Source organism: Nitrosococcus watsonii C-113 (genome assembly GCF_000143085.1).
GTDB lineage: Bacteria > Pseudomonadota > Gammaproteobacteria > Nitrosococcales > Nitrosococcaceae > Nitrosococcus > Nitrosococcus watsonii.
Map to the genome: position 1 here is coordinate 1,265,948 of NC_014315.1, position 115,343 is coordinate 1,381,290.

At 50.3% G+C, this 115,343-nt stretch carries 103 protein-coding genes and 2 pseudogenes (2 of these 105 running past the window's edge); 57 read left to right on the forward strand and 48 right to left on the reverse strand.

The genetic code is table 11. The features are described from left to right. Both NWAT_RS05810 and NWAT_RS05815 read right to left on the reverse strand, forming a co-directional pair. Nucleotides 1–290, reverse strand: the 5' end (the start) of a protein-coding gene (locus tag NWAT_RS05810; protein ID WP_013220213.1) for a hypothetical protein. Its footprint begins 970 nt before the window's first position; the window shows 290 of its 1,260 coding nt (coding positions 1–290); the start codon lies at nt 288–290; its stop codon lies off the left edge, out of view. 20 nt (nt 291–310) lie between these two features. Continuing rightward, nucleotides 311–1,717, reverse strand: a complete 1,407-nt coding sequence (locus tag NWAT_RS05815; RefSeq protein WP_013220214.1) for a hypothetical protein — start codon at nt 1,715–1,717, stop codon at nt 311–313. Between the two features lie 284 nt (nt 1,718–2,001). On the opposite strand from NWAT_RS05815, the gene NWAT_RS05820 reads away from it, so the two are divergent. Next, nucleotides 2,002–2,379, forward strand: a complete 378-nt coding sequence (locus NWAT_RS05820) for a YajD family HNH nuclease (RefSeq protein WP_013220215.1) — start codon at nt 2,002–2,004, stop codon at nt 2,377–2,379. Nucleotides 2,380–2,414: 35 nt separating this feature from the next. Here the strand turns inward: NWAT_RS05820 and NWAT_RS05825 are convergent, their stop codons facing one another. From NWAT_RS05825 to hrpA, 3 genes are read right to left on the reverse strand one after another with little or no spacing between them, the layout of a single operon-like run. Beyond that, complete coding sequence (locus tag NWAT_RS05825) at nt 2,415–2,906, reverse strand: YchJ family protein (RefSeq protein ID WP_013220216.1); 492 nt, start codon at nt 2,904–2,906, stop codon at nt 2,415–2,417. 11 nt (nt 2,907–2,917) lie between these two features. Next, complete coding sequence (locus NWAT_RS05830) at nt 2,918–5,062, reverse strand: RelA/SpoT family protein (RefSeq protein ID WP_013220217.1); 2,145 nt, start codon at nt 5,060–5,062, stop codon at nt 2,918–2,920. A gap of 22 nt (nt 5,063–5,084) precedes the next feature. Continuing rightward, complete coding sequence (gene hrpA, locus NWAT_RS05835; RefSeq protein ID WP_013220218.1) at nt 5,085–8,990, reverse strand: ATP-dependent RNA helicase HrpA; 3,906 nt, start codon at nt 8,988–8,990, stop codon at nt 5,085–5,087. Between the two features lie 504 nt (nt 8,991–9,494). Here hrpA and NWAT_RS05840 point away from each other — a divergent pair. Both NWAT_RS05840 and NWAT_RS05845 read left to right on the forward strand, forming a co-directional pair. Next, nucleotides 9,495–9,977: a hypothetical protein gene (locus NWAT_RS05840; protein ID WP_013220219.1), complete on the forward strand. Its 483-nt coding sequence runs from the start codon at nt 9,495–9,497 to the stop codon at nt 9,975–9,977. A gap of 114 nt (nt 9,978–10,091) precedes the next feature. Further along, nucleotides 10,092–12,395 carry a Tex family protein gene (locus NWAT_RS05845; protein ID WP_041350906.1) on the forward strand — a complete coding sequence of 768 codons (2,304 nt, stop codon included), beginning with the start codon at nt 10,092–10,094 and terminating at the stop codon, nt 12,393–12,395. 147 nt (nt 12,396–12,542) lie between these two features. Here NWAT_RS05845 and NWAT_RS05850 read toward each other — a convergent pair whose 3' ends face one another. After that, the gene (locus NWAT_RS05850; protein WP_013220221.1) at nt 12,543–12,815 is read right to left on the reverse strand and encodes a DUF2024 family protein; all 273 of its coding nucleotides are present in this window, start codon (nt 12,813–12,815) and stop codon (nt 12,543–12,545) included. 302 nt (nt 12,816–13,117) lie between these two features. On the opposite strand from NWAT_RS05850, the gene NWAT_RS05855 reads away from it, so the two are divergent. From NWAT_RS05855 to NWAT_RS05865, 3 genes are all read left to right on the forward strand, one after another. Continuing rightward, nucleotides 13,118–14,950: an assimilatory sulfite reductase (NADPH) flavoprotein subunit gene (locus tag NWAT_RS05855; protein WP_013220222.1), complete on the forward strand. Its 1,833-nt coding sequence runs from the start codon at nt 13,118–13,120 to the stop codon at nt 14,948–14,950. 14 nt (nt 14,951–14,964) lie between these two features. Next, on the forward strand, nt 14,965–16,704 hold the full coding sequence (gene cysI / locus NWAT_RS05860; protein WP_013220223.1) for an assimilatory sulfite reductase (NADPH) hemoprotein subunit: 1,740 nt from the start codon (nt 14,965–14,967) through the stop codon (nt 16,702–16,704). Between the two features lie 91 nt (nt 16,705–16,795). Beyond that, complete coding sequence (locus NWAT_RS05865) at nt 16,796–17,434, forward strand: peroxiredoxin (protein ID WP_013220224.1); 639 nt, start codon at nt 16,796–16,798, stop codon at nt 17,432–17,434. A 126-nt stretch (nt 17,435–17,560) separates the two neighbouring features. Here the strand turns inward: NWAT_RS05865 and NWAT_RS05870 are convergent, their stop codons facing one another. Next, nucleotides 17,561–18,250: a M48 family metallopeptidase gene (locus NWAT_RS05870; protein WP_408634625.1), complete on the reverse strand. Its 690-nt coding sequence runs from the start codon at nt 18,248–18,250 to the stop codon at nt 17,561–17,563. Between the two features lie 186 nt (nt 18,251–18,436). Here NWAT_RS05870 and NWAT_RS16015 point away from each other — a divergent pair. The 3 genes and pseudogenes from NWAT_RS16015 to NWAT_RS17295 all read left to right on the forward strand — a co-directional run bounded on the left by NWAT_RS16015 (nt 18,437) and on the right by NWAT_RS17295 (nt 21,661). After that, nucleotides 18,437–19,357: pseudogene (locus NWAT_RS16015) on the forward strand (putative PEP-binding protein). Beyond that, a complete protein-coding gene (locus tag NWAT_RS05880; protein WP_013220226.1) occupies nt 19,357–19,671 on the forward strand; it encodes a hypothetical protein in 315 nt (104 codons plus the stop codon). The pseudogene NWAT_RS16015 and the gene NWAT_RS05880 overlap by 1 nt, the downstream one beginning before the upstream one ends. Further along, nucleotides 19,625–21,661, forward strand: coding sequence for an ATP-binding protein (locus NWAT_RS17295; RefSeq protein ID WP_013220227.1), 2,037 nt, complete (start codon nt 19,625–19,627; stop codon nt 21,659–21,661). Before NWAT_RS05880 ends, NWAT_RS17295 begins: the two co-directional genes overlap by 47 nt. Before the next feature lie 353 nt (nt 21,662–22,014). Here the strand turns inward: NWAT_RS17295 and pepN are convergent, their stop codons facing one another. The 8 genes from pepN to NWAT_RS05930 form a co-directional block, all read right to left on the reverse strand. Next, nucleotides 22,015–24,666 carry an aminopeptidase N gene (gene pepN / locus NWAT_RS05895; RefSeq protein ID WP_013220228.1) on the reverse strand — a complete coding sequence of 884 codons (2,652 nt, stop codon included), beginning with the start codon at nt 24,664–24,666 and terminating at the stop codon, nt 22,015–22,017. Nucleotides 24,667–24,901: 235 nt separating this feature from the next. After that, the gene (locus NWAT_RS05900; protein WP_013220229.1) at nt 24,902–25,972 is read right to left on the reverse strand and encodes a 2-aminoethylphosphonate aminotransferase; all 1,071 of its coding nucleotides are present in this window, start codon (nt 25,970–25,972) and stop codon (nt 24,902–24,904) included. Continuing rightward, a complete protein-coding gene (aepY, locus tag NWAT_RS05905; RefSeq protein WP_013220230.1) occupies nt 25,969–27,123 on the reverse strand; it encodes a phosphonopyruvate decarboxylase in 1,155 nt (384 codons plus the stop codon). Before aepY ends, NWAT_RS05900 begins: the two co-directional genes overlap by 4 nt. A gap of 11 nt (nt 27,124–27,134) precedes the next feature. Further along, nucleotides 27,135–28,805, reverse strand: coding sequence for a phosphoenolpyruvate mutase (gene aepX, locus NWAT_RS05910; RefSeq protein ID WP_013220231.1), 1,671 nt, complete (start codon nt 28,803–28,805; stop codon nt 27,135–27,137). Between the two features lie 31 nt (nt 28,806–28,836). After that, nucleotides 28,837–29,607 carry a phosphocholine cytidylyltransferase family protein gene (locus tag NWAT_RS05915; protein ID WP_013220232.1) on the reverse strand — a complete coding sequence of 257 codons (771 nt, stop codon included), beginning with the start codon at nt 29,605–29,607 and terminating at the stop codon, nt 28,837–28,839. 22 nt (nt 29,608–29,629) lie between these two features. Next, nucleotides 29,630–30,400: a phosphorylase family protein gene (locus NWAT_RS05920; protein ID WP_013220233.1), complete on the reverse strand. Its 771-nt coding sequence runs from the start codon at nt 30,398–30,400 to the stop codon at nt 29,630–29,632. Further along, the gene (gene shc / locus NWAT_RS05925) at nt 30,394–32,373 is read right to left on the reverse strand and encodes a squalene--hopene cyclase (protein WP_013220234.1); all 1,980 of its coding nucleotides are present in this window, start codon (nt 32,371–32,373) and stop codon (nt 30,394–30,396) included. The genes NWAT_RS05920 and shc overlap by 7 nt, the downstream gene beginning before the upstream one ends. 36 nt (nt 32,374–32,409) lie before the next feature. Next, a complete protein-coding gene (locus tag NWAT_RS05930) occupies nt 32,410–33,510 on the reverse strand; it encodes a phytoene/squalene synthase family protein (protein ID WP_013220235.1) in 1,101 nt (366 codons plus the stop codon). 279 nt (nt 33,511–33,789) lie between these two features. Between NWAT_RS05930 and NWAT_RS05940 the strand changes: the two genes are divergently transcribed. After that, nucleotides 33,790–34,698 (forward strand): hypothetical protein, encoded by a 909-nt coding sequence (locus NWAT_RS05940; protein WP_013220237.1) that lies wholly within the window; start codon nt 33,790–33,792, stop codon nt 34,696–34,698. 97 nt (nt 34,699–34,795) lie between these two features. Here the strand turns inward: NWAT_RS05940 and NWAT_RS05945 are convergent, their stop codons facing one another. The 5 genes from NWAT_RS05945 to NWAT_RS05965 form a co-directional block, all read right to left on the reverse strand. After that, nucleotides 34,796–35,368 carry a peroxiredoxin gene (locus tag NWAT_RS05945; protein ID WP_013220238.1) on the reverse strand — a complete coding sequence of 191 codons (573 nt, stop codon included), beginning with the start codon at nt 35,366–35,368 and terminating at the stop codon, nt 34,796–34,798. Between the two features lie 337 nt (nt 35,369–35,705). Further along, nucleotides 35,706–36,278 carry a Slp family lipoprotein gene (locus NWAT_RS05950; RefSeq protein ID WP_013220239.1) on the reverse strand — a complete coding sequence of 191 codons (573 nt, stop codon included), beginning with the start codon at nt 36,276–36,278 and terminating at the stop codon, nt 35,706–35,708. A 137-nt stretch (nt 36,279–36,415) separates the two neighbouring features. After that, nucleotides 36,416–37,276: a sterol desaturase family protein gene (locus NWAT_RS05955; protein WP_013220240.1), complete on the reverse strand. Its 861-nt coding sequence runs from the start codon at nt 37,274–37,276 to the stop codon at nt 36,416–36,418. A 169-nt stretch (nt 37,277–37,445) separates the two neighbouring features. After that, nucleotides 37,446–37,643 carry a hypothetical protein gene (locus tag NWAT_RS05960; RefSeq protein ID WP_013220241.1) on the reverse strand — a complete coding sequence of 66 codons (198 nt, stop codon included), beginning with the start codon at nt 37,641–37,643 and terminating at the stop codon, nt 37,446–37,448. Nucleotides 37,644–37,746: 103 nt separating this feature from the next. Next, complete coding sequence (locus tag NWAT_RS05965) at nt 37,747–38,028, reverse strand: cupin domain-containing protein (RefSeq protein WP_049772932.1); 282 nt, start codon at nt 38,026–38,028, stop codon at nt 37,747–37,749. Nucleotides 38,029–38,267: 239 nt separating this feature from the next. Between NWAT_RS05965 and NWAT_RS05970 the strand changes: the two genes are divergently transcribed. The 6 genes from NWAT_RS05970 (at nt 38,268) to NWAT_RS05995 (ending at nt 45,830) form a co-directional block, all read left to right on the forward strand. After that, the gene (locus NWAT_RS05970) at nt 38,268–38,720 is read left to right on the forward strand and encodes a hypothetical protein (protein ID WP_013220242.1); all 453 of its coding nucleotides are present in this window, start codon (nt 38,268–38,270) and stop codon (nt 38,718–38,720) included. Between the two features lie 167 nt (nt 38,721–38,887). Continuing rightward, nucleotides 38,888–40,396 carry an efflux RND transporter periplasmic adaptor subunit gene (locus tag NWAT_RS05975; protein WP_011330629.1) on the forward strand — a complete coding sequence of 503 codons (1,509 nt, stop codon included), beginning with the start codon at nt 38,888–38,890 and terminating at the stop codon, nt 40,394–40,396. A gap of 15 nt (nt 40,397–40,411) precedes the next feature. Next, entirely contained in the window at nt 40,412–43,555 is a 3,144-nt protein-coding gene (locus NWAT_RS05980) for an efflux RND transporter permease subunit (RefSeq protein WP_011330630.1), read from the forward strand. 174 nt (nt 43,556–43,729) lie between these two features. Continuing rightward, complete coding sequence (locus NWAT_RS05985; protein ID WP_011330631.1) at nt 43,730–44,311, forward strand: beta-class carbonic anhydrase; 582 nt, start codon at nt 43,730–43,732, stop codon at nt 44,309–44,311. 15 nt (nt 44,312–44,326) lie between these two features. Beyond that, nucleotides 44,327–45,496 carry a LysM peptidoglycan-binding domain-containing protein gene (locus NWAT_RS05990; RefSeq protein ID WP_002808802.1) on the forward strand — a complete coding sequence of 390 codons (1,170 nt, stop codon included), beginning with the start codon at nt 44,327–44,329 and terminating at the stop codon, nt 45,494–45,496. Continuing rightward, nucleotides 45,480–45,830 carry a TMEM165/GDT1 family protein gene (locus tag NWAT_RS05995; RefSeq protein ID WP_011330632.1) on the forward strand — a complete coding sequence of 117 codons (351 nt, stop codon included), beginning with the start codon at nt 45,480–45,482 and terminating at the stop codon, nt 45,828–45,830. Before NWAT_RS05990 ends, NWAT_RS05995 begins: the two co-directional genes overlap by 17 nt. A 106-nt stretch (nt 45,831–45,936) precedes the next feature. On the opposite strand, the gene NWAT_RS06000 is transcribed toward NWAT_RS05995, so the two are convergent. From NWAT_RS06000 to NWAT_RS06030, 7 genes are all read right to left on the reverse strand, one after another. Then, complete coding sequence (locus tag NWAT_RS06000) at nt 45,937–47,439, reverse strand: ABC transporter substrate-binding protein (protein WP_013220244.1); 1,503 nt, start codon at nt 47,437–47,439, stop codon at nt 45,937–45,939. Nucleotides 47,440–47,505: 66 nt separating this feature from the next. After that, nucleotides 47,506–47,850, reverse strand: a complete 345-nt coding sequence (locus NWAT_RS06005) for a hypothetical protein (RefSeq protein ID WP_041350529.1) — start codon at nt 47,848–47,850, stop codon at nt 47,506–47,508. A 673-nt stretch (nt 47,851–48,523) separates the two neighbouring features. Next, nucleotides 48,524–49,360, reverse strand: coding sequence for a symmetrical bis(5'-nucleosyl)-tetraphosphatase (locus NWAT_RS06010; protein ID WP_013220245.1), 837 nt, complete (start codon nt 49,358–49,360; stop codon nt 48,524–48,526). A 4-nt stretch (nt 49,361–49,364) separates the two neighbouring features. After that, on the reverse strand, nt 49,365–49,748 hold the full coding sequence (gene apaG / locus NWAT_RS06015; protein ID WP_157680008.1) for a Co2+/Mg2+ efflux protein ApaG: 384 nt from the start codon (nt 49,746–49,748) through the stop codon (nt 49,365–49,367). A 31-nt stretch (nt 49,749–49,779) separates the two neighbouring features. Beyond that, the gene (locus NWAT_RS06020) at nt 49,780–50,787 is read right to left on the reverse strand and encodes a glucokinase (protein ID WP_013220247.1); all 1,008 of its coding nucleotides are present in this window, start codon (nt 50,785–50,787) and stop codon (nt 49,780–49,782) included. Further along, on the reverse strand, nt 50,784–51,512 hold the full coding sequence (pgl, locus tag NWAT_RS06025; RefSeq protein ID WP_013220248.1) for a 6-phosphogluconolactonase: 729 nt from the start codon (nt 51,510–51,512) through the stop codon (nt 50,784–50,786). The genes NWAT_RS06020 and pgl overlap by 4 nt, the downstream gene beginning before the upstream one ends. A 139-nt stretch (nt 51,513–51,651) precedes the next feature. Continuing rightward, complete coding sequence (locus NWAT_RS06030) at nt 51,652–51,942, reverse strand: DUF4342 domain-containing protein (protein WP_013220249.1); 291 nt, start codon at nt 51,940–51,942, stop codon at nt 51,652–51,654. Nucleotides 51,943–52,080: 138 nt separating this feature from the next. On the opposite strand from NWAT_RS06030, the gene NWAT_RS06035 reads away from it, so the two are divergent. The 9 genes from NWAT_RS06035 to NWAT_RS06075 all read left to right on the forward strand — a co-directional run bounded on the left by NWAT_RS06035 (nt 52,081) and on the right by NWAT_RS06075 (nt 59,247). Next, nucleotides 52,081–52,842 carry a hypothetical protein gene (locus NWAT_RS06035; RefSeq protein WP_013220250.1) on the forward strand — a complete coding sequence of 254 codons (762 nt, stop codon included), beginning with the start codon at nt 52,081–52,083 and terminating at the stop codon, nt 52,840–52,842. An 84-nt stretch (nt 52,843–52,926) separates the two neighbouring features. Continuing rightward, a complete protein-coding gene (locus NWAT_RS06040; protein WP_013220251.1) occupies nt 52,927–53,238 on the forward strand; it encodes a PepSY domain-containing protein in 312 nt (103 codons plus the stop codon). Nucleotides 53,239–53,366: 128 nt separating this feature from the next. After that, nucleotides 53,367–53,684, forward strand: coding sequence for a PepSY domain-containing protein (locus NWAT_RS06045; RefSeq protein WP_013220252.1), 318 nt, complete (start codon nt 53,367–53,369; stop codon nt 53,682–53,684). After that, on the forward strand, nt 53,650–53,994 hold the full coding sequence (locus NWAT_RS06050; RefSeq protein ID WP_232420219.1) for a PepSY domain-containing protein: 345 nt from the start codon (nt 53,650–53,652) through the stop codon (nt 53,992–53,994). The genes NWAT_RS06045 and NWAT_RS06050 overlap by 35 nt, the downstream gene beginning before the upstream one ends. Beyond that, a complete protein-coding gene (locus tag NWAT_RS06055; RefSeq protein ID WP_013220254.1) occupies nt 53,994–54,653 on the forward strand; it encodes a response regulator transcription factor in 660 nt (219 codons plus the stop codon). The genes NWAT_RS06050 and NWAT_RS06055 overlap by 1 nt, the downstream gene beginning before the upstream one ends. After that, nucleotides 54,650–55,975 carry an ATP-binding protein gene (locus tag NWAT_RS06060; protein ID WP_013220255.1) on the forward strand — a complete coding sequence of 442 codons (1,326 nt, stop codon included), beginning with the start codon at nt 54,650–54,652 and terminating at the stop codon, nt 55,973–55,975. Before NWAT_RS06055 ends, NWAT_RS06060 begins: the two co-directional genes overlap by 4 nt. Nucleotides 55,976–56,067: 92 nt before the next feature. Continuing rightward, nucleotides 56,068–57,390 (forward strand): PhoPQ-activated pathogenicity-related family protein, encoded by a 1,323-nt coding sequence (locus NWAT_RS06065; protein ID WP_013220256.1) that lies wholly within the window; start codon nt 56,068–56,070, stop codon nt 57,388–57,390. Nucleotides 57,391–57,419: 29 nt separating this feature from the next. After that, nucleotides 57,420–58,622, forward strand: coding sequence for a ChaN family lipoprotein (locus NWAT_RS06070; protein WP_013220257.1), 1,203 nt, complete (start codon nt 57,420–57,422; stop codon nt 58,620–58,622). Between the two features lie 181 nt (nt 58,623–58,803). After that, nucleotides 58,804–59,247, forward strand: coding sequence for a YcgN family cysteine cluster protein (locus tag NWAT_RS06075; protein WP_041350534.1), 444 nt, complete (start codon nt 58,804–58,806; stop codon nt 59,245–59,247). Nucleotides 59,248–59,501: 254 nt separating this feature from the next. Here NWAT_RS06075 and NWAT_RS06080 read toward each other — a convergent pair whose 3' ends face one another. Both NWAT_RS06080 and NWAT_RS06085 read right to left on the reverse strand, forming a co-directional pair. Next, a complete protein-coding gene (locus NWAT_RS06080; RefSeq protein WP_013220259.1) occupies nt 59,502–59,963 on the reverse strand; it encodes a hypothetical protein in 462 nt (153 codons plus the stop codon). Nucleotides 59,964–60,372: 409 nt separating this feature from the next. Further along, nucleotides 60,373–61,545 carry a PilT/PilU family type 4a pilus ATPase gene (locus NWAT_RS06085; RefSeq protein WP_013220260.1) on the reverse strand — a complete coding sequence of 391 codons (1,173 nt, stop codon included), beginning with the start codon at nt 61,543–61,545 and terminating at the stop codon, nt 60,373–60,375. A gap of 127 nt (nt 61,546–61,672) precedes the next feature. Here NWAT_RS06085 and NWAT_RS06090 point away from each other — a divergent pair, with 127 nt between their 5' ends. Further along, nucleotides 61,673–62,596, forward strand: a complete 924-nt coding sequence (locus tag NWAT_RS06090) for an AEC family transporter (protein WP_013220261.1) — start codon at nt 61,673–61,675, stop codon at nt 62,594–62,596. On the opposite strand, the gene NWAT_RS06095 is transcribed toward NWAT_RS06090, so the two are convergent. Further along, nucleotides 62,589–63,335: a competence/damage-inducible protein A gene (locus NWAT_RS06095; protein ID WP_013220262.1), complete on the reverse strand. Its 747-nt coding sequence runs from the start codon at nt 63,333–63,335 to the stop codon at nt 62,589–62,591. The genes NWAT_RS06090 and NWAT_RS06095 overlap by 8 nt on opposite strands. Nucleotides 63,336–63,438: 103 nt before the next feature. On the opposite strand from NWAT_RS06095, the gene NWAT_RS06100 reads away from it, so the two are divergent. Continuing rightward, nucleotides 63,439–65,361, forward strand: a complete 1,923-nt coding sequence (locus tag NWAT_RS06100) for an ATP-dependent DNA helicase (RefSeq protein WP_013220263.1) — start codon at nt 63,439–63,441, stop codon at nt 65,359–65,361. Here NWAT_RS06100 and NWAT_RS06105 read toward each other — a convergent pair. Beyond that, nucleotides 65,274–66,308, reverse strand: a complete 1,035-nt coding sequence (locus tag NWAT_RS06105; RefSeq protein WP_013220264.1) for a bile acid:sodium symporter family protein — start codon at nt 66,306–66,308, stop codon at nt 65,274–65,276. The two genes, NWAT_RS06100 and NWAT_RS06105, sit on opposite strands and share 88 nt — an antisense overlap. Before the next feature lie 252 nt (nt 66,309–66,560). Here NWAT_RS06105 and NWAT_RS06110 point away from each other — a divergent pair, with 252 nt between their 5' ends. Next, nucleotides 66,561–67,649: a P-loop NTPase family protein gene (locus tag NWAT_RS06110; RefSeq protein WP_198342180.1), complete on the forward strand. Its 1,089-nt coding sequence runs from the start codon at nt 66,561–66,563 to the stop codon at nt 67,647–67,649. Beyond that, nucleotides 67,603–68,070, forward strand: a complete 468-nt coding sequence (locus NWAT_RS16960) for a TIR domain-containing protein (RefSeq protein ID WP_198342181.1) — start codon at nt 67,603–67,605, stop codon at nt 68,068–68,070. The genes NWAT_RS06110 and NWAT_RS16960 overlap by 47 nt, the downstream gene beginning before the upstream one ends. Before the next feature lie 408 nt (nt 68,071–68,478). Here the strand turns inward: NWAT_RS16960 and NWAT_RS06115 are convergent, their stop codons facing one another. From NWAT_RS06115 to NWAT_RS06130, 4 genes are all read right to left on the reverse strand, one after another. Then, nucleotides 68,479–69,132 carry a PIG-L deacetylase family protein gene (locus NWAT_RS06115; RefSeq protein WP_013220265.1) on the reverse strand — a complete coding sequence of 218 codons (654 nt, stop codon included), beginning with the start codon at nt 69,130–69,132 and terminating at the stop codon, nt 68,479–68,481. Further along, the gene (locus tag NWAT_RS06120) at nt 69,095–69,709 is read right to left on the reverse strand and encodes a hypothetical protein (protein WP_013220266.1); all 615 of its coding nucleotides are present in this window, start codon (nt 69,707–69,709) and stop codon (nt 69,095–69,097) included. Before NWAT_RS06120 ends, NWAT_RS06115 begins: the two co-directional genes overlap by 38 nt. A gap of 285 nt (nt 69,710–69,994) precedes the next feature. Next, a complete protein-coding gene (locus NWAT_RS06125; protein WP_013220267.1) occupies nt 69,995–70,519 on the reverse strand; it encodes a urate hydroxylase PuuD in 525 nt (174 codons plus the stop codon). 232 nt (nt 70,520–70,751) lie between these two features. Further along, the gene (locus NWAT_RS06130) at nt 70,752–72,377 is read right to left on the reverse strand and encodes a CAP domain-containing protein (protein ID WP_013220269.1); all 1,626 of its coding nucleotides are present in this window, start codon (nt 72,375–72,377) and stop codon (nt 70,752–70,754) included. A 358-nt stretch (nt 72,378–72,735) separates the two neighbouring features. Here NWAT_RS06130 and NWAT_RS06135 point away from each other — a divergent pair, with 358 nt between their 5' ends. The 3 genes from NWAT_RS06135 (at nt 72,736) to NWAT_RS06145 (ending at nt 75,859) form a co-directional block, all read left to right on the forward strand. After that, on the forward strand, nt 72,736–74,214 hold the full coding sequence (locus NWAT_RS06135) for an AAA family ATPase (protein ID WP_013220270.1): 1,479 nt from the start codon (nt 72,736–72,738) through the stop codon (nt 74,212–74,214). 11 nt (nt 74,215–74,225) lie between these two features. Continuing rightward, nucleotides 74,226–75,218 (forward strand): alpha/beta hydrolase, encoded by a 993-nt coding sequence (locus NWAT_RS06140; protein WP_232420220.1) that lies wholly within the window; start codon nt 74,226–74,228, stop codon nt 75,216–75,218. 95 nt (nt 75,219–75,313) lie between these two features. Then, nucleotides 75,314–75,859 (forward strand): peroxiredoxin family protein, encoded by a 546-nt coding sequence (locus tag NWAT_RS06145; protein ID WP_013220272.1) that lies wholly within the window; start codon nt 75,314–75,316, stop codon nt 75,857–75,859. A 37-nt stretch (nt 75,860–75,896) separates the two neighbouring features. On the opposite strand, the gene NWAT_RS06150 is transcribed toward NWAT_RS06145, so the two are convergent. Then, nucleotides 75,897–77,081 (reverse strand): NAD(P)-binding domain-containing protein, encoded by a 1,185-nt coding sequence (locus tag NWAT_RS06150; RefSeq protein ID WP_013220273.1) that lies wholly within the window; start codon nt 77,079–77,081, stop codon nt 75,897–75,899. Nucleotides 77,082–77,255: 174 nt separating this feature from the next. Here NWAT_RS06150 and icd point away from each other — a divergent pair, with 174 nt between their 5' ends. From icd to NWAT_RS06165, 3 genes are all read left to right on the forward strand, one after another. Then, nucleotides 77,256–78,524, forward strand: coding sequence for an NADP-dependent isocitrate dehydrogenase (gene icd, locus NWAT_RS06155; protein WP_013220274.1), 1,269 nt, complete (start codon nt 77,256–77,258; stop codon nt 78,522–78,524). A 16-nt stretch (nt 78,525–78,540) separates the two neighbouring features. Next, a complete protein-coding gene (locus NWAT_RS06160) occupies nt 78,541–79,722 on the forward strand; it encodes a class I SAM-dependent methyltransferase (protein WP_013220275.1) in 1,182 nt (393 codons plus the stop codon). Between the two features lie 63 nt (nt 79,723–79,785). Further along, complete coding sequence (locus tag NWAT_RS06165; RefSeq protein WP_013220276.1) at nt 79,786–80,853, forward strand: endonuclease/exonuclease/phosphatase family protein; 1,068 nt, start codon at nt 79,786–79,788, stop codon at nt 80,851–80,853. On the opposite strand, the gene NWAT_RS06170 is transcribed toward NWAT_RS06165, so the two are convergent. Continuing rightward, nucleotides 80,850–82,001, reverse strand: coding sequence for an AI-2E family transporter (locus NWAT_RS06170; RefSeq protein WP_013220277.1), 1,152 nt, complete (start codon nt 81,999–82,001; stop codon nt 80,850–80,852). The genes NWAT_RS06165 and NWAT_RS06170 overlap by 4 nt on opposite strands. Nucleotides 82,002–82,216: 215 nt before the next feature. Here NWAT_RS06170 and NWAT_RS06175 point away from each other — a divergent pair, with 215 nt between their 5' ends. The 9 genes from NWAT_RS06175 to NWAT_RS06210 all read left to right on the forward strand — a co-directional run bounded on the left by NWAT_RS06175 (nt 82,217) and on the right by NWAT_RS06210 (nt 87,553). Further along, nucleotides 82,217–83,158, forward strand: a complete 942-nt coding sequence (locus NWAT_RS06175) for a DnaJ C-terminal domain-containing protein (RefSeq protein WP_013220278.1) — start codon at nt 82,217–82,219, stop codon at nt 83,156–83,158. Between the two features lie 18 nt (nt 83,159–83,176). Further along, complete coding sequence (locus NWAT_RS06180; RefSeq protein ID WP_232420221.1) at nt 83,177–83,479, forward strand: chaperone modulator CbpM; 303 nt, start codon at nt 83,177–83,179, stop codon at nt 83,477–83,479. Nucleotides 83,480–83,670: 191 nt separating this feature from the next. After that, complete coding sequence (locus tag NWAT_RS06185; RefSeq protein ID WP_013220280.1) at nt 83,671–83,934, forward strand: PepSY domain-containing protein; 264 nt, start codon at nt 83,671–83,673, stop codon at nt 83,932–83,934. A gap of 203 nt (nt 83,935–84,137) precedes the next feature. Continuing rightward, nucleotides 84,138–84,320, forward strand: a complete 183-nt coding sequence (locus NWAT_RS17875; RefSeq protein ID WP_332309887.1) for a hypothetical protein — start codon at nt 84,138–84,140, stop codon at nt 84,318–84,320. Between the two features lie 12 nt (nt 84,321–84,332). Continuing rightward, entirely contained in the window at nt 84,333–84,593 is a 261-nt protein-coding gene (locus NWAT_RS06190) for a beta/alpha barrel domain-containing protein (RefSeq protein WP_332309892.1), read from the forward strand. A 135-nt stretch (nt 84,594–84,728) separates the two neighbouring features. Further along, on the forward strand, nt 84,729–85,253 hold the full coding sequence (locus NWAT_RS06195; RefSeq protein WP_013220281.1) for a hypothetical protein: 525 nt from the start codon (nt 84,729–84,731) through the stop codon (nt 85,251–85,253). A 39-nt stretch (nt 85,254–85,292) separates the two neighbouring features. Beyond that, nucleotides 85,293–85,700 carry a hypothetical protein gene (locus NWAT_RS06200; protein WP_013220282.1) on the forward strand — a complete coding sequence of 136 codons (408 nt, stop codon included), beginning with the start codon at nt 85,293–85,295 and terminating at the stop codon, nt 85,698–85,700. Beyond that, nucleotides 85,697–85,876 carry a hypothetical protein gene (locus NWAT_RS06205; RefSeq protein WP_041350537.1) on the forward strand — a complete coding sequence of 60 codons (180 nt, stop codon included), beginning with the start codon at nt 85,697–85,699 and terminating at the stop codon, nt 85,874–85,876. Before NWAT_RS06200 ends, NWAT_RS06205 begins: the two co-directional genes overlap by 4 nt. Nucleotides 85,877–86,017: 141 nt before the next feature. Continuing rightward, nucleotides 86,018–87,553 carry an Hsp70 family protein gene (locus tag NWAT_RS06210; RefSeq protein ID WP_157679820.1) on the forward strand — a complete coding sequence of 512 codons (1,536 nt, stop codon included), beginning with the start codon at nt 86,018–86,020 and terminating at the stop codon, nt 87,551–87,553. Nucleotides 87,554–87,916: 363 nt separating this feature from the next. Here NWAT_RS06210 and NWAT_RS16635 read toward each other — a convergent pair whose 3' ends face one another. Together NWAT_RS16635 and NWAT_RS06220 are read right to left on the reverse strand one after the other, a co-directional pair. Beyond that, entirely contained in the window at nt 87,917–88,060 is a 144-nt protein-coding gene (locus tag NWAT_RS16635) for a PIN domain-containing protein (protein ID WP_157679822.1), read from the reverse strand. Next, nucleotides 88,057–88,290 (reverse strand): hypothetical protein, encoded by a 234-nt coding sequence (locus NWAT_RS06220; RefSeq protein ID WP_013220283.1) that lies wholly within the window; start codon nt 88,288–88,290, stop codon nt 88,057–88,059. Before NWAT_RS06220 ends, NWAT_RS16635 begins: the two co-directional genes overlap by 4 nt. 100 nt (nt 88,291–88,390) lie before the next feature. Between NWAT_RS06220 and NWAT_RS15620 the strand changes: the two genes are divergently transcribed. Together NWAT_RS15620 and NWAT_RS06230 are read left to right on the forward strand one after the other, a co-directional pair. Then, the gene (locus NWAT_RS15620) at nt 88,391–88,612 is read left to right on the forward strand and encodes a transposase (RefSeq protein ID WP_013220284.1); all 222 of its coding nucleotides are present in this window, start codon (nt 88,391–88,393) and stop codon (nt 88,610–88,612) included. A 96-nt stretch (nt 88,613–88,708) separates the two neighbouring features. Further along, on the forward strand, nt 88,709–90,193 hold the full coding sequence (locus NWAT_RS06230; protein ID WP_013220285.1) for an aldehyde dehydrogenase family protein: 1,485 nt from the start codon (nt 88,709–88,711) through the stop codon (nt 90,191–90,193). A 415-nt stretch (nt 90,194–90,608) separates the two neighbouring features. On the opposite strand, the gene NWAT_RS06235 is transcribed toward NWAT_RS06230, so the two are convergent. Further along, entirely contained in the window at nt 90,609–91,481 is an 873-nt protein-coding gene (locus NWAT_RS06235; RefSeq protein WP_013220286.1) for a mechanosensitive ion channel family protein, read from the reverse strand. A gap of 361 nt (nt 91,482–91,842) precedes the next feature. Between NWAT_RS06235 and NWAT_RS06240 the strand changes: the two genes are divergently transcribed. From NWAT_RS06240 to NWAT_RS06260, 5 genes are all read left to right on the forward strand, one after another. Beyond that, the gene (locus tag NWAT_RS06240; RefSeq protein WP_013220287.1) at nt 91,843–93,546 is read left to right on the forward strand and encodes a tetratricopeptide repeat protein; all 1,704 of its coding nucleotides are present in this window, start codon (nt 91,843–91,845) and stop codon (nt 93,544–93,546) included. A 128-nt stretch (nt 93,547–93,674) separates the two neighbouring features. Further along, nucleotides 93,675–94,127: a c-type cytochrome gene (locus NWAT_RS06245; RefSeq protein ID WP_013220288.1), complete on the forward strand. Its 453-nt coding sequence runs from the start codon at nt 93,675–93,677 to the stop codon at nt 94,125–94,127. Nucleotides 94,128–94,161: 34 nt separating this feature from the next. Then, on the forward strand, nt 94,162–95,508 hold the full coding sequence (locus NWAT_RS06250) for a cbb3-type cytochrome c oxidase subunit I (protein ID WP_013220289.1): 1,347 nt from the start codon (nt 94,162–94,164) through the stop codon (nt 95,506–95,508). A gap of 10 nt (nt 95,509–95,518) precedes the next feature. After that, nucleotides 95,519–96,346, forward strand: a complete 828-nt coding sequence (locus NWAT_RS06255; protein WP_013220290.1) for a CbbQ/NirQ/NorQ/GpvN family protein — start codon at nt 95,519–95,521, stop codon at nt 96,344–96,346. A 5-nt stretch (nt 96,347–96,351) separates the two neighbouring features. Beyond that, entirely contained in the window at nt 96,352–98,289 is a 1,938-nt protein-coding gene (locus NWAT_RS06260) for a nitric oxide reductase activation protein NorD (protein WP_013220291.1), read from the forward strand. 106 nt (nt 98,290–98,395) lie between these two features. Here NWAT_RS06260 and NWAT_RS06265 read toward each other — a convergent pair whose 3' ends face one another. Continuing rightward, nucleotides 98,396–98,710 (reverse strand): DUF883 family protein, encoded by a 315-nt coding sequence (locus NWAT_RS06265; RefSeq protein ID WP_013220292.1) that lies wholly within the window; start codon nt 98,708–98,710, stop codon nt 98,396–98,398. 726 nt (nt 98,711–99,436) lie between these two features. On the opposite strand from NWAT_RS06265, the gene NWAT_RS06270 reads away from it, so the two are divergent. Continuing rightward, nucleotides 99,437–100,162, forward strand: coding sequence for a TVP38/TMEM64 family protein (locus tag NWAT_RS06270; RefSeq protein WP_013220293.1), 726 nt, complete (start codon nt 99,437–99,439; stop codon nt 100,160–100,162). A gap of 131 nt (nt 100,163–100,293) precedes the next feature. Here NWAT_RS06270 and NWAT_RS06275 read toward each other — a convergent pair whose 3' ends face one another. Both NWAT_RS06275 and NWAT_RS16965 read right to left on the reverse strand, forming a co-directional pair. Continuing rightward, on the reverse strand, nt 100,294–102,816 hold the full coding sequence (locus tag NWAT_RS06275) for a membrane-bound PQQ-dependent dehydrogenase, glucose/quinate/shikimate family (protein ID WP_041350913.1): 2,523 nt from the start codon (nt 102,814–102,816) through the stop codon (nt 100,294–100,296). Between the two features lie 203 nt (nt 102,817–103,019). Further along, nucleotides 103,020–103,103, reverse strand: a pseudogene (locus tag NWAT_RS16965) (IS5/IS1182 family transposase); the annotation flags it as partial. A 682-nt stretch (nt 103,104–103,785) separates the two neighbouring features. Between NWAT_RS16965 and NWAT_RS06280 the strand changes: the two are divergent. Further along, nucleotides 103,786–106,131 (forward strand): HzsA-related protein, encoded by a 2,346-nt coding sequence (locus NWAT_RS06280; RefSeq protein ID WP_013220295.1) that lies wholly within the window; start codon nt 103,786–103,788, stop codon nt 106,129–106,131. Between the two features lie 314 nt (nt 106,132–106,445). Here the strand turns inward: NWAT_RS06280 and mgtE are convergent, their stop codons facing one another. The 3 genes from mgtE to NWAT_RS06295 form a co-directional block, all read right to left on the reverse strand. Further along, nucleotides 106,446–107,816, reverse strand: a complete 1,371-nt coding sequence (gene mgtE / locus NWAT_RS06285; RefSeq protein WP_013220296.1) for a magnesium transporter — start codon at nt 107,814–107,816, stop codon at nt 106,446–106,448. Nucleotides 107,817–107,903: 87 nt separating this feature from the next. Continuing rightward, complete coding sequence (locus NWAT_RS06290; protein WP_013220297.1) at nt 107,904–108,710, reverse strand: inositol monophosphatase family protein; 807 nt, start codon at nt 108,708–108,710, stop codon at nt 107,904–107,906. A gap of 16 nt (nt 108,711–108,726) precedes the next feature. After that, entirely contained in the window at nt 108,727–109,677 is a 951-nt protein-coding gene (locus tag NWAT_RS06295; protein ID WP_013220298.1) for a LysR family transcriptional regulator, read from the reverse strand. A gap of 226 nt (nt 109,678–109,903) precedes the next feature. Between NWAT_RS06295 and NWAT_RS06300 the strand changes: the two genes are divergently transcribed. Together NWAT_RS06300 and NWAT_RS06305 are read left to right on the forward strand one after the other, a co-directional pair. Further along, a complete protein-coding gene (locus NWAT_RS06300; RefSeq protein ID WP_269724275.1) occupies nt 109,904–110,473 on the forward strand; it encodes an ABC transporter ATP-binding protein in 570 nt (189 codons plus the stop codon). Then, on the forward strand, nt 110,470–111,267 hold the full coding sequence (locus tag NWAT_RS06305; RefSeq protein WP_013220300.1) for an ABC transporter permease: 798 nt from the start codon (nt 110,470–110,472) through the stop codon (nt 111,265–111,267). The genes NWAT_RS06300 and NWAT_RS06305 overlap by 4 nt, the downstream gene beginning before the upstream one ends. A gap of 16 nt (nt 111,268–111,283) precedes the next feature. Here NWAT_RS06305 and NWAT_RS06310 read toward each other — a convergent pair whose 3' ends face one another. Then, nucleotides 111,284–112,162: a DNA/RNA non-specific endonuclease gene (locus tag NWAT_RS06310; RefSeq protein WP_013220301.1), complete on the reverse strand. Its 879-nt coding sequence runs from the start codon at nt 112,160–112,162 to the stop codon at nt 111,284–111,286. 21 nt (nt 112,163–112,183) lie between these two features. Beyond that, nucleotides 112,184–113,260, reverse strand: coding sequence for a hypothetical protein (locus tag NWAT_RS06315; protein ID WP_013220302.1), 1,077 nt, complete (start codon nt 113,258–113,260; stop codon nt 112,184–112,186). 184 nt (nt 113,261–113,444) lie between these two features. Here NWAT_RS06315 and NWAT_RS06320 point away from each other — a divergent pair, with 184 nt between their 5' ends. Together NWAT_RS06320 and NWAT_RS06325 are read left to right on the forward strand one after the other, a co-directional pair. Beyond that, nucleotides 113,445–114,041 carry a LemA family protein gene (locus NWAT_RS06320; protein ID WP_013220303.1) on the forward strand — a complete coding sequence of 199 codons (597 nt, stop codon included), beginning with the start codon at nt 113,445–113,447 and terminating at the stop codon, nt 114,039–114,041. A gap of 30 nt (nt 114,042–114,071) precedes the next feature. Further along, on the forward strand, nt 114,072–115,343 hold the 5' portion of the coding sequence (locus NWAT_RS06325; protein ID WP_013220304.1) for a M48 family metallopeptidase. It continues 744 nt past the right edge of the window; 1,272 of the gene's 2,016 nt are visible here — the first part of the coding sequence; it begins with the start codon at nt 114,072–114,074; its stop codon lies off the right edge, out of view.

Sequence of the window (115,343 nt, forward strand, 5' to 3'; positions counted from 1 at the left end):
TAAATTAGGGAGGGGGCGTTTCCGATAATCCCACCTATTGTCAGCAGGGCCCAACAACCCTGTGCCCCAGCAGCGGCGGCGATGGCGGCTGGGCGGCTATAATGATCGGAGACTGGGGGCGCGGCCAATTCTCCGAGCAGCATCCCAGCAAAGCTGGCGGCCATGAGCACCAGGACGGCGCGGTCCCCGGGCGCCAGCCGAGCGAACACCCAAACCTCCAGGGTATAGCGCAGGCCCACCAGGGCGCCAAATAGGGCGCAGAGCAGAAGATAGCGCGCCCGAATACCCATCTCTGGATAGGGTTGCCTATCTACCTCCGCAGCAGCATCATGGAAGCATAACGGGCATTTTCGAGGTGATAGGCTTTGAAGTTTTCATCTTTTATCAAATGGTACGCTTCGGCCAGGGTGGGGGCGCCGGTGGCGTTTTCAAAGGCGCCACGAACTGCCTCGATGAGGTTCCGTACGGGTGAGGCGCCGATTTGATCATTGGCCAAGGACACGTCTAGGGTCTCGAGCCAGGGGATAATTCTATCGTGTACTTTCTGGGCTGCTTCCACGTCCGCTCCCTGCACTTTTTGGAATACCAGTGGAACCTCAATATGCTCTTCGTTGGAAGTTGATGAAATGATGCGCTTGAGGAACAGAGGCGGCTGTATTTGCCAAAAGCTGCTTGCGTTAATGGGGTGGATCTCATCCAGGCTGACTGCCGCCAGATCGATGCGCCCGGAAAGGTCATTGGAGAAGCGCTTTAGATTGACGATCAAATAATCCTCTTGGACAGCATCGTCATAGTAGGCGAGGATTAGACAGTCCACCGGATTCTCAGAAATCTCTTCGTAATAACCCTTATAGGAGCTATTAGAGGAGAAACGCTTCATTCTCCGTAGTGTTCCGCTGTTTTTATCGCTATCGCCCACGAAGATTACCGAAGCGGTTTTTGCATCAGACTCGGTCCCATGGGACTCGAAGCGGATATAGGTATTTTCCCCTTCCCGCAGGCCCGTGATGCGTTGCACTTTGATGACCGCTTTTTCAAAATAGAAAAATACCGTGGTGATATGGGGTTCCCTTAGCATGGCTAGCGGTTTGCCACCCAATTTGCGGGTCTCATAAAGACCGCCTAGCAAGTTGCGCAGGGTTGTGGGCTCCTCCTCATCGAAAATTTTATCCACGGTATCTTGGTCTTTTTTCCAGTTGGTGTAGCTGCTCCAATTGAGCTCCCTCTCCATTACTTGGGTAATGAGATCGCCAAATTTTTCAATGGTGACGGGCCGCCTAAGGGGCTCTTCAGACCGCTTGGCCTGCTCAAACAAATCAGCTGCTTTTTCAAACAGCGCTGTCGGCGGTACGAGGTAAAAGAATAGCAGCATACCGCTAAACCACAGGGCGACAGGTCCCGCAACTGCTACGGTCAGGCCCATTAGGGTGCCACCAATGCGAGTGGAATTGACAAACAGCAACGAGTTCGCAGTAGAAAGGGCAAAGAACATGAGTACGATGATCACAACAAAGCTGGGGAGTGTCCAATCATCCGGGTTAAAGAGGTAGAAGATGGTGGCGCCAAGCGCCACCAAGGTGATTACGGTGGCCACGGCGAAGATGTGCTTGGGATTAATACGCTCCAGGGTTGCGGTGCGAGGAGGGTCAGGAGGCCCATTCTGGAATTCGCGTGGTTCCGGAGCTGTTTGCTTGCTACCTATCCTCGGTTCTTCCATTGAATAATACCGCCTTCGGCGCTTCGGCCCGTGGATACTCGTTATGAAAAGCAATTAATTATTAGTTTAGCCTAAGGGAGGTAAGGGTGATGTGAAAATTTTACTTTATTAAAGTAAAATTTTACCGATGATGTGGGGAGCAATTTTTATTGCCCGCAGCTATTGCTCAAAGCCGATGGTTGAGGGTGGATTTTGTTTCTGGCTATTGCCAGTATCTGCTACTCGCTAGCCGCCCATTTTTAGGGTGGAGGCGGAACACTATCAATATAGGAGCAAGTGAGCTAATGAAAAAAACCCGATCAAGCACCCATAAACTGGATGAAATCGTTGCCGAGGCTCAGCGTAATCGGACTAAACGGGAACAGGGTTATAGAGAGAAGTCGCTGCGGATGTATCCCTGGATTTGTGGTCGGTGCAGACGGGAGTTTACGCGCGCTACGGTGCATGAACTTACTGTGCATCATAGGGATCATAATCATGACAATAATCCTGCTGACGGCAGTAATTGGGAACTATTGTGCCTTTATTGCCATGACAATGAACATGCCCGCTTTATTGATAGGGTAGACGGTGGAGCCCTGGATTCTCCTGCTGGAGAAAATCAGGCTGCCGGTTATAAAGCTTTCGCCGGGCTGGGAGAATTATTGAAAAAGAAGGAATGAGAAAGCGGCAGGATTAGCTTATTAAATAATGTCTCCTATTTAGGCTTTCCGCAGCAGCGCTTGTATTTCTTGCCGCTGCCACAAGGGCAAGGCGCGTTTTTCCCTTTATTGGTGTGCTGACCTACCTTGGCAATGGATTTGACTGCGCCGTCCAGATAATACCACCGTCCCTGTCCCTTGCGAAAACGGCTGATTTCATTAACAGCATATTCCTCACCTTCCAGTAAATAATAGGCTTTAAATTCAACAATTCCTTTTGTATCTTGGGCACCTCCTTTTTTCTTTTCCATAATTTCCAGGCGCTTCCACTGAGTGCCCTTTTTCGGAAAATCCACCCTTGGTGGCCGCTTGGTGGGCTCCCAAGTTTCCAATATATAAGCTTCATTTTCCATAGCAAAGGCTGTAAAGCGGGTACGCATGAGTATTTCCGCGGTAGAAGCATTTTTTTTGCCGGAATGGTAAAGCCCGCAGCATTCTGTATAAGGCATACCAGAGCCGCAGATGCAATCAGTAGTAAGCTGTTCCAATTGGGTTTCCTTTACTTTCCTGGATTGAAGCGGTGAGCATTGATGATACCGGGAAGCCTGGTGAGGCGTTTGAGCAGGCTGTTTAGCTGCTCGGTATCGTTTACTTCAATGGTTAACCGCATATGGGCCTGTCCAGAGGAGCGATCGCTGACCGTATTGATAGCGAGGATGTTAGTATCCGTTTGTGCCAGAAGGCGGGTAATATCCTGTAGCAATCCTTTACGATCTTCCGCTTGAATGGAGATATCCATGGAGTGGGCCTCTCCCATTGGGTGACGCCAAGCCACCTCCACCAGACGATTCTGGCGCTCTTGCGAGAGTTTAATAATATTGGGGCAATCGCGGCGGTGGATAGCGACGCCACTCCCCTGGGTGATATAGCCTGTAATGGGGTCACCGGGGATAGGGCTGCAGCAACGGGCTAGACGCGATAGCAAATCGCTGACTCCTAGTACGTGGATAGCATTTTCAGTTGTTGAGGAGGCCCTTGGGGGTGGGTTTGCCCCAAACGTTGGCGGGGGAGGTTCCGGCTGTTGTTCCCGGAGTGCTGTATTGAGCTGGCCAAGGCTGATATCACCACGTCCTAGCGCTGCCAGCAAGCTATCCGGACGGGGGTGACGAAACCGTTTGAGTAGTGGCGCTAAATCCACTTCCGTCAGCCTGAGCCGCTGCCGTTCCCGGTCCAGGAGAGTTCGGCCGCGGGCTGCGTGGAGGCTATGATCTTGCTGCTTAAACCAGCGTTGAATCTTGGCTCGGGCGCTCGGAGTATGGAGGTAACCTAAGCGCGGATTAAGCCAGTCCCGGCTAGGGGCGCCTTCCCGGGTAGTGAGAATCTCTACTTCCTGGCCACTGGCGAGTGGTTGGGTTAAAGTCACCATGGCCCCATCTACTTTGGCGCCCCGGCAGCGATGGCCGACCTCAGTGTGAATAGCATAGGCAAAGTCCAGGGGAGTTGCTTTTTCGGGTAAGTCGATAACGCGTCCCTGAGGCGTTAGAACATAGATGCGGTCATGGAAGGCTTCGGATTTGAATTGTTCAATGAGATCGGTGCTACTGGAGCCGGACTCATTCCGGTCCAAAAAGCTTCGAAGCCAGGCAACGCGCTGCTCAAAACCCGTATCCAGCGCCGCTCCTTCCTTATAACGCCAGTGAGAGGCTACTCCTAACTCAGATTCTTCGTGCATCTGCAAGGAACGGATCTGTATTTCCATGGGTTTTCCCTGTGGGTCAAGCACTGCGGTATGCAGGGAACGGTAGCCATTGGGTTTAGGGTGGGCGATATAATCGTCAAATTCCTCGGGGATGGGGGTCCAGAGTGTGTGTACTAGGCTTAGGGTCGCATAGCAATCTCTTACATCCACCACAATGACCCGGAAGGCATGGACATCAAATAGCTGATGGAAGGCTAGATTTTTAGCCTGCATTTTTTTCCAGATGCTGTAAAGATGCTTAGGGCGACCGCTGATTTGGCCCTGGATACCTGCCTGGGCGAGTGCTTCTTTGAGCTGTTCTTTCACCTGGATAATATATCGCTCACGGTCTACCTGTCGCTTATCCAGAGCCTTGGTTAGCCGTTGGTAAATTTGAGGTTGCAGATAGCGCAAAGCCAAATCTTCCAGTTCCCATTTAAGTTGCCAGATACCTAGGCGATTAGCCAGGGGGGCGAAGATATCCAGGGTTTCTTGAGCTAACGTTTGGCGAGTCGCTATGGCCGCATTGTTAGCGTTGCGCAGGCGATAGAGGTGATCGGCCAAGCGTACGAGGACGACCCGGGGGTCTTCCACAATAGCTAGTAACATCTTACGCAGTTTTTCAGCTTGAATCGGATCTTTTTCGCTATTATTACGGTAATGTTTTAGCACCGCCAGGCGTTCAGATCCTCGGAGTAGCCGCGTAATTGTCGGAGCCAAATTTTTGGTGACAATTTCCCGTTTAAGCAGTCCTGCTTCCATCGCTGGCAACAATAGTCCGGCAATTTGGGTCTCGGTATCCACTTGCAACTTCGCTAGCAATTCCACAATGGCGTCCCCCTGGACGATCAAAGACCTCACTTGGCTTTCATCATCAATTTCATCTGCTAGAAGCGCTCGGGCTTCTTCCAATTGGGAGGCAGACTGAGGGAGTAAATGATCACTGTGGCGTTGGGTTGAAATCATAGAGCAATATTTGGGGTTTTAATTAAACCTCTTGCCATTGAGCGGCTAACCGCTTAGGGGAGACTGGGTGCTTGGTCCCTAGTTCCTGGGCAAAAAGGGAGATCCTGTACTCTTCCAGTAGCCAGCGATAGGTTTCCAAGGCTGGAGATGGTCCGTTTTCCTGGTGCTGTATTGCCATTCTTTTCTCATAAGCTTGCCATAAAGGGGTAATTTCTGCTTGTCGTTGCTGATCTCGGTGGGGGTTTGCCTGCAGTTTTGCAAGTCGTAGCCTTATCCCTTTGAGATAGCGGGGAAGATGACTAAGCCATGCTGGCGGTGTCTGGTTAATAAAACCATGATAGACCAAATGGGCTAGTTGTTCCTTCATGTCACGAATGGAGGTTAGCCATACAAGGGGAAGATTGCCCTTTAGCTGCTTGGCGGCCTCGTGATATTCAGCCAGGATTTCCTCCACGAGATGACAGAGTTTATTGGCGGTGGCCATGAGTTCAGCGCAGCCTTTTTCCTTACGGGCCATAAATGCTTGCTTATTGCGAATGGGAGGGCGGTCAAGAATAAAAGTGCGGTCTATGACTCCCTGAATCAAGGCATCCTTGAGGCTTTCGCAAGAGGATTGGGAAGGGGTATTGCCCCCCCACGGCATGGCTGGGAGGCCCGTATAGTGCAAGCACATTTTCTGAATGCCTGGCAGATTTTTTCTTAAATATTTAATTTGCTGAGTCAATACCAGCATAAACAGACGCCGTAATCCCAAGCAGGTGAGTTCCTGCGCCGTCTCGGCTGAATCCATAATGACCAGGGAAACCGCGGTTCCTGTATCCTGCAATGCAGGATAACCCTTGAGTTTAAGCCCCTGGCGTTCTAATTCAATCTGTTCTGGTAGTTCGCCAAAATCCCATTGGGTGATCCCTTCACGGGTCAGTTCGTTATTATCCCAGCCCCGAAAGCTGCGCTGGGCTTTGCTGGCCCACTGTTGCTGTAGGATGGTCAAATCCCTGCCGGTAGCCAGCTCTTTATCCTTTTCATCCACTAGCCGGAAATTCATTTGCAGATGGCGTGGCAGCTCTATTTCTTGCCAGCAAGTAGCGGAGAGGGGGACTCCCGTCATGATTTGGAGGTGGCGAGCTAGCTTGTCTAGCAACGGGCCTTGTGCGGGAGATAAAGCGCGCATACAAGCCTCTGCAAAATCAGGCACGGGCACGAAATTACGGCGTAAACTCTTAGGTAGGGCTTTAATCAGACAAATAATTTTTTCTTTAAGCAGCCCTGGGACTAGCCATTGAAAACGGTTTGCTTCCAATTGATTGAGCACGGCGAGGGGGACGGTTAGCGTTACTCCATCCGCAGGATGGCCCGGTTCAAAGTGATAGGACAAGGTAAGGGGGAAACCTTTTACGGTTATTTGATCGGGAAAACGCGTTCCTGTTATCTCTTTTGCATCATGACGCATCAATTCTTCCCGGCTGAGGAATAATAGCCGGGGATTTTTTTTCTCCGCCTGTTGGCGCCACTGCTTAAAGCCAGTGCCGTTGTAGATCCCCGCTGGAAGCCGCTCCTCATAGAATTGATAGAGGCTCTGCTCATCAATAAGCACATCCCGTCGCCGGCTTTTGTGCTCTAGTTCTTCTATTTCTGCTACCAATTTCTGATTATGGCGGAAGAAGGGGGCCTGGGTATCATAGTCGCCATTAACCAGGGCCTCGCGAATAAAGATTTCCCGCGCCTCTTCGGGATGAATGGGACCATAATGAATCCGGCGCTTAGGGATCACCGTAAGACCGTAAAGGGTGATCCGTTCATAGGCTATTACCTGGGCAGGGCGTTTCTCCCAATGGGGGTCAAAATAACTGCGTTTAACGAGATGGAGGGCAAGAGGTTCAAGCCATTCAGGCTCAATCTTACTGGTGCAGCGGGCATAAAGCTGGGAGGTTTCCACCAATTCCGCCGCCATGATCCACTTGGGGCTTTTTTTAAAGAGGGCAGATCCGGGGAAGATCTGGAGCTTAATATTTCTTGCGCCCAGATAGTGATTTTTTTCTGATTTAGCAGCGATATTGCCCAGCAGTCCCGTGAGCAGCGCCCGATGAATAGCCTCGTATTCCGCTGCCACCTGATTGGGACGAAAGCCAAGTTGGGTGGCCAGTAGTTTGAGTTGTTGGTGGATATCGCGCCATTCCCGAAGGCGCAAGTAGGAAAGAAAATGCTCCCGGCAGTAAGCCCGGAGTTTATTCTGGGAAAGGCGTCCCCATTGGCGTTGCAAGTCCTCCCATAGTTTTAGATAAGAGAGAAAATCAGAGCGCTCATCCTGAAACCTGGAATGGGCTTCATCGGCGGCTTGCTGGGCGTCAAGGGGGCGTTCCCGGGGGTCCTGGATACTGAGGGCGCTGGCGATGATAAGTATTTCCCTAAGGCAATGAAATTCACCACCTGCCAACACCATGCGGCCAATACGAGGGTCAATGGGAAGTTGCGTCAGCCTTTGGCCTATAGGGGTTAAATTATGGGTCTTGTCTATAGCCCCTAATTCAGCTAGTAGCCGCAGACCATCATTAATCATTTTGGGGAGAGGGGGATCGAGAAAGGGAAAATCTTCCACCGCTCCTAACTGCAAAGATTTCATTTGCAGAATAACCGATGCCAGATTGGTTCGGAGGATTTCCGGATCGGTAAATTCAGGCCGGTCGAGGAAGTCTTCTTCGCTATAGAGGCGGATGCAAACCCCTGTCGCAATGCGGCCACAACGGCCTGCCCGCTGATTAGCGCTGGATTGGGAAATTTTTTCGATAGGCAAGCGTTGCACCTTGCTGCGCACGCTGTAGCGGCTCAGACGGGCCAACCCCGGATCCACGACGTAATGAATGCCTGGTACGGTTAAGGAGGTTTCCGCAACATTGGTTGCTAGCACGATGCGTCTTCCTGAATGGGGTTTGAAAACCCGATTCTGCTCGGCGGAGGAAAGCCGGGCATAAAGGGGCAGGATTTCAGTGTGGGGGGGATGGTGTTTGCGCAGGGCCTCGGCAGTCTCGCGGATTTCCCGCTCCCCAGGGAGAAAAACCAAAATATCCCCCGGACCCAGACGGGACAGTTGATCCACCGCATCTAGAATACCCTCGGATAAATTCCGCTCCTGGGTTGCTTGTTCGCCACAAAGGGGACGATAGCGGATCTCTACCGGATAAGTGCGCCCGGAAATTTCGATAATGGGCGCTTGGCTGAAATGCTGAGAAAAGCGTTCGGTATCAATCGTGGCAGAGGTGATAATAACCTTGAGATCAGGCCGTTTCGGCAGCAGTTGCTTGAGATAGCCCAGCAAAAAATCAATATTGAGACTGCGCTCATGGGCTTCATCGATAATGAGAGTATCGTATTGGTCTAGAAAGCGGTCTCCCTGAGTTTCAGCCAAGAGAATACCGTCGGTCATAAGCTTAATATAGGTACTAGGGCCAACCTGATCATGGAAACGCACTTTATAGCCTACGATTTGCCCCATATCACTGTTGAGTTCTTTGGCAATTCGGTTGGCCACAGTACGGGCCGCGATTCGGCGCGGTTGGGTATGGCCAATCATGCCCGCAACGCCCCGTCCCAGTTCTAAGCATATTTTGGGCAATTGGGTAGTTTTTCCAGAACCCGTCTCGCCACATAGAATAACCACTTGATGATTACGGATAGCTGTCCCGATTTCCTCCCGCCGTTCAACGACTGGCAAGGATTGCTCAAAAGCTGGTTTAGGTAATTGATTTTGGCGCTGTTCCCGCCACAGGCGGGAATCTTCGATGGCTTGGGTTAGGCGGTCTAAATTGTGGCTTGAATTTCCTTTAGTGAGTCGTTGCAGGCGCCGTTTTAGCCGATGTTGATCGCGCTGCATGCAGGAGGGAATTTTCGAGGCTAATATTTCTAGTTGCGGCTGCAAGATAATGGAACCCATTGTACCGAAGCTGAGAGTTTGCAAATTTCTTATTTTACTAAGCTGGTTGCTGTTAGCAAGGCGAACAGCCCTTAAAAAGGTATATAAATAGTTTATAAATCAAGAATTAATCGGCTACTTATTTTGAACTTGCTTTTACGTACTGGTCTAAATTAGTAAGGCACTGAGACAAGGTGAGGGAAAACGGTTAGATGTACTCATTAATTTTGTTAAAGGTGTAATTTATAGAATCTAATTCTTTGTTTTAGGTAGAGAAAATACATCTTTTATTTAGGTTGATCTTTCAGTTGAGATGGAGTAAGTAAGTCTTTTGAGTTAGCGCAATAACTGAGGGCAGGTTGAAAATAATGAGTGCCCTCACTTAGCGTTGCTTAAAGGAGGGTGCGCGGTCCTGCCTTCCACTGGCTAAAAGCCAGTGGAAGGCAGGACCGCGTATTAACATGGGGTTGGGTAAATAAGGACTTTTCTGCCAAGCCTATGGTTTTGTTGAGGACTAGTTCACTTATGAAGCATACTAATGTAAATCCCATTAAAAATAATAAAATAAATAAGGATAGTATAAAAGTCATTATTGGAGGCCCTCTTGGTATTCTTGCCTGGAGCGCATCAGCGGGGACGATGTTAATTATTTTTGTCTGGGGACTGGAGAAATCTGCACTTGCCGTGATAATTGTTAAAATGGTTTCATGGGGAATGTGGGGGATGGGGGTACTGCGAGAAAATTTAAAAAAACGTGTTTATTTATTAAATAAAACAAAAAAATCCTCCTTTCACCTTTCCTGGGGATTGATCTTTTGCTTACGCTCGATGGGTGAGCGGAAACGGCCTAGTTACCACGTGCTCTTGATGAGTTTGAGCTTTCACCGCGAGTGTCATGTTCCTGCTGAATATCATCTTTCCGAGCTTACTCATACCCATTTTCATTTACCAGAACCCAACCGTCGCTCTCCTAACCCCTCAAGTACCCCGAATTTATCACCAGAATAAGTTGCTCAGCCTATCAAAGTGCCTTGCCCTGGCTGGGGAATTACTGCTTGGTTCTAGATGTTAGGGGAAATGCCAAGATTAAATCGTACTTCAAAAGATAAAAAATATCTTCTCATGAAATCGGCAGGAATAATTGCTCAGGAACTCGGAATTCGGCCTGAACAGGCAAGCGCAGCTATACGCCTTTTAGATGGAGGTGCTACAGTGCCTTTTGTAGCCCGTTATCGGAAAGAAGCTACGGGAGGGATGGATGATACTCAGCTACGTTATTTGGAAGGCCGTTTAGCTTATTTACGTGAGCTTGAAGAACGTCGGGAGACGATTGTACGTTCCATCGAAAAACAAGATAAGCTAACTGCGGAATTAGAACAGCAACTTCTAGCGGCAATGAGCAAGACCGAGCTGGAAGACTTATATCTGCCCTATAAGCCAAAGCGCCGCACTAAAGCACAAATAGCTCGTGAAGCGGGACTTGAACCGCTCGCATTACAGTTACTGGAAAATCCGGAACTCGATCCAGAAGCAATGGCGGTGGATTATTTAAATCTGGATAAGGGTATCGAAGAGGTACCCGCAGCCTTAGAAGGTGCGCGGCGGATTTTAATGGAGTATTTTGCTGAGGAGGCTAGCTTGTTGGGCCAGCTCAGGGAGTATCTATGGAAAGAGGGTAAGCTGAGCGCTAAAGTACAGGATGGGAAAGAGGAACAAGGTCGTAAGTTCGCGGATTATTTTGAATATCAAGAAGCCATTTGCAAAATTCCCTCCCATCGGGCCTTGGCACTTTTTCGTGGTCGGAACGAAGGAGTGCTTAAACTAACCCTAGATACGCCGCCCGCTAGGGAGCAGAGAGAAGAACATCCCTGTGAATTCATGGTAGCCAGGCATTTCGGGATTGAGGAGCAAGGGCGGCCTGCCGATGCCTGGTTGCTGCAAGCTGTGCGCTGGGCTTGGAAAATAAAGCTTTATCCTCGTCTAGAAGCGGATCTTAAATTACGCCTGCGGGAGCAGGCAGAGGAAACGGCTATTGATGTCTTTTCCCGGAATTTGCGCAGCCTCCTATTAGCTGCTCCGGCGGGCTCTCGTCCAGTTTTAGGGCTGGATCCAGGCTTCCGCACGGGTGTGAAAGTTGCCGTCATCGATAAGACTGGGAAGCTACTAGAAACCGCCACGATCTATCCCCATCCACCCCAGAAACAGTGGGATGCTGCGATTAATACCCTCTCTAGCTTGCTACAAAAGCATGGGGTTGAATTGGTTGGTATCGGCAACGGTACGGCATCTCGGGAAACTGAACAGTTGGTGGCGGAGCTATTAAAAAAATTCCCGCAGTTTGAATTGCAAAAGCTGCTGATAAGCGAAGCGGGAGCTTCTGTATACTCTGCTTCCGCTGGCGCGGCTGAAGAATTACCGGATCTTGATGTCTCCTTACGAGGTGCTGTTTCCATTGCTCGCCGTTTGCAGGACCCGTTAGCGGAATTAGTTAAAATCGATCCCAAATCTATTGGTGTTGGCCAGTATCAGCATGATGTCAATCAGCCCCAATTAGGCCGGGCACTAGTGAGCGTCGTGGAAGATTGTGTTAATGCAGTGGGGGTTGATATCAACACGGCTTCTCCAGCCCTGCTGTCCTATGTATCCGGCTTTACTTCAACGGTAGCCCGCAACACTGTGGAATACCGCGATACGCATGGCCCCTTTGCTTCCCGCGAGGGTCTCAAGGAGATTCCCCGTTTTGGAGCGAAGACATTTGAGCAGGCGGCTGGCTTCCTGCGTATCAGAGGAGGGAATAATCCGCTTGATGCCTCGGCAGTCCACCCAGAAACTTACCCTATCGTGCAAAAAATCATGGAAGAAACTGGGCATGATATACATTGCTTGATTGGTCATACGGATTTTCTGAATTCCCTTGATCCGGCCTTATTCGTTGATGAGCAATTTGGCTTGCCTACATTTCAAGACATCCTCAGGGAACTTGAGAAACCAGGGCGCGATCCTCGTCCCGCCTTTAAAACCGCAGTATTTAAGGAAGAAATTCAAACGTTGGAGGATCTCAAGCCAGGAATGATCCTAGAAGGCGTGGTCACCAATGTTACTGCTTTTGGTGCTTTTGTGGATGTAGGAGTGCATCAAGATGGGTTAGTGCATATTTCCGCCTTGGCAGACCGGTTTGTCAAGGATCCCCATGAGATCGTTTCGGCGGGGGATATCGTGAAAGTGAAAGTTCTGGAAATTGATAACGTTCGCAAGCGGATTGGTTTAACCATGCGATTAGGCGAGATGGCAGAAAAACAATCATCCCAGCTTACAGCCAAAGAGCCCATGAAAAAACCTCGGCATAGTAAAGCTAAATTATCGCCGGCTGCTCAAGGAGGAGGGGTAATGGCAGAGGCCTTTTCACGGGCAAAAAAAAGCACTTAGTTTTTTATAAGTGCTTTTTAAGTTTTATTTCGCTGCAAGCAGCTTATAGCCGGGAGGAGAAAATACTACCCACTCTCACCAAAACTGGTCCGGCAAAGATTAAGTGCTGGCGCAAAATACCCGCAGGCTGCCTTAGCGTGACTTAGGTTATCGCTCTGACGAAGGACAGCCCTCCATCTGATAAATATAGTATCCGTGTTGCTTGATATGTTGCTGCACTTTGGGGTTAGCAGCTTCACTGTGGCAATAATTGCAAGATTCCTGTTGGACATCTTTTGTATGGATACCAATGCTTTCAAGCCATTCTTTGGCATATTGCCGTGCCAGTTCTCCCTGCTTGCCTGTAGGAAGAAACACATCGAAATGCAGCCGTTTGCCTTCTGTTGTCGTGACGTAGGTATCAAACACATCAATTTGCATGTAATGATTGCTCCATTTGTAAATAAATTGGCATTCGTTGCTTATAAGTCTAGTATCAATTATACGGAAATGTGCAATAGCAAGCTATATGGGGCGATATTTTCCTGCAAGGTCTTTTCCTGCTCAATTAAGTGATTTATTGCTGTAATTATAACAAATAATTATAATAAATAATTTTTTATTACTTTACATTATAAGGCGTGTTTGTTATTTTTCTGCCTTAATGAAGGCTTATCGCCGGAATCATCACGATTTTTTAGCAAGTCATAAGAATTACTTAGGAGACACTGACATAACTCGCCATGGGACACGATTTATTTAGTACTCAAAATAGTATTTTTACCGAAAAACAGGCGGAATATTTAAACCGCCTTATCCCTCAGCTTTCTCCTGAACAAATGACCTGGCTCAGCGGTTATCTTGCTGGTTTTAATGCGGCCCAGCAGGGAGCCGCGAGTGTGGTGCAGCCTACAGCAGCCCAGCCACTAACGGATTCTGGTACTGCTGCTCGGACTGCTACAGTATTATTTGGTTCTCAAACAGGCAATGCGGAAAAGCTTGCAGAAAAGCTGTGCGGCCAACTGTCCCAGGCAGGTTGTGTTCCTACATTACAAGATATGGGAAGCTACAAGCCTCGACAGTTGAAGCGGGAGAATTACCTTTTCGTGATCGTGAGTACTCATGGCGAGGGTGATCCTCCGGATAATGCCGAAGCATTCCATGAGTTTCTTCATAGTAAAAAAGCGCCTAAGCTGGATGGTCTTCAGTTTTCGGTTTTGGCGCTTGGGGATAGCAGCTATGAGTATTTTTGTAAGACTGGGCAGGACTTTGATACGCGCTTGGAGGAACTGGGAGGAAAGCGTTTCTCGCAGCGGGCAGACTGTGATGTGGACTACGATGATGCCGCTGATGCTTGGATGGATGGGATACTGCAAACGCTTTCCGAGCGGCTCGACACGCCGGCGGTAGCAGCCGTCAGCTCAACAGTAGCTACTCAGGCCATAGCTTCAAGCTATACGAGAAAAAACCCTTTTTCTGCGACCTTATTAGAAAACCTCAGAATTACGGGGCGGGGCTCTAGTAAGGACGTTCGACATATCGAGCTGTCCCTGGAAGGTTCGCAGTTTTCATTTGAGCCTGGGGATTCCCTGGGTGTTGTCCCGAGCAATTGTCCAGAATTAGTGGCTGAACTGATAGAGGTGTCAGGGCTTGATCCCCAGGCGATTGTTACCGATGGCAAGGGAGAGAGCAGCACGTTGGAAGACGCTTTGTCTCATGGCTATGAAATCACTACGATTACCCGGCCATTCCTGGAAAAATATGCTACCTTTGCTGAGTCACGAGAACTTGGCAGGCTGCTACAAGAAGAAAATCGGTCGCAACTTCGAAATTTCATCTATGGCCGGGAAGTCATTGATGTTATTCGTGGTTTTCCTTTGCCTGGAATCACGGCCGATCAATTTGTCGGTTTGCTGAGAAAGTTGCCACCACGGCTTTATTCTATTGCTTCCAGCTACCAGGCTAATCCCGATGAAGTTCACCTGACGGTAGCGGTGGTCCGCTATCAAAGTCATGGGCGCAGTCGTAAGGGCGTGGCTACCACATTCCTTTCCGAACGGGTTTCCGAGGATGGTACAGTGCCCGTTTATGTGGACAGCAATAAAAATTTTCGCCTTCCGGAAGATCCCAATGCGCCTCTTATTATGATAGGCCCAGGAACTGGTGTGGCGCCTTTCCGTGCTTTTTTGGAAGAGCGGGAAATTATTGGCGCCACGGGAAAGAATTGGTTATTTTTTGGGGATAGGCACTTTCATACTGATTTTCTTTATCAGCGGGAATGGCTCGATTACCGCAAAAAAGGCCTGTTAACCCGAATTGATGTGGCTTTTTCCCGGGATGAAGAGAAAAAAACGTATGTTCAGCACCGGATGCTTGAAAATAGCCGTGAGTTATATGCATGGTTAGAGGAAGGTGCCTATTTTTATGTCTGCGGCGATGCTGAGTATATGGCGCCCGATGTCCATGAGGCGTTGCTTGCCATTGTGGAAAAGGAAGGTTGCGTATCCCGCGAGAAAGCGGTTGAATACATGAGAGACCTGCAACAAGGCAGACGCTATCAACGAGATGTATATTGACGAGGTTTGGGGCAGTGACTCACGATTTGCAGCAAAAAAGCAAGCTTAGCGCGGTAGAAAAGATTAAGGCAAAGAGCCGCTATCTGCGCGGGACAATTAAGGAAGGCCTGGCCGATCTGGCAACGGGTGCGGTCGTGGAGGAGGATACTAAACTACTTAAGTTTCACGGCACCTACCAGCAGGATGACCGGGATTTGCGTACGGAACGGATGCGCCAGAAGTTGGAGCCGGCCTATTCATTCATGGTGAGGGTTCGGATGCCAGGCGGGGTTTGCTCGCCGAAACAATGGCTGCAACTGGATGAGCTGGCGCGCAAATACGCCAATAATTCCCTGCGTATTACTACTCGCCAAACTTTTCAATTTCATAGCGTGGTCAAGCGCCATCTCAGAAGTACTATTGCGGGAATTAATGAGGCGTTATTAAGCACCATTGCTGCTTGTGGCGATGTTAACCGTAATGTGGTCTGTCACAATAATCCCTATCTTTCCCCCCTCCACAAGTCAATTTATGACTGGTCCAAGCGGTTGAGTAATCATTTCTTGCCTCAGACCCAAGCTTATCATGAGATCTGGATGGGGAAGGAAAAGGTAGCGGGTACATTACCTGAAAATGAAGAGCCGATTTATGGTGAGACTTATCTTCCCCGTAAATTTAAGATAGGCATTACTATTCCGCCGAACAATGAGATTGATGTTTTTTCCCAGGATCTCGGACTTATTGCTATCGCAAAAGGTAGTCGCCTGGTTGGATTTAACATTTGCGTGGGTGGTGGCATGGGTATGACTCATAGCGAACCATCAACCTATCCCCGCCTGGGAGATGTCATCGGTTTCTGTACCCCTAACCAACTGCTGGAAGTGGCTGAGAATATCCTCAAAATTCAGCGCGATTTTGGTAATCGTTGTGACCGCAAGCAAGCGCGGCTGAAGTATACGATTGATAGCCGCAGCATCGATTGGTTTAAAGCTGAGCTTAACCAACGGTTAGGTTGGGATTTGGAACCGGCGCGCCCATTTCATTTCGAAAGTAATGGTGATCATTTTGGTTGGGTCGAGGATTCAAAGGGCCGTTGGCATCTTACGCTATTCTTGCTAAGCGGCCGTATCAAGGATACGCTGGATCAGCCTCTGATGACGGGTCTGCGGGAAATCGCCAAAATCCATAAGGGAGATTTTCGCCTGACTACTAATCAGAATTTGACCATCGCCAATATTTCCAAAACTAATAAGCCGCGCATCGAGGCTTTACTGGAAAAATACCGTATTCCGATGCCCGAACGGTTTAGTCCTATCCGCCAGCATGCCATGTCTTGTGTGGCATTGCCTAGCTGTGGCTTGGCTATGGCTGAAAGCGAGCGTATGTTGCCGGGGTTTCTGACTCGGCTGGAAGCCGTGGTGGAGAAAGCAGGGCTTGCCGATGAGCCGATCACCCTTCGTGTGACCGGCTGCCCAAATGGTTGCAGCCGACCTTACATAAGTGAAATCGCGCTGGTGGGTAAATCCCTGGGACGTTATAATCTTTATCTGGGAGCGGGCTTTGCTGGCCAACGCTTGAATAAGCTCTACCGGGAGTCTCTGACAGAGGATGAAATTATTGCAACGCTGACTCCTCTTCTTGAACACTATGCCAAAGAAAGGCAACAAGGCGAGCACTTTGGGGATTTTGTAGTCCGGACGGGTTATGTCGATGAAGTCAGAGAGGGTCGGGAATTCCATGAAGTTCGGTCGGAGAAGGCAGTACAAAGCGCTTAACGGAAAGCCGACAGGATAGAGGGGTTGGCGTTCTTCAGATCTATTCGCTATCATTCCCTATTTATAAAATAACTTACTAGGAGGAAGCGTCATGGCATTACATATCGGCGATGTCGCGCCGGATTTTACGCAAGAGTCCACCATAGGTCCGCTTCACTTTCATGATTGGATTGGCAACAGTTGGGCGGTGCTTTATTCCCATCCTGCCGACTACACGCCAGTATGCACCACGGAGCTAGGTACCACCGCCAAGCTAGCGGATGAGTTTAAAAAGCGTGATGTCAAAGTGGCGGCCCTAAGCGTTGATGATGTGGATTCCCATAAAGGGTGGATCAGCGACATTAATGAAACCCAAGGATGCCAAGTGAATTTTCCTATCATTGCTGATGCGGATCGAAAAGTATCCGAATTCTATGATATGATTCATCCCGGCGCCAGCGAGACTGTGACGGTGCGCTCAGTTTACTTTATTGATCCTAACAAGAAAATTCGCGCTGTCATTACTTATCCCCCGAGTACAGGGCGTGATTTCGGCGAGATCCTGCGGGTTATCGATTCTCTGCAATTGACGGATAATTATAGCGTGGCGACACCAGTAGATTGGAAAGATGGAGATGATTGCGTGATCGTTCCATCCTTAAAAGATCCGGAAGTTCTTAAAGAGAAATTCCCCAAGGGCTACAAAGAAATTAAGCCTTATCTGCGCATGACTCCTCAGCCAAATAAGTAGTTTTTACCTTGGAAAACGCCTGCTCTTTTAGCAGGCGTTTTTGTTTTTAATTTAAAGATAGTGAGTAGTTAGCCAGCCGTGCCAAACCTTATCCTTTGGAAGGACGGGAGGATATCAATGCTAGTTTTATGGTTTGCATTTCGGTCGCCGGCCTTCAGAAAGTGCTTGTTGATAGATATCCAGTGCTTGGGGTAAGTGTTGTTCTAGTTCGCTAATGCGGGCTTTTTCAGAGGGATGGGTGGATAGAAATTCAGGTGGCTTGCGTCCGCCATCGGCTGCCAACATATTCCGCCACAGTTGAATACTTTGACGCGGATCAAAACCAGCCTGGGCCATGTAGCGTAAGCCAAGGATATCTGCTTCGCTTTCTTGAGCACGGCTGAAAGGCAAGATAATCCCAACTTGGGCGCCTACCCCCATTAGGGCCATGAGCTGTTGTCCGGTAGCGCTGCCAGGAACGCCCGCCAATGCTTGAATGAGTTGAAGGCCAGCTTGGGTAGCGTATTGGGTAGACATGCGAGCATTGGCGTGTTCGGCGATGACATGGCCAATTTCATGGCCAATGACCGCCGCAAGCTGATCAGCGTTCTCAGCTACTGAAAGAAGACCGGTGTAAATGCCGATATGGCCTCCCGGCAAGGCAAAGGCATTGGCCTGGTCGGCTTTAAATACAGTTACTTCCCACTGCTCCCCGTTCTCAAGAGGAGGGACTAGCGGCGTGATAGCATTGGCTACACAGCGTATATAGCGGTTGATTTGCGGATCTTTTGAAACAGGTGTTTCTTGTTTGATTTGTTGATAAGCTGCCTTTCCCATTTGCGCTATTTGGCTAGAAGGGAAAAACTCCAACTGCGACCGACCTGTGGGGGAGGTAGCGCAAGCGATCAGCAGAAGTAGGGCTGATAGGCTTAAAAGAACGTTTTTGTTTGAGTTGTTCTGCATATCAGGCTCCGCGAAGTAGGTAAAAACTTGACTTTGATAAATACCTGCTCGATCTTCTATGTGTCAAGTCATCCCGAATGTCCTATCCTTAATAAGAAATACTATATTTTTGACTCAAGTACGAGCGCACTCCGGGCTGCCGAAGGGTTAAGTAACCTGAATTTGCTGTTTCCCATGATTAGCGCGGTTTCCGAGTTGGAAGAAGCCATCCATATAGTACGGCGGGCCTATGAAGGGCTGGTAGAGGAAGGTGTTCGGGTTACTTGGCCTCGGGTGGGAGTCATGATTGAGGTGCCTGCCGCAGTCTATCAGGCGTAAGCGCTGGCACGGCGGGTAGATTTTTTTTCCATTGGTACTAACGATCTGGTTCAATATCTACTGGCGGTTGATCGCAGTAATGAGCGGGTGGCGGAATTATATCATTCCCTCCATCCGGCTGTTTTGGCGGCCATTCACGCAGTAGTTAAGGCGGCTCGCCGACACCATAAGCCCGTTAGCGTGTGTGGTGAGATGGCGGGAGAAGCCACGGCAGCTATATTATTACTCGGTATGGGGATAGATAATCTCAGCTTGACCGCTGGCGATTTACCCCGGATTAAGTGGATAATAAGAAATTTTAGCCAACAGCATGCTAGGGACTTGCTCGCTCGAGCTTTGCAGGAGGAGGAACCCGAGCCCATCTATCGAATGTTATGCCAGGCGTTTGATAGCCGAGGGTTAGGGGGGTCTAGTACGGGTAGGAAAAGGAGGTTGACTGAGTACCCTTGCTCGCAAGGTATTTTCGGAGGCTCTTACAGTAGCAGAACGCGGTTATGGTCCAAGGGGTGGACCGATTACTGCTTCTTGTCTGTCACCGTGCTCCCTGGTGCAAATCTTACGGATTTCTGGTGCCGCGCTCGGATCGGGGAAAGCTTGAAACGGATGCCCGATAACTTCTATTTTTCCGTCTCACGCAATAAGGCCCAAGAGATTTTTCGCTGATGACTCTTCCGGGATTAGAGTCCCTCCGGCAGAAGGTAGAGGACTCCACTCAGTTTATCAACTGGCTCGCCGAGAAGGTGCGCACCAGGAATTGGGTGGCACTGCTCATGCTCTGCTTTGTGGCTGCTGCGGTCTTACTCAACCCCGTTTCAATCAAGGCGCTTTATCCTTGGCTGATGGGCCAGGACCTGCCCGAGGATTTCTTGGACGGGTATCCGTGGGCTTATGGGGTACTGTTGATCGCACTTTTTTTGAGCGCCCTGATCCTTGCTATTCGAGTCAAGGCCCGCGAGCAGGAAATCTCCACCCATTGATCTCAGCGAACGCAGCGCCATCAAGGGCCTGTGGTCCTTCACCTATGAAGATGCCGACCTTTTTAAGCGTCTGGGACGAACCGACAGTCTGCGTAAATGCCTGGATAATGTCACCCACCCGGACTTTCGTTTCGGGGTCCTCTCTGGGGAGTCCGGCTGTGGCAAAACCTCTTTCCTTCAGGCCGGGCTCTGGCCCGGTCTGGAAAGCCGGGGCTTTCGTTGCCTCTACGTCAAATTAACCGAGCGCGACCCTCTTGCGGTCATTCGGCAGGGGCTGCCGCAACAGACAGAGATTCCTCAAGCCCCGGTGAATGAGCTGGATTTCCCTGCCATTCTCGAGGCGACCGCCGGCGGTGAGCCGGCGTCCTCCGACAATAAGGGGGTCGTGCTGGTGCTTGATCAATTCGAGCAGTTTTTTGTCCACCAGCGCTACAAAGCCGACCGCCAACCGTTTCTGGAGGCTTTGGCCGCTTGGTACCGCCAATCCGGGCATCCCGTCCGGCTCCTAATCAGCATCCGCAAAGATTATGTGGGCTACCTGTATGAACTTCAGGAAGCCATGGGCTATTCGCTCGGCCCGAATGAAAGCTTCTATCTGGAGAAGTTCGAACCCCGGGAAGCCGCCAGCGTGTTGCGGGTGATGGCGGAAACCGAAGCTTTGGGGTTCGATGAAGGGTTTGCGCAAGAGCTCACCGCCCAGGAACTGGCCAGCCCCCGGGATGGATTGGTTTCCCCGGTCGATCTGCAAATTCTGACCTGGATGATCAAGGCCCAAAAAGGGGCCGAGCGAAAAGCCTTCGATCGTTCCACCTACCAAAAGCTCGGCGGGATCGAACACCTGCTGGAGCGCTTCCTGCAACAGGTGCTCCAGGCGCGGGAAACCGAGGCGCGCCGACAGGCGGCGGTCAAGGTGTTGCTGGTCTTGGTGGATCTGGAAAGCAGCACCCGGGCGGGAGTCCTGACGCTGAGCGATCTTCAATGCAAGCTTTCCGGGTTATTGAGGGCTGAAGAGGCCAAGGAAGCCGTGCACTGGTTGTCGCGGGGGGACATCCGGCTGGTCACGGCCAGACACCAGGAAAAGGAATCGGGCTATGAACTGGCCCATGAACGTCTTATTCCCGCCTTGCGCCGACTGGCCGGTAAGACCTTGTCCGAGGCCGACAAAGCCAACCAACTCTTGGACCGGCGGGTCAACGAATGGATGGGGAATCAGCGCGCCGCGCGCTATCTGCTGCGTTGGCGGGAATTGAGGCTCATTCAAAAACAACACCCCTATTTGGTGTGGGGGACCAAGCGAGCGCAAAAGGAAGCCTTGATTGCAAAGAGCCGACAGCGCCGAAACGGGGGGTTGGCAGCGGTCGGGATGGCGGCGGTTATTGCCGTCTCCCTTACGACCATGTATTACAGCGACCGAGGACAGATCTGGTTAATGGAGCGGGACTTGCGCTTCCTGGCGCAAAAAACCAGAGACCCGGCGCTGCTGAAAAAGAGCGCCCTGGCTTTTTTCGCCAGAAATCATGTCCAAAAGGCTTTGGAGGTGGTGGAGCGTATTCGATGCCCGCAGGACAAAGCTCGTGCTTTGCAGGCGTTGGCCGAGGCCGCAGGGCAACTTGAGCAATCCGAGCAGGCGGTGGCGTGGCTAAAGGCTGCGGGAGAAGCCGCCACCGGGATTAAAGATTCCGGGGACAAAGCTCGTGCTTTGCAGGCGTTGGCCGAGGCGGCGCTGAAACTTGAGCGATCCGAGCAGGCGGTGGCGTGGCTGAAGGCTGCGGGAGAAGTCGCCACCGGGATTGAGGATTCCGGGGATAAAGCCAGGACCTTGCAGGCGCTGGCCGAGGCAGCCGCTAAAGCCGAAAGCTGGCGGCTGGCCCGTGAAATAGCGGATATGATTCCGTCAGTTGATGGGCGTATTCAGACGTTCTCCCAAATTCTTATGATTTGGGCGGAAAAAGAAGCTTTGCCTGCTGCCAAGAAAAAAGCAGCTTCTTAAGTAAAGCCTTGATGTTGAGTCCCCGGTTTGACTGAAATTTTCATACTTTCGTGTCTTTAAATGATCGGTCATTGACTCAACCAGCTCCCTACTTCGGTAGGAGACGTTACTCGCGAATTCTGGGGTATGGGTAGGTGTTACCTCAGCCGGTAAAGATAGGCACTTTGGGGTGCATTCCTAGCTCCGAACACTGCGCCAGGGGGTTAAACAGTACGGACCGGTAAAACGGGCAGTGCTTCCTCGATGGATTGACCCGCAAGGGTGGGACAAACCGGGAGATAACCGAGCGAGGGAACCTTAACCCGCGTAAGCGGTGGCTCGTAAGAGCAGGCGAAAGCCAACCCTACTTTCCGCTAGCCCAGGGCCTTTGTGGTAATCTCATAAACGTCTTTAGAAATCCGGAGTGACTTAACGATGTGTTCTAATTGCTCCTTCATTATTATTTGCCGGCTTTGATCGTAACGCCGCCAGAGATTAAAAGTGCTGGCTAAACGGGCCGCAATTTGCGGGTTAAGCGGATCGAGTTTAAGAATATAATCCCGAAGAAAACGGTAACCTTCACCGCTAGGATCATGAAAGCGAACTGGATTTCCCTGGCAGAAAGCGCCAATAAGGGCGCGGACTTTGTTAGGGTTAGTTAGTTTAAAAGCAGGATGCTGGGTGAGTTTTTTAACGATAGCAAGTGTATCCTGGCGCCGCGAGAGGGCTTGGAGAGAAAGCCATTTATCCATGACTAAAGAGTCGTTTTTCCATTGGTTATAAAAAGCTTGGAGAGCGATTTTTCTCTCGGAACTTTCGGTATCCGCGAGGCTAGAGAGGGCAGCAATGACATCGGTCATATTGTCGGACTCGTTAAATTGCTGAAGGCAGCGGCTTCTAATGTCTGGCCCATCCAGCGTCATGAGATATTCAAGACAGATATTGCGCAGCTTACGCCGGCCTATCTCTTCAGGAGAGGAGTGATAGGGACTAGTACCGGCTAGAGATTCGTAAGTGGTGGTAAAAGTACCGTGCAGGGCTTCAGCAAGGCCGCGCTGAAGGAAACGGCGCGCTTTATAAGCGGCCTCTGGATCGATGACTGCCATAAATTCAGCCAGATAATGCTCAGAGGGTAACGTTAGAATTTGAGCCACGAAGGCTTGGTCTGATTCGTCGCCCGCTAGGATTTTTTCAATCGTATTGGTAAAGGCAGGATCTAAAATAAGCGGCTTTCCTTGTTGGTGATCTTCCACCAGTCCCAGAAGAATTTTGATGGCCAGTTGTTGGCCTGCTTCCCAGCGATTGAAATGATCCTTGTCATGGGCAAGAAGAAAACAGTATTCCTCATTGCTAAGGTCCAGATAAAGTTTGACCGGCGCTGAAAAACCACGTAATAGGGACGGTACCGGTTTAAAAGGAACATTTTGAAAAACAAAGGTTTCTTCTGTTTGGCGTAATTCGAGAACGCGGGTACCGGTAATTGCTTCCACCTCTCCGGCAAGTTGTAGGGGAAGATCCTGGCCTTCAGCATCGAGCAGGCCGACAGCCAGGGGAATATGAAAAGGCGCTTTATGGGGTTGCCCCGGTGTAGGGGGACAGGTCTGTTTTACCTTAAGGGTATAAGTAGATGCTTTGGGATCATACACGTTACTGATTCGCAGTTCTGGTGTTCCTGCTTGGCTATACCAAAGGCGGAACTGAGAGAGATCGACATGATTCGCCTCTTCTAAAACTTGGACAAAATCGTCAGTGGTAACGGCCTGACCGTCGTAGCGTTCGAAGTAGAGATCAGTCCCCTTGCGGAAGCCCTCCGTACCTAATAGACAATAAAGCATACGTACAACTTCGGCACCCTTTTCATATATGGTTAGGGTATAGAAGTTATTAATTTCCACGTAGGAATCCGGCCGTATGGGATGGGCCATAGGTCCAGCATCTTCACGGAATTGATAGCTACGCAAGCGGTTGACGATCTGGATACGCTTGACGGCGGATGAGCCTTGATCGGCGCTGAACTGTTGATCACGAAAGACTGTAAAACCTTCTTTGAGGCTTAACTGAAACCAGTCCCGGCAAGTGACTCGGTTACCTGACCAATTATGAAAGTACTCATGGGCGATCACTGCCTCGATATTTTCATAATCCGTGTCGGTAGCCGTTTCCGGTTTAGCCAGTACATATTTGGAATTGAAGATATTAAGACCTTTATTTTCCATAGCGCCCATGTTGAAGTCATCCACGGCAACGATCATGTAGATATCCAAATCATATTCCCGGCCATAGACCTCCTCATCCCATGCCATGGCTCGTTTAAGGGAGTCCATGGCATGGTCGCATTGATCCCGGTTATGAAATTGTACATACATATGCAGTTGGATTTTACGGCCTGATCGAGTGATAAACTCATCCTCGATGCGGGCTAAATCGCCAGCCACTAAAGCAAATAAATAGGAGGGTTTGGGAAAAGGATCTTGCCATTTGGCAAAGTGGCGGCCAGTATCCCGTTTGCCTTGAGCGATCAAGTTGCCATTGGAAAGTAGTATTGGATATTTTTTTTCATCCGCCACAATGGTGGTAGTGTAACGGGCCATCACATCGGGACGATCTAGGAAATAGGTAATACGGCGGAATCCCTCTGCTTCGCATTGAGTACAGAAATTTCCGTTTGAGGTATATAGTCCGGAGAGAGTGGTATTATCCTGAGGGTAAATGCGAGTCTCGATTTCTAGGGTAAAGCGATCCGGGACTTGGAGGAGGGTAAGCGATTCCGAATCTTGATGATAATCCTTCGTGCTTAAAACTTGACCGTCCTGTTTAATTGAAAGTAATTCTAGCTCTTCGCCATTCAAGACGAGAGAGGAGGAATCGGTCTTTGAGCGGCGGGAGAGTGCGAGCCGGGAATGAACCGTTGTGTGTTTTTCTCCGAGTTCAAAATGCAGATCAATAGTTTCAATATAATAGTCAGGGGCTTGGTAGTTCTTTAAATAAATAGTTGGAGGGGCTTTGGAGGCTTTAGTTTCTAGCATGAATTTTTCTCCTAAGCTTGTTTATTAAAGAGGCAGTTATACTGTTGGGCATAAGAAGGAAGGGGCAAGATAAAAAATCTTGGAGCAAGAGCGAATGGAAGTCATATCTAATTTCTCTAAAATACCCCTTATCCTGGACTTAATATCTGGATGTGCATGGTAGGCGCAAAGCCTAGAAGCTGAGCAGCTTGGGGCATGCTTCTATTACCCTCCAAGGCACAGAAGTTAAATAAAACTACGTTAAAATATTGTTAACTGCAGTGAGAAATCGTTGCATGTCTTGTACGGAAATGGCACCCATGGTGGATATCCGGAAGATTTTGGCTACTAATCCTCCTTGCCCAGCGTAGATGATGAAGCCTTGTTGTTTGAGTTCATCGTGTAATGTCTCGTAGTCAATATTCGGCGGCAAATGATAGGATCGTAGGACGCAAGACGATGATCCACGGGGTAACAATGGTTTGATATCCATTTGCCTGAGTCCATCGGCAACTAAATTAGCTAAGTGGCGATAGTGTTCTCCTCGGGCCTGCCAACCGCCAGCGTCGGTCAATTCATGCAAGGCTTCCGATAGGGCATAAAAACATTGGATGGCTGGCGTGAAGGGGGTATTTCGCCGATCCTGCTCTTGGCAGTAGGTTGCTAAATTTAGATATAGGCTGCGGCAGGGAGGAGGTGTGGGCAGGCTATCCCGGCGTATTATGACAAAGGCGGCACCTGGCGCACCGTGCAAACATTTATTAGCAGTGGCTGCTAAGGCGCTGATTCCCCATTCTTCGAAGGCCAGAGCCTCAGCACCAAAGCTGCTGACGCCATCGGCTAGCAATTGGGCATTGTACCGGCGGCAAAGTGCGCCAATTGCCGCCAGATCATTGAGTCGTCCGGTAGTGGTTTCGTGATGGACAGCAGCCACATGGGTAATGCAGGTCTCCTCTGCGAGCATTTGTTCTAGTTGCGGGATATCAATTTCGGCTCCCCAGTTATGGTGCAGGGCAGTATGAGGGATGCCATGAATTTGAGCAATTTTGGAAAGCCGCTCTCCATAGATCCCATTTTCAATAACTAGCAGTTTTCCTCGATCTGGAACTAGGCTGCTTATCATGGCTTCCATGGCGGCGGTGCCGGAGCCACTTAGCAGTATGGCTGCCCAACGTTCGGGATCAAGCCCATAGATAGCCAATAGTCGCTTCCGGATCTGGTCCTGCAAATCGGCAAACTCCGCTTCCCGATGGCAGAGATCGGGTTGCAGTAAAGCTGCTCGGACTCGTTCGCTAAGATTAACCGGACCTGGATTGAGTAGAATCATGGAATCCTCTTTAAGTGGGCTATTAACCGAGCTTTAGTCTCTGGCGGAGCTAAGGGGGGACGGGGTAGATCCGCGGGAGCTCCCGGGCGGGTTTTAAGTTGGGCAAAACGGGGACCGTTAGAATCGGGGATCGAAAATAATTCATCCAGCAAAGACAGGCTGTTTCCTTCCAGGGCCAAGGAGTAACCGCAAGCCTTCGCTACCTGGGCAAAGGAGAAGTTGTTGGAAACTGTTGCCTGGGCTCCCGTGGAATCATGAACTTCATTGTCCAGAAGGATATGGATTAAATTAGAGCCGCCGTAGGTACCCACTGTTGCTAAATTGCCCATACGCATCAAGGCGGCGCCATCACCATCAATGACCACTACCTGTAAATCCGGGCGGACTAGGGATAAGCCTAAGCCCAGTGAGGAGGCGCAGCCCATAGAGCCCACCATATAAAGTTGATTGGGCCGATCCTCAAGGGCGCATAACTCTCGGCCCGTGTAGCCTGTGGTAGCAATGACCACGGTATTTTTTTCCGGCGTTCGGGAAAGCAGAGCAGCTAAAGCCTCGGAGCGGGAGCAAAGAGAACCAGCCTGGTAATAGCGATGTAGTTCGTTATTTTGATGGGTGACGCGTTTGAGAACTTTACTGCCGCTTGCACCATAGGGGGCTACGGAATCTTTGCGCATAATAAAGGCGTAGGGGCGCTCTGCTTGGCGCATATATTGGTTGGCCCGCCCCAAGGCTGAGTGGATTTGCTTGCTTTCCAAAGGAAAATACTCCCAGGGAATGTCCATGGTTTCCAGCAGTGAACCGGTAATTTGTCCCATAAGCTCATGTTGAGGTTCATCTTGAAGCGTTGGGTCCCCTCTAAGGGTAATAATGAGGAGTATCGGGATATGGAAGGTATGGGTCAGGGAGGTCAGTGGATTAACGGCATTACCGAGGCCAGAATTCTGCATCATGGCAATAGCTGGCTGCCCGCCTAAATAGGCACCCGCAGCTAGCGCTACAGCATCACCTTCATTGGCCGAAGAAACATACGTTAAATCGTTGCGCTCGATAACATAGTTAATAAAAGGAGTGAGGAAGGAGCAGGGAACGCCTCCATAACAGCTAAACCCGCCTTCGCGAGCACCGTCGATAAACTCATGGGCTTCTATCATGGGAATCCTAATTATTGATGACCGTGGGCAAAGTCGCCAGCGCGAGTTAGATCCTCCATGTTGTTTACATCCAGCCAATGGCCGTTAATGTAGAGAACCTTGATAGGATGGCCGCTGGCGACCAGATGATTGAATAAATCGGGCATTGCAAGTTGGGGAAAATTCTCTTGTTGCCGTAACGCTTGGAGAGCATCGAGTAGCCATTGGCGTCCTTCGCCCGCGACTCGTACCATGCCGATCCAGCGACCGTGGGATTGTTTACCGAGCTGCTCTTTTTGCGCCTCAATGCGAAGGAGGTCCACATCCTGGCGGAACAAGGAACGGTCATCGGGCTGGGAGCAGAAAGCCACATCCCGGATGTCATCCTTCATGCCAGGAGAAAGGGCAGAATCCACCACGACCACAATGTTTCCTGGCACGTGGCGCAAATCATTTAGGATATAGCTGCGGAATAGCAGGTCGCCATAGGTAATGATGGTATCTTCCGTTAAGCTCTCAAGGGCACAGGCAAGGGAGGATAACTCACTGCTATGGCCGTAGTCTGGATTATGAATGAGGGAAATCCCTTTGACATCAATAGCTTCTGGTTTATAGCCAGTCACTACCGTGATGCGATTAATGTGCTGGCGTTTAAATTCGTCTACCAGGCGGCGTAGTAGTGGGATGCCAGCCACCGGCAGCATGACTTTGGGGCGTTCTTGAGTGAGGCTTTCCAGCCCTTTGCCTTGGGTGGCTCCCAACACAATCGCTCCCGTCTCGGCTTCTGGGGCAGTGCTGTAGCGGCGTTCAGCAGCTAGTAATTCTTCGGCTCCTTGGAGACGGAAGATTTCACTGACCGGTGCAACCCGATCCTCAATGTTAACCAGGGTTTGCGTGGCATGGATTTCCCGCGCCACTTGGGCCATCGCGGCCGCTGCGGCCCGAATTAAATGATTGGCCCAAATGACGGTGCTGATGCCCGCCTTGCGGAATACCTCGGTGGGCGTGCTGTAGTATTTAGTGGGGACAATAATGAGCGGTGCCCGGTTTCCCCATTCCCTGGCGAAGGCCAGAATCTCATCGGCTTGGGAGAGCTTACTGTGGATTAAGATGGCATCCGCGCCAGCCCGATGGTAAGCTTCTGCGCGGCGCAAGGCTTCATCCAGCCCCCAGCCCGCGATTAAAGCTTCGACTCGTGCCACGATGGAGAAATTCGGATCGCTTTGGGAATCTTTCCCAGCCTTGATCTTGCCGCAGAATTCGTCTATCTCAGCTAAAGGCTGGCGCTCGCCACCAATGAAGCTGTTAGTTTTAGGAAAGATTTTATCTTCGATACAAACGCCGGCAATCTCCCTTTGTTCTAGCTTTTTCACCAACCGGCGCAAGTTATTAAAGTTTCCATAGCCTGTATCGCCATCCAGGAGAATAGGAACGGTAGTAGCGTCGGACATAAACTCCAGCATATCCACTATCTGGGTCCAGCTAGCCTCATTATTGTCCCGCACGCCAAACTGGGAAGAAATAGCCAGGCCGCTGGCCCAAATTCCCTTAAACCCGGCTTCTTCAGCAATTCGGGCACTGAGGCCATTGTGGGCTTCCAGTAAAAACTCCGTAGGTTTAGATTCCAACAAAGCCCGTAATTGGGCAAATTTTGAAGGTCGGTCTTTAAAAGGTTCAGCCGCGGGCAAGGGTACAGTGCTCATATCAGGGTCAATATTTTTGGTGTCAAGAAATTTAAATGTTAGCGTTTGGTGCAGACGGCTCTAGGGACTGTAAGTAGGGTAAAATGCTATTATTAGCCTGCTGGATATCTTCCGGAAAATCAATTTCTATCCAGGGCAATCCGGTGATATCCTCGATCCCAAAACGCTCCGGCGTTGCTAGCAGCAAATCCCGCACGGCCTCTTCATGGGGTGCCTCTTGGTGTGCTTGATCGAGGTAGTGTTGGCACCGGTCAGCGAGTCGGGAGGCCATTTCTTCCGCGAAGCGAAAGAAGCCTACCGACTCGCCTATTGTATCGTAGTGTAGTTCTGCTGGGATCTGTTTACGAAATTCCACCAGAAGCCCCTTCCGAAGGCAGAGTTTGACCGGTTCTTCGCCAGGTTCGAAGTCGCGGTCAAGTAGAAAGCAATTGCTGTGGGGGGATTGCAGGAGGCGTTGCCCTAGGCGATAGTCATAGAGCACATCCGCATCCATTAATAAAATCTCTCCCCCGGCGCGGAGTTGATCCCGCAAGGACCATAAGCTGACGATGCTGCCTGCATTAAAATCAGCATTATATACAGTTTGTGGGCGAGGGAGGAATGCCAGTCTATCGAGTGCTTGTTCCACCTGCTCAGCCTGATAGCCTACCGCAATGGCGATATCTTGAACGCCTAACCGGGAAAGGATGAGAAGGTGGCGCTCAAGTAGGCTGTGGCCGCCGAATTCCAGCAAGCATTTGGGTTGGTTATGGTGATTGGCAAGGCGTTTGCCGCGACCGGCGGCTAGAATAAGGGCGCGCATGGTTTGCTAGCATTCACTCAATTTATGGCGCCAGGAGAGTAGGGCCTATCCTTGCCACTACCGTCCGTAAAGTGGCCCTTGCAGCCTGAAAATACCTTGCAAGTTGCCATAAATCAAGCATTTCCCAGGGGCGCTTAAGCAGGTTTGCCAGCAAGGGGAATAGCTGTAACTGCCCTTTGCTATCCAGGGCCTTTAGAGCGGATGGGGGCAAGGCAGTTTGAGCCGGATCGGCTATCGCCCGGATCACCAAAAATGGGACACCGGCGCTAGCTGCCGCTTTGCCCACGGCTGCGCTTTCCATATCCACCGCCACACAGCCTGTTTGCCGATAAAGGCGGGCTTTTTCCTCTGGCGAGGAGAGGATAGCTTCTGTGTGCTGGAGGGGTGCGCTGGATAAGAGTAATGTTCCTTCCAATCGCTCTAAAAGGGATTGCAGCCAGCAGGGATCAGTGCCGTATTGCTCTCCATTGAGGAGGCGTACCTGCTCTGGTAGAAGCAACACTCCTGGTTTCAGGTGAGGCGCTAGGCCACCCGCGACTCCCCAGCTAATTAGCGCTTTGGCGCCTGTGGATAATAGGTTTTCGGCAGCCCGGTGGGCCCGTTCAGGACCGATACCGGAAAGCTGCAAATGAAGTGAGTCCGACAAAACAATCTTATCGCCAGGGCGCAGCCGCTGTTTGGCAAGGCAGCCGCCTTCCGCTGGTAAGGCGGCCACCACGCCGGTCCGCGTAGACGATAAGGGTAGCGCCACAGTCGTTTGGCGGACCGCTTTGCGAGCGTTTGTGATCAACACTGCCGATTAAGATGGTTGCGATAGCGGGCGAGGGCCCACAGGGGGAAAATTTTATCATAGCCATGGTATTTAAGATAAAACACTCGGGGAAATCCTGGCGCATTAAAGGCTGGATGGTCCCACAGCCCATCCTCTTGTTGAACCTGCAGGAGGTAGGTAATGCCTTTTTTAACGGCCTCGCTATTGGCTTCCCCTACGGCCATGAGGGCAAGCAGGGCCCAGGCGGTATGAACGGGTGTGCTTTCTTGATAGTGCCCCGCAAGTGAGCTGTCGAAGTACGAGTAGTTGTCTTCACCCCAGCCTCCATCTAAGCGTTGAACTTGTTTCAGCCACTCAACCGACTTCCGAATAAATCCTTCTTGGGGGTCGATACCCGCCTGCTCCAAGGCGGTTAGGATGGACCAGGTTCCATAAATATAATTGGTGCCCCAACGGCCAAACCAGGAGCCATTAGGTTCTTGTTCCTGGCGCAGATAATCGAGGGCGCGCTGCAAGGGTTCTGCATATTGGGGGGCTTTTAGACGCCCTAGCAATACGATGCAGCGGGCAGTAACATCAGCAGTGGGAGGATCGAGCAGCGCCCCATGATCGGCAAAGGGGATTTCATTTAGATAATAATGGGTATTATCTGCTTCGAAAGCAGCAAATCCGCCATTGCGAGATTGCATCCCGCAGAGCCAATCGCTGGCTCGCCCTATAGCTTCCCCGTAGTGCTCCGGGGTTGCGGCTTGATCCATGGCCCAGGCTACGAGAGCTGTATCGTCGAGATCAGGGTAGTAACTATTATTATACTGAAAGGCCCAGCCACCGCCTTTAAGGTGAGGGTGTTGCTCCTGCCAATCTCCAGGCTGTTCCAGAATTTGCCGTTCCTTGAGCCAATCGAGGGCGCGGATGACCGGTGCCGTGGTGTGCCCGCCCTCGGTTTCCTGGAGGGCCAGAGCAGCTAAACCCGTATCCCAAACCGGTGACAGGCAGGGCTGACAGGAAGCGGAACTCTGCTCTTCTATCACCAGATTCTGAAGTGCTTTTTTAGCCTGAACCCGCCTCGGATGATCCGGGCTATAACCCAGCAGAATCAAAGCCTCATGGGCATTGACCATGGCGGGGAAAATTCCCCCGAGACCATCTTCTCCGTTTAAGCGTGCGGTAAACCAGGTTTCCGCTTTTTTGAGGGCGCGGCGCCTAAGCATCGATGGAATCAATGGCTCCAGCAGGCGGGCCGTGCGTTCCACCGAAAGTAAAATTTTGTTGAGGCGGGAGCGTACCGGAAAATAGTGACGTTCCTGCTCCGGTGGAACAGTGAATAACTCTTGGACATGCACATTCCGGGGGTTTTGGGCCTGCGCCTTAAGGCTGTAAAGAATAGCCAGGGGAACCATAACTGTCCGCGACCAATAGGAGACTTTACTCAAATGGAAAGGGAACCAACGGGGCAGGAGCATGATTTCCACGGGAATGAAAGGAACTCCACGCCAGGGAATCTGGTTAAACATAGCCAAGGCAAGGCGGGTGAAAACGTTCGCGCGGGCGCCGCCACCCTGGGCGAGAATGGCTTCGCGGGCCCGGCGCATGTGGGGCGCATTGGGATCATCCCCGGCCAATTTTAGGGCGTAGTAGACTTTTACTGAACAGCTAATGTCCAAGTCGCCCCCTTCGTACAGGGGCCAGCCCCCATGGCTGGCTTGCTTGGCGCGCAAGCGAGCGGCGAGTTTACGCTCGATTTCCAGTTCCAGTTCGCCCGTGAAGTGAGTCCAAAGAATATACTCAGCAGGGATGGTGCAGTCTGCTTCCAGTATAAAGCACCAATGGCCATCTGCCTGCTGGAGTTTGAGTAAAGCATCCCGGGCAGCGGTGATGGCTCCACCGAGCTCTCTAGGGCGAGTATCTTGGTGTAAGGTTTCAGTGGCTGGTGCGGCGGTGGCAATATCTATGGCGCCGGCTGATTCCGGAGCTTGTCGAAGTGCGCGGGTCATAATGCGATCCCCTTGGGTTTATTAATTCCATCAAGCCTATTTCTCTGATGACGCTTGCGGCGCAGATATTTGTTTACTGTCGTTGCTATTTGCCTCTAGTGGTATAAAAGGCACACCTTTTGCCGCAAGTTTAAATAGGAATGTTAATACCTTATCGTGATTTGCTGCAACACTTGTTAAGAGTATTGTTGCTTTTACGCTACGACGGGAGATCTTGACTTCCCGGCTAGCTGAAAAATTCCGGCGCCGATGGAGCTTGCGTAATGTCAGCATGGCAAGGCCAATAGCCCACAGACAAAAACGTCGGATACCTCCTTCTTCTGGAGGAATGAGTAGAGTATAGGTTAAGGCGTTGCGGAGATGGGCATGGGTAATGCCAATGAGGTGTTGGAGGCCATCGCCAAAGGTGGATTGATAGTGGCCGGGTTGAAGGTTATCCAAATTAAAGCCCGCTTGTTCGAAGATAGTGCGGGGCAACCAGCAGATTCGCCTTTTTCGATCATCCCAGATGTCCTTGAGAATATTGGTCATTTGCAAACCTTGGCCAAAAGAGACCATGAGATTGCGCAGGGCTTCGCGGTTGCGGTTGATCCCAGGAGAGTAATCGCAAAAAAGCTCCGTCAGCATTTCGCCGACGACGCCGGCGACAAAGTAGCAATATCGGTCCATAGCCTCCATATCGGCTAGACCCCGTAAGCTGGCGGTATTCTGAAAGTGAGGCATACCGTCGCACATAATGCGCACGCAGCGTTCTAGGGCTGCGCGTTGGCGGGAATTGAAGCTGTGGGTAATGCGGATAATCCGCGGCGTATTTCGAATGAGTTCCCGTTCGGCGGCTAGGGTATGCTCTGATAGTAAAGGGTAGAGGGCGTGGGCAAAAGCCTCAGCCGAGGATTGCCCTGCGACTACCGTAACGAAGTCGTTGGAAAAGTTTTTTTTCTGGGTGGTGCTGAGGGTGGGTTCATCCTCAATGGTATCGGCTATGCGGCACAGGAGATAGCCATTAGCTACCACCTCTTGCAAGGGGGAAGGGAGCTGGGGAATAGTAAGGGCAAAGGTACGGGAGACGCCAGGAAGAATATAATCCTGGTAGTTTTTGTCGGTTGAATCGTAACTAATATGATAAGAGCCCATCATTTTGGCAAGGAGGCGCTGTTATTTTCCTGATTGTTATTGAGAAATGTGGTTGCGTGTTCCGAAACTTAATATTACCGGAATGGCAAGGGTAAGTCTCCATGGAGGGTATAATTTAAAGAAAAAAGATATTTTTTCTTCCGGGGCTTTCCAGAGATATTATACGATGTTTTTTCTCAACCATGATAAGCGGCTGCAGCGGCGTAGAAGCATTAAAGTGCGAGGGATAGGGTGTAACCTCGGTATGCCGAGGGGTCCTAGCCTGATAGAGGCGATGATTGGATGACTGCTATTAAGAAGCGCCGCCGAAAACCAAATGGCGGCCAGCCAGAGAGATCTGCTGGAAAGGCGGTAGCCGATCAGCGGGTTTTCCTAAAAAAGCTGGCTTTAACTACGTTGCTTCTAGGTTTGGTGGCTTTAGCCTGGTTGGGTACCCTCAGCCAATATGGGGAGGATTATATTGACCGAGTCTTTACACAGGCGCTGACTACATTTGCGGTAGCGCGGGCCTTGAATGGCGTAATTTCCGTGGCCCAGGGCACTAAATTGGCTGTTGAGCCGGCAGGCGTGGGAGCGAATTTTGCCCTGGGGGAAGTGCTCGATCCCATCAATGATCTTATCGAGCGTTTTTCCTGGGTTATGCTGGCTAGCACCACTGCCTTGGGTCTGCAAAAGCTGTTGCTGGAGATGGCAGGTTGGTGGGGAATACGCATTTTTCTGTTGGGCTCAACACTATTGTTTATGGTCTGCATGTGGTGGCCATCCCGTATTTATGGGCAATTTTCTCCCTGGGTGACGCAATTATTACTGACAGCCTTGCTCCTTAATTTCGCCGTGCCTACGGTGACTTTTTTTAGTGACCAGGTATTTGAGGATTTTATTAGGGAAAAGCAGCAAATCTCGATGAATGCACTAGAGCAGGAGAGTCAGGAGTTCAAACGAATTGAGGAGTCGTTGCCAACTGAGAAAGCTCGGATAAAGGAGCAGACCTGGCGGGAGAAATTATCCCAGTTAATGGGAGGCATGCGGGAATCCTTGGATTTCGAGGCGGAGATTCAACGGTTAAAGGTAAAATCGGAGGAAATTGCCGAGCATGTGATTGCTTTGATTGTGGTGTTTGTTTTACAGACGATTATTCTTCCCTTGCTGCTAATTTGGCTATTACTGCGGGCTATCAGAATAATCCAATGAGCTTGCCACAAATCAGTCTTGCCTCCGGGACATACAGAGCAAGCCTGTTTAGGTGAGCCAGGAGAGGAAACCTCCCCTGGCCCGATATAGTCGAGGCTTAGCCAACAAATGCGCGGCGGGGCTCGGATACTTCCGTTGTCTCCTCTCCCTTAAGGGCGGCTAGCATGGTATCAGCATCGGAAACCTGGAAGGGATCGGTGGGGCAGTTATCGGAGAAATCAGGCTCCACGAATAATTCTTCAATCTTTCCATCATCTACCAGCATGGAGTAACGCCAGGCACGCATGCCAAAGCCAAGGTTGCTCTTATCTACCAGCATCCCCATCTTGCGGGTAAATTCGCCATTGCCATCAGGCAGCATTTTAACTTTTTTCGCTTCGATATGGCGGCTCCATTGGAACATGACAAAGGCATCATTCACCGAGAGGCAATAAATTTCATCTATCCCCATGGCCTTGAATTCATCATAAAGTTCTTCATAACGAGGCAAGTGGTTAGATGAGCAAGTTGGCGTGAAGGCCCCGGGTAGGGAGAAAACAATTACCTTCTTGCCGGTAAAAATTTCCTTGCTGGTGATATCCTGCCAGCGGTAAGGATTGGAGCCTTCGATGGATTCATCTCTGACCCGGGTTTTAAAGGTGGCGTCGGGAGCATATTCAATTCTGTGCATGTTCTACTCTCCTTAGATGCGTGGTGCTTGAATAAATCACCTGCGATGCCTTTTAGGCGTAATAGCGACGGCATCCAGATGAATGAGCGATTTTCTTTTAAGACAGTTAAATATCTTAATTAACCATAGCTCATGAGATACTTTCCAGCAAATCTTAGACGAAAAGCAAGGGAAAGGGTGATGTTGCCTTTCCTCAAGTTACGCTACTTGATAAAAATAGTTCTATTGAGGGGCGGACTCTGTGCCTCTGCTATCCGCTATCTTAATTTTAAGGAGCAGGCTATTGGGTAATTTAAAAAGGCGGCGATTCGTTAGGGTGAAATGCCTGCTGGGTCTTCTACCACCAAAACCCATAGGGCCAACCGTAATAGCCATAGAAATTGCCATAAAAATAGGGGTAAGGTCCGTAGAACCAAGGGCTATTGTAGTAGCGTCCATAATCGTAATAATCGGAGCGGGGCTGCCAGAGATAGGATGACTCCACGGTAATGACTGGAAATTGGTAAGGAAATTCACCGATAGGGTGGGTCTCTACCCCGCTCACAGTACCAAAGATCGTCAAGTCCTGCTTGACGCTGTAGATGGCTGGATCAAGAAACTCCTTGAATCTAGCGATGAAGCGTCCCTCGCTTTGACTATAATCCTTGGGTCGCCCCTCGCTATCGAGTTGATGGGAAACCACCTCAATGGAAGTTTCGGATTTGCCGTTCTTGATGGCGGCAATGGTACCGCCCCATCGCACCTGGGTTTCCATATAATGGTTTACATCGGCACGAACTTCCGCCACGCTTGGGTTTTCCGGAGGGGGAATGCGAATGACCACCGGTACCTGGCTTGCGCAGCCGATCTCCAATAGTCCCACAAAGACTATTCCTATTTTCCAGTTTAGAAGCATCTTTCGAATCAACATGATCTTCACCCAAGCCTATAAAAATAGTCTGCCTTGTATAAAAATAGACTATTTATGAAGCCGCATACATAGTCGGAAGCGGAAGATGTTTTACCCAAAAAAAGGAAGACCTTCGCTGAGATGGCTCCGCTTAGATATTAATCCCTATCGCGCCATTGGCGGCGGTTGATGGCATAGCCGGTTATCTGGCCAATGAAGGGCAATCGCAGCATTCCCGGCAGCCAGGCACAGTGGCGGAGGTCACGAAAAGTATGGATACCAATGTCCATAGTTTTATGGCCTGCACGGGGTTGATCGCGATAGGTGCCAAGTAGCCGATCCCACCAGGGCAGGTTGAAGCCAAAATTGGAGTTGGTTTCATCGTCTTCTATGGAATGATGTACTCGGTGCATATCGGGGGTCACCAAAAACCAACGTAGTATTCTATCCAACTGGGTAGGGAGATATACATTACTATGGTTAAACATGGAAGTGGCATTCAGCAGAATTTCGAAGATGATGACGGCTGCCACGGGTGGCCCTAGTACCGCAATGGCGGTAAATTTGATCCCCATAGACAGCACTATTTCCAGGGGATGGAAACGGACCCCCGTGGTCAGATCAAAGTCGAGATCGGCATGATGGACTCGGTGGAGTCGCCACAGGGCCGGTACGGCATGGAACATGACATGCTGAAGCCAAATAGTAAAGTCCAGTATCAGCACCGAAAGGGCAGCAGCCAACCAAAGTGGGAGTGGATAGATATTGAACAGACCCCAATTCTGTTCGGAAGCAAGCACTGCCATACCTGCCGCAGCAGTGGGAAAGAGCCACCGTAAAAGGAGAGTATTAAAGAATGCCAGAGCGAGGTTGTTCAGCCACCGTATGGGGTTGGATACGGAGAGTTTGCGCCGGGGAGCAGCGAACTCCCATAGTGCCATGAGGGCAAAAATGCTAAGAAAAAATCCTAAGCGAAGAAGTATCTCCTGAGAGAAGATAAATTCACTCAAATTCGTCATCCCGTTGTGGTATTCGTTTCATCTAAATCAACTTGAACATAATGTCGTGATTTAGCGGCGCCTCTTGGGTCTGTATTTTGCTATCTAGTCCTACTCCATAGCCGCTTTATCTGCTTGATATGGAAACCCATTACAATTCGTAAAACCCCCGTCGCAACGAAAGCACCACCTAGCCTAGCAGAACGCCGAAGAACAGTACGGTGACAACCGTAAGGGTCACACTCATTCCAAGCGCAATCGTTCCCAATACTATGAACAATATGCCCAAGGCTAATAACCAGCCCCAGTGTTTACCCAGATCTCCGAATACTCTCTCTATTTCGGGAGCCCGCTCCTTGGTAAATGTCTTGCTCGTTATTTCAGTCATTTTTTCCTCCTATCTGTTTAATGAGAAATGGTTAGCGCAAACCTTCCAGATAGCCTTAATGAGTTAGCGTTGATGAGGAACTAAAATAGGATCTCCTTTTATTTTAATAAAAAACACAAGAAATTTGCCTTCTTTTAGTATTATTCACATTTTTCATCACCGTATGTATCTCAGCAGGGGTTTCATAAAATGTATCCCCAGAATTTAGCACTTTTTCCTTTTCGCTTTTTACCTGCATCATGATACTGCCCTCCAGCGCATAAACAAATGTATGTGCGCTATGCTTGTGGGGCGAGTTAGATTCACCTGGTTGAAGTTTAACGGTTAGCATTGCAATTTCCTGGTTATCAGGTAACGGTGGAATGTCTACATTGGAATTAAACATGGATGTTTAATGCCCCCCCTAGCGAGAGTGTTTGCCTGTGCGTGTCCGCACGCAGACAGGCGAAGTGAAACGGCGCCATCGAGAGCGAAGGCCAAAATAGATATTAAACTCATCTTTAATAATTATAGAGAAATCTTCTCCATATAACGCTAGTAGAAGGCTGTTGACGGTTGTTCTCTGACTTGACTATACTGGAACTGATCACCTCGGGAATATTGGTAATCCCTTAAGCAAAATCAATGTATCGTTTCCGCCGCTCAAAAGGATGGCTTAGCCTGTGGCTTATCGTCGCGGTGCTGGGGCATTTCGGCTTAAGTCACCCTGAAGAGTCTGGGTGGGTGCTTTGCTTTGGGGTAGACAGCCATGTGGCGGTGGAGCCTGCCGATCATAACCATTTTGTTCCGCCTACCTCGAATGGGATTTCTCTTGCTAAAGGGGACGTTTATACCCAGGGGCTAACAACAGGGGAAAGCCCGTGTCTGGACATTCCCGTGGTGAGCGAAGACCATGGCGCCCACAAGCCATTGAGCGGATCTCAACAGCCTTCCCTCGATGAAGGTCTGGCGGCGGTGGTACTAATTATCGCCGTTATTCTCTTCCCTCACACGATAACTAAACCAGTTTTTCTTCCCGATCCTTCTATTGTTGACTCTAGGCTGGTTGCCCTTCGTAGCGTTGTCCTTCTGAATTAAATCCTTAATTGCTGTGCTCCCGCGCCGTGTTTCCCTTAAGGGGGGATAACGGTGCCGTACTGCTTGCCTGGAGAACCTGCTTGCAGAACAGGATTCTCTCGCTGGAGTGCTCTTCCCCAGGCAATAAGGATTTTTCTGCTGCTCAACTTTGGATTAAAACTTGGACAATGAAAAGTAAAAGTGTATTCGCTGGGGTTAGCGTGATTTTGGTAGGGCTTGTTCTGGCCTGGCTTATCCTCCATCAGGAAGAAGAGTCACCTAATGGGCCTGCTGAAGGGGAAGCCCATGCCGGCCATGAAGAAGACGGAAAGGCTGAGGAACGCCACCGGCGGCACTTGATCCAAAATGGATTCGAGCTTGAAGTTGGGCTTGAAGAGGGGCAGGAAAGTTCCCCCCATTTTCGGGTTTTTGCCTATGAACAGGAACAGCTGATTAATCCAAAGTCCACGCAACTTGCTTTCCAACTCCAGCGGCCGGGAGAGGCCCCAGAGTTTATAGGTTTTCAGGCTGACGGAGAATCTCTACGTAGTACCCAGCCCATTGCTGAACCCCATATATTTAGGGTTCGAGTGGCAGCCGAGTATCAAGGCAAAACCTACCAGTGGAAATACTGGCAGGTGGAAGGGGGAATCGAATTACAACCGGGCGCTATTGCAGAGGCGGGGATTGGGATTAAGGTGGCTGGTCCCGCGCCCATTAAGACTACCGTGGCCTTCCCCGGCGAAATTCAATACAACCCCCGCCAAGTGGCCCATGTGGTGCCTCGGGTGGAGGGAGTCGTCACCGAGGTGCGCAAGTTCCTCGGCGATAAGGTGAAAGAAGGCGAAATTCTAGCGGTGCTGAAAAGCCGGGAGCTGGCGGATCTGAAAAGTCAATATTTGGTGACTCTTAAACGTTTGGATTTGGCTCAAGAAATTTTTGAGCGGGAAGAACGCTTGTGGAAGGAAAAAGTGTCCGCGGAACAGGACTACCTGGTAGCCAAAAAGGAGCTGGCTGAAGCCCAGGTGCTGATGGAGGCGGCGGCACAAAAACTCCGCGCTTTGGACTTTTCCAAGGTTGATTTGCAGGCTATGGATTCGGAAACCGGAGCGCTTTTTAGCCGTTATGAGCTGGAAACTCCTTTTAGTGGGGAGGTGGTGGAAAAGCATTTGGCTTTGGGGGAGGCCGTGACTGCCAACGCAAAAATCTATACGATTGCCGATCTGTCCACGGTTTGGGGCGAGATTACTGTCTACAGCAAAGATTTAAATCAGGTTCGGCGAGGCCAGGAAGTGACGGTGAAAGCGACGGATATGGCGCTTTCCACAGAGGGCAAGGTGTTTTATATGGGACCGCTGGTGGGGCAGCAGACCCGTTCGGCCAAGGCCTATGTGGAAATTCCCAACCCCCAAGGACGCTGGCGTCCGGGATTATTCATCACAGTGGAGGTCGTGCAGGAGAAAATCAAGGTTCCGGTAGCAGTGACCGCCGAGGCGGTTCAAACTTATCAGAATCGCCCGGTAGTATTCGTTCAGCACGGAAACCTTTTTGAGCCCCGGCCAGTGGTGCTGGGAAGGGGATCGGGCCAGTGGGTAGAGGTGCGCCAGGGGCTCTCGGCAGGCGAGCATTACGTTGCTAGCAACAGCTTCGTGCTTAAATCCGAGCTCGGTAAATCCACTGCCACCCATCAGCATTAATTCAGGAAGGAAGCTATGTTTGAACGGTTATTAAGATCCTCTATCGAGCACCGGGGATTGGTCATGCTGGCCATGGTGGGGCTGATCCTGCTGGGAATTTATAACTTCCAGCGTTTGTCCATCGACGCGGTGCCTGATATCACCAACATCCAGGTCCAGATCAATACCGCCGCGCCCGGCTACTCGCCCCTCGAAACCGAGCAACTCATCACCTTCCCGGTGGAGCTGGCCATGTTGGGCGCTCCCCGGCTCCAGGAGACCCGTTCGATTTCCAAATATGGGCTCTCCCAGGTGACCGTGATCTTCGAGGAAGGTACGGATATCTATTTTGCCCGCCAGCAAATCAACGAGCGCATCCAGCAGGCCAAGGGCCAGCTTCCCTCGGGCATTGAGCCCCGCATGGGGCCTATCGCGACGGGACTGGGGGAAATCGTTCTCTGGACCATGGAGGCGGAACCCGGGGCGCGCCAGCCAGATGGTAGTCCCGTGACCAGTACATATCTGCGCACCCTGCTGGATTGGGTGATTCGTCCCCAGCTTCTTACCCTCCCTGGGGTGACGGAAGTCAACAGCATCGGCGGCTATAAGAAACAATATCATGTGACCCCGAGTCCGGAAAAGCTTATCGCCTATGGGCTTAGCTTCCGGGACGTTATGACGGCCCTGGCGGAGAACAATCAAATGAAGGGGGCCGGCTATATCGAGCACCACGGGGAGCAATTCCTGATCCGGATTCCAGGGCGGGTTTATACGCTGGAAGAGATCCGTAATATCCGGGTAGGCACCTATCAGGGCATCCCCATCCTTATTAAGGACCTAGCGGAAGTTTTGCTGGGTAAGGAATTACGCACGGGTGTGGCCACGAGAGACGGCCAGGAAGCGGTCATCGGCACTGCTTTTATGCTCATGGGAGAAAATAGCCGCGCTGTGGCTCAGGCGGTGGGAGAAAAGCTCACTGAAGCCAATCGCTCCTTGCCGGAAGGAGTGGAAGCCGAGATTTTCTATGACCGGACGAACTTGGTGGACAAGGCGGTCGTCACGGTACGGAACAATCTGGTGGAAGGGGCGGCTCTGGTGATCGCCGTATTGTTTTTTTTGCTGGGCAATATCCGGGCGGCGCTGATCACCGCCATGGTGATCCCTCTGTCCATGTTGTTTGCCATCACCGGTATGGTATCGGAGGGGGTAAGCGCCAACTTGATGAGCCTGGGGGCCATTGATTTTGGCATCATCGTGGATGGCGCGGTGGTCATTGTGGAGAATAGCGTGCGCCATTTGGCGGAGGAGCAACAGCGGCGGGGACGGACGCTAACTCTTTCTGAACGCCTCAAAGTGGTGTATGAATCTTCCGAGGAAGCCCGTCGAGCGATCCTGTTTGGGCAGATGATTATCATGGTGGTTTACATTCCCATTTTCGCCCTCTCCGGGGTAGAAGGCAAAATGTTCCACCCCATGGCTCAGACCGTCATTATGGCGCTGTTTGGGGCCATGATTCTTTCCATTACCTTCGTCCCCGCCGCTGTGGCTTTGTTCATCGGCAAGCGGGTTTCGGAAAAGGAAAATTTCTTCATGAGATGGGGTAGCAAGGCCTATCTGCCCACCCTTGACTTTGCTTTGCATCACCGCACCTTAATGGTGACCTCTGCCGTGGTCATCGTGGCCTTGAGTGGATTGCTGGCGACCCGCCTGGGCACGGAGTTTGTGCCTAGCCTGGATGAGGGGGATATTGCGCTCCAGGTTTTGCGCACCCCGGGCACGGGCCTCCAGCAATCCATTGCCATGCAAGAGAAGGTAGAGCAAGCGTTCAACACGTTTCCGGAAGTAGAAACGGTCGCGGCCCGGATTGGGACGGCGGAGGTGGCCACCGATGTGATGGGGCCCAACATCAGCGATATCTATATCATGCTCAAGCCTCGGGAAGAATGGCCCGACCCGGACCGGCCCAAGGAGGATCTCATCGAGGCCATGTCCCAGCGGATCGCCCGGCTTCCCGGCGGCAAGTACGAATTTAGCCAGCCCATTGAGCTGCGTTTTAATGAGTTGCTTTCCGGGGTTAAAGCCGATGTAGCGGTCAAGGTCTTTGGCGATAATAGGTCGGTTTTGTTAGAGACGGCGGAACAGATCGCGGTTGTCCTCAGAACCGTGCCGGGGGCCTCGGATGTACGGGTAGAGCAAGTCACGGGGTTGCCGGTGCTAACCGTGGAGATAAAACGGCCGGAGCTGGCCCGCTACGGGCTCAATGTGGCCGATATTCAACGAACCGTCGAGGCCGCCATGGGCGGGGTGGCGGTAGGTAAAATCTATCAAGGGGATCGCCGCTTCGATTTGGTGGTGCGCTTACCGGAGCGATACCGGACGGATGTGGATGCCTTAAGGCGCTTGCCCATCCTTATTCCGCCAAGTCTTGGGGCTAGGGCTGGGGCTGCCCAGATTCCAGCTCCGGCTTATATTCCCCTGAGCACCATCGCCGAGGTGCAAATAAGTCCAGGACCTAACCGTATTAGCCGGGAGAACAGTAAGCGCCGAGTGACCACCACCTTCAATGTCCGGGGCCGGGATATGGGCTCCGTGGTGGCGGAAGCACAAGCCAAAATTCAGGCACGGGTGGAGATCCCGCCAGGCTATTGGATCGACTGGGGCGGCCAATTTGAACTGATGACCGAGGCGGCTGAGCGCCTGAGCCTTGTGGTCCCCGTTGCTCTGTTGCTCATCTTTATTTTTCTCTATAGCACCTTTGGCAATCTGAAAGATGGGTTATTGGTCTTTACCGGTGTACCCTTTGCCCTCACGGGGGGCGTACTGAGCCTGTGGTTGCGGGAAATTCCCCTGTCCATTTCCGCAGGAGTGGGATTTATTGCCCTCTCCGGAGTGGCGGTGCTCAATGGGTTAGTGATGATCACGTTCATTCGCATGTTGCGCGATCAGGGCTTGTCCCTAGAAGAGGCCATCCGCCAGGGGGCCCTTACTCGCTTACGCCCGGTGCTCATGACCGCCCTGGTTGCTTCCCTGGGTTTTGTGCCCATGGCCCTGGCCACCAGCACCGGGGCGGAGGTGCAGCGGCCCTTGGCTACGGTGGTCATCGGGGGGATCATCTCTTCGACCCTATTGACCCTTCTGGTATTACCCGTGCTTTACCGGATAATCCATTACAGGGAGTAAAGCGGGTCCATGGCGAATTATTGTGAGAATGAGTAGTTACGGGAAGGAAGTTTGTCTCCGCCGGTATTTGTTTTTTCGATAAAAAACGATGTGCTACACTGTTACTATGGGCACTGCTTTCACCCTCTAACATCTACAGCCAAAAAGTATAATGGTTTCTATGGAGGAATAAAAATGAGCGAAATTCGAAAAGAAATCCTGGCGGCTAACCAGAGCTATGCGGCCAACTTTGGCGATAAAGCAGACTTGCCCATGCCCCCTGGCCGCCATTTTGCTATCTTGACCTGTATGGATGCCCGTTCAGATCCAGCGCAATATGCGGGTTTGGCAGAAGGCGATGCCCATGTCATCCGTAATGCGGGGGGACGGGCCAGCGATGATGCTATCCGTTCCCTAGTTATTTCTTATAAGCTTCTTGGTACCCGGGAATGGTTTGTGATCCATCACACTGACTGCGGTATGGAAACATTTACCAATGAAGTTATGGACAAATTATTGTCTAGCAGCCTTAAGTCCGCCATCCTGGATGGTAGTGGCTGGCATGATAACGGGCCGGGACCCGGAAGTTCGGAAGGCAAATACATCAATTGGTTGACCATTAAGGATCAGACCCAAAGCGTGTTGGAAGATGTAAAGCGTATTCGCCATCATCCTTTAGTCCCTGGGGATCTTCCTATTTACGGTTATGTCTATGACGTCAAAACAGGTAAACTTATAGAGGTGCCCGAAGCGACGGCGGCAGGAAAAGTAGTTTAAGCTAAGCTTGTTGGGATGATGGGGGCGGCAACTCTCCTATCTTTGTTAAAAATGCAAGACTTTCTAATAGTTTTCGGCCTTGCCTTGTTGCCCGCATTGGGGAATTTTGTCGGCGGGCTGTGGGCGGAATTTCTTCGAACCTCAGAACGCGCCCTCAACCGGGCGCTCCACGCCGCGGCCGGTATCGTCCTTGCTATCGTCGCCATTGAACTGATGCCCGAGGCGCTGAAAAGTATCTCCCCCTGGATGATTGCCTTGGCCTTTGCCCTGGGCGGCTTCGCCTATATGGCCCTGGAAGCGGCGATTGAGTATTTGCAGAAGAAAAAAGGAAAGAATAGCTCTGGAAGCACGGCCATGTGGATGCTCTATGGGGCGGTGGCTACGGATTTGTTCAGTGATGGCCTCATGATTGGTGCCGGTTCGGCTGTTTCACCCAGTATGGCGCTTATTTTGGCGCTGGGACAGGTGCTGGCCGATGTTCCGGAAGGGTATGCCGCGATCGCCAATTTCAAGGATAAAAACATCCCCCGTAGACGGCGGTTTTGGCTTTCCGCTTCTTTCGCTTTGCCAGCGCTAACCGCTGCCACTCTGGCTTATTTCCTGCTTCGTGACCAGAATGAAACCCTAAAAATGGCGGGATTAGTTTTTACGGCGGGACTGCTTACGGTAGCCGCTGTGGAGGACATGGTTTCCGAGGCTCATGAAATCGCGCAAGATACGCGCTGGTCGGACTTTTCCTTCATTGGTGGCTTTGTCTTATTTATCCTTGTTTCCGCCGGTTTCAAAAGCTACCTGATAGAAGAGCCTGAATCTGCTGTAGCGGCCAAAGCAGGGGCGGAGGCGCTACCGGCGCTTTCGGTTTCCGAAACAGCCAAGTCTGGGGAAAAAGAGTCTCTCGTAACGCGCCTCCAGGAACGTTCCCGCGAAAAAGACGCCGACATGATTACTAGGCTTCCTCCTACGTCGGCAACCAAAAAATCACAGGAAAAGCGTGCGTTAACGTCTAGGCTGCCGAAAAGGTTGGTTGTCCAGCACGGTGATACCTTGTCGCAGATCGCGGCGCGTCTCTATGGCGATCCTGCTCAATGGCGACTCCTGTATGCGGCCAATCGGGACAGACTTGATAATCCTGATTTACTCAGAGCAGGAATGGAGCTTGTTGTTCCCCTTGATTCGGAAAAATAGAGCGATTAGCTCCGCATGGTTTTTTCTATTAGGCTCTATTAATAAATGGAGAATTACAACATTGGAATACAAAGTGCTCCTCACAGTTTTTGTCGCAGTCTTCATTGCTGAGCTTGGCGACAAAACTCAATTAGCCACTATGTTATTTGCAGCAGATAAAGAGGTAAGTAAGCTCGCTGTATTTATTGGGGCCTCGTTAGCATTAATTGTGGCTTCAGGTATGGGTGTTCTCGCTGGCGGCATCATTTCGCAATATATCAGTGAAAAACATCTGCATTACATTGCTGGAGTTGGGTTCATTGGCATCGGCATATGGATGCTTTTAAAAGCATGAGCGCCTAACAAGGCAAATTCACTCGGACGGCAAAAAAAGCACCGCTCCTTCGTCGCTCTGCTTTTTTTGCCGCTGGTGATCTGCGGCGGTATTTTATCCAATAAAATTACTTCACGTACCGATGGAACCGCACTTCCACCAAGCCATCATAATTCCCATCGGGTGCTAGTTGATAATGACTGATACCTTGATGGGCTGCGAACACGTTATCTTCGTACCAAAGAGGCACATAAGGCAGTTGTTCCAGAAGGCGTGCTTGTAACCGGCGGTAGAGATTGGCTTGCTGGTTTTGATTGTCTGTATTTCCCGCCCGTTCAATTAAAAAATCACTTTGAGGATCGTTAAAATGGCCTCGGTTCGCCCCTTGAGGTGGAGCCGACTCGCTATGAAAGATGTAATGAAAGGCATCCGGCAATTTAACGCCTACCCAGGATAGGCTATACATTTGGAAACGCCCGGCCTTAATATCGCCGTAAAAGGTTCCCCAATCATAACTTTGCACCTCTACCTGAATGCCCACTTGTTGCAGTTGATGCTGAATAATGGTGGCCAGGCGAACCCGGAAAGGATCGCTAGAGGTCTTATAGCTAACGCGGGCCGGAGAATGGGCATTGAAGCCAGCTTCCTTAAGCAGTTTCCTGGCCCGCTGGGGATCATAGGCGTGCGGGGGTAAAGCCGGGTGGCCTGCCCAATGCTCGGGCGGCAGCAGGGCCTGAGCTGGCCGGGCTGCTCCTTTAAAAACATAGCGAATGATCTTTTGACGATCCAAAGCATGGGCGATCGCTAAACGCACTTGAGGTTGGCCTGTTACCGGATCATCGAGATTAAATCCTAGATACGTAAACGTATTCCCCCGACCCCGTTGCAGGGAAATTTCCTCCTTATCTTCCAGGTAAGCCACCAGCTCCTGGGGAAGATCGTTTTGCAGCATGTGGATCTCCCCACGGAGTAATTTTAATACCCGCACCGTGGGATCGGGTACATGAACAAATACAAACCCCTGTCTATCTCGTCGCCGCTGGAGTATCAATCGGCCCTCTTCCGGCCACGCCTTAAAGCGAAAGGGACCATTGCCTACCGGAATGCGATTCAAAGGGTGACCCACAGCTATTAGGGAAGCAGGGATTATCCCCAGGGTAAGCCGCCCTGGAAACAGGGAATCAGGTTCTTTCAAAACGAAGTCAATGGTTTCTGGATTGGGCACCGCAATAGACTGCACTTTATCCAAGGAAGCTAAAAAAGGCGAGCCATTATCTGGATCAAGTACCGAGGTATAGGTCGCTTTCACATCCTGAGCGCTAAGCTTGCTGCCATCGTGAAAGCGAGGACGATCAAGCTGTAATCGAAACCGGTAGCGGCTCGGAGACAGTTGTTGCCAATGGGCTAAACTGGGGATGGGCTTGCCGCTGGCATCCAAATCAACGAGGGGTTGATACAAGAGGCGGGTAATACGGGCTGAGGCGGCATCCGTGGCATAGCGGGGATCAAGGGTAAGGGGTGAAGTTGCTAGGCCAAAACGTAGCGTATTTTTGCCGTCAGGGCCGGGAGCGCACCCCATTAGTAAAGCCACGGCAACCAGTAGACCTAAAGTAGGCCATATCCGGTTCATGTTTCTCGTTTGGGTAAAACATTGTGCATGTTTCTGAGGCTCATATCTCTAGTATCAAGTTCCTCTCTAGCTTTTTATCCGTCGTTTTCGGCGATAGACACCAATTGCATAAAATATAAGTGTAATAGTGTAAGCGATTATGATCTGCACCATGAGAATCGATTCTGTAAGATTTGGAATATCCATAAGCACGCTCACAAAGCGCAGGTTAAAAGTAACTATCACGAAAACAGTCAGTAAATATCTGGTATTACCGAGAAGCGCCGAGCAGGCCGATAATAGCAATGTAATAAGAGAAATAATTATCCCTGCACCAGATACCAAACTAACCGGAATGGCCAAAATTGATACTACTACTGCGATCAAGCCGATAGCCTTAAATATCTTTTCAGCAATGGATAAATTTTCCAAATTTATGTAACCTTTACAGGAAACATGCTAGCCGACACACATCACTGCCGGCTAGCTGTTTATATGTAATCCTTGATTTTATAATCTAAAAGCGGTCAGTCGATTATACTCTCAGCCAGGCTTGTGAGGTCATCTTACAAAGATTAGTGAGTGCTCAACAATGAATGTATATGGAACAAGAAAGTAGCTTCACAGGATTTATAATTGCTTTCCGACAACTACTACACTGCTATTAACGCAAAGTACAAGCCAGGATATATTTTCTTTTTTAGTTCATGGTGTTATGCTAAATACGCCGCTTCAGCAGATTCTTGATTTTTAGTCATTTGCCTGATTTACTGCGGCATATCCCGCAATTTAAGGAATCTATCGCAACTACTAGAGCGTTCTTTTCTTTCTATTTTGGAAATTTCGGGTTACTGGAGGACGATGGTTTTAAGTAGTTACGTAGGACGGGAAAGCGAAAGTGTTTCCTTGTTAGGAATTACTTACTGAGAAGTTTGGAGCACGGCCAGGCGGCCAGTGTGTTGCCTGACTGATAAGTGGACAGCCTCACCCGCTAGAGCGGGAGCCTATACAGGATAAGCAGCTTAAAGAAAGTTTAAAGTGGGTACGAGTCTCAGGGCCTTCTCAGACTATTCCGAGTAACTAGATTGAGTTGGCAGGAAGACGCTTAGGTAAACTTGCTATACCCCTGACAATCCACAAAAAACCATTGGGGATTCTTATCATCAAGGCGCAGGGCTACTAACTGTCCTCCCCAGACGCAACCTCCATCCACTGCGAAAACAGACCCTTCGTAAGAGCCAACTTCCAAGGTAGCCCAATGGCCAAAGACAATGCGTTCTCCGCGGCTTGCTCGATGAGGCACCTTAAACCAGGGCATCAAGCCGCTTTTGGTTTGAGCTCCCGGAGATTCTTTAAATTTCAGGAAAAAGCGTCCTTTAGTGTCACAATAACGCAACCGGGTTAAACAGTTGCTAATCGTCCGTAGGCGGTCCCAGCCTTGTAGATCATCTTTCCATAGCTTTGGTTTATCGCCATACATATGGGCTAGAAAATCCCGCCAGTTTGGCCCCTGCAAGACCGCTTCCAGTTCTCTGGCACAGGACTCTGCCTTGGTCATATCCCATTGGGGAGGTAAGCCAGCGTGAATGAGCGTTATTCCTAGCGTAGTATCCCGATGCAACAAGGGAAGGTGGCGTAACCAAGTTATGAGTTCCTCCCGATCCGGCGCCGAGAGAATAGCAGCTAAGGTATCCTTGGAATGGAGGGGGTGGAGGCCCGCAGCTACCGCCAGTAAATGAAGGTCATGGTTGCCCAGTACGGTAATTGCTCGCTTTCCCAGGCTATAGACCAAACGCAGGACTTCTAATGACTTAGGTCCCCGGTTGACCAGATCGCCGGCAAACCAGAGTTGATCAGCCCGCTCATCAAAATGAATCTTTTTTAATAACTGCTGGAACTCATCGTAGCATCCCTGGATGTCGCCAATCGCATAAATAGCCATATCGTCAATGCAGAGAACCTGGCATCGCTAGGGTGAAAGCGGCGATCTCGGCATCGAAGGTGACGCCATCTTCTCCTACCATGCCATAACAACCATGCATGGCGCCTACCGGCGTTTCAATCATGGCCCCGCTGGTATAGCAAAATTGTTCACCTGGTTTGAGAGAGGGCTGCTCGCCTATGACCCCTTGCCCCCGAACCTCTCGCACCTGACCCTCCCCATCGGTAATGATCCAGTGCCGAGTTAGCAACTTGACGGCAATCGTTCCCAGATTATGAATAGTAATAGTATAAGCAAAGACGTAACGGGCTGCGGCAGGGTCGGATTGTTCCTCGATAAAAGTTGTCGCTACTTCTACTATTATCTTATAAGGCTTGGGTTCTTCCATAAAACAAATATTATCTAAAGTATCAACAATTCTATAGTTGCTCATAAGCTAATCTTCTTGCTAATCGCGAGGCTCCCAGCAGGCCAACTTTGGACTCTAATATGACTTTGACAGGGATCTGCCCCATAAGCTCGGACAGTCGTCCTTTGCTTAGAAAAGCCTCCATAAATCCGCCCGCCTGCAAGCGCTCGATAATTTTGGGTGCGATACCGCCGGCGACAAAAAGCCCCCCCCGCGGCAAGCAAGTCAGGGCTAAATTGCCCGCTTGTGCGCCATAGATTTGGATCAGTAAATCTAACGCTTGCCCCGCTAATGGGTCTCCATGCTCCAGAGCGGAGCGGCTGATGGCCGCTGCCTGATCGCCCTCGCTCAACGCCTTTTTCAAGGCCGGGCTTTCAGCCATGCCGCTGGTTTCCTTCAAAAAATGGTAGAGCGTGACTAAGCCGCCGCCTGATAATACCCGTTCGTAGGAAACATGGTCTAACTGACGAGAAAGATAAGTCAGCAATGCAATCTGGAGTTTTCCCTGAGGGGCAAAGTCTACATGACCTCCTTCAGTAGGTAAAACCTGGTAGTGACCCGTTTGCTCCTGCCATACGAGCAATGCCTGTCCAAGCCCGGTCCCAGCGCCAATAACCGCCTGGGGAGCGGCGGCTTCCGGCTTGCCTGACTGGAGTATTGCGAAATCGTCTGGCGTTAGACCTTCAATGCCATAGCCGATGGCCGTGAAATCATTGATTAAAACCACTTGAGGCAGCTCGAATGTTGCCTCCAAATGTGTTGCATCCAGCCGCCAGGGGAGATTAGTGGCCGTCGCCACGCCTTGCGTCACGACGCCTGCTACAGCAAAACAAGCACCCCTAAGGCCGTTTCCTGTACTGCTCGTCTCTGTCAAAAATGTTCGCAGGAGATCATCAAAGCTTGAATAATCACCGCTGAGATAACGCTGTTCCGCAAGAACCTGCGGAGTGTTTTCCCCCCAGTCAGCGATCTGAAGTAAGGTTTTGGTTCCTCCAATATCCGCAGCCAATACTTTCATTTTGTTACCTCCCACTTGCGGGCTGCCTCCGCATCCAAATACCAGCTAACCTCACCTTGAGCCTGCAAATGCTGCACCGGCAAAGTCTTGTCCGCTGAGGGGGATAAGACGTGGGTAACGACCGCCGCCTTATCAGCGCCAGTGACAAGAAACAGGATCTGGCGAGCTTTTTCAACGGCGGGGTAGGTTATACTAATACGCCAAGCCTTTAATTTTTTTACATAAACTGCCGCTGCCAAACGATCACGGACTGTCAATATGGGGGTCTCGGGAAACAAAGAGGCGGTATGGCCGTCTGCGCCTAACCCCAATAATATCAGATCAAAAATTTCCCCCTCCGGCAAATGAGACTGTAGCACTTGCGCATAGTCGTCTGCCGCCAGCTCGGGTTCCGGAAACTCGGTCTGTATTCTTAAAATCTGTTCCGGAGGAATGGCTACCGAATCGAGCAAGGCCTCTCGGGCCATACGGTAATTACTATCCGGGTGATCTCTGGGCACATAGCGTTCGTCCCCAAAGTAGACATGAACCCGGTGCCAGTCTATTTGGCTGGCATAAGGCTCCGTTGCTAATAATTGATATAAGCCCCTCGGCGTGTTTCCCCCGGCTAGGGCGATATGGAAGGCTCCCGCCCTTTCAATGGCTCTTTTAGCCGTTCTTACCCAATACTCCGCTGCACTGTGATAAAGGACCGCTGGAGTAGGAAAAACCTGAATATTAGCCATGGTTAACCTCTAATGAGTTCTAGAAAATAAGCGCAATCCCGGTCTAGCGGGGCATCTAGCAGCGTTTGTTGCGCACATGCTAAAAGCAAGTAACGCGGTCATTCAGCAAGCGCTACTTTTCTGTTCCGCTGGTATCAAGTTAACCGCTATTATCAATTCTCACAATCTCAACTTTTATTTGTTTAAACAAGGCCACTAGCGCGCTTAGTGCCAACAGCGTCGGGGTAAAAAATAGCAATATCCCGCCAATCGCGGCCCCGACCGTCAGCGGAATCTCCATAAAAACATGGCCGCTAGGCTTGCGGATAACCAAACGACGCAAGTTACCCCTTTTGAGCCATTTATTAATAAAATTCAAAACTTCTTCATATTTCTCCTGGGTTTTGTCTGTCTGAGGGTGGCTTATGTTTTTTCCGGATTGTTCTTCCATACTTATTCCCCTGTCGTGAACGATTCTCCCAAAAAATCCTGCGGTTAATCTTATTTTCAGATCAATCTATTACGTTGGTATAGCCCAAAATATTTCTAACCGGGATAAAACCGCCCAAGGCGGATTAAGGGGATATCAGTGGTTACAAAAAAAAGATATAAGGTTCGAAAATTCGCTATTATTTTAGCTCTTCTCTCACTAGTCCTGCCAGCTATCAGCAGCTCCGCAGAAGGCGTTCCGTCCAATTCCCATCCCCATATCCCCGAACCCATGGTATTTGATTTGGTTCGCCCTCTTGGGGCACCGAAAGGAGAATTGGAAGCGAATACCCTGCTGCAATATGACTTTGCTCATGAACGAACAGAAGCAAATCCAGAGGTAGAGTATACCTTTGCCGATGGCTACGGCATTGAATTTGAGCTACCGATAGACAATACCTCCGAGGAGGGTACTTCTATTGCGGCCTATAAAATTTCATTGCAGGGCACTTTTAATTACCCGCAGAGCAGTCAATTTATCCATGGTTGGCAGTATTCTGGGGAGTATTTCCCTGATCAAAACCAATATCAAAACAATGCACTTTATTTATTCGGATATCGGTTTAATAAACGTTGGAGCACGCTTAATATGATGGGATTGCGCCATACCGATCTTGGCTCAAAAGGACGTTTTGAGGGTTTATTCAATAGCAGTCTCTTCTACACCCTATCGCCTCGATTAACAATGGGATTGGAGATCAATTGGGAATATAAACCCAATCGCCCGGATCGAATCCTGATTCTTCCCCAGATGCATTTAAAATTTACTAAACACACCATGCTGCAATTTGGCGCCGGCATGCAGCGCGTACACAACCGTAATTTTGCCCACCTAGCGGCACGGCTCGTTTTTACCTTTTAAGTACCAAGCCTTATTCATAAATAATTCAGGCACGGATCGTAAGGTGATCACTCGATACTCAGCAACACCCCTAAGGAGGGTTCAATGAACGCAAGAAAATTGGTGTTAATCATAGGCATTCTAGGTTTGGCGGGTACAGGGATAGCCCATGCCGATGATATCGGTCCAGACCAGGCAATTAAGTTGATGCAGGAGGGCAGAATTCAGTCCTTTGAAAAACTCAACGAGGCTGCCCTTGCTAAACATCCCGGCGCCACCGTAGAAGAGACTGAGCTAGAGAAAGAGCGTGGTAGCTATGTGTATGAAGTAGAATTGCGGGATACCCAGGGCGTTGAGTGGAAGGTAGAACTCGATGCGGTAAGCGGTAAAATTCTTCGTGATGATAAGGATAATTAATGACCCATGGGGCGGCTAGAAGGCCGCCCCTTTCACCTGGAAATACCCCCCGGCTCTTTGAAGCCCCGTTCATTTAGAATCGTACAGCTGGCTACTCAATACGCAGCAACAGCCCCTAAGAAGCGCCTATGAACATAGAACAATTGTCATTAATTGCAAGTATTTTAAGCCTGGCTGGCACGATGATAGGGTATACCGATACTATTAGCGTTGATCCGAACCAAGCGGTAGAATTGGTGAAAGAAGATAAGATTCAACCTTTTGAACAGCTTAACAGATTTGCGCTTGCCAAACATGCCAATGCCACTATGGAAACTAGCAAACTGGAATCGGAATATGGCCACTATACTTACAAAGCAGAATTGCGGGACGCCCAAGGTATACAATGGGAAGTGGAGCTAGACCCAACCAATGGTAAGATTATCCGTGATCAGCAAGACGATTAAGCGCCCCTGGACGGTCCTTCTGGTTATCCTCACTTTTGCCTTGGGAATGTCGGGCACGCTAAAAGCGCGGGACTTGAGCCATGAGGAAGCGCTCCGCTTGCGCCAAACGGGCACTATCCTTCCCTTTGAGCAGATCCTGGCGCGGGCGCTCACGGCTTATCCTGGCGCTCAATTGCTGGAATCGGAGCTGGAGCGGGAAGACGGCCTCTATGTCTATGAGCTGGAAATACTCACTCCCGCCGGCGTGGTCCATGAAATTGAAATCAATGCCAGCAATGGTCAATTCATCGAGGACGAGATAGAGGACTAATGCGCCTGCTGCTGGTGGAAGACAATGTGGCCCTGGCCGATGAACTCTTGCCTTTGTTTAAGGGCTATGGCTACGCGGTGGATTGGCGGGTGGATGGCCGGGATGCCTTACTGGCGGTTCACGATGAATCTTATGATATGGTCGTTTTAGATCTGGGCCTGCCGGGCCTGGATGGTCTTCAGGTGCTGCAGCACTGGCGTGCAGAGGGGGTAACTCTGCCGGTGCTGATTCTCACTGCACGGGATGCCTGGGCGGAGCGTTTGGAAGGTTTGCGCGCTGGTGCCGACGATTATCTGAGCAAGCCATTCCACCCGGACGAGTTGCTATTGCGGGTGCAAGCGGTGTTGCGGCGCAGCCATGGCACGGTCAATAGCCCGCGGCTGGAAGCAGGGGGGCTGGCTCTGGATGAAGATCGGCAGAGTGTTTGGCAGGGGGATCAGGAATACGAACTGACCCGGGGGGAATTTCGTCTATTACGTTGCTTTATGCTGCACCCGGGCAAGGTGCTTAGCCGGATGGAGCTGAACGAACATCTTTACGATGGTGAAAGCGAGCGGGACAGCAATGTATTGGAGGTGCATATTAGTCGGCTACGCCGCAAACTGGGTGACCCAGTGATTGAAACCCGCCGGAGCCAAGGTTATCGCTTCCAAAAATGAACTCTATCGGCCGCCAATTAGGCATTAGTTTATTTATCAGCCTGTTGGTGCCGGGTGTGCTGGCGGGACAAACGGCTATCTGGTGGCTGGATCAGCGCCAACGCGCCACCCTCGCCGCTAGCCTGCGAGAAGAAACCGTCAGCGTACTGGCGGCATTAGCCCGGGGGAGCAACGGCCTGCACTTAGACCGCCAAGCTCTTGATCAAGTTTACCAGCGACCCTTATCTGGTCGCTATTTTCTGATTATTACCCCGCAGGCGCGTTGGCGCTCCCGCTCTTTATGGGATACTCAATTTGAGGAACCAGAGCAAGAGGGGCTTAGCGCTACCCTGGTAGAGGGCCCCCAGGAACAAAAATTATTGCGCTATCGCGCCCATTATCAAATGGCGAGCCAGCCTATTGTCGTGGTAGTAGCTCAGGATTATGCACCGCAATTGCAGGATTTCAGCCGCCTTAAAACGGGAGCGCTGGTAGCCTGGATAGCTCTCCTCGTGGTACTGGCGGCCGTTCAACAGGGACTCATCCGGCGCGGGCTTCGCCCGCTTCGCCAAGTGCGACAACAATTACAACAATTCCGTAAAGGCCAGCGCGCCACGCTGGATAAAAACGTGGCGCGCGAATTGAAACCCCTGGTAGAAGAAGTGAACCGGCTCCAGGGCGATATTGAACGGCAACTACGTCGCTCCCGCCATGCTCTGGGAGATTTAAGCCACGGGCTGAAAACCCCCCTGGCAGTCATGAAAAATCAGTCCCGTACACAATTGCTCGCTTTTTCTCCCGCCCTTGCAGGCAGCTTTAGTGAGCAACTCTCGCAAATGGAAGCTGGCATCAAGCGGGCCTTGGGGCGGGCCCGTATTGCTGCTAGCACAACTCCCACCAATCGTTTTACCCCTGTTGAAGATGTCCCTCTATTGTTGCGTACTCTGCAACGGGCCCATGATCGTGATCTAAAGCTGGCAATCGAGGGGGTGCTGCCGCCAGCCTTGCCATTGGAACGGGACGATATGCTAGAAATTCTCGGCAATCTGCTGGACAATGCCTGTAAGTGGGCCCGTTGCACCGTTACCCTATCGCTGCAGCGGCAATCCGCCGTGCTGCTTATTACCGTAGTGGACGATGGTCCGGGGATTGCACCGTCACAGCGGCAGGTGGTATTGGCGCGGGGTCAACGCCTAGATCAGCGGGTGCCTGGCCAAGGATTGGGGCTAGAAATCGTTAGTGATATGGTAGATGCCTATGGCGGAGAATTAACCTTGGAGGATAATCCTGGAGGCGGATTGTTAGTACAGGTACGCTTGCCACTGCCTGGCTCGGGCGAGTGATTAATGATTTTATATTGTGCTCAGAAATCATGAGTCCTTTGGTATAGGATGGGGAATGCTCTGCGGATAATTTAAATTTTGAAGGTTTTAAAATGATGATAGCTCCTTTTTTTGGTCGACCCTCGAGAGCGTTTTTTTGGGCTATAGCGCTCTTTTTTATCGCTAAGCTGGCTTTTGCAGGCGCGCTTGAAGATTATGCTCGCAAGCCTGATCCTCATTATAATTGGAAACTGACGGAGCAGAAAAAAGAGTCCTGGGGAACCGTGGTCCACCTGGAGTTAGTGTCCCAGCATTGGCGCAATCAATTTTGGAGCCATCATCTTGTTATAGCTCGGCCCAAGGAAGTTCGGAATCCAGAAACCGGTTTACTTCTGATTGGAGGGGGGGGAGACGGGGAGAAGTATGTTAAACGGTTAAAAATGCTTGCTCAGCGGGCCGGTGCGGCGGCTGCGGTGATCACCCACGTTCCTAATCAGCCACTCTACAATGGTCTCAAAGAAGATGCTTTGATTGCTTTTACCTTGGCCCAGTTTTTAAAAACTGGCGATGAAACGTGGCCATTGCTCTTTCCCATGGTAAAAAGTGTGGTTCGGGGTATGGATAGCCTGCAGGCATTTCTAGAGCGGGCATTTCAGCAGAAAATCGAGGGCTTTGTGGTGACGGGAGCTTCCAAGCGGGGCTGGACCACTTGGCTAACTGGTGCGGTAGATTCGCGGATAAAAGGGTTGGCGCCGATGGTCATTGATATACTGAATATGGAGCAGCAACTGCGTTGGGCTGAAAAGGCGTATGGTAGGCAAAGCGAAAAAATTGACGATTATACGGAGCTTAGCCTTCATCAAAATCAAGATGATCCGGCCGTGGCAAAACTGCGCAGGTGGATAGATCCCTATGAATATCGGCAGCGCTATACGATGCCTAAACTTTTGCTCTTAGGTACCAATGACCCTTATTGGGTGGTGGACTCCCTGCGACACTATTGGAACGAATTGCCAGCGCCTAAGTTAATTTTTCAAACGCCTAATGCAGGGCATGATCTAAATGGCGGTAAACAAGCGATGCAGACCTTGGCCGCGTTTTTTCAAATGATTGCTGATGGCCAGAAATTGCCCCAATTAGCATGGGAATTACCAGTTAGCGACGCAGGAGAGGCAAGTGTTAAGGTAATGAGTGAACAACCAGTTCGGGCAATTCAGCTCTGGACAGCCACTTCTGAGGATCGGGATTTTCGCAACGAGCATTGGTCAAGCCGCAGTCTAAAAATCCTACCGGGCAGCCGTCATGCAACAGTTAAGATGGTTATTCCAAAGCAGGGCTATCGTGCCTATCTGTTTGAAGTAGAGATGGTCACCTCGACGGGGCATCCTTATAATCTTTCCACGGAAGCCCGCGTCCTACCCGATGATATTAAGTGAGCGAACTGATTAACTTGGACTTCTTATAGATGCAAAATCAAGTCACTATCCCCATTTTCCTTCTATTATTGTTTATCCTTTTTTTCTCTGTGCTGGTGCGGCCTTCGGCGGCAGTAGCTGTTGTAAGTGGGCAAGCGCATGGAAAGGCCAACGAGCTGGAAATGCAACAGGCCCTTAAAATGAACACCTCCACCAAGGCAGTTAATTTAAGGCAGTTGCCAGAATTGGAAGCAATTATTCCCGAGTTGGCGCGCCACCAGGTTGTCTTTGTTGGGGAGCAGCATCCTCGTTTTGATCACCATTTGAATCAACTTGCCATAATTCGTGGCCTTCATGGGATACATCCAAAGTTAGTGATCGGCGTTGAGTTTTTCCAACAACCGTTTCAGCAGTACCTGGAGCAATTTGTTGCGAATCAACTTACTGTAGAAGAATTTTTAAAAAAAACAGAATATTATGATCGTTGGCGCTACGACTTCCGGCTGTATGCACCGATACTTGAATTTGCTCGGGAAAATAATATTCCTATATTAGCCCTCAATGTGCCTACCGAGCTCATACAGAAAGTAGGCCGGAAGGGTTTGGAAAAGCTTTCTAAAAAGGAAAGAGCGCAGCTTCCCTCCGAAATTGACCGCTCCAATGTGGCCTACCGCGAGCGCTTGCAAGAGGTGTTCGAAAATCATCCTCAGCATTTTGGAAATTTCGAGACTTTTTATGAAGCTCAATTAGTATGGGATGAGGCAATGGCGGAGAGCGCCAGCCGCTATCTTAAGGAACACTCGGATGCCCACATGATTGTTCTGGCCGGTAATGGCCATTTGGCTTATGGCGTAGGTATCCCGGAGCGCCTTAATCGACGCCTTGGTACAACCGCTAGTGTGGCTATTGTGCTGAACGATTGGGAGGGGCTAGTTGAGCCGGATATTGCGGATTATTTATTACTCTCCGAGAAAAAAGAATTGCCAAAGGCAGGTTTTTTGGGGGTTATGCTCAAGCAATCTAGCGGAAAACTTGAGGTCAATGCTTTTTCTGAGATCAGTGCGGCAAAAACGGCTGGAATTGAGGAAAAAGATGAACTCCTTTCCTTAAATGGGCACCTTGTTTCTGATATGTCGGATGTAAAGGAAATAATGTGGGATAAAAAACCCGGTGAGAAAGTGATCGTTAAGGTGCGCCGCGGGGCTTTTATGGGTAAGGATAAAGAATTAGAGTTTAAGATAAAATTACAATAATAAGCTATCAGTTCAATCTATACTAGCGGTATATATTGTTCTGGAGATGCCTCATGCTTCCCCAGCCTGTTTCCCTCAGAAGAAAGAACCCAGGGAAATGCCAAATTGCAGCAGGTTGAGGATACGCCTGTTTGGAGCAAGCAGGCGAGGTTTAGTTGCGAGCTCCAAATGAGAGAATATGATGACTGAGCCTGGATTCTGGAAACATAAGCCCTTGCAAGCCATGTCTTCGGAGGAGTGGGAAGCCCTATGTGATGGCTGCGGTAAATGTTGTTTGCACAAGTTAGAAGACGAAGAAACTGGAGAAATTTTTTATACCAATGTGGCTTGCCGACTCCTGGATCTCCATTATTGCCGCTGCACGGATTATCAAAATCGTGTCCGGAAAGTGCCAGATTGCTTAAACTTGCGGGAGGAGTTAACAGAAGCCTTGAAGTGGTTGCCACCAACCTGTGCCTATCGCTTAATAAATGAAGGCAAAGAGTTATTTCCGTGGCACCCTCTCGTTTCCGGTGATCCAGAGACGGTACACCAGGCGGGTATTTCAGTACAAGGTGTAGCGATTCCGGAATTTCAAGCGGGAGACTTGGAGGAACATCTGGTGGATTGGTCTGTTAAGGATTAGTCTTCCATTTTAAATAGTTCCCAAGCTTGGCTTTCTCCATCCTCTGATTAACAAAACGAACATCTGAATGATCACCAAAGTATTTTTATATTTTAGTTCAGCACTATGTCATTATTATCTGCCGATGAAGAAAGCCGGGATAAGGTTGAAATTACATGCTAACAAGACAATTAGAACTTATTATTAAGTAAGCTCCGCATTTCTGACCTAGAATTAGGGTAACCTTGGCGTTTGGTTTTTTAATACTTTTCCGCTTAGTCAACGGGGGTAATCTCTTGCGAAGGTATATTTTTTTCCGTGGGTGAGGGAGGTGAACTTTCTTTTATTGAAATTTTAGGTGTCTGGGCATGGTCATTTGATCCAAAAGCGGATATTCGGCATCCTAGGCAGCGTGTAAATGTCTGCTGGGCAGGGCCCACAACCAGGGTATCCGCAGCTTCCTTAACGTTACCCCCCAGGACACTAAATGGCAGGCTTACCAGAAATATTCCCGTGCCTAGCCCCGTGGCTACTAGCAATAGTGGGCGAGCGATAAGCAGATCCCCCATCATTCGAAAATAACGTGGCTCGTCTTCATTCCGGGTATAGGAGAATGGGGAGCGTGCTCGATCATAGCCTTCCATAGAGGTATCGGCGGCATTGGCAAGGCTAGCCGCGCTGCTGAAAAATACGAGACAAAGTAAATAAGTTAGAAGTTTTTGCTTGAATTCTGCCATGATATTTCCTTCGGAGCAGGAGTACTTATTAGGGTTTTATAAATCTACCAACGATACGCGTTAGCTATTAAAGTTTATCGGATAATGGATAGTTGACTAAAATTCCTTTGACGCCATCATCATGGATGAACTTAATTCTATCTTCGCTTTATCAGTCTGGAAAATTTTTACCTTAGTGGTAACTAGGCGATTTACACCCACCAGGTTTTTTTACCTTTCCCAGCACTTTTACTGGAGGATTGAATTGCCTTTAGCAAAGGATGGCTAGGCGTCTACACCAAACGCGAATTTCTCAGGTTAGGCGAACCCTCGCTAGATAAGTGTGCGACCTATCCTTACCTTACCCCAAAAACCTTGTATGAAATCGGCTAGAATAGCACAAAAAAGCTGGAAACCTAGGCTCAGGAATTTAGTCTTCTTCTCCCACCAAGCTAAAGGATAGCCCGCCTAATACATCCTTTTTTGGTTTCTTATCCATGGAGTTTTTTTCCGCTGCGGGAGAATAGGTGGTCGCTTCCATTCCTTTTTTTGACAAGTTAATTTTGAGGCGGAGGTTATTAAGCGAATCGGCGTTACGCAGTGCCTCTTCAACGCTAATAAGGCCGGCTGTATACAGTTTATAAAGGGCGCTGTCGAAGGTTTGCATACCAAGATTTTCTGATTTTTCCATAACCTCCTTAATAGCGTGGATTTCCCCCCGGTGGATAAGGTCTCGCACCAGAGGCGTTCCCAATAGAATTTCAATAGCCGCGGTGCGCTTGCCATCAATGGTAGGAATCAGACGTTGGGAAATAAAAGCGCGTAGATTTAAAGAGAGATCTAATAGTAACTGTGGGCGCCGGTCTTCCGGGAAGAAGTTGATAATTCGGTCAAGCGCCTGGTTAGCATTATTAGCATGAAGGGTAGAGAGGCATAAGTGACCCGTTTCCGCAAAGGAGATGGCATGTTCCATAGTACTTCGGTCACGGATTTCTCCAATAAGAATAACATCCGGTGCCTGGCGTAGGGTATTTTTAAGTGCATCTTCATAAGATTCCGTGTCGACTCCTATTTCGCGCTGATTGACGATGGATCTTTTATGGTGGTGTATATACTCGATGGGGTCTTCAATCGTGATGATATGACCCGCGCTGCTATTATTGCGATGATCAATGAGGGCGGCAAGGGAGGTCGACTTACCGGAACCGGTTGACCCTACAAATAAAATGAGGCCATGCTTATCCATAACAACGTTTTTTAATATAGGAGGCAGGCCGAGGTTATCTACGTTAGGGATGGTAGTTTTGATATTCCGGATAACCATGGAAATTGCGCTGCGCTGTTTGAAAATATTGACTCGAAAGCGTCCAATGCCAGATTCGGAAAGGGCCAAGTTCATTTCCGGCTTTTGTTCAAACTCGCTTGCTTGTTCTTCGTTCATAATATCGTAGGCGATCTTCTTTATATCGCTGGAAGATAATCTCGTTTTTTCGAGAGGTTTCAGCAAACCGTGGAATTTGGCGCAGGGGGGGGCTCCGGCACTCAGGTAAATATCCGAGCCATCATGAGCAACAAGTATTTTTAGGTAATCCTTAAATTCCATCGGGGAGTCTCTCCAAGGGTGAGTGGATCTATTTATCCTAGTTTCGGCTATATTGCTGGGAGTTTAAGTGAGCTGGATCGCAATTTGATAGCTAGAACCTATCTGCTTGATGGTGGTGGAGCGGTATATGGTTGAAGTTTTGCTGCAAATGGCAGCGTTTATTGCCTGTGGTAGCGCATGGCGTTATTGTTCTCAACAACACCTAATAAGCCCTAAAAACACGCGTGAAGTACTGACCGAGTTAGTTTATTATTTATTCCTGCCCGCCTTGGTGCTCGATGTCCTGTGGTCGGCAGATTTGGGAGGAACGGCGGGAGGGATCGCCGTGGTAGCTGCAAGCGGGGTATTCATAGCCATTGCTCTGGCCTGGGGGGCTTATCGTCTTCTTCTGGCTGCTTCTTGCCGTTCTACCCAGGGTGCTCTGATACTAGCGGCAGGATTTCCAAATGCCACTTATTTGGGCCTTCCAGTATTGCAAAGTACGTTAGGTGATTGGGCAAGAGCGGTGGCTATCCAGTATGATTTATTTGCCTGTACTCCCCTAGTGCTTACCCTAGGTATATATATCGCCCGTATTCATGGAAAAGATGGCAAATCCACCAATCACCTGCTTGAGTTACTTAAAACGCCACCCTTATGGGCGGCCGCAATGGGGGTCAGCCTTAACCTTGGCGGCGTGCCGGAGCCGGCGGAAATCCACGGCTTTTTAGATAGGATGGCTGCTAGCGTGGTACCTTTGATGCTTTTGTCCCTTGGGATGGGGTTAGAGTGGTCTCGACGCCAGTGGCAGCACTTACCTCTCCTGTTGCCGGTGCTCATAATTCAGTTATGCTTAATGCCTCTCTGGGCTACGTTTATGAGTCGCTTTTTTGCTTTCGATTCTTCTCAGCAAACCGCAGTGATATTGGAGGCAGCCATGCCGAGTATGGTATTGGGAATAGTGTTCTGTGATCGCTTTCATCTGAACACTTCCCTTTATGCCGCGGCTGTCACTTTCTCCACGACTCTAAGCCTAGTGACGTTGCCTCTTTGGTATCAATTCCTCACGTAGCGTGCCAGCGTATATTCATTTGTGCTAACCCCTCCTTCAATTCCTTCATTGCTCGCATGACTTCTGAGCGGTTTCCCCGTAACCCAAGCTCAAGAATAGGTTGGTGCTTGCCGAGATGGGGAAGGCAGGAAAAACGCAGACGGGAGTAGCGGGAGACGATCTGTTCCATAAGCGGGAGCAGATCACTTTCACCCACGCCAACCACGCGGATGACCTGTTCCGTCTTAGGGGCTAAATCGCGCAAATCTAAATAATAAGTTTCCAGGACCCATTCCATCATGGGCCAGGCCATTTCCGGGAACCCCGGCAAAAAATGGTGAGAATGGAGGGAAAAACCTGGGACTCGGTTGAGGGGGTTGGGAATAATTTTGCATCCTTGGGGAAGATGGGCCATTCGGATGCGGTAAGGATAGGCCCGCTCTCCATACTGAGCCTCCACTTCCTTGATGGCATCGGGGTGGGGAAAGAGGGTGACGCCGACAGCTTCCGCGGCGCACTGCCGGGTGCGGTCATCGGGGGTTGCGCCGATTCCGCCAAAGCAAAAAACGATATCCTCCGAATGAAGGGTATGGCGCAGGGTGCGGGTAATTATTCCGGCATCATCGCCGATGAACTGACACCAGGCTAATTCCAGTCCCCGCTTGTCCAGGGCTTCAATGAGGTGGGGAAAGTGTTTATCGCGCCGTTTCCCGCTAAGTAATTCATCGCCTATGATAACGGCGCCTACCTGTCTCTGCATGGCTTGGTTCAATGGGAGGTCTATATGGTAATGTTAAGCTATAACGATAGTAGTTTAGCGGCAATTTTAACGATAGTGTACAGCGATCTCCAATAACGTGCCCATGGAATACGCTTTATTTTCCGTGGTTGAACTTCTAGGCGAAGACGGTCCTTTAGCCCGCCAAATTGAAGGATTTACCCCGCGCCGCCAGCAACAGGAAATGGCGGAAGTGGTTGCCAGGGCGTTAGAAGGAAGACAAACGTTAGTGACTGAAGCAGGTACAGGAACGGGTAAAACCTACGCTTATCTGGTACCAGCATTATTGTCAGGGGTCAAGGTCATCATTTCCACGGGGACTAAACATCTCCAGGATCAGCTTTACCATCGGGATTTACCCTTGGTGAAAAATGCCTTGGGTATTTCCGCCCAGGTAGCCCTGCTTAAAGGGCGGAGTAATTATCTTTGCCTCCACCGTCTACATTTGTTTACCCAGGAAGGGGAGGCGAGTCATGGTCGTTTGGCTGTGGATCTGGTGAAGGCGCAACTGTGGGCGCGCCAGACTTCCGCTGGCGATATCGGTGAGTTGAGTGGCGTTGCGGATGATTCCCCCGTGTGGCCCCGAATTACCTCCACCGCGGATAACTGTTTTGGGCAAGGGTGTCCCTCATTTGCGGAATGTCATTTGATGGCGGCCCGGCGGCAGGCCCAGGAAGCCGATATCCTGGTGGTAAACCATCATTTGTTATTATCGGATATGGCGCTACAGGAGGAAGGCCATGGCGATCTGCTGCCGCTAGCCAAGGCTTATATTCTGGATGAGGCCCATCAACTTCCTGAAACTGCCTCCCGCTTTTTTGGACGCCGGGTGAGCGGTCGTCAATTGTTAGATCTGGCCCGTGATAGTGGAGCAGAACAACGCAATGACGCTCCCGATATGCTAGCTATCCGCGATGCTTGTCAGTGGCTGGAGAAGACTGTGGCCGATTTCCGCTTGGCCTTGGGTCTCGGAGAGCGTCGCTTGGCTTGGCGGAAGGTTGCGGATACGCCGCCGGTGGCCCTAGCGCTAGAGCAACTAAGTAAGGCTTTGGCGGATTTGGAAGTAGAACTTGAGCCGGCGGCGGTGCGGGGCAAGGGTTTGGATCATTGTTTTAAGCGCTGTGGGAGTTTGCGGGAGCAGCTTGCGATGTTTGCTGAAGAGGCAAGCGATGATTTTGTTTATTGGTTCGAAACCTACCACCGATCCTTTATTTTAAGTGCGAGTCCTTTGGCAATCAGTGAAAATTTTCAGGCTTACATGGAGTGTCGGCCGGGCGCTTGGATATTTACTTCGGCCACCATGGCGGTAGGGGAGTACTTTGATCATTTCAATCATCAGCTAGGTTTAACAATGCCCGCCACCTACCGTTGGGAAAGTCCCTTTGATTTCCAGCGGCAAGCCCTTTTGTATCAGCCCGTTGGGCTCCCTGAGCCCCACGATCCTGGTTATACCCAGGCCGTGATCGAAGAAGCCCTGCCGGTACTTGAAGCTAGCCGCGGCCGTGCCTTTTTGCTGTTTACCAGCCATCGGGCGCTAAAGGAAGCCCATGGTTTGCTCAAGGACCGAATCACCTTTCCTTTATTAGTTCAGGGCAGCGCGCCGCGCAGCGAGTTGCTACGCCGCTTCCGCGCTTTGGGTAATGGTGTATTGTTAGGTACGAGCAGTTTTTGGGAGGGCGTGGATGTCCGCGGCGAGGCTTTATCCTGCGTCATCATTGATAAATTGCCTTTTGCTTCGCCAGGCGAACCGCTACTGCAAGCCAGAATTGAGGCCATTCGCCGCCAGGGCGGTAATCCCTTTATGGACTATCAACTTCCCAATGCTGTCATTCAGCTTAAGCAAGGCGTGGGGCGGCTGATTCGCGATGAGCATGATCGAGGTGTATTGATGCTCTGTGATCCTCGCCTTCGCAGTAAATCCTATGGTCGTTTGTTCCTAGAAAGTCTGCCGAGCATAGCCCAAAGCCAGGATATTGAAGAGGTGGAAGCCTTCTTTCGGAGAGGATAATTTTCGGTTCTTAAGGATTTTCCGGGGACGCGGCTAGGGCGGCGTGACCAGTAATAGGCCAGTAGAGAACCGGAGAGATTGTGCCAGATACTAAATAAAGCTCCAGGAAGGGCAGCTTGGGCGGTAAAGTATTTTAAGGCCAGGGCCACCGCTAGACCTGAATTCTGCATGCCTACCTCAATGGCTATGGTGCGGGCTTGACGTTGATTGAAACCGAGGGCCTGGGCTAAGCCATAGCCGCTTGCCAGGCCCAGCCCATTATGTAACAAGATACAGAGGGCGATTGTTGGGGCAATGAGAGTCAGTTTATCCTGGTTAATGGCCACTATGATCGCCACGATAAGCACGATGGCAAAAACCGAAATGACGGGAAAAACGTCAGTGAACCTGCCTAGCCGTTGGCCGAAAAAAGTATTGATGATAACCCCTAAGGTGACAGGAAGCAGCACAATTATCAAAATACTTTGCAGCATATCAGCTATTGGCACTGGGACTTGTTGCCCCACATAAAGCCAGGTAAGAAAAGGCGTGGCGAGAACGGATAGAAGCGTGGAAGCGGCCGTTAGGGTGATGGAAAGGGCCACATCACCCCGGGCTAGATAACACACTACATTGGATGCGGTGCCTCCTGGGCTGCATCCCAGCAGAATCATGCCAACGGTAAGATATGCCGGTAAGCTAAAAAGGTGGCTTACTATCCAGGCGATGAGGGGCATCAATAAAAACTGTAACAGGATACCCGTGGCAACGACTTGGGGCTGCTTGAAAATGAGCGCAAAGTCATTGGCTTTAAGGGTCATTCCCATGCCGAACATGATCAAGCCTAATAAGGGTACGATAGCCGATTTGAAAGCTACCCAGGGTTCAGGATAGTGGTAGGCTACTCCGGCCCCCATGAGCGCCAGCAGTGGAAATAGGGCTGTGATTCGATTAGGTGTCGTTGCCATGGTATATCGGCTTAGCTAAAGATATAGCGGGTTTGGATAGGCAAGAACGAAGCGATATTTTGGGCATAATAAATGAGTAGTAGCGCCGCATCCTTTTTAATGAGGGTCGATAAGGCTCTCTTTTAATCGTTTCCACATAAAAGCGTAGACAGTACAGCTACTTGATTAGCTGTGTTCGTGCAGCTTTAGAAAATAGTTAGATTTGAGTAAGGCCTTATTTAGTAGATCTGCTGCAAGATGGATAGCACAAAAATGAAAAAACTAGAAGAAGTTTACAAACGATCCGGGATACCTACTTACACTTTCGTTGAACCAGCGGAATACAAGTCACTTCTTGTTTCCATCCGAATCCCCGGGCGCGGAACTATTGTTGAAGGACCGTCAGGTATAGGGAAAACTACAAGCGTCTTAAAAATCATCGAATCTCTTTCTCCTGGTGGCAATGTTACGAAACTTTCGGGAAGAAATACAGATGATTATGATGTGATTGCTGCTTTACCTGAACTGGGTAATTTAGGAATAGTTCTTATCGATGATTTTCATAGATTGCCAGAAGAAACAAAATCTATATTAGCAGATTATATTAAGAGACTTGCAGATACGGAAAACGAAAATAGCAAGATTATCATTGTAGGTATTAATAAAGCTGGACAATCTCTATTGAATTATGCTTCTGATTTGACCGGAAGGATAGATACGATTGCATTTGAATCTAATCCAGAAAATAAGGTTGAAGAGCTTATATCGAAGGGAGAGAATGCTCTAAATATCACGATAAATATCAAGAATGAAATTATTGTAGAATCCCAAGGCAGTTTTCACTTAGCACAGATGCTATGCCATGAATGTTGTATTGAAGCTGAAATTCTTGGGGAAATGGAACGAAAAAAAGGAACTATCTCTAGCATGGAAGTTGTTCGTGAACGAGTTCTTGGTGACTTATCAAAGACATTTTTTGAGAAGGCCAAACCGTTTGCCACAGGCCCTCGGTTACGAAAAGAGGGAAGAGCGCCCTATTTCTTTTTGCTTTATTGGCTAGCAACTGCAAAAGATTGGTCTTTAAATATATCTGATGCAATTAGAAAGAATCCCGCACATCGTAGCAGTGTAAGCCAAATAGTAGATAAGGGTTTTCTTGCTGACCACATCGCCAAGAATAGTGAATTGCAGGATGTTATTCACTTCGATAGCCAGACAAGAGAACTTAGCATTGAAGATCCTAAATTTGTATATTTTATCAGGAACCTGTTGTGGTCTAAGTTTTGTGAAAAAATAGGATACCGATCAGTCGATTTTGATTCAACGTATGATTATGCCCTGTCCTTCGGCTGGTGCAGATAGGGTTGTTGCAGAAAAACTCTTTAGTTTTCTGGAGGAGCGTGAACTTTCGGTATTTTACGATAATAATGAGCAACATCGGATTCTTGCGGAAAACATTGAAGACTATCTTGCGCCTATCTATCGAAGTGAAGCTTCATTTGTGATTGTTCTTCTTGGCAGGGAATACCCTAAACGAGTTTGGACCAGATTTGAATCAGAACAGTTTAAAGAACGATTCGGTGACAAAGCGATAATTTCAGTATGGTTTAGCGACGTATCTCCAGGGATATTCGATGAGACCACCAAGTATGGCGGAATTAAATTTGACTATTCTAAACAATTAGACAGTGAAATTAAGCGAATAGGTGAGTTACTTTGTCAGAAGATCGTCGAGTATAAGGAGTCCAAGCAGGCGTTGCAGTCAACTGGGCGGTTAAAATGAATTGATCTATACACCGGAATTCCGGGCCAGAGGTTGCTGGGCGGCTGGCGGTTGTGAAAAGAATCTCGGCGGCATGAGTAGGGAGGGCGTTGGCGGTTCTGGAAGCAGAGATCAAGCAGCTGCGTTAGGGTCTGGCAGAGGTGCGTATTGGGGCGGAAAATCTTAAAAAAAGAGTGGCGCCATACTTTGCTGGGAAGTCGCTTCCCGGCACGTGTTCATGAAGATAGTGACAGGGCTATCCCATGTAAGTGATGGTGCGAGTTCTGGAGGCTTCTCGCAGTGGATTTAAGAGTTCCGGCGTCGTTAATCAAAAAGCAGGAGGATTATCCTTCCTTTTGGGGATTTAGCAATTTCTTTATTGAAGCCATGGCTCATTCATATCTATTATCTACCAGTAATAGAAAAAGCCTATAACTTCATGGTGAAAAAAACTTCCGCAAAGACTCCTTGAGGGGTGTTTTGTTGTGGATCGGCAAAGACTGCCCGCCAGCGATTAAGCCCCAAAATCCCTTCTCCATAGGGGATGGAGGCAAGTTGACTTTTGTGTTCTCCTATCGCCTGCATTTTTTTCCCTATCTGGTCATCGATATATTCAAGGCGATCCCAACGGGGGAATAATCCCCACACCTCATAGGCCCATAGGGCGTTTATGGATAGGGGTGTTTCTTCAATACATTTTCGGGTCAGTTGTCCCGCCAGCCGGTGGGTAGGATGCCGGTCCCAGTGATCGTGGAGGGAATAGACCTCTTCAGGCTGAAGCCGCATGATGAGCTCGCTAAGCTGATCCTTTGCTGAATGGTAATGGGAAGTGTTTTTTAGATCAGGGAGATCAAAGAAAATAACTTCGTTGATTCCTAATACTCCCGCCGCTCGAGTGGCCTCTTGTTTACGAATATCTACCAAAGTTTCTTCCGGCCAGCCAAAGGGATTGGGGCTTCTTCTCCCATCGGTTAAAATGACCGAGGTAATATGGCAACCCGAGGCCGCTTTTTTAGCCGCGGTCCCCCCCATGCCAATTTCCATGTCATCCGGATGGGCGCTGATGATCAGGGTTTGATTCATCTTGCTGGGGTTTCTTTTCCAGGCGGGGAGGATTGGGTCCTGAAGTTTCTGCCTCGATAAGTTCCATGGGTTTACGCCGAAATAGGTTTTTTTTAGCTTCTTTTCCCTTTAGGCTTTCTTGGCGGGCCCGCACTGCATAGCCAGTCAGAGCGCCGCCGGCGGCCAGCAGGGTCAAGATGCCAACGGTAAAAAATTGCAGAGTAAGCAGCCCTACCCCGACAGCCGCTGCTCCAACGACGGCTGCGCCCACCTTAAAATTAGCTTTAGCATGGGCGCGATTGGTTTCTTTTACAATACGCTTATGGGTTTGTTCGAAGGCACGGTTCTTTTCTTTTTCCGTGGAGACGAGGAGTTGTTCTCGCTCTTGAAGTAGCTTTTCCTTCGTTCGTACCAAGGCATCTTTTCTGATGTGATCAGCGATGGAAGCGAACCAGAAAGCCGTCATAAAGCTGGCAATTAATGCAAGCAGCCCATAAGGAAGCCAGTTCGTTCCAGGATGTTCCAGAAAGGCAAAAACAAGGATGGCGGTAGCTGCCTGAATAATAATAATTCCTGGGAGAAATCTGAGCATTGACATATAGGGTCAACCTATCGGGATAAGAATCAGCAGAAGTAGACGGAGTCATTATCTGGCGAATGATCGATCCGTATTTTAATAGATCTCATTATAGGGTATTCGGAAAGTTATTTCCGGGATCAGCCTACGGCAGGCATGGACTGTGTTAAGCAATTGCCCAAATTCCCTGGGGTACGCGCGGCCAAGGATCGTAGTTGCTGGATGGGGAATGAAGCCATGCTTGCTATCAGGAGCCGGAAAGCCTAGACTGAATAATAACTCTCAGGCTGGGCTTTCCGGCGTTTCTTAAAATGGCAGGCCGTGAGAAGCCCCTCCCATAAATAAAAGCATGGGCACGGATAATAAAGTATTGCTCCGGGAAGCGAGAAATGCTATCCGCTTGGCCTTGGCTTTTTCTTCCTCAGTAGCGGCAACCAAGCCTAGCACTTTCTTCTGATTAGGCCAGATGAGAACCCAGACATTAAATAGCATGATCGTCCCTAACCAGGCGCCCATTCCAATGGTAGTCAAGGCTACGTTATTGGCGCCTATTCCTAGGGTAAAAGCACCGTGCAAACTATACTGGGGCGCCACCATTAAATAATAAGCTCCGGACAGCCAAGTTACCAGCGCCGACCATCTAAACCACAATAGGGCGCGGGGGGTGATGTATTTGCCAATAGCGGCTGGGCCGGGTCCTCCCTGGTCCTTAGCGGCTTCCGCCGCGGCGGGTGCCTGCACGAAATTAAAATAGTACAGTAGCCCAATCCAGGTAATACCCGCGAGAAAGTGTAGCCAGCGATCAAGGGCTAAAGAAGTTATTGATTCCATAAAGTCATCTCCATAGGGTTTTATAAAAACGCTTAACCGCCTGCTATCATTTTAATGATGACAATCAACACCCCCGTTAGGATAAACCCCGAAACAATAGTGCCTGGAATAGAATCTAATGGGTTCATTCTTTTCTCCCTTGTTCATGGATTAACGGCAGCTTCCTTACAAGTTAGCAATTTACCATGGTAGCTGCCAGCCATGTAAAATTCCTCTGCACGAAGAACGTAGCCTAGCGGCATCCTAGCGTTAGAGTCCAATAGCGCCCATAGGTGCTCCTTCCTTGATAGGCATAGCCGACACCCAATTCGCAGTAATTGGCATTTAAGAGATTACGCCGATGTCCGGGGCTATTCATCCAGCCAGCGAGTACTGCTTGGGGCGAGGAATACCCAGCGGCGACATTTTCTCCTGCCGTGCGGAACCGATAACCCGCATCGGCCATCCGCGTAAATGGGCTTGAACCGTCCGAGCCCGTATGGCTGATAAAATTGTTCTGGGCCATGTCCTTGGAGTGTTCCTTTGCGGCAGTAACAAGAGCACTATGGACCTTCAGGGAAGCGAGATTATATTTTTGCCGCTCTTGGTTAATCAGCTTGATAAGCTCCCGCTCGGCGGGAAGAAGATTCTGGCTATCGGTAGTGTCGTTATTATTAGCAGCCTCCGTTGCTTCAATGGTGATTTGGGTGGAATCTTGGCTATTTTCATTGTCGATGACTGTCAGGGTAACTACATGCGCCCCTGGCGTGTCGTAAGTATATTGGAGCTTTGGACCGGTAATAATTTGGCCGTTATCAAATTCCCAAAGATAGTGTTGAATAAATCCATCCGCATCCTGGCTATTGCTGCCATCAAGCGTGACGGTGAGCGGCAAGGAGCCTTTCCGAGGATTGGCATTAACTACTGCCTGCGGGGGTTGGTTAAAGGAAGGTCCGGCGGTGTTTATTTTAAAAGCGGTCATTTTGGCGACGTTTTGGCCGATGTTGACATTACTCGCAATAAAAACGGGGTCTTCATCCCCAAAGGCGGTGGGAGCTTTCAGGATGTCTAACCCGTGAGCCCCGTTTTTTAGGGAGCGAACAAGTGCGATTTCATCCTCTGAATCATGATCGAAATCACCCACGGCAAGACCATCCGGTATAATATCACTACCGAGGTCGCTATAACTAAGTAACGGTGGTCCGAGGCTATCGGAAAGAGAAGAGGGAGGTGAGTAAATTTCTACTCTAACCGTGCCGTTTCCATTTTTTTGGGCGATGACCAACTCGCTTTTGCTGTTACCCGCCATATCACCAGCGCTGAGGCCAATGATGTTATTGCCAATATTCGCAGCGCCCGCAATTGCCAAAGCATTCCCCCAGCGGCGGGTGGGAAGATCGTAAATGATGAGTTGATGGCTCCCATTTTGAAGGCGCTTAATGATAGCTAGCTCTTTCTCAGGATCGGAATCGCAATCGCAGAGGGTAGCAAATTGGACATTTCTCTCCAGAGATCTATCATCCGCCAGCAAGTGGAAGGACAAGGCGCCATCTTCCGGCTTGACTGTATAAAGATAAAGGCCGTTACTTCCAAAACTTCCATCCGTGAGGAAAATAAATTCATCGCCTGTTGTTCCGTTGATATTTCCGGCTGCGAGGCTTGCAACATTTCCAAAAATCTGGACATCTTGAAAAAGCTTAGCCTCTAATCTGTTTTTGGGGGCAAGCGGAGGTGTATATACTTGAAGCGTTAGTCCCTGTCCATTAGCGTTATTTTTTATGATAGCTAATTTCTCTTCTATGGCAAAAGCGACCGTTGATAAGGAGCATAACGTTGATATCAAGAACGCGAAGCAAAGCATTTTTCGATGGAGATACATGGAAATCCTCTTGAATTTAGAAAAAAACTTTTAATAGTTTTATGGATGATACGTATTGTGGTTGGCGCGATCTAATTCAGGCGCTGGAGGCAATAATAAAGCAAATAATAGGCTACCCATAACTTGGTGACTTTTCCCCTGTATTCCACGAGTCTAAAGATTGACTACGGCAGCCAATAGAGTCGCTATTTAGCGACGAATTATTGCTAATACCCAGAAAATCTTCTGCTGCTAGTGTCTAGTTTCTGGGGCTAATAAAAGGTTGCTGGCGGGAAAGCCTTCCTTTGGGATCTCTCTTCAGACTCTTTTTGGGTTACCGATAAATTCCACGGAAATGGATAACGTAAAGTAGGCCCCCATGAGCGATCACTACGATATCGAACTGCTGATTAAATCTCACATTCCCATCATCGTGATTGAGACTCATGAAGAGCTGCGTGCGGTAGATTTGCTCATGCAAATTGCGCGGCGCCTAGCTAAACCGACCTTTAAATGGAGCGTGACGGAGGGCCTGCAACGTATGGATTTGGATTATGCTCCTCAACGCCATAACAGCAAGCCCCTTGACGTATTGCAGCATATTAAGGCGGTTTCTTCGCCGGGCCTTTTCATTCTTGCGGATTTTCATCCTTATTTGGACGATCCGTTCCATGTGCGCCTGTTGAAGGATATCGCCTTAACCGCTGAAACTCGGAGCCATACGCTAGTATTGTTGAGCCATCGTCTCAATATTCCGCCAGAATTACACAAGTTCTCAGCTCGTGCTGTGCTAACCTTGCCAAACCCATCGGAATTAGACAATCTCGTGCGGGAAGTCGCCAGGGAATGGTCCCGCAAGCACAACGGTAAACCGGTTAAAGCTGATCCCCAGGCGCTGCGGATGCTGGTGAGTAATTTATCGGGTTTGAGTTACAAGGATGCTAAACGTTTGGCTCGCAATGGAATCTTTAATGATGGAGCAGTGACCCGCCTCGATTTGCAACGGGTGATGAAGGCGAAGTACGAGCTTCTCAATCAAGCAGGGGTGCTTACCTTTGAGTATGAGAGCGCGCGTTTTGCTGATATTGGCGGTTTCAAGCGGCTTAAGCATTGGTTGGAACAGCGCCGCGACCCCTTAATAAGCGGCCCCCAGCCTTCTCCGTTGGCAGTACCCAAGGGGATTTTATTATTAGGGGTGCAAGGATGTGGAAAAAGTTTGGCGGCAAAGGTGGTCGCGGGGGCGTGGGGGATTCCCTTGTTGCGGCTCGATTTTGGCGCACTTTATAATAAATTTTTTGGCGAGACCGAGCGCAACCTGCGCGAGTCTCTCAACATGTCTGAAGCGATGGCGCCTTGTGTGCTATGGATTGATGAGATTGAAAAGGGGGTATCCACGGAGGGTTCGGACAATGCTACTTCCCGCCGCGTGCTGGGGACTTTATTAACCTGGCTGGCGGAGAAAAAAGCGCCGGTATTTATGGTCGCAACGGCCAATGATATCGAGGCCCTGCCGCCGGAACTGATCCGCAAAGGCCGTTTTGACGAGATATTTTTTGTGGATTTACCGGATCAGACAGCCCGGGAAACGATTTTCCGTATCCATCTAGCCAAGCGAAATGCAGACATGACCGTGATTGACATTCCCCATCTGGCCACCATGAGTGAGGGGTTTTCCGGTGCGGAAATCGAACAGGTGGTTGTTTCTGCTTATTATTCCACCCATGCTCAAAGTTCCGTTCTCGATACCCAGTCCATTGCCGCGGAAATTGCTTTAACCCGACCGCTATCGGTCACGATGGCAGAGAGGATCGCCTACTTGCGGTCGTGGGCGGTCGAACGAACCGTACCTTGTGATTAGCTTCGCGTAGGATGATGCTATTTCGTACCGTGGGAATCATACTGGTGGTAGGGTTGTTAACGCTTGTGGCCTGCGCCCCCTACGTTCAGCATTCTCTGGATGAACCGTTGCAAAGCCCCCTGTTGGAGACAGCGCGGTTTATTACCGCGGATGGCGAAATTCTTCCCGTACGTACCTGGCTGCCGAAAGGGGAGCCCCGTTCCATCGTCATTGGGGTTCATGGCTTTAATGATTACAGCCGTGCTTTCGCCAAGGTGGGCACGTATTTAGCGCAACAAGGAGTTGCTGTTTATGCCTATGATCAGCGGGGCTTTGGCGCCACGCGGCAGCGGGGGAAGTGGCCAGGTGTGGAATTGCTTGTCAAGGATCTCCGCGCCTTTATCCGGGCCGTGGGCACCCGCCATCGAAATCGCCCCCTTTATCTGCTAGGCGAAAGCATGGGGGGAGCCGTTGCCATGGTGGCTTTGGCGGGTCCTGAGGCGCTCTTGGTGGATCGTTTGATCCTAGTTGCCCCGGCAGTTTGGGGCGGGCAAAGTCTGAATAGTTGGTACCGATCACTGCTCTGGGTGTCTGCCCATACGTTGCCCTGGTTGAAGCTCACTGGAAGTAGTTTGAAAATTAAAGCTTCGGATAATAGGGAGATGCTAAAACGAATGCGTGCTGATCCCCTGATTATCAAGGAAACCCGAATCGATGCCCTTTATGGCATGGTTCAGCTTATGGATAAGGCCCGGAAGGTTATTCCCCAACTTCATATGCCTACGCTGGTGTTATATGGAGGCCGAGATCAAGTGATTCCTGAACGGCCCATTTGCCATCTCTTGGAGGAGCTTCCAGGTCCCCACTCGGTGGCTTTTTATCCCGCAGGCTACCATATGCTATTGCGGGACCGAGAGGCTGAGCGGGTCTGGCAAGACTTGGTGGCATGGTTACAGGTACCGGTTCGGATGTTAAATTCTCGCATTCCCGCCAGGTGCCTGCCGCTGCTGGCTCAAACCGGTTAAGAAATCGTGGGGCCGATAAATTGCTTGCAGGGAACTCACCCTGGCATAATTTATTTATTTACCGGAAATTAAGAGAGAAATTTGGAGAATAGACTATGCGCGCTAGTGGAACTTTAGCTCCTGAGTGGAAGGTAGCCCAATGGTTTAATACCCAGCAGCCGTTGCAGCTCGCTGACCTTCGAGGGAAGGTCGTGGTGATGCACGCTTTTCAAATGCTTTGCCCCGGGTGTGTAGTACATGGTTTGCCCCAGACCCAGAAAATTTATAATGTTTTTGACGCCAATGAAGTCGTGGTGGTGGGTTTGCATACGGTGTTCGAGCACCATGAGGTCATGACTCCCCAGGCGCTTGAAGTTTTTATTCATGAATATCGTTATACCTTTCCCATCGGCGTCGATCAGCCAGATGGGCAATCAGGGTTGCCACTGACGATGCGCGCCTATGGAATGCAGGGGACTCCTAGCCTGATCTTGATTGATCATAAAGGCCGTCTTCGCAAGCATAGTTTTGGCCGCGACGACGATATCCAGGTAGGGGCGGATATTGCGACCCTGATTAGTGAAGCGAAAGCGGCGCCTCTAGCCGAAGCGGAGAACGCTGGCGGCAATGCTGGTTGCGATGAGGACAAGTGCACGGCCTAGCTCGCGGGTGGCAGGGGGACGCTAGGGTGAGAGGTCTTTATACCCTTGAAGCAGCGCGGATGCGGGCAGCAGCCATACGCGCTCCCGCGATATTGCGGGCAGCAGGCCCCAGTTCAAGTTCGGCGAGAGGGCCTGTCACGAAAATCCCCTCGGTCCAGCGTAGGTGGGAATCCACAAGAGGGTAATTATCTGTATGCACGGGTAAACCCAGTTCGGCAATGGCTTTTTCTAGCCATTTTCCGCCGGGACGCTGGCGACCAAAGCCGGTGGCAAGGACGACTCTGTCAGTGATGAGCGGGTCGGCCCGTTTATTCAAGTAAAGCCGCAGGCTTTGATTTCGGTTTAGGGTAGCTCCTGTTATTTGATCGTGGATAAGCTGAATTCGCTCTTCCCTAAGAGCACGCCATAATTGCCGTGCTATGTCCAAGGGAACTGAGCCTCGGTGGCGAGCCTTATCAATAAGGCGGCGGCGCAAGGAGAAGTCCCGTATTTGCCGAAAATTATTTAGTTTTTTGGGACCCAGCCAGCCGGGATCGCTGTCAAAGGCGTGAATCCGTAGTGAGTGGCGCATGAGAAGCATAACGGGGCTGGAGGATTGCTTGCTTGCGGTAATAGCAAACTGAATGGCGCTTAGTCCCCCGCCCACGACTACCAGGTGTTTTTCCTGAAGAGTTGGCAGGGGATTGGGATCATAGAGATGTTGTAGGGGGGAGTCTTTTCTTTTGAAGGGCTTGGCCCAGTCTGGCCAATGGGGCTGTTCTCCTGCCCCCATGGCGAGAATGAGATAGCGGGCGTGAAGGGGTCCTAGGGATGTTTCCACCGTAAATTGGGGAAGAGAAGGGCGGGACAGCCCTTCCGCCCGGGCTGAAAGGAGCCGCTGGTCAAGCTGGTATTCATGGATAAGCGCTTCGCAGTGAGCCCGAAATAACTCTAAAGAGGGACGATAGTGGGGAAGCATAAAGTCCTGGTGATGAGCCCCTTCTGGCTGCGGGCGTTGAAGGGCGAAGCGATGCAGATGGAGGGGATCGGGATGTAAATGGTGGACTCCCGGTGATCGCAGATAGGACATGCCTGTCCGCTGAGTGTATTGTTGCCAGCGCGCCAGCAGGTGATGGTGAGGGTCAATAATGGTGATATCCGCGGCAGCCACCCCTTCCTCCCGTAGAGCAATTGCGCTGCAAGTACCGTGGATTCCACCACCGATAACAAGCCATTTATCCATTATCCATAGACTGAGCAAAAACCTTGATTTTATCCTGAGTGCTCCGCTCCCCGCTAGCACACGCCGGGAGCAATAATAAGTGCCTATCGGCGGAAACCTGGGCTCGCGTTATACTTAGCAAAATTTGCTGTGCTGTACGGCAAGCTGTTTTACCTATAATGTAAGGAATACCCTATGGCTTATGACAAAATCTCCCTTCCCTCCGATGGCCAGCCTATTACCGTTAAGGAGGACTTTAGTCTTGAAGTTCCCGCCCGCCCGCTCATTCCTTTTATTGAAGGCGATGGGATTGGGGTGGATATCACCCCGGTGATGCGCCAAGTCGTCGATAAAGCAATTGCCGTGGCCTATGGGGGGGAGCGCTCCCTGGCCTGGACCGAGGTCTATGCGGGGGAAAAGGCAACACGCGTGTACGGCACTGATGAATGGCTGCCAGCGGAGACCTTGGATGCCTTGCGACAATTCGTGGTGTCTATCAAAGGCCCCCTTACCACGCCAGTGGGCAAAGGTATCCGTTCTTTAAACGTGGCGATCCGTCAGGTGCTGGATCTCTATGCCTGCATCCGGCCGGTTCGATATTTTCCAGGGACGCCAAGTCCCTTGGCCGATCCTTCCCGCACCCATATGGTGGTGTTTAGGGAAAACACCGAAGATATCTATGCCGGTATCGAGTGGCCAGCCCAGTCACCCGAGGCGAAAAAAATTATTGAATTTCTGCGGCAAGAGATGGGCGTGGAAAAAATCCGTTTTCCGGAAAGCTCTGGCATTGGCATTAAGCCTGTGTCCCGGGAAGGCTCCCAGCGCCTCATCCGTAAAGCTTTGCAATACGCCATTGATAACGATCGCCGTTCAGTGACTCTGGTGCATAAGGGTAACATTATGAAGTTTACTGAAGGGGCTTTTTGTGACTGGGGCTATGCGCTGGCTCAGGAAGCTTTTGGCGCCCGCCCCATTGATGGGGGTCCTTGGTGTGAGTTCACGCCTCCTGAAAGGGGGCATAAAATTATTGTCAAAGACGCCATTGCCGACAACTTTCTGCAACAAATTCTGCTTCGTCCCGAAGAGTATGAGGTCATTGCGACTCTTAATCTCAATGGAGATTACATCTCCGATGCGCTAGCGGCCCAGGTGGGCGGAATTGGGATGGCGCCGGGGGCGAATATGGGGGATAGGGTTGCCGTGTTCGAGGCGACCCACGGGACTGCGCCTAAATATGCGGGCCAGGATAGGGTCAACCCCAGCAGCATTATTCTTTCGGGGGAGATGATGTTGCGCCATCTCGGCTGGAATGAAGCGGCTGATCTGATTATTCAGGGTATTACGGATGCCTTGGCCGCCAGGACGGTGACCTACGACCTGGCCCGATTGATGGAAGGCGCGACTCAAGTCTCGTGTTCTGGCTTCGGGGAAGCCATTATGAAGCACATGGCAGCTCCTGCTTAGCTGTTTTTGCTACTCAATGGAAAATAGGGACCCGACAGAACAGCAATTGCGTGCCGAAGCCGATGCCCTGTGCCGGGATCATCGCTTCAGGCGGGCCGTGTGGGAATGCTTCCCAGGGTCAGGTCATGAAAGCATGGGGATGGCGCTCAATACCGCGATCCATCCCCATGATCAGATGCTCATCCATTCATTGCGCCATCACCGCGATCCCAATGCGGCCGTGAGTCAGTATTACAATGTGGCGCTGCAGCAGTATTTTGCCGCCCAACAGATCCTGCAAGCTTTTTTTCCAAACCCTGAGCCAGATTTCGCTTTTCTAGATTTTGCCTGTGGATTTGGCCGGTTAGTTCGATTGCTGACCCTCAGCCTGTCCACGACTAATGTCTGGGTTGCGGAAATACAAAAAGATGCCCTTGCTTTTGTCACCCAAACATTCAATGTTCAGGCGCTGGAGTCCAGTGCCAGTCCGGAGCAATTCCAAGCCGAGCGGCAGTTTGATTTTATTTGGGTGGCTTCTCTATTTTCCCATCTACCGCCAGGGCTATTCCAGCGCTGGCTGCAGCGGCTTCTATCCTTGCTGAACCCACGCGGCATTCTTTGTTTCAGCGTCCATGATCAAGTGCTTTTGCCCGTTGGAGCAAGCTTGCCAGAGACAGAGATTTTGTTTAATCCCCACAGCGAAAATGCTGAACTGAACCCTAAAATTTATGGTACCACCTTTGTTAGCGAAAGCTTTGTAAGGCATGCCATCCACGAGGTAGGTGGTGAGGATCATCCCTATTTTCGCATTCCTAAGGGTTTGGCCCAGGAGCAGGATCTCTATGTAGTGGCTAAATCCTCGGTCGTGGATCTGCCAGGGTTGCAAGCCTTTCGTTATGGTCCCTGGGGCTGGGTGGATGAGCGGCGTATTTCAGAGTCCGGTGAATTATACCTGCGTGGCTGGGCTGCCTCTTTGGATGATGGGGCATTGCCTGCCGTTGAGATCAAAGTTAATGGAACCCTTCATCAATGTCCCACCGGATTGCAGCGCAAGGATGTCCGCCAGGTTTTTGGGGATGATCGGCTAGAGTTCGCAGGCTGGGAGTTTAGCTATCCGCTGGCTAGTCAAGCACGGGAAGCTTGGGTCGAAGTCACGGCGAGGACGGTTGCTAACGAAAGGGCCTTGCTCTACGTAGGAAGCCTTTCCCGTTCAAGCTGACCGAACGGCGGGGGATAAAAAATCAACACTCATAAAAAAGGTTTGCGGTAGAGGAGCTTCAGCATGAAAATTATACTCATAATACTTGCCCTTGTGCTTATCATTGCCACCCTTACGCCTTTGATTCGACAGAGCGCATGGTGGATACGAGTCTTTGATTTCCCTCGGCTGCAAATTCTGATTATGGGCTTAGTCGTGTTGGCGGCTTTTTTCTTCTTCTGGGATGTGCAAAATATTTTTGAAGGGATAACGTTTACTGTTCTCGCGGCGGCGATTCTTGTTCAGAGTTATAACATATTTCCCCACACTTTCTTTGCGGCTAAGCAGGTTCGCGATACCTCTGCTGACACGCCGGGCAACACGATTTCTTTACTGATCGCGAATGTGTTGATGGATAATCGGAATGTTCAGCGCTTCTTGGCGATAGCGCGGGAGGCTGACGCTGATATTGTATTGATGTTGGAACCGGATCAATGGTGGGAGGAGCAAGTTCGGGAGTTGGAGGTTAAATATGCTTACACCGTAAAAAAACCTTTAGATAACCGCTATGGGATGTTGCTGTATTCCAAATTTGAACTGGTAGCTCCCGAGATAAAGTTTTTGCTTAAAGAAGGGATTCCTTCTATCCATACCGAGGTGAAATTGCCTTCAGGCCAGTTAATTCGAATGCATTGCCTTCATCCGGAACCTCCTTCTCCCACGGAAGCCGACACTTCCATATATCGGGATGCAGAGTTATTGATTGTGGGCAAAGAAGTAAAAAACAGCACTCAGCCGGTGATTGTAGCCGGTGACCTCAATGATGTCGCCTGGTCCTATACCACCACGCTTTTTCAAAAAACAAGCGGATTACTCGATCCTCGTATTGGTCGCGGGATGTTCAACTCCTACCATGCCAAGCATCCTTTAATACGCTGGCCACTTGACCATCTTTTTCATTCGGAAGATTTTCTTCTGGTGAGGGTAATCCGGATGCCGGCCTTTGGGTCCGATCATTTTCCTATCTATATTAAGCTTAGCCTTAACTCCAATGCCGAGAAATTCCAGGAGTCACCTGAGGAGCCAGACGCCGAAGATAAAGAATTTATAGCGGATACACTCCAAAAAGTAGAGCAAAAACAAACCATTTAATCTTCATGGGAGCCTTTCCCCATCAGTTCGCCGAGAGAGGTTAGATTTTCCACATGATCGCAACAGACTTTAATGATGATCAGGATGGGGGTGGCGACGATGAGTCCGATGGGTCCCCATAGCCAGCCCCAGAATAGAAGGCCCACGAAGACGACCACCGCATTGAGGCTGGAGGTGCGGCTGGTCAACCAAGGGGTAAGCCAATAGCCTTGGATGCCGGTAATGAGGAGGGAGATGGCGCCAACGGTAAGTCCCATCGTAAGGGTGCCAAACTGCGCTAGCGCCACGATGGTAGTAGCGGCGAACACCATGGCGGGTCCGAGGTAGGGTATGGTGCTTGCTACTCCGGCAATGAGTCCCCAGAGCGCTGCTTGTTCTAGCCCGATCCATAGGAAGGCGCCCCAAGTGACTAGCCCCACGAAAGCCCCTGAAATCACCAATACAAACAAATAGCGACGGATCTGGATGTTGATATCATCCAGTATCTCCACCGTTACCTTCTTTTTGGAGAGCGTAGGGCCAGTGATCTTCACTAGTTTGCGTTTATAGGTATCGCCAGAAGTTAAGAATAAAAGCACCAGCATAACGACCGTAGCCACCTGCCCTACGAAGGCCATGGCTCCCAGCGATCCCCACCAGACATATTCTCCCAGCTTGAGTCCTGGCTCCACGATTTCTACCTTCATCACCCCTGGCTTATGGGTATCGTGACCATCATCCGCAGGCTTGGTGGCTTCCTGGATTTTTTCCGCGGCCTCCTGGACTTTCTGGATGATTCCCTCACGGGGCCTGGCAGGTTCAGCTTGCAGGGAATAGCGTAATGTTTGCACTGCCTGGGGAATTTTATCCAGAAGCTCCGTGGCCTGGTCTCTAAGGGTATAGCTGCTATAGCCTACCAGTCCTATAAACACCGTTACCAGTAGCATGGCGCCCAGCCAACGGGGAATTTTGACTCGTTCCAGGGCGCTGACGATGGGGTCCAGGGAATAGCTTACTAATATACTGAATACTAGGGGCACTAACACCGCCTGGGTCCATTCTAGTATCAGGAGCGCGGCAAATAGAGCGAGCAGCACTAGTGCAGTGCTGCGGATATCAATGGGACCAGCTACCGGGGAAGACGGCGGTTCTTGGGAATTCGATAACATCGTGTGACGGCTATTTATTATAAAAATCGTGACTGTAACAGATAAGTCGATAAAATTATTAGTCTATACCCCCGTAGTATATTCTGCGGGTAAAGAAATCTTCTATTCTTTTGTCGGTATTCAGATTGACTATTTGCGTAAGGCTCTGGATGATCGTGTCAAGGTCTCCGCGCGAGACCATCCAGGTGGAAGTGCAAGGAGATAGATGAGGCATCATGGAATTTAAAGATTATTACCAAATCATGGACATCAAGCGTGATGCCACGCAGGATGAGATCAAGCGCGCCTACCGCAAACTGGCGCGCAAATACCACCCGGACGTGAGTAAGGAACCGGGAGCTGAGGCACGCTTTAAGGAGGTTGGCGAGGCTTACGAGGTTCTCAAGGACCCGGAAAAGCGCGCCGCCTATGACCAATTAGGCGCCAACTGGAAGGAGGGTCAGGATTTCCGGCCGCCGCCAGATTGGGATCAGGGATTCGAGTTCCACGGTGGCGGTTTTACCGGGGGCGATGCTGAACAGTTCAGTGATTTCTTCGAGAGCTTGTTTGGGCGCGGTGGGTTTGGCGGGCGCAGGCAACGGGAGTTTCATGCCCGGGGCGAGGATACCTACGCTAAGATTCTGATCGACCTGGAGGACGCCTACCAGGGAACTAGTCGAACGATCACGCTCAAGCATACCGAACTTGGCCCCGATGGCCGACCCCAACTCAAAGAACGTACGCTCAATGTGCGTATCCCCAAGGGCGTGCATCAGGGGCAGAATATTCGTCTAGCCGGGCAGGGCGGGGCCGGTGCCGGTAAGGGGGGCGCCGGCGACTTATATCTGGAAGTCGCGTTCAAGCCCCATCCTTTCTACAAGGCCGAGGGTAAGGATGTTTACCTAAACTTGCCGGTGGCGCCTTGGGAAGCAGCTTTAGGCGCCACAGTCAAGGTGCCGACACTCTCGGGAACCGTTGATCTGAAGATTCCTCCAAACTCATGGAGTGGACGCAAACTGCGCCTCAAGGGCCGGGGCATTCCCGCCAAAGAACCAGGGGATTTTTATCTAGTGTTGGAGATTGTCCTGCCCAAAGCGGATACAGACAAGGCCAAGGCGGCCTATGCGGAATTTGAGAAGGCGCTCGGCTTCAATCCACGCGCCGAACTGGGAGTGTGAACTGATATGGGTGACGAAATGATGAACTCGTTAACAGGTGAAATCCTAGAAGAGGATGTGGAATTGACTCTAACGGAACTATGCCAGACCTGCCAGGTAACGGCCGAGCGGGTATTTCAGCTGGTTGAGTACGGCGTGGTTGAGCCACAGGGATACTGGCCTAAGCAGTGGCGCTTTCGCGGTGTCAGCGTGCGGCGTATCCGCTGCGCCCAGCGTCTGGAGCAGGATTTGGAGGTCAATCTTGCCGGTACCGCGCTGGCCCTGGAGTTGTTGGACGAATTGACGCAGCTACGCGCACGGCTGCAAAGGCTCGAAGGTTAGTAAGGTGGGCTCTATTGCAAAAATTTTTTTGCAACGGCCTCAACTTTGCGTACTCTTTGGAAGAACCCCCCATTATTCTCAGCAGCCACACCAAAAATCTACTATATATAAGCTAGTATGTACCATGACAAGTAATCAAATAGGGGTACATACGCCTTTATATCGGATAAGTTTGTCAAAAAGGAAAAATTATGAAATTAGCTACAATCATTAGCATCTTTTCGGTGCTTACTATCCTTCCAGCCATGGTGTTAGCAGGTGATAAACCACCGCAAGATGGCAAGCCGCTCTCAGAGATTGTGAAAAGTCTTGAGGAACAAGGGTTCAAGCAAATCTCAGAAATAGAGTTCGATGACGGCAAATGGGAAGTTGACGTTTACAAAGACAACCAAAAACGCGAACTGGAAGTCGATCCTTCTTCTGGCGAGATTTTGTCCGATAAGCTTGACGATTAGCCGAGACGTTCTGTCTAAGTAAATGTTCCCATCGACTCGCGTGCTTCGTTTTACCGCGAGTCGATGGGAGCGCTGCTACTAGCGCTTAAGAATCAAATGGCGAGATCAAGAAGATCCGCATCATTGTTTGTATTTAGGGGAAGGGACCTTGATCTGTTGCGGCTGCCCCCCCACTTCCCCTCGTGGCGTAAGTATTTCTCCACTTGCTGATCGATGGCGGTATGGAGGAAGCAGGCCAGCAGCATGATGGGAGCCGGACCATTAATGGTCCGGCTCCCATCGTTTGGTGTAGGCGCCACTTCCTTGCAGGCCCGCTATTGGCGACGGTGGTGGAAGAGATTCCCCTGGCGCGGTTGGCGTTGCATTTCCATGATACCTACGGCTAGGCGCTGGCCAATATTTTTGCTTGCCTGAAACTTGGGGTCTCCGTTATTGACAGCGCTGTGGCTGGTTTGGGCGGGTGTCCTTATGCCAAGGGAGCCACCGGCAATATGGCAACGGAAGATGTCGTTTATATGTTGGAGGGAATGGGTATTGAAACGGGCGTGGATCTGGAAAAGCTGATCGGGGTGGGCCGTCATATTTGCCAAGCGTTGGAGCGCGAGAACCAAAGCCGGGTAGGCCGGGCGGGGATAAGCCTCTTGAAGCAGGTAATTTGAAACCACCGAGGCCCGTGATTCGATAACGTTATACATCATTGGAGGATTTTGAGAGCAGCGCAGTATACTGGTTGAAGTGGCTTATAGCAGCAAAGAACTTACATCTGGCTATTTGGCCGTAAGGAGCAAAATGGCATGAGTATTAACTTTAGCTCGTTGCTTCAAAAGTCGTTCCCTTCTAAACAGCCGCGTTCCGCGGCTGTCAAGCCGTCCGAGGCGGTCGCGCATCTTGGCGAAGATTTCGCGAAAATAAAGGCGGATATCGCCGAGCATCTGCAAGAAGAGCAGCGGCGCGTAGTATTATTCAATGGTCTAGATGCTCTCCAGGCTATCTGGTCCAATATGCCGGAAGTGATTTCCGTTGAGGCCCGCGTTGTAACTAAAACACGGCCTGGCCAAGACGAATTTGACCAGGCGCGATGGCGGCAAATAGGTCTGATTAGGATCGGCCAAGGGCTGGTGGTGTTGGCTGTCCTCGCTTTGGCAGTTCTCGAACCGTCAGCTATCACGGTAGTCATAGCCGTGTTAGTGCTGGTGTTAGCCCTCGCTGAAGTGGCGGTCACGGACCTTGATCCCTATAGGCGCTTCCGCCCTGCCTTTTTCTTGAGTCTAATGGGCAGACCCGCAGGCTTGGTCCATCGAATGATCTTCGGAGCCTGAAAATCGCCGCCACAGCTTGAAGGGGAGGCGGAGGCGGATGTGCTGTTCGATGAGCGACGGCTCCGATCGGCTGTACGGACCGCGCTCGGGCATCTCGGCGGCGCCTTAGATGCCATCGCCCCCTCATCTTCCGCCGAGCGAGGCGGTCCGGCGGAAACCGCCTTGCTGGAATTTATCCAGCAATTGATCGGTTCGGTCGACAGTAAAAACCCGAAGGAACTGCATGAGACCTTCCTGATCGAACCAGCTCGATTTCGCCGCCAGTTAGAAAGCTTAGAAATCGATGTTGTTACCGAATGGTCGCCGGAGGCGCCGGCCGATGATTGGAGGATTCGAAGGAGCCCTACTGTTCCTTCGCCCAAGACGGTCCTTTCCGTGGTGCGGCGAGGTGATCGCATAGCGCCAGGAGTCGTCTATCTTACCCTTTCCAAGGAGACATGCCGATGAATACCTCAACCCTGACTCAATTGCCGCAACTCCCCGAAGGCCGCTTCGACGTTTTTGTTGGTTTTGACTTGGGCCACGGCGAGACCTGCCTAGTTAAGGTCCCGGCCGATGGCAATGAACCCCCTAGCCCATTGGAGATGGGCAACGAAAAAACCTTCCCGACCGCCATAGCCTGAATTGGGGATCGGGACGAAGTGGGCTATCAAGCTATCGACTCGGATGCGGACGATACTGAGGAGTTTGAAATTGCCTTCAAGGCGCGCCCTTTTTCAGGTGCCTGGAAAGACAAGCGTCCGGCAATTGTCAGGTACGCGCGAGTGTGTCATCAAAAGGTAAAAGAAAACTACCTGCTGGATAAAGATAAAGTGTGCTATTTAATCGGGTGTCCAACCGCATGGCCGAATGATGCGGTAGAGGAATACCGCAGGGTGTTCGTCGAGGCGGGTCTCCCTCATCCTCTCGTGGTGCGGGAGTCCTGGGCAGCCTTGATCCATGCCCGTGATTCAAGGCGGCTTGATTCTGAAAATAAAAACTTTGATGAAAACCTCGACGTACCCATTGTTGTGATTGATATTGGTTCGTCGACTACCGACATTACTTATATCAATAAACTGCAAGTGAAGGATGTGGAAAGCGGATACGATCTGGGGGCCGGCCTGATCGATGAATACATTTTGGAAGAAAACCTCAAGAAGCGGATGAATCCGTCAGACCGTCAATGGTGGGGAGAGCACTTCGCCCGAGATCCAAAGGATCGACGGCGAGCATTATTCGTTGCCCGCAAGTTGAAAGAAGAATACTTTAAGGTCAGCAAGGCCAGACGCAAAAAAAACCTGCCCGAGAGCAAGACCAAGTACTTGGTTAAAAAACTGGAACTTGAGACAAGTCAAGAGATGATTGATGATGCTGTTCATAGGTATCGCTACGAGCAATTGGCTGGCAAAACCTGGGCCGACGCCTACCGCGAGTTGCTGCAAAAAATCCGCTCGCGCTTGGATTCTCCACCTGCCTTCATTCTTTTGACAGGCGGGGCGTCACGCATGGAGTTCCCCGGGGAAATTTGTAAGGAAATCTTCGGCGAGGGGACCTTCGGTAAGAAGGACTCCATCAAACATGAATCGAGCCCGGAAACCATGGTCGCCAGTGGCCTAGCACGAACTGGTCGCTGGTTGCAACGCTGCCGCACGTTTGCCGAGGAAATCGAAAACACCTTTACCGTTGAGGCCCTGAAGGAGAAACTCGAACCCGAGGTGCCTAAGGCGATCGAAGCATTTCTGTTAAAGTCGCTTGACTCCACCTTCAAAGGTATTATGCCCGCCTGTATTGATGAATGGAAAGAAGGCAAGATCAAGGCAGCCGATGGTCTAGCCAAAGCATTCATAGAAAAGGGACGAGAGTGGGAGGCTAGTGGCGAGGGACGCGAGATAAAAAACGAGGCTGCCCAGCAGCTCATTAAGGTAGTGCTCCATCACGTCGAAGCGGACGCCGAGAAGATTGCCAGCCAATATAGCATTCCGTCTCGGAAACTACATTTTGAACTCGACGTGGGGAATGTTCCCCACTTGGTTGAGATTCAGGAATGGCTTGAAAATGAGTATTACGTCGGCTTTGATAAGGCCGTTGGTGAACTCATCGACTGGTTCAAAGGGTGGGCTGACTGGGCCGCCCCGCTTGTTAAGGGAGCCCTGTGGCTGGTAGGTCAGTTCGAAGTACTCATCGTCCCAGCGGTAGGCGGTCTCCTGAGTGACGCCGAAGCCGAGCAACATACGCAAAGACTGGCCGAGGAGCTTCACACCCAGATGCTCAAGCAGTTCCGCGATCAGCAGAAATCGGTTTTGCCTTGGATTCGATGAGGGCTCGTTCGGCTTTTGGCCGCTGCCGGTTCTTCAATCATTCTGGCGTCTCCTTATCCAATGGAGGCACGGGGTTTAAAATCGTAAATTGACAATAAACAAAAGGGGTCAGACCCTAATATAAACACCACCCTCAATATCGATGATCAGCCTGCGTAGGATGATGGGTAGAGCGTAGCGGAGGGGCGGACAGAGCTCGGCAAGAGCCATGTAGACAGCGTCATAGGCGGTACGTTATGGCGCAACTCCCAGATTCGGGACAGAAATAGATCATGTGGATAGGGAATGATGGGGAAATTAGCCAGGTCGCTCAATGCCTGATAGCCACGTCCAAACGTCATCTGCTCACTGGCGCAGTTAACGTCATAGCACCTGGGCGAGTTCAAGATCGAGGAGGTGAGGAGCATGGAGGGTTTCTATCGTTGAGAAGATACGATCTTCAATGGTCTGGGCTGCCTGGGTAACTAGAAGTATTTCAAGGATTGCCGAGGCATCTATTACGATCACTGCCGCTCCCGCTCAGCCCTGATGGCCTCAGCGGGTGGTGCTACGTGCGGTTCTACCGGAATGCGCCCATGAAGGCGCTTACGCAACTCACTTAGAGTAGGTCGCTCAGACGCTCTCTGAATCCTAGCAAGGAGATAATCCGAGAGCGGCATTCCTTCTTGAGCCGCCCGCGCTTTGAGTTTTCGGTGCAGTTTGTTAGGGACATTTCGTAGCTGGATCAGCTTAGACATGTTAAAAATATACTTGCATGTTTATAACATATGTTAATGCAGGTGTGATTCCTTTTGGCTCAGGTCATGCAACAAGGCCCTAATAGATCAGCCCGAACAAATGACGGAAGGACAAGCCTCGGAGTACGGTCAAGCGAACGCACTGATTGATCAGATTCAAGCCGACTATATTTTAGCGGACAAAGGCTATGATAGTGACGGGTTTATTAATAGCATTGAAGCGTCAGGTGCGGTAACGGTTATTTCGCTTGGCAAGTTCGATGATAGAGCTGGCTTAATCAAAGCTAAGAGACTTAGTTGTCAGATGGAGGGAAAAAAATAGCGAAATTTAATAAAGTGGGCGGGTTGTCTAAAAAACTGACAGTCTGTAGTAAATGGACACGTCTAATGGAAGATATTATTTTACAGGAGAGGAATAGTGAGTGTTTTAAAAATTAATCCAAACTCGAAGGTAGAGAAATTTCTTAATGGTACAAAGCGGATGTACATTAATGGGGAATTTGTAAAAAGTAAATCGCAAAAAACGTTCGAAACGTATAATCCTGCAACAGGAGAAGTATTGGCAACTGTATTTGAAGGAGGACCAGAGGATGTTGATGTTGCGGTAAAAGCTGCTCGTGAGGCTTTTGATAACGGTCCATGGCTAAAAATGAGTGCTGCTGAAAGAAGCAGAATTATGTATAAACTAGCGGATCTGATGGAAGAGCATGCAGAAGAATTAGCACTGCTTGAAACATTAGATAATGGAAAACCAATCCGTGAATCTAGAAATATGGATGTGCCGCTTTCGGTGGAACATATGCGGTATTATGCTGGTTGGCCTACAAAAATTGTCGGTCAAACGATTCCGGTAAGTGGCCCGTATTTTAATTACTCACGTCATGAACCGTTGGGAGTCGTGGGACAAATTATTCCATGGAATTTACCATTGCTTATGGCGATGTATAAAATGGGTGCGGCATTGGCAATGGGATGTACGATGGTTCTTAAGCCTTCAGAACTAACACCCCTGTCAACTTTATACTTGGCGGAGTTAACGGAAAAAGCGGGGTTTCCTCCGGGTGTTTTCAATGTAGTTCCCGGTTTTGGTGGACCCGTTGGCGTACCATTAGTTGAACATCCGCTGGTTGATAAAATTGGATTTACGGGTTCTACACAGACCGGCAAAGTGATTATGCAAAATGCCGCAAAAACGTTAAAAGATATTACCTTAGAACTTGGTGGAAAATCCCCTAATATCATCATGCCAGATGCTGATTTATCTAAAGCAATCCCAGGTGCATTGAATGGAGTCATGATCAATCAAGGCCAAAATTGTACAGCAGGCTCCCGTGTCTTTGTTCATAAGAAGCATTATGATAATGTTGTGGCAGAAATGATTGATTATGCCAATAATATTAAACAAGGACCTGGAATTTATAATGATACTGAAATAGGACCTCTAATATCGATAGGTCAGCAAGAAAGGGTATTAAGTTATATTGAGAAAGGGGTTAGTGAAGGGGCAGAATTGGTTGCTGGTGGTAAAAAATTTCAGGAGGAAGGATACTTTGTAAAGCCAACCGTGTTTGCCAATGTACGCGATAAAATGGTTATTGCTAAGGAAGAGATCTTTGGACCCGTTCTTGCCGCAATTCTGTTTGATGACCTGGATGACTTGATTGAACGTGCTAACAATACACCGTATGGCCTAGCTGCCGGATTGTGGACACGGGATGTGACAAATGCACATTATATTGCAGCAAAACTCCGTGCCGGTACAGTTTGGGTGAATTGCTATAATGTTTTTGATGTTGCTACACCATTTGGTGGGTTTAAGCAATCTGGCATTGGACGCGAATTAGGCTCATACGCCCTGAATAATTATACTGCGGTTAAGAGTGTTTGGATTGCGATGGATTAAGGCAGGTTGAGTTGGACGAATTTCGGCGCAACCGTTTGTATTTCAATAAATCAGGGAGTTAACTCTCTTGCCGTTATATTACGCGACCGGCGATTGTTAATGAACGGCTAACGCTCAATAGTGCAGGGGAGGCGGTGCCGATGCTAAAGCCGTTTGATCATCCCAGCCTACCTGCTCGAGCATCGCTACCTTCACCTGCAAGAGGCTTTGCACTCATCGAGCCTGTTTGATTCAAACCCATGCGCGTCTTTTACAGCTCCCTTAGCTGTTATTCTCCGAAGCACCAAAACGCGACAGAGGCTTTTATTTTTTTGTGCTAACTGAACCAGAAAGCGGTTATTTTTCGCCAGCGTTCAGTACATTTCACTGGCAGTACCTGGACCTTATATTTACCTTGATATTTATTAAGAGAGGACTAATGGGGTTTGGGTTCCGTCCGGCCTTGGTCCAAGACTTGCCTAATGGCGTTGATTACTGCCGCACGCACTCGGGATATATTTGCCCGGTGGCTATTTGTCCACCAGCGTGCCCGGATGGTGACTTTGTCTTCAGTTAAATCCCAGGCCAGGGCCTCAGGAGGCGGGTTGGTTTCAACCTCTGCAACCTGGGCGATAGCACCCCGTATTCGCTCGCACGTCTCTCCAATACTATTGGCACTATTATCATAGTTTATATTAATATCGTATTGGCTGCGGCGTTTTTCATAAGCTGTTTTTACTATCACTGCATGGGTGTAAATGTAGCTGTTTGGGATAAGAATCCGCTGCCCATCATAAGTTTTAATAATCGTTGCACGGGTCTCGATTTGTTCGACGGTACCCTCATGGCTATCGACTTTGATTTGATCGTCAACCTCAAATGGCTGGCGTAATAAAATCAGCAACCCGGCAAGCCAGTTTTGTAATATGTCTTTGAATGCAAAACCGATGGCAACAGAGCTGACGCCTAACCCCGCTATCAAATCACCGGGGTTTAAAGTGGGCAACACGATAGTTGCCGCTAGCAAAAAACCAGATAAGATAACCGCCCATTTCGAAAAACTGCCGAGCATTCTTCCTAGGTTGTGGCGGCCCCGGCGGATTGATTGGCGCTGAACAAGCCATTGGATAAGTACAGCCAAACCATAGAATAATATCATTACTACGAGAGCCAAAACGATATTCGGCAATAATCGGATAGCGCCATCGACCCAACTGTCGAAACGTTCAACAGCCATGCCAAGGTCGTAATCAATTTGTTGAGGTAGGTCCTGTATTGCGCCAGAGCCTATGCCATTTTGCTCGGCCATATTTCTTTCTCCAATGAGTGATTTCCAATTCGGCGTTGGTGTGTCATTATATTCCTGGATCAATATTAAGAAACGCGGACGAGTGCAAATCATCATCGAGAAATGAACGGGAACGCGTTCGGGCACCGAGCTGGATCACAGTCCATCACTAAATAAAGAATTTCTGCGCTTCCCCGGATTGCGCGCCCGCCGCCCCTTCTGAAAAACCTTGTAAGCTGAGGCCGAGAAAACCCCGCTTCTACTAAAAATTACAAGGCTTGTATTGCTATTTAGTAAATTCTGTACCATAAAATATAGATACTATACTTTTATATAGGATGAAAACGGTTTGAGGGTTGCCTTCGTGCCTGGGATATAGAAGATGAGATATCTAGGGTTATTGAGTCTCTTTCTATCATTATTGGCAGGATGCGAACAGCGGGTGCCCGCCGTTGCCAATGAAGGGCAGCAGAGCAGCTTTGCCGCCGGTTCAGCCACGACAGCGAGCGAAGATGCGCCACCGGGGGATATCGATCCCCTGTTGGATAATCTGGGCGATCATCATCACCCCATCACTACTTCCTTTCCCCTGGTCCAGCGTTATTTCGATCAGGGCTTAACCCTTGCGTTTGCCTTCAATCATGCCGAGGCTATCCGCTCCTTTAGGGACGCCGCCAAAATCGATCCCGATTGTGCCATGTGTTATTGGGGAGTTGCCTTGGCGCTTGGACCCAATATCAATGCGCCCATGGAAGCGGCGACTGTCCCGCAGGCTTATGAGGCCGTTCAGAAAGCGCTGGCGCTGGCGCCTAAGGCCAGTGAAGCGGAGCAAGCCTATATCCAAGCGCTGGCGCAACGTTATGGGTCCACCCCTGGGGCTGATCGGGAGGCGCTGGATCGGGCCTATGCCGATGCCATGAGGGCGTTGTCGCGCCGTTACCCTGATGACTTGGACGGGGCAGTGATTTTTGCCGAGGCCCTGATGAATCTCACGCCATGGGAGTATTGGACTCCCGTAGGGGAGCCGACGGCCTATACTCAGGAAATCGTAGCTACCCTGGAGTCGGTATTAGAGCGCGATCCCAATCATATTGGGGCTAATCATTATTATATTCATACTGTCGAGGCTTCCTCGGCGCCGGAGCGGGCGCTTCCTAGCGCCAAGCGGTTAGAGCGGCTAGCGCCGGGGGCGGGTCATTTGGTTCACATGCCTGCCCATATTTACTGGCGGGTAGGGCGTTACCATGAAGCCGTGGTGGCCAATGAGCATGCTATCCATACGGATGAAGCCTATCTTCTTGATCCAGATGCTGAAGGGTTATACCGGCTCGGTTATTACCCCCATAACATCCATTTTCTATTTGCCGCGGCGCAGATGGAAGGCAACAGCCAGTTGGCCTTGGAAGCGGCTCGTAAGCTGGTGATTAGCATCCCTGAAGAATCCTACTCCACCTTGCCTCAATTGGAGGAATTCAGGCCCATGCCTCTCTATGCCTTGGTGCGGTTTGGGAAATGGGATGAGATTCTCCGGGAGCCCGAGCCCGGCACCTCCTTTCGGTATACTAGGGGAATCTGGCACTGGGCCCGAGGTATAGCGTTTACGCGGCTGGGCCAGTTTGATTCCGCAGCCCAGGAATATGAGCAATTAACCAAAATCGGGCAGTCTCAGGCCATGGCCCAACTGGTTTTTTGGTCTGCCTCCTCTGGCTCAACCCTATTAGGGATCGCAGCCCATATTTTTGCCGGGGAATTAGCAGGTGCCCGAGGCCAAGCCGAGGAGATGATTGCCCAACTCAAAAAGGCCGTGCAAATTCAGGATAACCTGCGGTATATCGAACCGCCGGCTTGGTATTACCCGGTGCGTCATAATCTGGGCGCGGCGTTATTAGAAGCCGACCGGGCGGCGGAGGCCGAAGCCGTTTACCGAGAGGACTTAAAGCAATATCCTCACAATGGCTGGTCGCTCTTTGGCTTGGCCCAAAGCCTCCATGAGCAAGATCGACCCGAAGCGGCGGCAACGGTGGAAGCGCGTTTTGAGGAGGCTTGGCGGCACGCCGATGTGGGCTTGACGGCTTCCCGTTTTTGAGTGGGTATAACAAAATAATTATTAGTGGCGCAATTAAGTTCATTAAAAGTACATCCTGAATGCTCCCTTTGGGAGCACCTTGGGATGTTGCTGCAATAAAGATTAACCAAGAGTAAAAGGAAGGAATCATGGCAGAACGCTTAACCAAATCCGCTGCACGCAATATCTTTTACGGTGGTTCTTTTTTCTTCCTAGTCGTCTTTTTGATCCTGGGAATAGACAGTCACCTCTACATTAAAAATACTTCAACGGATGAGTCCACGTTGACGGAGTCGGTGGCCCGGGGTAAGCATGTGTGGGAACGCCATGCCTGCATCGATTGCCATTCCTTGTTAGGTGAAGGCGCCTATTTCGCGCCGGAATTAGGCAATGTCTGGGTTCGTTATGGCGGGCGTGAAAATCCCGAAGGAGCGCGGATGGGTATTAAAGCTTGGATGAAGGTGCAGCCAACTGGGGTTGAGGGACGGCGCCAAATGCCGCAGTTTAACCTGACGGAGCAGGAATTGGATGATCTGGTTGATTTTTTTGAATGGACGAGCCGCATTGATACCCTGGGCTGGCCACCCAATAATGCTGGTTAATTAGTGTGTGCCCTTTGTCTATGGAGATTTCTAAATGAAATATCAAACGCAGCAGCTTGCCTATCCTTATTTCGTGGCCGCTTTGGCTTTGTTTCTAGTGCAGCTCGTGGCGGGGGTGCTGGCGGGCACCATCTATGTCTTCCCCCATTTTCTCTCTGAAGCCGCCCCTTTTAACATTATCCGCATGATACATACCAGTGCCTTGTTGGTATGGCTCCTGCTCGGTTATTTTGGCGCCAGTTACTTCTTGATACCCGAGGAATGCGAGCGGGAGGTTTACAGTCCTAAGCTGGCTTGGTGGCAGCTTGGAATCTTTGTTTTCGCGGCGCTAGGGGCGGTCATTAGCTATCTGTTCGGGGTCCACGAAGGACGCGAATTTCTGGAGCAGCCCCTTTGGGTCAAAATTCTTTTGGCCGTTGCCTTTGTCATATTTCTCTACAATATCACCATGACCGTGCTTAAGGGGCGAAAGACGGTGGTTTCCATTGTCTTGCTGGTAGGATTGTGGGGGGCAGCCTTGTTTTATCTCTTTGCTTTTTATAACCCCAGTAATTTAGCTCTCGATAAATTGTACTGGTGGTGGGTGGTGCATGTTTGGGTCGAAGGGGTGTGGGAACTCATCATGGCGGCCATGCTGGCTTTTCTTCTTATTAAATTAACCGGTGTGGACCGGGAAATTATTGAAAAATGGCTTTATGTCATTGTGGGTCTTTCCCTGGTGAGCGGTCTTTTGGGCACCGGCCATCATTATTACTGGATTGGTACTCCGGGCTATTGGCACTGGATAGGTGGCGTGTTTTCAGTGTTGGAAGTGCTGCCCTTTTTCGCCATGGTGCTATGGGCTTTTTATCTGGTTCATGAAAGCGGTCGCGACCACCCGAACAGGGCTGCCATGCTGTGGAGTTTGGGCTGTCCGGTGATGGCCTTCTTTGGTGCCGGGGTATGGGGGCTCATGCACAGTTTTTCCCAGGTTAATTTCTATAGCCACGGCACTCAAGTGACGGCTGCCCATGGCCACTTAGCTTTCTATGGGGCCTATGTGATGCTGAATTTAGCTTTCTTTACCTATGCGTTACCCGCCTTGCGGGGGGTGCAGCCCTTCAACCAAATCCTCAATATGTGGAGTTTTTGGATCATGACCGGGTCCATGGCGTTCATGACTTTTACCCTAACTTTTGCCGGAGTGATTCAGACTCATCTCCAGCGTGTGCTCGGCATGGACTTTATGGAGATTCAGCAGCAGATTGCCCTTTTTTACTGGTTACGTCTAGGCTCGGGAATTTTCTTCGTAATCGGCGCTCTGCTTTATATCTACGCGGTACTAGGCCCGGTTCGAGGACAAATGGCAGCGCCTCTAGGGGTGCAAACGGCCACTAAGTAAGAGACGGAAGATGGAGGTTTCCTGGTCTTCGCAAGAAGCGCAACCTTCTCGCCAGGTGGAAGAAGAAATCCCTTTTTATCTGCCGGTGGGCAATGAGTGTGCCTTGTTTGAAGCTGCTTACCGCTACCGGCTCCCCCTTTTACTTAAGGGACCCACCGGCTGTGGCAAGACCCGCTTCGTAGCCCATATGGCGGCCCGGCTGGGCCGCCCCTTGTTGACCGTTTCTTGCCACGACGATTTGACGGCCTCTGATCTAACCGGGCGCTATCTCCTCAAGGGCGGGGAGACGATTTGGGTAGATGGGCCGCTGACCCAGGCTGTCCGGGAAGGGGGCATTTGCTATCTGGATGAAATTGTGGAGGCCCGTAAGGATGTCACCGTGGTACTTCATCCCTTGACTGATGACCGCCGCATCCTGCCCTTGGAGCGCACCGGGGAGACTTTGCAGGCGCCCCCGGAGTTCATGTTGGTAGTCTCTTATAATCCAGGCTATCAGAACATCCTCAAGTCTCTAAAGCCTAGTACCCGGCAGCGTTTCGTGGCCCTTAGCTTCGATTTTCCCGCCACTGAAGCGGAAGTTGAAATCGTCGCCAGGGAAAGCGGCTTTCCCCGGGAACGTTGTATTCCTCTGGTTAATTTAGCCAACCGGTTGCGGGCATTGAAAGGGGTTGACCTGGAGGAAGTAGCGTCAACCCGCCTTTTGGTTTACTGCGCTATTTTGATGGAGGAAGGGATAGATCCTTTTGAAGCTGCTCAGGTGGCTTTGATAGAACCCCTTTGTGATGAAGCTGAAGTCAAAGAGGGACTGCTGGAACTGGTTCGCGCTACCTACGGTTAGCTTCCATGTGGCAGTTTCTGGAGCTGGAAGAGCAGATTGGCCGCTATTGGCACCGCCTGGTGGGGCAAACTGCCAGCTATCCTTATCATCCGGAGGCTGAGGTAGCGTTGGATTCAGTGCACGCTTCCCTCAGCGTTTTCTTCCGGGGATTGGGAGGAACGCCGGGGCTGGCGCTGGCGGCAGGGGGAGCCCGAGCCTCGGGGCATCGGTTGGGATTACGGCAGCGCCTGGGCCTCGATCAAGAACGCTTGCCACAGGCAGAATGCAGTCCTGAGCGGTTATTGTTGCCCGTTTCTATCGCCTGTTTTCCGTTAGCTTCTCTCAACCGGCGTCTTTATTTTTGGTTGGCTGCTTTTTTTGCCTTGGCGGAGGCTCCTTCCCGGCCGTGTCCGGTCGATCCGCTCCAAGCCGATCTGGCCTTTTTGCATTGGGCCTACTGGACCAGTTTAATTGTTAGCCGCCGCTATCCAGGATTGGCGCGGAGTTATCAGTTGCTTGGCGAAGCTGTGCGGGTGTTGCGGCCACCGCGCTCTTTACCGGCGCAAGAGCAAGCGCTAGAAGCCGCGGTTCTAGGGCTATTGGGGGACAAGCATGCAAATCATCCTCTTGGTAACCAGTTTTTGGAGGCGATTATGCAGTTGGAACCGGATTTTACCCACTGGCATGCTGCCAAGCGTTACCATCCTTTCTTGCCAGTACCCTTATGGGGAGAAATGAGGGGCAACCCAAAATCCTCGAATTCTCCGCCGTCCCCTTCCGAGGAGGATGGGGGCGGTAATCGGCAAGAAGAAGATCATAGTCTCCGAAGACAAGCCCAGCGGAGCAGACAGGATCAATGCGAGCGGGATGACCCGCTGTTGCTGAACCGTTTTGAAAAGCTCATCAGCTGGGCTGAGATGGTGAATGTGAATCGGGCGGTGGAAGATGAGGAGGAAGAGGCCGCCAAAGAGATTGCCGACACCATGGAGGAATTAACCCTGAGTCCCCATCAGAAAAGGGCGGCCACTAAGCTTAAGTTTGATCTTGATCTGGCACCCGAGGATGTCGATCCTACTGCCTTGCTTGCCGAACTCACCTATCCAGAGTGGGATTACCGCCGTCAGGGTTATCATGATCGCCATTGCCGGGTTGTTGCCCAGATGGCTGCAGAGGAGGGAGAGATGTGGGCACCCGATCTTCAAGCCAGACGTCGGCTTCGCCGAATCCGGCGCCAGTTCGAAGCGCTGCGTCCCAGGCGCGAGCTCTTGCGCCGCCAGCTTGATGGCGCCGAGCCCGATATGGATGCCGTGGTGCGGTCCCATTGTGATTTAATAGCCAGCGGCCATGGTTCTGAGCGGGTGTATCTCATGGCTCGCCAGCAGGCCCGGGATTTAGCCGTGGCTATTCTGGTGGATGTTTCCCTGTCTACTGATAGTTGGATTGATAACCGCCGGATATTGGAAGTGGAAAAAGAAGCTTTGACTGCACTGGCCGCTGGCCTGGCCACCTGCGGGGATGCTTTTGGGATTTATACATTTACTTCGCGCAAACGGCATTTTGTCCGCGTGGCTACGGTGAAGGATTTCACGGCGCCCTTCAACAGCCAGGTTTTGCGGCGTATTGCGGCCCTGCGCCCTGGTTATTACACCCGCATGGGTGCGGCGCTGCGCCATGTTCAGCGGCAATTGTCCCCGCGCCCCGAGCGCCACCGTCTTTTGCTTTTGTTGAGTGACGGAAAACCCAATGACTTGGACCGTTATGAAGGCCGTTACGGAATCGAAGACACCCGGCGGGCAATTTTAGAAGCCCGCCGGGCGGGGCTATCGGTGTTTGGGATTACTATCGACCGCAAGGCCCAGGATTATTTTCCTTATTTATTTGGCCAGGGAGATTATGCCATCGTGGGCCAGCTTGATCGTCTTACCCAGGTCTTGCCTATGCTTTATCAGCGGTTGGTAAGCTAGTTCACAAATACTATAGAGGGCGCGGAGGTTGCTGCCCTCATAATTAAGGAGAACATCTTACACTTCTTACAAGCGAATTAAAAACTTTAATAAAGTTAGCTGCCATTCATTTTCGTAACAGTAATCCCACTAAAAAGGCGATACCTATAACAGCAATACTCGCGCTTGCCACCGGATGTTTTTTGATTTCCCTCTGGGTCGCTATAGTTGCCTGCTGGCCACTTTCACGGGCAGATACGTATGCTTTATTCAGTTTTGCTAGTATTTCATCTAGCCTTTCTTCGGCCTTGTCTTGGGTTGTCCGGGCGACGCTTTGGCCGTGGCTTTTAACTTCTGAGATTACCCCTCCTATTTCTTTACGGAGTTGACCTAGTTCTTTCTTTAGGCCGTCAATTTCTTTTTGCAAGGTAGTATCCGTCATTTGAAAAAACCTCTTAGCTATTTGAAATAATTAATATTTTAACGATAAAATAAGCAGCACTTAGGATAAAGATTATAGGATGCTTTTTCTTCTCTATGATCTTTTATCATATTAGACTTGCTACATTACCCTATCAAATATAGATATATATGCTCGTACCATTAAAATAGCACAGTAATAAAAGACTACCATTTTTTTGTTGCTGTATAAGTGATAAAGGTGGTTAATTTTTATGCTACTTGTTTGCTATTGTATAGGCACAAAATTACCCCTATTACTCTTAGTTATAGAAATGTCTGCAAGACGGTGTGCGTGAGGTTAGTGGTTATGAAATTTTTACACAATCAAGATGTAAAAATTGCACTAATGATAAGGACATTTAAATTAAGCATCACCAACTTGCGCCTCTTTATTCGTTTTTAACTGTGCCACTGCTAGTTACGGTGTCGAAATTAGGTCAGGTATCTTTTGAAACAATACCGTCTATGGTATGAGACAAACTGTTAAATATGCTTTTTACCCACTATTATTTAGTGGATGGCAGATACAAGAGAAAAATTATAAATACTATTGTGGCGTTCGGCGGTGAAGGGAAGTTGTCGAGTATTTCAGGACGTAGACATAAATACTATTTCGAAGTTGCTTTGATCATCATGCCTACTACCTCATCCGATAAAAGAGGTTTTTTTAATTTCATATTTAGAGTTGGTTCTTAAAGGAAGTACCGTGAATAGTTTATTTCAAAAAACTAGTAACATCAGCCATAAAAGACCATTCATTACCCTCTCTGTGGGGGTTATATTTATTTTAATAGGCTTATATTTTTTCTGGCCTTCTTTTCAGGATTCAATTAATCGCGCCTTTACTATTTTATTTAGCGGTGATCGGGAAAAACTACATAACTTTGTAGAACAATTTGGAATCTGGGGACCTATTGTTATCATTTTATCCATGGTAGCCCAAATGTTTTTGGTAGTTATCCCGTCGGTAGTTCTTTTTGTCGTTTCGATCCTTGCTTATGGCTCTTTTTGGGGTGGGGTTGTGGCTTTACTTGCAGTTCTGGTGGCTTCTACCGTGGGTTATCTTGTCGGCCGTTGGTTGGGTCCTATTACAGTGGATAAACTAATTGGATTGAAAACCCGTCACCAGATAGAAGAATATGTAGAAAGGTACGGTTTTTGGACAGTCATTGTTATTCGATTTTCTCCTTTTCTATCGAATGATGCCATCAGTTTTGTGGGCGGGTTGTTACGGATGAATTACTGGCGATTTATGGCTGCAACCTTTATTGGTATTTTGCCGCTTATTGTTCTCCTTGCCTATTTAGGGGAAACAAACGAGCGGTTACGGATAGGAATGTTTTGGATTTCAATAATAAGCTTGATCATTTTTATAGCCTACATCCTTTACGATCACCGTAGAAGAGATGATGGTTCCGCTCAGGTAAAGTAATAGGGTTCGGTATAATCCGGTAATTTAGGTTCCATTCTCTTTCTCCTCAATCGGTTTATTTTAACCAATCAGGAGGTTGTCCACTTTTTTGGGATGCCTCATTTTGCAACAGCGCACCATTAGGACTGTTTTTACTGGGACTTGCTTCGAGACAATGAATAGGCGATCACTGCATCTCCTAGCTTGGTGCCGACATAGCCGTGTCCGCCGGCTACGACAACGAGATATTGCCGGCCGTCGTGCCCCATGTAGGTGGCCGGTGTGGATTGGCCACCCGCTGGCAGCCGCGACCTCCACAATTCCTCGCCAGACGCCAGATCGTAGCCACGTACGTAGTAGTCTACCGTGCCGGACAGGAAGGCGAGGCCGCCGCCTGTCACGATGGGGCCACCGATGCCGGGTACACCCGCCTCGAATGGTAAAGGGATCGGCGCCACATCACGAACGGTACCATTAACGTGCTGGTATACGGTTTCGCCTGTCGTCAGATCCACGCCTGCAATATAGCCCCAGGGCGGCGACTGACAAGGCAGGCCCAACGGCGACATAAACGGTCGCAGTACGGCAGCATACGGCGTGCCGAAGTTCTCGTTACCCATTGGATAGCCGGGAGCGGAAACGATCTCGTCCAGTGTGTTGGGGCGTGGGATGAGCCGCGAGATAAAGCCGAGGTAGACAGGCATACCGAACATGATCTGGCGGACGGGATCGACGGCAACAGCGCCCCAGTTGAAAATTCCGAAGCTGCCGGGATGAGTGAGAGTACCTTCCAAGCTCGGCGGCGTGTACCGACCCTCGTAGCGGAGTTGGGCGAGACTGATGCGGCACATCATTTGGTCGACGGGCGATAGTCCCCACATGTCCGCGCCGGTGACATCGTCAGGGGCAAAAGAGATTGTCGAGACAGGCTGCGTTGGTGCGGGCTGTTCCCCTTCCACAGCATTTTGTGAGACGGCAATTTCTTCAGTTGGCAAAATTGCCTCTCCGGTGCGTCGATCCAGCACGAAGATCTCTCCTTGCTTAGTTGGCTGAACAAGCGCGGGTACCACCTGACCGCTGATGGTGAGATCGATCAGGCTCGGCTGGGCCGGCACGTCGTAGTCCCATATGTCGTGGTGAACAGTCTGGAATGACCATCTTACCTCACCGGTAGAGGCGTTCACGGCTACGACCGACGCCGAGAAGCGTTCTTGCTCGGGCGTTCTGTCGCCGCCATACTGGTCTGGCGAGCCGCTCCCCATTGGCAAATACACCAGGTTGAGCTCGGGATCATAGCTGGCAAGGCTCCAGTTGTTCGGCACGTTCTGGGTATAGGTCTCGCCGACCGTGATCGGCTCGGTGGACTCCGGGTTGCCGGGATCGAAGTTCCAGACAAGGCGCCCGGTACGGATGTCAAACGCTCGCACCACCCCCGACGGAAGCGCGTTCGACAGATTGTCGTTGACGCTGCCGCCAACGACCACGACCTCGTTGGTGACAAGAGGTGGAGACGTGCTGTAATAGGTAGTTGGCGACACATTCGGTTGTCCGATCCACAGATTCACGGTGCCATCCTCGCCGCCGAAGCCGGGACAGATTATTCCTGTTTCAGCGCTCACTGCGATCAGGCGGGCATCACGCGTCGGTAAAAAAATACGGCGCAGGCAGTCTAAGCGAATCGGCTCTGCATTGGTCGGCGCGTCGTCCACGATGACGGGGTTTGGTGCTCCGGCTTGAGCGGTACCGGCCACCACGTTCTGCGCCGCGCCGGATGCATCGATCGTTACGCCCGCCATACTCGCTTCCACAAGGGAAAGCGCCTGCTTCTTATCAGGCGGCGGTTCCCCAGAGACCTCCCATCCCAAGCTGGTCGCGTCATGATAGGAGAGTCCGCGGCAGGTCGCGTAGGTCGACAGTTTGTCTGTCAGACCGACGAGATTTGGACTGAATCGCCAGCGTTCTTTGCCAGTCACCGGATCGAGCGCAATGATCTCGCTCTGCGGGGTACACAAATACATTGTATCGTTCACGATGAGCGGTGTGCTTTCCAAAGCCGTACCGGGAAGATCTACGTGGATATCGCCTGCGTGATATTCCCAGGCGACTTCCAGTTCGCTTACATTTTCAGGGGTGATCTGAGCGAGCGGCGAGTAACGCTGCCCCGCGATCGTTCCACCATAGGCCGACCAATCACCGCGCGGCACTTCCGCCGTATCCTGGTCCATGCGTGTCTGAGCAAATTCGCCCGGTAGATCCTTCGACTGGGTTGCCATAGCGAGACCGACTACTATTACTGAGAGCATGATCGCACCAACCAGACCAACCCCCTCAATCCCGTACCCGCGAAAGCCGGGACTACCATGCGGCAAACTGCGGACCACGGCAGGTAGCAACAGTAGCAGGCCGAGCAATATGATGATACCGACGCGCGGCGCCAAACCCCACCAATAGAGACCCACTTCCCAGACGCCCCACCCAATCGCAAATGTGATCGCTACGGCATAAATTGCCAGCCCGCTCTTACGCCGCGCCAAGAGGAGAAGCGCTGAAAGCGCGAGCAGCACACCCAGTACCAAATAGGCCCAGCTGCCACCGAGTAATCCTAGCCTGACGCCGCCGAAAACGAGCGCGCCTCCGAACAGCAAGATTAGCGAAGCAAGAATGATGTGTATCATGGATATTACCTTACCAAATTTTGACTCTCTCCACATCTTCAATCTCCGTCTCCATACGGGAATTATTTCGTAACTCGGTGTCCGGAGAAATCAAAGCGGTACTTAAGGAGTGATCGAGGAAAAAATGCGATCAATGAGATTCTGGGTAACAAGTGATCGGGTAGATCTGAAGGCTCTAAGTAGCGTAGTTACGAGCTATTAGCTCAGAGTGCTATGCAGCTGATTTGGACAGCAGCGAGGAATGAAAATGTATTTTTGGCGTACCTGGTGGCAATACCGCGCCAACGAATAAAACGCCGGTGGGTATTGCTCCAACCGCCTAACTCCGGTGGCAGATCTCTCCAGGACGTGCCCGTGTCGATAATCTCCCAGTAAACAAACTCCTTTGGTTCGTACCGCAATTTGACGTAGGCACCTCAGTCTCGTTTCAGTCGTTTTATTTCCGATAAGGCTAAAGGGAACTGGCTAATCGAGGTGTATGTCCACCGGTTTCTAAGGTTGAGCCTTGTTCGCAGGCGGTTGTAGATCCTTAGGGGAGAGCTTTGATTTCCGTGCCTATCATGCATATGAAGATAACTTCGGATATGAGTCACTCCCTATTACAACGGAGTCATTCTATTTCCACAAAGCCATCTCCCGTAGTAGCCAGACACCCTGCGGAAATCGTCCATAAACATGGCCGTGAAGCCTATAGAAAACTGTAAAGCAAGGTGCTTACTGAAATCTGGAGATGGGGTGCATCGAAACTCCGAGTAGCTCAACTTTGCCCATACTACGGCTTATCGCGCACTAAAAAGTGATAACGCCCGTTTAGTCTGCGGGCGGCAGCTTGTGGTCGATAATGTGACTTAAGTCCGTTCTTGCCAAGCGAAACTCTCTTATCTCCCGAATTAATGTCGTTATAGACGATGCGCAGCTTGGAAGCCATTGCTCTGGATCGGCTGGCTTCACTGATTACAAGGGAGCATTATGAGAAAAGTATTGATTGCGCTCACTACAGCGGCGATATTTGCGTTGCCCGTGATGGCCGAAGTTACGTTCATGGAACTTAAAGACCTATCGCCCCTAGAGAGCAGAATTATAGCGAATGAAGGAAGTCTAGATAGTATCGATCAAGATCTATCTGATCATGAGGATCATATTAGTACGCTGGAAACAGATAATCACTCCAGGCAAACGGTAACCATTGACGGGTTTGTCTACGCACGGGTAAAACGAACTGAAACACCCATCACTATCAAGGGTGAGACGTGGTACTCCACCTCTACCGCTGACCGTCTGATAGATGTCACCCGGCAGGGCACCGATAGCTCACGGGGTAGTCGAATTACCGCGCCAGGTGAGCTGGTCTGGCTAAAAGGCAGTGGTGAGGAAGTTATCCTGCACCACTGCGAGGATTCTAAGATAGGTGAGCCGACGTGTTTAGTGGTGGACCCACGGGTGAGCTATGATGGCAAGCACGTTGCTTATACCCTCATTGAGGGCACGATGCGGCAACACCAGGACTCCCCTGTCAATAAAGTCATAAGCCCTCAACAGGCATCCCTTCATTTCGTGGATTTAACGGACCTATCACACACCGCCTGGCCTGCCGTCAAGGGTGTGTTTGATATGCAGCCCCAATGGTTGCCCGATGGCGATATTTTATTCGTTTCCAACCGGGACCATATCAAAGCCGGGGCTATTGATGGGTTCAGCCCCGATGGAGAGGTCTCGCAACTGTGGCGGGCGCACATCGACGGTAGTGGTGCCCATAATATCTCACCGGATATTCTGGGTGATGCGCTGCATCCGATTATCCACCCCACGGGCAAGGTGCTTTTTTCCAGTTGGAAACGCGATTTGGAAACTACCCAGAACTCGACCTTAGATAACAAATGGTATATCGCCGAAACTCGTCAAGACGGCTCCGAGCATAACGCTATTTGGGGTGCTCATGCCCGTTTTTTGCCTAACCCCGACAATATCACCCTGACCGCTCTACATTTTTTCGGTGTTCGCAGTAATGGCGATATGTGCACGACTATGTACTATCGCCAGAACACGCTTGGCTCTGGTAACGTGCAGTGCTTTAAGTATCCTACACCGAACCATCCCGAGGGCAAATTCCCCTTCAAGGCAAAGGAGGGTAGGTACCTTGGTCTGTGGGGTATGTCAGGCGATCATCAATCTATTCCCGGCGGAATCGGCAAGACGCGCGACCCGATGGGGCTGCCTGATGGCGGGCTGGTGTTTGCCGCGGATAGACAGGGTGTTTGCGGCTTCTATCATAGTTATAGACGCGTTCCTAAAGATAACATTGGATGCGATTTTGGGATTTATACGCAAAGCACTATCCCGGAACAGGACGCTGATAGTCGTGTTTTAATTGTTAACAGCCCGCACTGGCATGAGATACAGCCACAGCCTGTCATGCCCTATCAAGCTATCTACGGTATTGAGAAACCGCCCGTGCTGAAGATGGCGGAAAGCACTCAGGATGGCAAGTGTATCCTGCGTTCCGCTAGCAACCGGATGCAGGTTGACAATGAATGGGGTTACTTCGGACCCGACAATAGTAACCCATGCCAAAAACAAGGTTGCTCAATGACCGGGGTTGACAAGCCATCCCTTATGACCAGTATTAAATTCTGGCGGCCCATTATGTTTGATAAGCGCGTGCTGCATCGGGATTTTGACGCCTTCTCAACGCACAGGCTCGAGGTGCTTGGCACCGTGCCCATGCAGCCGGACGGTAGCTTTACCGCCGAGGTGCCTTGCGATACGCCGTTCTTTATGGCGGGTGCTGATAGCGAAGGCCGATCGCTTGCTAGAGATAAAATGGCCATGTCGTTGAGACCCGGAGAAATTCGCACCTGTTCGGGGTGTCATAATCATGACGACGATGATCCCCCTCGGTTCGAAGACTCCGATGCGGCCAATGCTACACCGACGCCAGTCTCTGCTAGCGGGACGTTACTAGAGTGGACGGCTGACATTTGGCCGATTATTCAGCAGTGCGACGCTAATTATCCTGAAATTAACCTTGCCGCTATGACCGAAAAGCAGGCGTTTGACCGCTTTACCAAGGATAGCAGGGGTAGGGCTAAAGCGCCATGGCGAAGCAAGTGGATTAACTGGCTGTTCGCCCGCGAGAGCCTGATGTATTGGCGCGCCGCAGGCTGGCGCACAGATGGACGCGGGGATGCTACCCGCTCGGATGATATTGATTACGGAACCAGCGCACCTATCTGGCAATGTTTAACAGATAAACAGCTTCAAATACTCGCGGACTGGATAGAAAGTGGAGCTTACCGTAAAAACGCAAAGTGGTAAAGTTTACCTTTATTAGGACTGATCCAAGGCTAGGGATAGCCATTTTTTAAAGAGAAGTCCATGGCAGCGAATATAAAAAGCGCACTCACCAGCGATTCATCCATTAAAAGGAATTGCTGCTTATACTCCAGCAATGTAGCGCCGCAAGCAGTTGGAGTAATGAAGATGCTGTTCAATCATTAATTTGCCAGGGTCTCCAGGGCATTTTTTACTGTAGCGTCTGATTCCCAAAGTGCTCACGCTCGCGAGGCAGCTTTGGTAATATCCAAGCCTGCGGAAGATCATTGGCAACCTGAAATGAAAGTACGCGGGAATTACAGGAGAAAAAAAGTAGCTAGACCGAGAAAAGTAAAAAATCCAAGAGCGTCCGTGGTTGCCATGAGTACCACACCGCCAGCAAGGGCAGGGTCAATACCTAGTTTGTGCAGCGCAAAGGGTATTATGGCCCCGGCCATGGCTCCGTTCAGCAGATTAATGGCCAAGGCCAAAGCAAATACCAAGCCCAAACTGCTATCCTGATGCCAAATTATCATGGCAGTAGCTACCGTGGAAGCAAATAATAGGGCATTGATTGCAATCACCCCCAGTTCTTTTCCCAGTACCCTGCGTATATTACCAGGCCCTACTTGATCTAGAGCAATGCCTCGAATGACTAGGGTCAAGGTTTGGGTGCCGGCAATACCACCCATACTGGCAACAATGGGCATCAATACGGCCAGTATCACGAGTTGTTCAATGGAGCCTTCAAATTGCTCAATGACCCAGGCAGCAAGGAAGGCATTGATCAAATTGATGCCTAGCCAGATTGCCCGTCGTTTAGCGCTTGTGACGATAGGCGCGAAGATATCGCTTTCCTCTTCCAGCCCCGCAGTGCTCATTAGGGCGCGGTCGGCTTCTTCACGGATCACATCCACCACGTCATCTACGGTAATGCGGCCGATTAATTTGTTATCCTCATCAACCACGGGGGCGGAGAGCAGATCATAATCCTCAAATAACCGCGCCACTTTTTTCGCCGGCGTTAGAGCGGGAATGGGATTGGACTCGGTGTGCATGACCTCAGAGACGGCGCAATTTTCTTCCAGAGAAACTAAGTCACTGAGGGAGAGCATACCTATATAGCGGGAAGCGCGGTCAACCACAATGATGGCATCCATGTGCTCAGGAAGTGCTCCCTGCTGGTGCCGAATTCTGCGCAAATAGCGCAGCACCGTATCCAGGGTGGCATCGTCCCGAACCGCTACCGCATCCACGTCCATCAGACCACCAGCGGTGTTATCGGGATAGTGGCGTACGGCCTCAAAGCGTTGCCGCCGCTTTTCATCCATGGCCTGCAGAACAGCCGCCCGGACTTTTTCCGGTAAGCGTTCATAGAGATCAGCCAAATCGTCTATATCGAGTCCAGAGACCGTTTTAATGAGATCCTCTGGGAGCGATTCCGCAATGAGTCCATCCTGGACCTCTTCATATAATTCGATGAGTACCGCGCCTTTAATCTGGGGGGTCAGCAGCTGCCAAATCTGAAGCCGCCTCTCCCAGGGAAAGGCTTCCAGGATGTTAGCGATGGTGGGCGGATCGCTGGTCGCTAGGCGAGTCGTTGCCCGAGTCAGGTAGCCAGCGTTTAAAAGCTCTTCTAATTCAGTGGCGAATTGGCGGTTATCTTTTTTGTTATCTTGATGTGCCACGGGAGTTTTGCTTTGAGAAGGGAATACCTCTTTCCTTCCGGATTATCCCTGCCTGAAGTCATTTTTCCTGGAGGGAAGGAGAAGTTATTAAGCACCCATTTTGGAATCAATGCCTAACCAGGCGATCCACTCATTAAACAAATTCTCTTCCAAGGCTGCGGCTACTGAGCGTGGTTCTAGGGTAGCGCGAAAGACGGGCTCCCCCGCTAAACTTAAGGCATGGCCGCCTGCTTCGCTCAGTATCAAACTGCCCGCGGCGTAATCCCAGAGCTTTTGCCTGCCGTGGAGGTACACATGGCCATGGCCGGCAGCAATCCAGCACCAGTCCAGGGCGACTGATCCCAGGCTTCGTTGAGAACTATAGGGGGGGTCCGTGGCCAAACGGGCAGCTAGCGCCGGGGGGAGACGTTTAAAGTCAACTAAGCCAATACCCTCCTGCAAGGAATAGTCAGGACGGCGTTGTCCTAAAAGGTTGCCGTTGAGCCATGCCCCTTGGCCTTTTTGCGCGCTGAAGCAGTCACCGCGTAGAGGATCATAGACCAGTCCTAGCACTACTTCCTGTTTTAAAATCAGGGCCAGGGAGACGCTAAAGCAAGGAATGCCAGCAGCAAAATTACGGGTGCCATCAAGGGGATCGAGGCACCATACTCCTTTATCGGTGTTTGTGAGCAGGCGGGTTTGTATTGTCTCATCCATTTCCTCGCTGAGAAATTCAAATGCCGGCCAGCGATCAACTAAAAGATTACCTATTTGGTTCTGCATGGCCAAATCCGCCTCGGTCAATAGGCTTCCATCGGCTTTTTGCCGACTACCTATTTCAGCGAATCGGGGTAGCAATTGTTCTTGGGCGGTGTCGGTGACGATTTTACTAAGTTGTTTTAGATCAGGGAGCATATATTCCTATCCGTTATTAAAATAGCGCGTGATTAGTAGGGTAATCCGCTGAGGCAGGCAGAATTCCAGAGAGGTTTTGAAAGCAGGTCTCCCGTGCTAATTGGATAAAATCCTGCATGAAGAAGCGCTCTTTTTCCTCCGCTCGTACCGCCGCGAAGAGAGTCGCCCATAGTCCCTCTTTGCCTAGAGGGAGGGCTTTTACCGCACCTTGCTTTATTTCCTCGACAATGGCCCAGTTAGGGAGCGCGGCCACCCCTCGATTATTGGCGACCAGTTGCAGGATCATGAGGGTAAGTTCCGCGGTTCGCTGGCCTGCGGGTTCGATGCCAGCCGGATCTAGAAAATGAGTGTAAAGGCTCAGCCGATCCCGGCCCACGGGGTAGGTAATCAAAACCTCCTTTTTAAGATCGGCTGGTTCTACCCAAACCTTGGTGCTTAGGTAGTGACGGGGGGGAATCACCAGCATACCTTGAAACCGGAATAGGGGTTCATAGCTAATATTGGGTAAATCAAGGGGATCGGATGTCACCACTAGATCGATGTCGCCCCGTTCTAGGGCTGGTAGGGGCTCGAAATTAAAGCCAAGAGAAAGATCCATTTCTATCTCCGGCCAGCGGTTACGAAAGATATCCATGGAGGGCAGTAGCCATTGGAAGCAGCTATGGCATTCCACGGCGATATGGAGCCGTCCGGCACGTCCATCCGCCATGGAGGCCAGTTCCCGTTCTGCCGCTTCCACTTGAGGCAAGATGGCGGTTGCCAATTCTAGCAGGCGTTGACCCGCAGACGTTAGCCGCAGGGGGTGGCTTTTTCTGGTAAACAGGGGGCATTCAAAGTGCTCTTCTAAGGCTTTTAGCTGGTGGGAGACCGCCGACTGGGTTAAATGCAGGCGCTCGGCAGCTTGACTGACGCTACCTGTTTCTCGGAGACTGAGTAAAGTTCGGAGATGTCGAAGCTCGATAAACATAGCTAAAGTATGACCTACTTTACCGTGCCAGGGAACTATCCTTGTGGACTGTGGAGAAGACAGCGTTTGCGTAGTATTCCATTGTAATTGGTTTTGATAAAAGAATAAATTACGGGCCTTTTGGCGATAGCTTAAACTTACGAGAAGCGTAAGTGTGTCTGTGGGTACTCGGCCTGATTCTGGATGAGGTGCTAATCTACTGTTAATCGTTCATCATTTACGGCGGATGGGACTATCTTCTGTTTCCTTTAGTTTGGCAGATGGAGAGTGCATGGCCGTGCAGGGCCCCTCTGGTGCCGGCAAGAGTTTGCTACTGCGCGCCCTTGCCGATCTGGATCCCCGTGAGGGCGAAGTCAGCCTGGATGGTAAATCCTGGGACTCTATTCCCGCGCCCCAGTGGCGGCGGCAGGTGGTTTATTTACCTTCCGAACCAGGTTGGTGGAGTGACTATGTGATTGACCACTTTCCCAACTGGAAAGCCGTAAATTCATGGTTAGAGGCCCTAAGCTTACCCGCGGTGGTTAAAGACCGAACCGTAGAGCGTTTATCTACCGGTGAGCGCCAGCGTCTTGCCTTAGTCCGGGCGCTGGCATTGGAGCCGCGGGTATTGCTGCTGGATGAACCCACCTCCGGATTGGACAATAAAACCACTTGTGCGGTTGAGCAAGTTCTTAGGGAATGCCTGACAATGGGCACGAGTATCCTTTGGGTAACCCATGATCCAGCCCAGGCCCGTCGGGTCGCCCAGCGTTGCCTTTTTTTAGAAAATGGCCATGTTCGCGAGGAGTGGCTTTGAATTATATCTCTCTCGGGGTTTTCGATCTGGCCATTGCCTCGGTATTGGTGATTCTCAATGGTACTTTGTCCTTTTGTCTGAATCTTAGGTTAGAACGGCAACTGCTGATTGCCACCTTTCGCATGATCGTGCAGTTAGCGCTTGTAGGGTTGGTGCTCAAGACTCTTTTTGCCCTATCTTCGCCAGGGTGGACCGGTCTTGCCGCCTTGGCTATGATTTTGTTCGCCGGGCGGGAAATCATGGCCCGTCAGGAACGCAGGATGAGCGGGTTTTGGTCCTATGGTCTGGGGACGGGATGTATGCTGCTGGCGGCCAGCTTGGTCACCGTTTTTGCCTTGACCACGCAAATCCGGCCCGACCCTTGGTATGATCCCCGCTATACCCTGCCTCTGCTAGGCATGATTTTGGGTAATACCATGACCGGAATCAGCTTGGGACTCCATAGCCTTTTGACCGGCTTGGTGCGGGATCGCAATGCTGTTGAAGCCCAACTGACCTTGGGTGCCACGCGCTGGCAGGCGACTCTTCCCGTGGTGCAGATTGCCCTGCGCAGCGCTTTGATGCCCATTATCAATACCATGGCTGCTACGGGCCTGGTGTCTTTACCAGGAATGATGACCGGTCAGATTTTGGCCGGCGCCGAGCCCATGGAAGCGGTGAAATATCAAATGCTGATTATGTTTTTGATTGCCGGCGGTACGGCGTTCGGATCAGTGAGCGCCGTGCTGGGGGCTGTTTACTGGTCGACGGATGCCAGACACCGGCTGAGGCTAGAGCGGCTTAAAAATCCTTGATACCTTGGTTTGCCCGCTAATAGCGGGCGGGTAGCTGGGCAACCTCGTTCAGCCGCCAGGGGTCCGGTTTAATGGAGGATTCCAATTGTTCTTCCCGTGTGTCCTCTAGCTCGTGGAAAAAATCAAAGCCGGTTCTCTTTTCCACTTCATCGACGCTGACCAGGAATTTATCCAGAGGCTCTTTGCCTCGCACTTGCTGGGGGACAATAAAGGCAAGCATTTTCTCATCCGGGAGGGCAAAATAGATTTTGTAAAAAGCATCGGGTATTTCCACCCAGTAGGAGGATGTCAGCCGCTCGATATCAGGATCGAAAATTGGACCGGTGAATACCCAAATCGTCTCGAACTGTTGGGTGAAATGATCGATTTCTACTTCTTCCAGGCGCTGCCACAATTTCTGATTTAAATTGGATTTTTGCGGGGTGATATTGGTCATGAGAAAAGTATCCAGTTGAGCCGGTTTTCCATAAAGGCGGCTAATTGCGTAATTAGGCGCCATGTGTCCTCGGTCGTAGCCGCTGTGGCGGTAATCATCGTGGGTGATATGGGTCAGATTGCGCCAGTCGGCACTGAATCGCTGGGGGCGTTGATAGTGAGTGTCATCCTGAATGGATGTGATCTTGTAACTGACCCATAGGGGGTTACCTCGCAGGTCCGAATAACCCACCATGAAGCCATCATTGCGGAAAATGCGGGTCCAGGTATCGGACTCTTTCCAGTTTTCGGCTTTAGGCATACCCATATATACCATTCCGGGGCGGGCAATATACACTTCATAGCCATACCAGACTCCGCTTGCCAGCACCAGCAGCAGTAAAACAAGGGGGCGCTGGCGCCCCAATTGCCAAACGGTAAGAAAGATCCGAAAAGGGTTTATTTTTTTTTGCTTTGCCATGGAGTGCCTATAAATTCACGGTTAAAGGGAGAGAATAAAACGGGCTATTTGTTCAGAGCCATTGGGGCTATAGCGCTTCCGGGAAGGTAAATTGAGATAATAAGGTAATTGGGAAATCCAATCGCCCCTGTTAAATTGGGTTTCATTCATCCCGAAACCGTCCATCTCTTGTTTCGCAAATTTATCGAGTATCTCTGATTCCCGGAAATGGGTTCGGATGATATAGCCAAAGGGGATGCCCGCCCAGTAGGTTTCGGCCAGGGTACTATAGCCTAGCTTTCCCAATACCAGATCCGAGGCTTGGATTAAATCCGGATGGAAAAATTCGGAATGGTGGGGTAAAAGAACCATATTTTCATGACGTTGTAGACTCTCACCCACCCCGGGAAAGATAAAAAACATGGTTTGCTGGGCAGCTATTTGCGCTAGGAATGGGTAGTGCCATGGAGGAATGCCCCCCATGCTAATTAAAATAACTGGAGCATTCTGGGGCAGGCCGAGCTTGCTTCGAACTTGCTGCCTAGGAAGCCTTGCTTTCCGGGAAACGGGTGGGGTGCTTAAATCAACCGGTGCGGGATGGCAGGCTGGTTGGGTTTGGATATGATAATCCGCTGTTTCAAATAGACCCTTAAAAAAATCAATATATTTGCCTATTTCTGGATGCTGGCTAAGGTAACTTTGGTAAATCCAATCCCAGGTGAAGTTTTCGACGAGTACCGCCGGTATTTCTGCTTCCTTGGCCACTGCGATTCCCAAAGGCGAGATATCGCATAGCATAAGCTCGCATTGCTTTTTTTGGATTTGCCTGGCAAGGCTAGTCACTTGAGAGGGGTTAAAAGGAAGGAAGCAGTCAAGAGCATGTAGTGTGTGCTTTAAATCTTCATGTAAGGGTGATTTCTGAATAATTCCAATATCGGTTAGTAAGGCGTGGTAATTAAAATTTCCTTGTAGGGAGTCTTGGAAAAACCAAGGAGGAACCTGAGTATAAATCTCGTATTGTATTTTAGGAAGATTCCTACGTACCGCCTCCATGACTGCGCAGGCCCGCGCGGCATGGCCAAAGCCATGGGAAGTAATGAAGTAAGCAATAGTTTTCACGCAGGGGTTCTATCTTAGAATAAACATATCAACAAATTAACCGATAGTGTAAAGGTGTAAGTCATCATTCGGTAGGGGGCTTATATATTAGTGGGTTGATTAACACTCACTTTAAAGGTTAGTGAAGGGATTCGTAAGGGTATTTTAGAATTATTATTAGTTTTCTACTCATGGAGGTCTTTAGATGGGAATGACGGGTATTATTACCTTAGGGATAATCGTAGCAATGATTTTATATGTCATTGTAATTTACAATCGGTTAGTAGCCTTTAAAAACCGCTATAAAAATGCGTTTGCACAAATCGAGGTTCAGTTAAAACGCCGCTATGATTTAATCCCTAATCTAGTGGAAACAGCTAAAGGATATTTGCAACACGAGCGAAAAACCCTGGAGGCAGTCATCGCTGCTAGAAACCAGGCGATGACAGGTTTGCGGCAAGCTGCTTCTGATCCTGGCAATGGGGATGCTATTAATCGGTTATCCAATGCGGAGCAAACGCTTACTGGTGCGCTTGGTAAGCTTAATATTGTTGTGGAAGATTATCCCGATCTTAAAGCCAACCAGAATATGATGCAGCTCAGCGAAGAGCTGACGAGTACAGAAAACAGAGTTGCCTTCGCCAGACAATCGTTTAACGATGCCGTCATGCATTACAATACTTATAAGCAATCATTTCCGCAGAACATGCTTGCTGGTATGTTTGGCCATGGTCCGGATTCGGCATTATTACAGTTTGAAGATAGCCAAGCTATTCAAGCCGCTCCAAGCATTTCATTTTAATAAAAGCCTTTCCATTGCAATTGGTGTCCCATGGATTTTTTTCAAGCGCAAAATGATGCCCGTCGGAATACAAATCGCTTTGTCCTGCTCTTTATCGTTGCGGTTATTGTATTGGTTCTGTTGACCAATTTGCTTGTGATGGCATTTATGGGGGCATTTTCCGCCTATTTTGGTAATGATCTGGTGACTGGCCGTTATGTTGATAGCATGCTAGTAAGCAACGGCAATTCCGTGGATATCCTTTCATGGGCTTTTTGGGAAGCCATGCTGCGCGCATTCGATTGGCAAATGTTTTTTGGCATTGGTTTTATAGTCACGGCTATTGTGGCTGTGGCGAGTTTTTATAAGATGATGGTGCTTTCCTCTGGCGGCAAAGTGGTTGCGGAAATGTTAGGCGGACGTTTGCTTCGCCCCAATACCGAGCTACCGTCATCGGAGCATAAAGTACTTAATATCGTTGAGGAAATGGCAATCGCCTCGGGTACACCCGTGCCCCTTGTGTATGTTCTACCAGAAGCGGGGATTAATGCTTTTGCTGCTGGTTTTACGCCAGGTGATGCAGTGATTGGGATAACCGAAGGCAGCATACGGCATTTAAACCGCGATCAGTTACAGGGGGTAATAGCCCATGAATTTAGTCATATTCTTAACGGCGATATACGCCTCAATATTCGATTGATGGGTTTGCTCCATGGCATATTAATCATTAGTATCATCGGTTCTTATTTATTACGTTGCAGAAGTTTCTCTCGGGGGAGGCGGAGCGATAACACAGTGGCCACCGTTTTTTTGGGACTTGGGTTGGTGGCGATTGGTTCCGTTGGATCTTTTTTTGGCAGCCTTATTAAAGCCTCGGTAAGCCGTCAAAGGGAATACCTTGCGGATGCTTCCGCCGTGCAATTTACCCGTAATCCGGATGGTATAGCCGATGCTTTAAAAAAAATTGGAGGTTTTGCCGAAGGTTCAATGTTAGAAAGCCCTTCGGCAGCGGAGGTAAGTCATGCCTTTTTTGCTAATGGCATTCGTTCAATGCTAGCTTCCTTTTTGGCAACCCATCCTCCTTTAGACGATCGGATTCGCCGCATTCAGCCCCACTGGAATGGGAAATTCTTGGAAGCTGGTCGTCAAGCCGATGAAAGGATGTCCGCGGAAACCCTAGAACCCATAGCAAATCGAAGTTTTCCTTTTCAGGGTGCGGTTTCTCCAGTAGTGGCAGATATTGCTTTTGCCATGAATCACGTTGGCCGTCCCCAGCAGCAACATTTGGAGTATGCTCGTAGCCTTATCGAACAAATCCCCGAT

Bases quoted from the DNA above. Each gene is read 5' to 3' on its own strand.
- NWAT_RS05815 (WP_013220214.1), bottom strand. From the start codon at position 1,717: ATGGAAGAACCGAGGATAGGTAGCAAGCAAACAGCTCCGGAACCACGC.
- NWAT_RS05820 (WP_013220215.1), top strand. From the start codon at position 2,002: ATGAAAAAAACCCGATCAAGCACCCATAAACTGGATGAAATCGTTGCC.
- NWAT_RS05830 (WP_013220217.1), bottom strand. From the start codon at position 5,062: ATGATTTCAACCCAACGCCACAGTGATCATTTACTCCCTCAGTCTGCC.
- hrpA (WP_013220218.1), bottom strand. From the start codon at position 8,990: ATGGGTTCCATTATCTTGCAGCCGCAACTAGAAATATTAGCCTCGAAA.
- NWAT_RS05840 (WP_013220219.1), top strand. From the start codon at position 9,495: ATGAAGCATACTAATGTAAATCCCATTAAAAATAATAAAATAAATAAG.
- NWAT_RS05845 (WP_041350906.1), top strand. From the start codon at position 10,092: ATGAAATCGGCAGGAATAATTGCTCAGGAACTCGGAATTCGGCCTGAA.
- NWAT_RS05850 (WP_013220221.1), bottom strand. From the start codon at position 12,815: ATGCAAATTGATGTGTTTGATACCTACGTCACGACAACAGAAGGCAAA.
- NWAT_RS05855 (WP_013220222.1), top strand. From the start codon at position 13,118: ATGGGACACGATTTATTTAGTACTCAAAATAGTATTTTTACCGAAAAA.
- NWAT_RS05865 (WP_013220224.1), top strand. From the start codon at position 16,796: ATGGCATTACATATCGGCGATGTCGCGCCGGATTTTACGCAAGAGTCC.
- NWAT_RS05870 (WP_408634625.1), bottom strand. From the start codon at position 18,250: ATGGGAAAGGCAGCTTATCAACAAATCAAACAAGAAACACCTGTTTCA.
- NWAT_RS05880 (WP_013220226.1), top strand. From the start codon at position 19,357: ATGACTCTTCCGGGATTAGAGTCCCTCCGGCAGAAGGTAGAGGACTCC.
- pepN (WP_013220228.1), bottom strand. From the start codon at position 24,666: ATGCTAGAAACTAAAGCCTCCAAAGCCCCTCCAACTATTTATTTAAAG.
- NWAT_RS05900 (WP_013220229.1), bottom strand. From the start codon at position 25,972: ATGATTCTACTCAATCCAGGTCCGGTTAATCTTAGCGAACGAGTCCGA.
- aepY (WP_013220230.1), bottom strand. From the start codon at position 27,123: ATGATAGAAGCCCATGAGTTTATCGACGGTGCTCGCGAAGGCGGGTTT.
- aepX (WP_013220231.1), bottom strand. From the start codon at position 28,805: ATGAGCACTGTACCCTTGCCCGCGGCTGAACCTTTTAAAGACCGACCT.
- NWAT_RS05915 (WP_013220232.1), bottom strand. From the start codon at position 29,607: ATGCGCGCCCTTATTCTAGCCGCCGGTCGCGGCAAACGCCTTGCCAAT.
- shc (WP_013220234.1), bottom strand. From the start codon at position 32,373: ATGACCCGCGCACTTCGACAAGCTCCGGAATCAGCCGGCGCCATAGAT.
- NWAT_RS05930 (WP_013220235.1), bottom strand. From the start codon at position 33,510: ATGATGGGCTCTTATCATATTAGTTACGATTCAACCGACAAAAACTAC.
- NWAT_RS05940 (WP_013220237.1), top strand. From the start codon at position 33,790: ATGACTGCTATTAAGAAGCGCCGCCGAAAACCAAATGGCGGCCAGCCA.
- NWAT_RS05945 (WP_013220238.1), bottom strand. From the start codon at position 35,368: ATGCACAGAATTGAATATGCTCCCGACGCCACCTTTAAAACCCGGGTC.
- NWAT_RS05950 (WP_013220239.1), bottom strand. From the start codon at position 36,278: ATGTTGATTCGAAAGATGCTTCTAAACTGGAAAATAGGAATAGTCTTT.
- NWAT_RS05955 (WP_013220240.1), bottom strand. From the start codon at position 37,276: ATGACGAATTTGAGTGAATTTATCTTCTCTCAGGAGATACTTCTTCGC.
- NWAT_RS05960 (WP_013220241.1), bottom strand. From the start codon at position 37,643: ATGACTGAAATAACGAGCAAGACATTTACCAAGGAGCGGGCTCCCGAA.
- NWAT_RS05965 (WP_049772932.1), bottom strand. From the start codon at position 38,028: ATGTTTAATTCCAATGTAGACATTCCACCGTTACCTGATAACCAGGAA.
- NWAT_RS05970 (WP_013220242.1), top strand. From the start codon at position 38,268: ATGTATCGTTTCCGCCGCTCAAAAGGATGGCTTAGCCTGTGGCTTATC.
- NWAT_RS05975 (WP_011330629.1), top strand. From the start codon at position 38,888: ATGAAAAGTAAAAGTGTATTCGCTGGGGTTAGCGTGATTTTGGTAGGG.
- NWAT_RS05980 (WP_011330630.1), top strand. From the start codon at position 40,412: ATGTTTGAACGGTTATTAAGATCCTCTATCGAGCACCGGGGATTGGTC.
- NWAT_RS05985 (WP_011330631.1), top strand. From the start codon at position 43,730: ATGAGCGAAATTCGAAAAGAAATCCTGGCGGCTAACCAGAGCTATGCG.
- NWAT_RS05990 (WP_002808802.1), top strand. From the start codon at position 44,327: ATGATGGGGGCGGCAACTCTCCTATCTTTGTTAAAAATGCAAGACTTT.
- NWAT_RS06000 (WP_013220244.1), bottom strand. From the start codon at position 47,439: ATGAACCGGATATGGCCTACTTTAGGTCTACTGGTTGCCGTGGCTTTA.
- NWAT_RS06010 (WP_013220245.1), bottom strand. From the start codon at position 49,360: ATGGCTATTTATGCGATTGGCGACATCCAGGGATGCTACGATGAGTTC.
- apaG (WP_157680008.1), bottom strand. From the start codon at position 49,748: ATGGAAGAACCCAAGCCTTATAAGATAATAGTAGAAGTAGCGACAACT.
- NWAT_RS06020 (WP_013220247.1), bottom strand. From the start codon at position 50,787: ATGAAAGTATTGGCTGCGGATATTGGAGGAACCAAAACCTTACTTCAG.
- pgl (WP_013220248.1), bottom strand. From the start codon at position 51,512: ATGGCTAATATTCAGGTTTTTCCTACTCCAGCGGTCCTTTATCACAGT.
- NWAT_RS06030 (WP_013220249.1), bottom strand. From the start codon at position 51,942: ATGGAAGAACAATCCGGAAAAAACATAAGCCACCCTCAGACAGACAAA.
- NWAT_RS06040 (WP_013220251.1), top strand. From the start codon at position 52,927: ATGAACGCAAGAAAATTGGTGTTAATCATAGGCATTCTAGGTTTGGCG.
- NWAT_RS06045 (WP_013220252.1), top strand. From the start codon at position 53,367: ATGAACATAGAACAATTGTCATTAATTGCAAGTATTTTAAGCCTGGCT.
- NWAT_RS06050 (WP_232420219.1), top strand. From the start codon at position 53,650: ATGGTAAGATTATCCGTGATCAGCAAGACGATTAAGCGCCCCTGGACG.
- NWAT_RS06055 (WP_013220254.1), top strand. From the start codon at position 53,994: ATGCGCCTGCTGCTGGTGGAAGACAATGTGGCCCTGGCCGATGAACTC.
- NWAT_RS06060 (WP_013220255.1), top strand. From the start codon at position 54,650: ATGAACTCTATCGGCCGCCAATTAGGCATTAGTTTATTTATCAGCCTG.
- NWAT_RS06065 (WP_013220256.1), top strand. From the start codon at position 56,068: ATGATGATAGCTCCTTTTTTTGGTCGACCCTCGAGAGCGTTTTTTTGG.
- NWAT_RS06070 (WP_013220257.1), top strand. From the start codon at position 57,420: ATGCAAAATCAAGTCACTATCCCCATTTTCCTTCTATTATTGTTTATC.
- NWAT_RS06075 (WP_041350534.1), top strand. From the start codon at position 58,804: ATGACTGAGCCTGGATTCTGGAAACATAAGCCCTTGCAAGCCATGTCT.
- NWAT_RS06080 (WP_013220259.1), bottom strand. From the start codon at position 59,963: ATGGCAGAATTCAAGCAAAAACTTCTAACTTATTTACTTTGTCTCGTA.
- NWAT_RS06085 (WP_013220260.1), bottom strand. From the start codon at position 61,545: ATGGAATTTAAGGATTACCTAAAAATACTTGTTGCTCATGATGGCTCG.
- NWAT_RS06090 (WP_013220261.1), top strand. From the start codon at position 61,673: ATGGTTGAAGTTTTGCTGCAAATGGCAGCGTTTATTGCCTGTGGTAGC.
- NWAT_RS06095 (WP_013220262.1), bottom strand. From the start codon at position 63,335: ATGCAGAGACAGGTAGGCGCCGTTATCATAGGCGATGAATTACTTAGC.
- NWAT_RS06100 (WP_013220263.1), top strand. From the start codon at position 63,439: ATGGAATACGCTTTATTTTCCGTGGTTGAACTTCTAGGCGAAGACGGT.
- NWAT_RS06105 (WP_013220264.1), bottom strand. From the start codon at position 66,308: ATGGCAACGACACCTAATCGAATCACAGCCCTATTTCCACTGCTGGCG.
- NWAT_RS06110 (WP_198342180.1), top strand. From the start codon at position 66,561: ATGAAAAAACTAGAAGAAGTTTACAAACGATCCGGGATACCTACTTAC.
- NWAT_RS06115 (WP_013220265.1), bottom strand. From the start codon at position 69,132: ATGAATCAAACCCTGATCATCAGCGCCCATCCGGATGACATGGAAATT.
- NWAT_RS06120 (WP_013220266.1), bottom strand. From the start codon at position 69,709: ATGTCAATGCTCAGATTTCTCCCAGGAATTATTATTATTCAGGCAGCT.
- NWAT_RS06125 (WP_013220267.1), bottom strand. From the start codon at position 70,519: ATGGAATCAATAACTTCTTTAGCCCTTGATCGCTGGCTACACTTTCTC.
- NWAT_RS06130 (WP_013220269.1), bottom strand. From the start codon at position 72,377: ATGTATCTCCATCGAAAAATGCTTTGCTTCGCGTTCTTGATATCAACG.
- NWAT_RS06135 (WP_013220270.1), top strand. From the start codon at position 72,736: ATGAGCGATCACTACGATATCGAACTGCTGATTAAATCTCACATTCCC.
- NWAT_RS06140 (WP_232420220.1), top strand. From the start codon at position 74,226: ATGATGCTATTTCGTACCGTGGGAATCATACTGGTGGTAGGGTTGTTA.
- NWAT_RS06145 (WP_013220272.1), top strand. From the start codon at position 75,314: ATGCGCGCTAGTGGAACTTTAGCTCCTGAGTGGAAGGTAGCCCAATGG.
- NWAT_RS06150 (WP_013220273.1), bottom strand. From the start codon at position 77,081: ATGGATAAATGGCTTGTTATCGGTGGTGGAATCCACGGTACTTGCAGC.
- icd (WP_013220274.1), top strand. From the start codon at position 77,256: ATGGCTTATGACAAAATCTCCCTTCCCTCCGATGGCCAGCCTATTACC.
- NWAT_RS06160 (WP_013220275.1), top strand. From the start codon at position 78,541: ATGGAAAATAGGGACCCGACAGAACAGCAATTGCGTGCCGAAGCCGAT.
- NWAT_RS06165 (WP_013220276.1), top strand. From the start codon at position 79,786: ATGAAAATTATACTCATAATACTTGCCCTTGTGCTTATCATTGCCACC.
- NWAT_RS06170 (WP_013220277.1), bottom strand. From the start codon at position 82,001: ATGTTATCGAATTCCCAAGAACCGCCGTCTTCCCCGGTAGCTGGTCCC.
- NWAT_RS06175 (WP_013220278.1), top strand. From the start codon at position 82,217: ATGGAATTTAAAGATTATTACCAAATCATGGACATCAAGCGTGATGCC.
- NWAT_RS06180 (WP_232420221.1), top strand. From the start codon at position 83,177: ATGATGAACTCGTTAACAGGTGAAATCCTAGAAGAGGATGTGGAATTG.
- NWAT_RS06185 (WP_013220280.1), top strand. From the start codon at position 83,671: ATGAAATTAGCTACAATCATTAGCATCTTTTCGGTGCTTACTATCCTT.
- NWAT_RS06195 (WP_013220281.1), top strand. From the start codon at position 84,729: ATGAGTATTAACTTTAGCTCGTTGCTTCAAAAGTCGTTCCCTTCTAAA.
- NWAT_RS06205 (WP_041350537.1), top strand. From the start codon at position 85,697: ATGAATACCTCAACCCTGACTCAATTGCCGCAACTCCCCGAAGGCCGC.
- NWAT_RS06220 (WP_013220283.1), bottom strand. From the start codon at position 88,290: ATGTCTAAGCTGATCCAGCTACGAAATGTCCCTAACAAACTGCACCGA.
- NWAT_RS15620 (WP_013220284.1), top strand. From the start codon at position 88,391: ATGACGGAAGGACAAGCCTCGGAGTACGGTCAAGCGAACGCACTGATT.
- NWAT_RS06235 (WP_013220286.1), bottom strand. From the start codon at position 91,481: ATGGCCGAGCAAAATGGCATAGGCTCTGGCGCAATACAGGACCTACCT.
- NWAT_RS06240 (WP_013220287.1), top strand. From the start codon at position 91,843: ATGAGATATCTAGGGTTATTGAGTCTCTTTCTATCATTATTGGCAGGA.
- NWAT_RS06245 (WP_013220288.1), top strand. From the start codon at position 93,675: ATGGCAGAACGCTTAACCAAATCCGCTGCACGCAATATCTTTTACGGT.
- NWAT_RS06250 (WP_013220289.1), top strand. From the start codon at position 94,162: ATGAAATATCAAACGCAGCAGCTTGCCTATCCTTATTTCGTGGCCGCT.
- NWAT_RS06255 (WP_013220290.1), top strand. From the start codon at position 95,519: ATGGAGGTTTCCTGGTCTTCGCAAGAAGCGCAACCTTCTCGCCAGGTG.
- NWAT_RS06260 (WP_013220291.1), top strand. From the start codon at position 96,352: ATGTGGCAGTTTCTGGAGCTGGAAGAGCAGATTGGCCGCTATTGGCAC.
- NWAT_RS06265 (WP_013220292.1), bottom strand. From the start codon at position 98,710: ATGACGGATACTACCTTGCAAAAAGAAATTGACGGCCTAAAGAAAGAA.
- NWAT_RS06275 (WP_041350913.1), bottom strand. From the start codon at position 102,816: ATGATACACATCATTCTTGCTTCGCTAATCTTGCTGTTCGGAGGCGCG.
- NWAT_RS06280 (WP_013220295.1), top strand. From the start codon at position 103,786: ATGAGAAAAGTATTGATTGCGCTCACTACAGCGGCGATATTTGCGTTG.
- NWAT_RS06290 (WP_013220297.1), bottom strand. From the start codon at position 108,710: ATGCTCCCTGATCTAAAACAACTTAGTAAAATCGTCACCGACACCGCC.
- NWAT_RS06295 (WP_013220298.1), bottom strand. From the start codon at position 109,677: ATGTTTATCGAGCTTCGACATCTCCGAACTTTACTCAGTCTCCGAGAA.
- NWAT_RS06300 (WP_269724275.1), top strand. From the start codon at position 109,904: ATGGGACTATCTTCTGTTTCCTTTAGTTTGGCAGATGGAGAGTGCATG.
- NWAT_RS06310 (WP_013220301.1), bottom strand. From the start codon at position 112,162: ATGGCAAAGCAAAAAAAAATAAACCCTTTTCGGATCTTTCTTACCGTT.
- NWAT_RS06320 (WP_013220303.1), top strand. From the start codon at position 113,445: ATGGGAATGACGGGTATTATTACCTTAGGGATAATCGTAGCAATGATT.